The organism is Marinobacter sp. S6332, from assembly GCF_023016045.1.
Taxonomy (GTDB): domain Bacteria; phylum Pseudomonadota; class Gammaproteobacteria; order Pseudomonadales; family Oleiphilaceae; genus Marinobacter.
The window spans coordinates 1-115,343 of record NZ_JALKAP010000005.1; the positions used below are offsets into that span (position 1 = coordinate 1).

The 115,343-nt window shown below is 51.4% G+C and carries 93 protein-coding genes, 1 tRNA gene, 1 other RNA gene and 1 riboswitch (1 of these 96 running past the window's edge); of the genes, 63 read left to right on the forward strand and 32 right to left on the reverse strand.

Annotated features, from left to right (window positions below; translation table 11 throughout):
• Positions 1–59: 59 nt before the first annotated feature.
• Together MWU62_RS08585 and MWU62_RS08590 are read right to left on the reverse strand one after the other, a co-directional pair.
• On the reverse strand, positions 60–1,538 hold the full coding sequence (locus MWU62_RS08585) for an IS1182 family transposase (RefSeq protein ID WP_247113316.1): 1,479 nt from the start codon (positions 1,536–1,538) through the stop codon (positions 60–62).
• Between the two features lie 126 nt (positions 1,539–1,664).
• Positions 1,665–3,941: a TonB-dependent receptor gene (locus tag MWU62_RS08590; RefSeq protein WP_247114467.1), complete on the reverse strand. Its 2,277-nt coding sequence runs from the start codon at positions 3,939–3,941 to the stop codon at positions 1,665–1,667.
• A gap of 210 nt (positions 3,942–4,151) precedes the next feature.
• On the opposite strand from MWU62_RS08590, the gene MWU62_RS08595 reads away from it, so the two are divergent.
• From MWU62_RS08595 to MWU62_RS08610, 4 genes are read left to right on the forward strand one after another with little or no spacing between them, the layout of a single operon-like run.
• Positions 4,152–4,823, forward strand: a complete 672-nt coding sequence (locus tag MWU62_RS08595) for a PepSY-associated TM helix domain-containing protein (protein WP_247114468.1) — start codon at positions 4,152–4,154, stop codon at positions 4,821–4,823.
• Between the two features lie 9 nt (positions 4,824–4,832).
• On the forward strand, positions 4,833–5,351 hold the full coding sequence (locus MWU62_RS08600; protein WP_247114469.1) for a DUF2271 domain-containing protein: 519 nt from the start codon (positions 4,833–4,835) through the stop codon (positions 5,349–5,351).
• Between the two features lie 18 nt (positions 5,352–5,369).
• A complete protein-coding gene (locus MWU62_RS08605) occupies positions 5,370–6,179 on the forward strand; it encodes a DUF4198 domain-containing protein (RefSeq protein WP_247114470.1) in 810 nt (269 codons plus the stop codon).
• Positions 6,176–6,802 carry a flavodoxin family protein gene (locus MWU62_RS08610; protein ID WP_247114471.1) on the forward strand — a complete coding sequence of 209 codons (627 nt, stop codon included), beginning with the start codon at positions 6,176–6,178 and terminating at the stop codon, positions 6,800–6,802. Before MWU62_RS08605 ends, MWU62_RS08610 begins: the two co-directional genes overlap by 4 nt.
• Here MWU62_RS08610 and MWU62_RS08615 read toward each other — a convergent pair.
• On the reverse strand, positions 6,762–7,157 hold the full coding sequence (locus MWU62_RS08615; protein ID WP_247114472.1) for a glutaredoxin domain-containing protein: 396 nt from the start codon (positions 7,155–7,157) through the stop codon (positions 6,762–6,764). The genes MWU62_RS08610 and MWU62_RS08615 overlap by 41 nt on opposite strands.
• Before the next feature lie 121 nt (positions 7,158–7,278).
• Here MWU62_RS08615 and MWU62_RS08620 point away from each other — a divergent pair, with 121 nt between their 5' ends.
• Complete coding sequence (locus MWU62_RS08620; protein ID WP_247114473.1) at positions 7,279–7,962, forward strand: cytochrome b/b6 domain-containing protein; 684 nt, start codon at positions 7,279–7,281, stop codon at positions 7,960–7,962.
• A 34-nt stretch (positions 7,963–7,996) separates the two neighbouring features.
• On the opposite strand, the gene MWU62_RS08625 is transcribed toward MWU62_RS08620, so the two are convergent.
• Positions 7,997–8,464: a cytochrome c gene (locus MWU62_RS08625; protein ID WP_247114474.1), complete on the reverse strand. Its 468-nt coding sequence runs from the start codon at positions 8,462–8,464 to the stop codon at positions 7,997–7,999.
• Positions 8,465–8,792: 328 nt separating this feature from the next.
• On the opposite strand from MWU62_RS08625, the gene MWU62_RS08630 reads away from it, so the two are divergent.
• A complete protein-coding gene (locus tag MWU62_RS08630) occupies positions 8,793–9,521 on the forward strand; it encodes a PEP-CTERM sorting domain-containing protein (RefSeq protein WP_247114475.1) in 729 nt (242 codons plus the stop codon).
• Positions 9,522–9,584: 63 nt separating this feature from the next.
• On the opposite strand, the gene MWU62_RS08635 is transcribed toward MWU62_RS08630, so the two are convergent.
• The 5 genes from MWU62_RS08635 to MWU62_RS08655 all read right to left on the reverse strand — a co-directional run bounded on the left by MWU62_RS08635 (position 9,585) and on the right by MWU62_RS08655 (position 14,150).
• On the reverse strand, positions 9,585–11,279 hold the full coding sequence (locus tag MWU62_RS08635; RefSeq protein ID WP_348645636.1) for a carboxylesterase family protein: 1,695 nt from the start codon (positions 11,277–11,279) through the stop codon (positions 9,585–9,587).
• 303 nt (positions 11,280–11,582) lie between these two features.
• Positions 11,583–11,659: transfer RNA gene (locus MWU62_RS08640), tRNA-Val, on the reverse strand.
• Between the two features lie 55 nt (positions 11,660–11,714).
• The gene (locus tag MWU62_RS08645; RefSeq protein WP_247114476.1) at positions 11,715–12,665 is read right to left on the reverse strand and encodes a DMT family transporter; all 951 of its coding nucleotides are present in this window, start codon (positions 12,663–12,665) and stop codon (positions 11,715–11,717) included.
• A gap of 149 nt (positions 12,666–12,814) precedes the next feature.
• On the reverse strand, positions 12,815–13,420 hold the full coding sequence (locus MWU62_RS08650; RefSeq protein ID WP_247114477.1) for a YceI family protein: 606 nt from the start codon (positions 13,418–13,420) through the stop codon (positions 12,815–12,817).
• The gene (locus MWU62_RS08655) at positions 13,407–14,150 is read right to left on the reverse strand and encodes a CDP-alcohol phosphatidyltransferase family protein (RefSeq protein WP_247114478.1); all 744 of its coding nucleotides are present in this window, start codon (positions 14,148–14,150) and stop codon (positions 13,407–13,409) included. The genes MWU62_RS08650 and MWU62_RS08655 overlap by 14 nt, the downstream gene beginning before the upstream one ends.
• 116 nt (positions 14,151–14,266) lie before the next feature.
• On the opposite strand from MWU62_RS08655, the gene MWU62_RS08660 reads away from it, so the two are divergent.
• Genes MWU62_RS08660 through MWU62_RS08675 form a run of 4 tightly spaced genes read left to right on the forward strand, consistent with a single transcriptional unit; the run spans position 14,267 to position 18,617 of the window.
• Positions 14,267–15,274, forward strand: a complete 1,008-nt coding sequence (locus MWU62_RS08660; protein ID WP_247114479.1) for a zinc-binding alcohol dehydrogenase — start codon at positions 14,267–14,269, stop codon at positions 15,272–15,274.
• Positions 15,275–15,284: 10 nt separating this feature from the next.
• Complete coding sequence (locus MWU62_RS08665; RefSeq protein WP_247114480.1) at positions 15,285–15,683, forward strand: 6-carboxytetrahydropterin synthase; 399 nt, start codon at positions 15,285–15,287, stop codon at positions 15,681–15,683.
• Positions 15,670–17,667 carry a glycosyltransferase gene (locus MWU62_RS08670; protein ID WP_247114481.1) on the forward strand — a complete coding sequence of 666 codons (1,998 nt, stop codon included), beginning with the start codon at positions 15,670–15,672 and terminating at the stop codon, positions 17,665–17,667. Before MWU62_RS08665 ends, MWU62_RS08670 begins: the two co-directional genes overlap by 14 nt.
• Positions 17,664–18,617, forward strand: coding sequence for a lysylphosphatidylglycerol synthase transmembrane domain-containing protein (locus MWU62_RS08675; protein ID WP_247114482.1), 954 nt, complete (start codon positions 17,664–17,666; stop codon positions 18,615–18,617). The genes MWU62_RS08670 and MWU62_RS08675 overlap by 4 nt, the downstream gene beginning before the upstream one ends.
• Here the strand turns inward: MWU62_RS08675 and MWU62_RS08680 are convergent.
• Positions 18,592–19,470, reverse strand: coding sequence for a RibD family protein (locus MWU62_RS08680; RefSeq protein ID WP_247114483.1), 879 nt, complete (start codon positions 19,468–19,470; stop codon positions 18,592–18,594). The genes MWU62_RS08675 and MWU62_RS08680 overlap by 26 nt on opposite strands.
• A 116-nt stretch (positions 19,471–19,586) precedes the next feature.
• On the opposite strand from MWU62_RS08680, the gene MWU62_RS08685 reads away from it, so the two are divergent.
• Positions 19,587–20,003: a helix-turn-helix transcriptional regulator gene (locus MWU62_RS08685; protein ID WP_247114484.1), complete on the forward strand. Its 417-nt coding sequence runs from the start codon at positions 19,587–19,589 to the stop codon at positions 20,001–20,003.
• 24 nt (positions 20,004–20,027) lie between these two features.
• Here MWU62_RS08685 and galU read toward each other — a convergent pair whose 3' ends face one another.
• Entirely contained in the window at positions 20,028–20,867 is an 840-nt protein-coding gene (gene galU / locus MWU62_RS08690; protein WP_200360869.1) for a UTP--glucose-1-phosphate uridylyltransferase GalU, read from the reverse strand.
• A gap of 204 nt (positions 20,868–21,071) precedes the next feature.
• Between galU and MWU62_RS08695 the strand changes: the two genes are divergently transcribed.
• The 6 genes from MWU62_RS08695 (at position 21,072) to prpD (ending at position 29,631) form a co-directional block, all read left to right on the forward strand.
• Positions 21,072–21,752, forward strand: a complete 681-nt coding sequence (locus MWU62_RS08695) for a GntR family transcriptional regulator (RefSeq protein WP_247114485.1) — start codon at positions 21,072–21,074, stop codon at positions 21,750–21,752.
• Between the two features lie 32 nt (positions 21,753–21,784).
• Positions 21,785–22,675: a methylisocitrate lyase gene (prpB, locus tag MWU62_RS08700; RefSeq protein WP_247114486.1), complete on the forward strand. Its 891-nt coding sequence runs from the start codon at positions 21,785–21,787 to the stop codon at positions 22,673–22,675.
• Between the two features lie 44 nt (positions 22,676–22,719).
• A complete protein-coding gene (gene prpC / locus MWU62_RS08705) occupies positions 22,720–23,850 on the forward strand; it encodes a 2-methylcitrate synthase (RefSeq protein ID WP_247114487.1) in 1,131 nt (376 codons plus the stop codon).
• Between the two features lie 192 nt (positions 23,851–24,042).
• Entirely contained in the window at positions 24,043–26,655 is a 2,613-nt protein-coding gene (acnD, locus tag MWU62_RS08710) for a Fe/S-dependent 2-methylisocitrate dehydratase AcnD (RefSeq protein WP_247114488.1), read from the forward strand.
• Positions 26,656–26,857: 202 nt separating this feature from the next.
• Positions 26,858–28,036 carry a 2-methylaconitate cis-trans isomerase PrpF gene (gene prpF, locus MWU62_RS08715; RefSeq protein WP_247114489.1) on the forward strand — a complete coding sequence of 393 codons (1,179 nt, stop codon included), beginning with the start codon at positions 26,858–26,860 and terminating at the stop codon, positions 28,034–28,036.
• A 110-nt stretch (positions 28,037–28,146) separates the two neighbouring features.
• Positions 28,147–29,631: a 2-methylcitrate dehydratase gene (gene prpD, locus MWU62_RS08720; protein ID WP_247114490.1), complete on the forward strand. Its 1,485-nt coding sequence runs from the start codon at positions 28,147–28,149 to the stop codon at positions 29,629–29,631.
• 16 nt (positions 29,632–29,647) lie between these two features.
• Here prpD and MWU62_RS08725 read toward each other — a convergent pair whose 3' ends face one another.
• Entirely contained in the window at positions 29,648–30,685 is a 1,038-nt protein-coding gene (locus tag MWU62_RS08725; protein WP_247114491.1) for an AAA family ATPase, read from the reverse strand.
• A gap of 31 nt (positions 30,686–30,716) precedes the next feature.
• The gene (locus MWU62_RS08730; RefSeq protein WP_247114492.1) at positions 30,717–31,625 is read right to left on the reverse strand and encodes an XrtA system polysaccharide deacetylase; all 909 of its coding nucleotides are present in this window, start codon (positions 31,623–31,625) and stop codon (positions 30,717–30,719) included.
• Positions 31,626–31,906: 281 nt separating this feature from the next.
• Here MWU62_RS08730 and MWU62_RS08735 point away from each other — a divergent pair, with 281 nt between their 5' ends.
• The 16 genes from MWU62_RS08735 to MWU62_RS08810 all read left to right on the forward strand — a co-directional run bounded on the left by MWU62_RS08735 (position 31,907) and on the right by MWU62_RS08810 (position 53,281).
• Positions 31,907–33,313, forward strand: a complete 1,407-nt coding sequence (locus tag MWU62_RS08735; RefSeq protein WP_247114493.1) for a TIGR03013 family XrtA/PEP-CTERM system glycosyltransferase — start codon at positions 31,907–31,909, stop codon at positions 33,311–33,313.
• Between the two features lie 47 nt (positions 33,314–33,360).
• On the forward strand, positions 33,361–33,999 hold the full coding sequence (locus MWU62_RS08740; RefSeq protein ID WP_247114494.1) for an XrtA/PEP-CTERM system exopolysaccharide export protein: 639 nt from the start codon (positions 33,361–33,363) through the stop codon (positions 33,997–33,999).
• Positions 33,999–35,582 (forward strand): XrtA system polysaccharide chain length determinant, encoded by a 1,584-nt coding sequence (locus tag MWU62_RS08745; protein ID WP_247114495.1) that lies wholly within the window; start codon positions 33,999–34,001, stop codon positions 35,580–35,582. The genes MWU62_RS08740 and MWU62_RS08745 overlap by 1 nt, the downstream gene beginning before the upstream one ends.
• The gene (locus MWU62_RS08750; protein WP_247114496.1) at positions 35,582–36,457 is read left to right on the forward strand and encodes a polysaccharide biosynthesis protein; all 876 of its coding nucleotides are present in this window, start codon (positions 35,582–35,584) and stop codon (positions 36,455–36,457) included. The genes MWU62_RS08745 and MWU62_RS08750 overlap by 1 nt, the downstream gene beginning before the upstream one ends.
• Before the next feature lie 4 nt (positions 36,458–36,461).
• Positions 36,462–37,811: a hypothetical protein gene (locus MWU62_RS08755; protein ID WP_247114497.1), complete on the forward strand. Its 1,350-nt coding sequence runs from the start codon at positions 36,462–36,464 to the stop codon at positions 37,809–37,811.
• 16 nt (positions 37,812–37,827) lie between these two features.
• Positions 37,828–38,823, forward strand: a complete 996-nt coding sequence (locus MWU62_RS08760) for a polysaccharide deacetylase family protein (protein WP_247114498.1) — start codon at positions 37,828–37,830, stop codon at positions 38,821–38,823.
• The gene (locus tag MWU62_RS08765) at positions 38,820–40,646 is read left to right on the forward strand and encodes a carbamoyltransferase C-terminal domain-containing protein (RefSeq protein WP_247114499.1); all 1,827 of its coding nucleotides are present in this window, start codon (positions 38,820–38,822) and stop codon (positions 40,644–40,646) included. The genes MWU62_RS08760 and MWU62_RS08765 overlap by 4 nt, the downstream gene beginning before the upstream one ends.
• Positions 40,647–40,667: 21 nt before the next feature.
• Entirely contained in the window at positions 40,668–41,795 is a 1,128-nt protein-coding gene (locus MWU62_RS08770) for a GNAT family N-acetyltransferase (protein ID WP_247114500.1), read from the forward strand.
• Positions 41,785–42,900 carry a GNAT family N-acetyltransferase gene (locus tag MWU62_RS08775; protein WP_247114501.1) on the forward strand — a complete coding sequence of 372 codons (1,116 nt, stop codon included), beginning with the start codon at positions 41,785–41,787 and terminating at the stop codon, positions 42,898–42,900. Before MWU62_RS08770 ends, MWU62_RS08775 begins: the two co-directional genes overlap by 11 nt.
• Entirely contained in the window at positions 42,897–45,242 is a 2,346-nt protein-coding gene (locus MWU62_RS08780; protein WP_247114502.1) for a glycosyltransferase, read from the forward strand. The genes MWU62_RS08775 and MWU62_RS08780 overlap by 4 nt, the downstream gene beginning before the upstream one ends.
• A complete protein-coding gene (asnB, locus tag MWU62_RS08785; protein ID WP_247114503.1) occupies positions 45,242–47,131 on the forward strand; it encodes an asparagine synthase (glutamine-hydrolyzing) in 1,890 nt (629 codons plus the stop codon). Before MWU62_RS08780 ends, asnB begins: the two co-directional genes overlap by 1 nt.
• Positions 47,128–48,024, forward strand: coding sequence for a hypothetical protein (locus MWU62_RS08790; protein WP_247114504.1), 897 nt, complete (start codon positions 47,128–47,130; stop codon positions 48,022–48,024). Before asnB ends, MWU62_RS08790 begins: the two co-directional genes overlap by 4 nt.
• Positions 48,025–48,219: 195 nt before the next feature.
• Positions 48,220–49,545 carry an O-antigen ligase family protein gene (locus MWU62_RS08795; protein ID WP_247114505.1) on the forward strand — a complete coding sequence of 442 codons (1,326 nt, stop codon included), beginning with the start codon at positions 48,220–48,222 and terminating at the stop codon, positions 49,543–49,545.
• 33 nt (positions 49,546–49,578) lie between these two features.
• Positions 49,579–50,622, forward strand: coding sequence for an acyltransferase (locus MWU62_RS08800; RefSeq protein ID WP_247114506.1), 1,044 nt, complete (start codon positions 49,579–49,581; stop codon positions 50,620–50,622).
• A gap of 72 nt (positions 50,623–50,694) precedes the next feature.
• Complete coding sequence (locus MWU62_RS08805) at positions 50,695–51,837, forward strand: glycosyltransferase (RefSeq protein ID WP_247114507.1); 1,143 nt, start codon at positions 50,695–50,697, stop codon at positions 51,835–51,837.
• A gap of 4 nt (positions 51,838–51,841) precedes the next feature.
• Entirely contained in the window at positions 51,842–53,281 is a 1,440-nt protein-coding gene (locus MWU62_RS08810) for an oligosaccharide flippase family protein (RefSeq protein ID WP_247114508.1), read from the forward strand.
• 34 nt (positions 53,282–53,315) lie between these two features.
• On the opposite strand, the gene MWU62_RS08815 is transcribed toward MWU62_RS08810, so the two are convergent.
• Complete coding sequence (locus tag MWU62_RS08815) at positions 53,316–54,899, reverse strand: hypothetical protein (protein ID WP_247114509.1); 1,584 nt, start codon at positions 54,897–54,899, stop codon at positions 53,316–53,318.
• Between the two features lie 206 nt (positions 54,900–55,105).
• On the opposite strand from MWU62_RS08815, the gene MWU62_RS08820 reads away from it, so the two are divergent.
• The 3 genes from MWU62_RS08820 (at position 55,106) to MWU62_RS08830 (ending at position 58,502) form a co-directional block, all read left to right on the forward strand.
• Positions 55,106–56,014: a sulfotransferase family 2 domain-containing protein gene (locus MWU62_RS08820; RefSeq protein WP_247114510.1), complete on the forward strand. Its 909-nt coding sequence runs from the start codon at positions 55,106–55,108 to the stop codon at positions 56,012–56,014.
• A gap of 170 nt (positions 56,015–56,184) precedes the next feature.
• Positions 56,185–58,122 carry a hypothetical protein gene (locus MWU62_RS08825; RefSeq protein WP_247114511.1) on the forward strand — a complete coding sequence of 646 codons (1,938 nt, stop codon included), beginning with the start codon at positions 56,185–56,187 and terminating at the stop codon, positions 58,120–58,122.
• 245 nt (positions 58,123–58,367) lie between these two features.
• Positions 58,368–58,502 carry a transposase domain-containing protein gene (locus MWU62_RS08830; RefSeq protein ID WP_247114512.1) on the forward strand — a complete coding sequence of 45 codons (135 nt, stop codon included), beginning with the start codon at positions 58,368–58,370 and terminating at the stop codon, positions 58,500–58,502.
• Positions 58,503–58,620: 118 nt separating this feature from the next.
• Here MWU62_RS08830 and MWU62_RS08835 read toward each other — a convergent pair whose 3' ends face one another.
• The 16 genes from MWU62_RS08835 to MWU62_RS08910 all read right to left on the reverse strand — a co-directional run bounded on the left by MWU62_RS08835 (position 58,621) and on the right by MWU62_RS08910 (position 80,640).
• Positions 58,621–59,586, reverse strand: a complete 966-nt coding sequence (locus tag MWU62_RS08835; protein WP_247114513.1) for a glycosyltransferase — start codon at positions 59,584–59,586, stop codon at positions 58,621–58,623.
• A 50-nt stretch (positions 59,587–59,636) separates the two neighbouring features.
• Positions 59,637–60,266 (reverse strand): acyltransferase, encoded by a 630-nt coding sequence (locus MWU62_RS08840; protein WP_247114514.1) that lies wholly within the window; start codon positions 60,264–60,266, stop codon positions 59,637–59,639.
• On the reverse strand, positions 60,239–62,860 hold the full coding sequence (locus tag MWU62_RS08845) for a hypothetical protein (protein WP_247114515.1): 2,622 nt from the start codon (positions 62,858–62,860) through the stop codon (positions 60,239–60,241). The genes MWU62_RS08840 and MWU62_RS08845 overlap by 28 nt, the downstream gene beginning before the upstream one ends.
• Before the next feature lie 39 nt (positions 62,861–62,899).
• A complete protein-coding gene (locus MWU62_RS08850) occupies positions 62,900–64,666 on the reverse strand; it encodes an SLC13 family permease (protein ID WP_247114516.1) in 1,767 nt (588 codons plus the stop codon).
• Between the two features lie 39 nt (positions 64,667–64,705).
• Entirely contained in the window at positions 64,706–65,305 is a 600-nt protein-coding gene (gene cysC, locus MWU62_RS08855; protein WP_247114517.1) for an adenylyl-sulfate kinase, read from the reverse strand.
• An 18-nt stretch (positions 65,306–65,323) separates the two neighbouring features.
• Positions 65,324–66,736: a sulfate adenylyltransferase subunit CysN gene (gene cysN, locus MWU62_RS08860; protein ID WP_247114518.1), complete on the reverse strand. Its 1,413-nt coding sequence runs from the start codon at positions 66,734–66,736 to the stop codon at positions 65,324–65,326.
• A gap of 9 nt (positions 66,737–66,745) precedes the next feature.
• A complete protein-coding gene (cysD, locus tag MWU62_RS08865; RefSeq protein ID WP_247114519.1) occupies positions 66,746–67,660 on the reverse strand; it encodes a sulfate adenylyltransferase subunit CysD in 915 nt (304 codons plus the stop codon).
• Between the two features lie 101 nt (positions 67,661–67,761).
• Positions 67,762–68,724, reverse strand: coding sequence for a DHH family phosphoesterase (locus tag MWU62_RS08870; protein ID WP_247114520.1), 963 nt, complete (start codon positions 68,722–68,724; stop codon positions 67,762–67,764).
• A 95-nt stretch (positions 68,725–68,819) separates the two neighbouring features.
• Complete coding sequence (locus MWU62_RS08875) at positions 68,820–70,238, reverse strand: exosortase/archaeosortase family protein (protein ID WP_247114521.1); 1,419 nt, start codon at positions 70,236–70,238, stop codon at positions 68,820–68,822.
• 120 nt (positions 70,239–70,358) lie between these two features.
• Entirely contained in the window at positions 70,359–71,189 is an 831-nt protein-coding gene (locus tag MWU62_RS08880; protein ID WP_247114522.1) for a PEP-CTERM sorting domain-containing protein, read from the reverse strand.
• A 40-nt stretch (positions 71,190–71,229) separates the two neighbouring features.
• Positions 71,230–71,312: riboswitch (cyclic di-GMP riboswitch) on the reverse strand.
• Between the two features lie 190 nt (positions 71,313–71,502).
• Positions 71,503–74,139 carry a tetratricopeptide repeat protein gene (locus MWU62_RS08885; RefSeq protein WP_247114523.1) on the reverse strand — a complete coding sequence of 879 codons (2,637 nt, stop codon included), beginning with the start codon at positions 74,137–74,139 and terminating at the stop codon, positions 71,503–71,505.
• A gap of 51 nt (positions 74,140–74,190) precedes the next feature.
• Complete coding sequence (prsR, locus tag MWU62_RS08890; protein WP_348645637.1) at positions 74,191–75,564, reverse strand: PEP-CTERM-box response regulator transcription factor; 1,374 nt, start codon at positions 75,562–75,564, stop codon at positions 74,191–74,193.
• A 103-nt stretch (positions 75,565–75,667) separates the two neighbouring features.
• On the reverse strand, positions 75,668–77,800 hold the full coding sequence (prsK, locus tag MWU62_RS08895; RefSeq protein ID WP_247114524.1) for an XrtA/PEP-CTERM system histidine kinase PrsK: 2,133 nt from the start codon (positions 77,798–77,800) through the stop codon (positions 75,668–75,670).
• Between the two features lie 81 nt (positions 77,801–77,881).
• Positions 77,882–78,841: an SDR family oxidoreductase gene (locus MWU62_RS08900; RefSeq protein ID WP_247114525.1), complete on the reverse strand. Its 960-nt coding sequence runs from the start codon at positions 78,839–78,841 to the stop codon at positions 77,882–77,884.
• The gene (locus MWU62_RS08905) at positions 78,841–79,656 is read right to left on the reverse strand and encodes a 1-acyl-sn-glycerol-3-phosphate acyltransferase (RefSeq protein WP_247114526.1); all 816 of its coding nucleotides are present in this window, start codon (positions 79,654–79,656) and stop codon (positions 78,841–78,843) included. Before MWU62_RS08905 ends, MWU62_RS08900 begins: the two co-directional genes overlap by 1 nt.
• A 63-nt stretch (positions 79,657–79,719) precedes the next feature.
• Positions 79,720–80,640 (reverse strand): D-hexose-6-phosphate mutarotase, encoded by a 921-nt coding sequence (locus MWU62_RS08910; RefSeq protein ID WP_247114527.1) that lies wholly within the window; start codon positions 80,638–80,640, stop codon positions 79,720–79,722.
• A gap of 161 nt (positions 80,641–80,801) precedes the next feature.
• Between MWU62_RS08910 and ffs the strand changes: the two genes are divergently transcribed.
• From ffs to MWU62_RS09010, 19 genes are all read left to right on the forward strand, one after another.
• Positions 80,802–80,898, forward strand: an RNA gene (ffs, locus tag MWU62_RS08915) — signal recognition particle sRNA small type.
• Between the two features lie 188 nt (positions 80,899–81,086).
• Complete coding sequence (locus MWU62_RS08920) at positions 81,087–81,266, forward strand: hypothetical protein (protein ID WP_247114528.1); 180 nt, start codon at positions 81,087–81,089, stop codon at positions 81,264–81,266.
• Complete coding sequence (locus MWU62_RS08925) at positions 81,260–81,556, forward strand: type II toxin-antitoxin system RelE/ParE family toxin (RefSeq protein ID WP_247114529.1); 297 nt, start codon at positions 81,260–81,262, stop codon at positions 81,554–81,556. Before MWU62_RS08920 ends, MWU62_RS08925 begins: the two co-directional genes overlap by 7 nt.
• 235 nt (positions 81,557–81,791) lie before the next feature.
• Positions 81,792–83,657, forward strand: a complete 1,866-nt coding sequence (dnaX, locus tag MWU62_RS08930) for a DNA polymerase III subunit gamma/tau (RefSeq protein ID WP_247114530.1) — start codon at positions 81,792–81,794, stop codon at positions 83,655–83,657.
• A gap of 3 nt (positions 83,658–83,660) precedes the next feature.
• Entirely contained in the window at positions 83,661–83,984 is a 324-nt protein-coding gene (locus MWU62_RS08935; RefSeq protein WP_216009031.1) for a YbaB/EbfC family nucleoid-associated protein, read from the forward strand.
• Between the two features lie 35 nt (positions 83,985–84,019).
• The gene (gene recR, locus MWU62_RS08940) at positions 84,020–84,622 is read left to right on the forward strand and encodes a recombination mediator RecR (RefSeq protein WP_247114531.1); all 603 of its coding nucleotides are present in this window, start codon (positions 84,020–84,022) and stop codon (positions 84,620–84,622) included.
• Between the two features lie 43 nt (positions 84,623–84,665).
• Complete coding sequence (locus MWU62_RS08945; protein ID WP_247114532.1) at positions 84,666–85,814, forward strand: HRDC domain-containing protein; 1,149 nt, start codon at positions 84,666–84,668, stop codon at positions 85,812–85,814.
• The gene (locus tag MWU62_RS08950; RefSeq protein ID WP_200360730.1) at positions 85,811–86,104 is read left to right on the forward strand and encodes a YcgL domain-containing protein; all 294 of its coding nucleotides are present in this window, start codon (positions 85,811–85,813) and stop codon (positions 86,102–86,104) included. Before MWU62_RS08945 ends, MWU62_RS08950 begins: the two co-directional genes overlap by 4 nt.
• Entirely contained in the window at positions 86,101–86,547 is a 447-nt protein-coding gene (locus MWU62_RS08955) for a YcgN family cysteine cluster protein (RefSeq protein WP_247114533.1), read from the forward strand. The genes MWU62_RS08950 and MWU62_RS08955 overlap by 4 nt, the downstream gene beginning before the upstream one ends.
• The gene (locus tag MWU62_RS08960; RefSeq protein ID WP_200360726.1) at positions 86,547–86,891 is read left to right on the forward strand and encodes a hypothetical protein; all 345 of its coding nucleotides are present in this window, start codon (positions 86,547–86,549) and stop codon (positions 86,889–86,891) included. The genes MWU62_RS08955 and MWU62_RS08960 overlap by 1 nt, the downstream gene beginning before the upstream one ends.
• A 32-nt stretch (positions 86,892–86,923) precedes the next feature.
• Complete coding sequence (locus tag MWU62_RS18930; RefSeq protein WP_281494844.1) at positions 86,924–88,963, forward strand: vWA domain-containing protein; 2,040 nt, start codon at positions 86,924–86,926, stop codon at positions 88,961–88,963.
• A gap of 18 nt (positions 88,964–88,981) precedes the next feature.
• Positions 88,982–89,824: a MoxR family ATPase gene (locus MWU62_RS08975; protein WP_247114534.1), complete on the forward strand. Its 843-nt coding sequence runs from the start codon at positions 88,982–88,984 to the stop codon at positions 89,822–89,824.
• A gap of 22 nt (positions 89,825–89,846) precedes the next feature.
• Positions 89,847–91,025: a VWA domain-containing protein gene (locus MWU62_RS08980; protein ID WP_247114535.1), complete on the forward strand. Its 1,179-nt coding sequence runs from the start codon at positions 89,847–89,849 to the stop codon at positions 91,023–91,025.
• Positions 91,026–91,177: 152 nt separating this feature from the next.
• Positions 91,178–91,738, forward strand: a complete 561-nt coding sequence (locus MWU62_RS08985; RefSeq protein ID WP_247114536.1) for an AraC family transcriptional regulator — start codon at positions 91,178–91,180, stop codon at positions 91,736–91,738.
• Between the two features lie 6 nt (positions 91,739–91,744).
• Complete coding sequence (locus MWU62_RS08990) at positions 91,745–93,259, forward strand: hypothetical protein (RefSeq protein WP_247114537.1); 1,515 nt, start codon at positions 91,745–91,747, stop codon at positions 93,257–93,259.
• On the forward strand, positions 93,256–96,078 hold the full coding sequence (bamD, locus tag MWU62_RS08995) for an outer membrane protein assembly factor BamD (RefSeq protein WP_247114538.1): 2,823 nt from the start codon (positions 93,256–93,258) through the stop codon (positions 96,076–96,078). The genes MWU62_RS08990 and bamD overlap by 4 nt, the downstream gene beginning before the upstream one ends.
• The gene (locus tag MWU62_RS09000) at positions 96,053–96,595 is read left to right on the forward strand and encodes a tetratricopeptide repeat protein (RefSeq protein WP_247114539.1); all 543 of its coding nucleotides are present in this window, start codon (positions 96,053–96,055) and stop codon (positions 96,593–96,595) included. The genes bamD and MWU62_RS09000 overlap by 26 nt, the downstream gene beginning before the upstream one ends.
• Positions 96,596–96,985 (forward strand): hypothetical protein, encoded by a 390-nt coding sequence (locus tag MWU62_RS09005; RefSeq protein ID WP_247114540.1) that lies wholly within the window; start codon positions 96,596–96,598, stop codon positions 96,983–96,985. It begins immediately after the preceding gene.
• Positions 96,982–98,022 (forward strand): AgmX/PglI C-terminal domain-containing protein, encoded by a 1,041-nt coding sequence (locus tag MWU62_RS09010; protein WP_247114541.1) that lies wholly within the window; start codon positions 96,982–96,984, stop codon positions 98,020–98,022. Before MWU62_RS09005 ends, MWU62_RS09010 begins: the two co-directional genes overlap by 4 nt.
• 21 nt (positions 98,023–98,043) lie before the next feature.
• On the opposite strand, the gene MWU62_RS09015 is transcribed toward MWU62_RS09010, so the two are convergent.
• Complete coding sequence (locus MWU62_RS09015) at positions 98,044–98,529, reverse strand: MaoC/PaaZ C-terminal domain-containing protein (protein WP_247114542.1); 486 nt, start codon at positions 98,527–98,529, stop codon at positions 98,044–98,046.
• A gap of 187 nt (positions 98,530–98,716) precedes the next feature.
• Here MWU62_RS09015 and MWU62_RS09020 point away from each other — a divergent pair, with 187 nt between their 5' ends.
• The 8 genes from MWU62_RS09020 to dinG all read left to right on the forward strand — a co-directional run bounded on the left by MWU62_RS09020 (position 98,717) and on the right by dinG (position 112,543).
• Positions 98,717–100,393, forward strand: a complete 1,677-nt coding sequence (locus MWU62_RS09020) for an AMP-binding protein (protein WP_247114543.1) — start codon at positions 98,717–98,719, stop codon at positions 100,391–100,393.
• Between the two features lie 56 nt (positions 100,394–100,449).
• Positions 100,450–104,313: an ATP-dependent RNA helicase HrpA gene (gene hrpA, locus MWU62_RS09025; RefSeq protein ID WP_247114705.1), complete on the forward strand. Its 3,864-nt coding sequence runs from the start codon at positions 100,450–100,452 to the stop codon at positions 104,311–104,313.
• A gap of 122 nt (positions 104,314–104,435) precedes the next feature.
• Positions 104,436–105,557 carry a beta-ketoacyl-ACP synthase III gene (locus tag MWU62_RS09030; protein ID WP_247114544.1) on the forward strand — a complete coding sequence of 374 codons (1,122 nt, stop codon included), beginning with the start codon at positions 104,436–104,438 and terminating at the stop codon, positions 105,555–105,557.
• A gap of 30 nt (positions 105,558–105,587) precedes the next feature.
• On the forward strand, positions 105,588–106,376 hold the full coding sequence (locus MWU62_RS09035) for a VacJ family lipoprotein (RefSeq protein ID WP_247114545.1): 789 nt from the start codon (positions 105,588–105,590) through the stop codon (positions 106,374–106,376).
• Between the two features lie 29 nt (positions 106,377–106,405).
• On the forward strand, positions 106,406–107,896 hold the full coding sequence (locus tag MWU62_RS09040) for a DUF3336 domain-containing protein (RefSeq protein WP_247114546.1): 1,491 nt from the start codon (positions 106,406–106,408) through the stop codon (positions 107,894–107,896).
• 100 nt (positions 107,897–107,996) lie between these two features.
• Positions 107,997–109,652 (forward strand): AAA family ATPase, encoded by a 1,656-nt coding sequence (locus MWU62_RS09045; RefSeq protein WP_247114547.1) that lies wholly within the window; start codon positions 107,997–107,999, stop codon positions 109,650–109,652.
• 3 nt (positions 109,653–109,655) lie between these two features.
• On the forward strand, positions 109,656–110,345 hold the full coding sequence (locus MWU62_RS09050; protein WP_247114548.1) for a general secretion pathway protein GspB: 690 nt from the start codon (positions 109,656–109,658) through the stop codon (positions 110,343–110,345).
• Positions 110,345–112,543, forward strand: a complete 2,199-nt coding sequence (gene dinG, locus MWU62_RS09055; protein ID WP_247114549.1) for an ATP-dependent DNA helicase DinG — start codon at positions 110,345–110,347, stop codon at positions 112,541–112,543. The genes MWU62_RS09050 and dinG overlap by 1 nt, the downstream gene beginning before the upstream one ends.
• Before the next feature lie 261 nt (positions 112,544–112,804).
• On the opposite strand, the gene MWU62_RS09060 is transcribed toward dinG, so the two are convergent.
• Positions 112,805–115,343: the 3' portion of a LuxR C-terminal-related transcriptional regulator gene (locus tag MWU62_RS09060; RefSeq protein ID WP_247114550.1), read on the reverse strand. It continues 227 nt past the right edge of the window; only the last 2,539 of its 2,766 coding nucleotides appear in the window; the start codon falls outside the window, past its right edge; it ends in the stop codon at positions 112,805–112,807.

Consider the following 115,343-nt stretch of genomic DNA (forward strand, 5'->3'; position numbering starts at 1 on the left):
TCAGATTGCTGACAAACCCCGGTTTTTTCCGGGGTTTGTTGCGTTTGGGCGTTTTAAATTCAGCTGGCGACGGGTCTAGTCCAGTATTCCTGATGAAATTGCCAATCGGCCAGATAAGCCAATTTCCGGCCCCATTTCGGAATTTGGCTCTGCAAGCCAGGTACTCCAAGGGATTTGAGCCATAAAAGACGCGCGAGGATCTGCGCGATCTTCTTCATATTCTGGGCAGCGGCGGCCAACAGGCACTGTTCACGCACCTTCGAGAGCCCTCGCAGGCGAGCGTAACGATGGCCATGCAACTGTTTGGCATCGGCGAACGACCGCTCCACGGTTTCCTGTCGTCGTTTGTAGAGCGCCTTGCCCCACGGGGTTAACCGGTAACTATCCGTTCGGTCTTTGCTGTCCTGCCAGACATGCCGGGTAAGTACTTTGACGTGGTTAGCGCTGCGCGTGCATTGGCTTAACTGTGGGCAGTTTCTGCAGTGAGCCGGATTGGACTTGTACTCACGGTAGCCCAGTCGATTGGTCGTGGCGTAGATCAGTTGCTGACCTTGCGGGCAGCAATACGTATTCGTTTCAGCGTCATAGGTGAAGGCCCGCTTTGGGAGATAACCCTTGGGCTTGTTTGGTCGCCGGTAACCCATGACCCCATAGATGCCCCGGTCTTTCAGGCCCTTGCAGATACCTGCCATGTAGTAACCCGCATCCAGGCCCACACCCCAGACATCGAAGCCAAATCGTTCACATTGTCGATCGAGCCGATCGAGGTAGGGGCGGCTGTCATGGAGGTTGGCCGGTGTGGCGTAGCTGTCGGTGATGATGGCGTTGCGGCCATCGACGGTGCGGTGATCCAGGTAGAAGAAGCCCTTGGGCTTGCCTTCCCGAACCATATAGCCACTGTCCGGATCGGTACGGCTGATCTTGATGTCTTTGGTCTTGGCTGGCTGCTCGGACAGCTTCGTTTTCAAGGGCTTTTTACCCTGGGTTTTGCGATCGCCTTCGATGGCATCTTCCAGACTGTCCAGGTAGGCCGCCACTTTCGCCTCCGCCTGCTTCAGATCGTACTTGTTCTTGTTGGCGTTGGCCTTGAGGTGCGTGCTGTCGGTGTACAACACTTCGCCGCCTACGAGGCCATAGCCCATGGCCTGGAGCACGATCTCATCAAAGATGTCCTGATAGATGGTGCTATCTTGGAACCGCCGCCGGCGGTTCTGGCTAAGAGTAGAGGCATCCGGAATCTTGTCAGTCAGGTTAAAACGCAAGAACCAACGATACGCCACGTTAACCTGTATCTCCCTCACCAGCTGACGCTCACTTCGAATACCGAACAGATAGCCGAGAAACAGTATTTTGAACAGCACCACGGGATCGAGTGCCAGCCGGCCATTGTTCGAGCAGTACAAATGCCGAACCCGATCGCGAATAAATTCGAAATCGATGTACTGATCAATGTTGCGAAGAAGGTGGTTGTCGGGGACTAGCGATTCGAGACTGACCATCTCGAGTTCGTGTTGTTGCGGGGACGGCTCTTTGAGCATGGGGCAGCCTCTGAAAAGTCGATACCCCAATTACAACAAACCCCCGCCGAAATGGCGAGGGTTTGTCAGCAGTCTGATGCCCCTCCTTGGAGGGGCATTTTCTTATGCAAGCCTGAATGTTTCGTGTTAAAAACTTAGGGTTGCAGATAACCAGAAGTTTCGAGCTTTTGCCTTCATGTTGTAATCATCAATATAGTTTGCGATATAGGTAGCTCCGCCATCATCCGTGGTGTATACGGTTTCGTAACTGGTGAAATCTTCGTCCAACAGGTTGTTTATACGACCACTTAGGGTCAAATACGAACTAACCTGATAACTCGCCCCAAGATGCAAGACGGTGTAGTCCTTGTAGAACTCCGGGTAATCAATCGAGCTATCCCAACCTCTTGGTGTACTGGTATTGCGCTTGGATCGGAGCTCTGCCGTTAGGTACGTGCTAAAAGCCGGAGTCACCTGCCAATCGAGCGTCGCGTTTGCCATGTGCTTTGCTGTTCCGCTAAGTGGGTCGCCTTTGTTAGCGCCGCTTTTAATTTCTGCGTCGGTATAGGTGTAGTTGCCTCGGATAGAGAGTGAGCTGATAATCCAGTATCGGCCCGCCAGTTCAAGCCCGTTGATCTCAGCTTTATCAATATTCACCTTTTGGCTAAATTCATAGCCATCGCCCAGTAATTGGTTCCATTCAGGTGCTAGATTTACACAGTTGCCGGAGCTGGCATCTGCGTCATCGCAATGTAGTATGGCTCCGCCACTTTCTATCTTATCTTTGAATTGGTTAGAGAACACGGTGGCGTTGAAGTTATGGCCATCTGGGTGGGTATAGTAAATGGCAATTTCGGAGTTCACACTTTTTTCAGGTGTGAGGCTTGGAGTGCCCACAAAAGGGCTAGTGCCTTGCCCGCCAAAACCGGTGATACCTTCAAACAGGTCGCTCGCTTTGGGTGCTTTGTAACCAGTGCTTACCCCGCCTTTCAGCGTCCATTCAGGTGTGATATCCCAATTCCCGTAAAGACGGGGGCTCGTGTTGCCGCCAAAAATATTATGGTGGTCATGGCGAACACCACCAGTCAATGAAACGGTGCGGGTAATTTCCCAATTATCTTCGGCAAAAACGGCCCATTGCCGGTGGGGTTGAGTCTTGCCTGCACTGAAACCGCTGCCGGTCATTCCAAACGTGCCGTCTTCCATCTCGGCATCAATGTATTGGCCGCCGTATACAAGCAGGTGATCTCCTATCAGAGAGTCGAATTTTAAATCCAGCGTAGTTTGGCGGGTTTCCAAAACTCGTTTGGGCCGCGGCAGGAATGTATCTGAAATCTCCTGATCTGTTGCACCGTTCTCTATGAGTTGATCGTACTCCAACCGTTCTAGGGCGGTGAGTGGTAAAGTTCGCCCGTCATTTGTGGTCTCAATGTAGTGCAGTGATATATCACTATTGGTATCGCCCCAGACACCTTGATGTCGAATAGAAGCTTGTTCGCGATTAAATTCTTGGTCTAGGGCATATCCGGCACGGGGCAAGCGATTCACGCTGTCGGTAGTGCCAAGAGGGTTATTGCCATCTTCAGGATTGTTATCGTAGGTTTGGCTGGACGTCTCGAAGTCTAGGATTAGGTCTTGCCCATCTGCAATGCGAATGTCTGCGCGCGCGCCCAAGTTAGTGTTCTCATTATCTACGGTGCGGCCGCCGCTGCCATAGCCCAATTCCCGTGGTACCTCGTTTCCGTTTGGATCCACCCCGGGCGCATATTGCGGGTGTGATGCATCGCGGTTATACAGGCTGCCCCGCAATCTAAGGCCAAGACGATCCTTAATCAGTGGTCCAGCTATCGCAAACTCAGTTGTATCATCATTGCCAAAATCGCTGTTGCTTTCGAGAGTTTGGCTGTGCGAAAGAGAGCCCGTCCATTTGTCGCCGATTTTCTTGGTGATAATGTTGATAACACCACCGAGCGCGTCTGCACCGTACAGGGTGGATGCTGGCCCCCGAATAATTTCAATCCGTTCGATCATTTCTTTGGGAGGTATGTGGTTGAACTGGTTGCCACCAAAGTTGTTTGGGTAGATGTCTCCCACGTTGTTCTGGCGTTTGCCGTCGATAAGAATCAGGGTGTAGTCCGCACCCATACCTCGAATACTAATACCGCCTTGTCCGGTTTTGTCCGTTGTTTCTCCAATATCGACTCCTTCAACTCCTCGTACCGCATCAAGCAAAGTTACGTAGGGTTTTTTGTCGAGCTCCCCCTTCGTGATAACAGTAATTGAAGCTGGTGCATCGGTTACTTTTTGCTCGATACCTGAGGCGCTAACCACTATGGGCGCCAATTCGGTGGGGCTTTGAGCAGCGGCCTGACTTGAAAGTACTGATACTGCTATTGCCAACGACGTTGGAGAGAAATTTTTCACGAGAGTAGAGCCCTTTGCAAAGTATTGATCTTATGGCGTTTCTAGTTAGGTGGGAGCGCAATATATGTAAAATCCACGATAAGCGCAATGGCAATTATTCTCAAATGGGTATGTAAATTAAACGTAAATGGTAATTGAGGGCTAATGAGAACTGACATAATCTCCGCCTGAAATATTCATGAAGTGCCGCCTGAGAGCCTCGTTTTTAACATGAGCAAGATTGCTAGTGCCTTACCCAAAAGCACCCCTAACAACGATGAAAATGGCCTTCGGGCTTGGAAAAGAGGCCGTTATTTGAAGCTCTGCTTACAGTGGCACTGGATCAGTTCAGCGCTGGCAGTGTTCGGCATGATGTTGTTTTCGGTTACGGGCATAACTCTCAATCACGCAGGCCAGATTGCCTCGATTCCGGAGGTGACCCTGATTGAAGATCGTGTTCCCGAGCAATTGGTACAGCAGCTCATCAGTTGGGAAAGTAAAGAGAGCGGACAAACGCCAAAGGTTTTAAGCGCGTGGCTCAAGGAGAAGCACGGAATCGCAATCACTAGAGGTGCGCTGGAGTGGTCAGAATACGAACTTTATGCATCCAGCCCCAGGCCAGGCGGCGATGCTTGGCTGAGCGTGGATTTTGAAACCGGCGACCTAATATACGAGGCAACCGACAGAGGCTGGATTGCCTGGATGAATGACCTGCATAAAGGGCGTAATACAGGGGCTGCATGGGTGTGGTTTATCGATCTATTTGCGGTCATTTGTATAGTTTTCTGCGTGACCGGGTTTTGTGTTTTGTGGATACATTCCCGAGAACGGGCGGAAATTTGGCCGGTTGTAGGGGCGGGCGTACTTGTGCCGGTATTACTGGCCGTTTTGTTTGTGCACTAAGGAACAATTATGAAGTTATTAAGGAGCTTTCCATCGCTAGTGTTAGTGCTTGGTTCCGCTTGCGTTGTGGCGGAAGAGTTGGTGTTAGATGTGGAAATTCCGGCGCTCAATGTAGCTGAATACCATAAGCCCTACGTAGCGATATGGATTGAGAACAGCAAAGGGCAGCATCAGCGAAATCTCGCGCTTTGGTACGACCATGACATGCGCGATGACGAGGGGAGCAAGTGGCTCAAAGATCTGCGGCTATGGTGGCGGAGAAGTGGGCGACAGCTGAGCATGCCGGTAGATGGGCTTAGCGGGGCCACAAGGCCCGCAGGCACCTACGAACTGACTTTTAGTAACAAATCTCAAGCTATCCATGGCTTGCCTGCAGGCGAATACCAACTAGTTGTGGAAGCGGCGCGAGAAGTTGGCGGTCGGGAGCTTCTTAAACTGCCATTTCAGTGGCCCGCTGAATCAAGCATTGAAACCTCGCAGCAGGGCAGCAATGAGCTTGGCCGCGTAAAACTGACAGTCCAACCCTGAGCATTTTGGAGACATTTAGTGAACATTAAAAAGTTAACGACACTGGCATTGATAGCGGCAAGTATGGGGGTGGCTTCTGAGGCTTCTGCACATCGAGCCTGGATGTTACCTTCAGCCACGGTGCTATCGGGTGATACAGCTTGGGTAACCATGGATGGCGCAATTTCAAACAGTCTTTTCTACTTCGAACATCACCCCTTGGGCCTTGAACACTTAGAGATTCTAGATCCCCAAGGGGAGCCATTGGAGGCGCAGAACAAGGCATCTGGAAAGTACCGTTCGGTATTTGATGCGCAACTCACCAGAGATGGTACCTATACATTCGAAATTCGCACCAACGGCCTTTTTGGTGCATACAAACATAAGGGTAAAAACGTTCGGTGGCGGGGTAGTGTCGATGAAATGGGAGAGATCCCAGCTGAAGCTGAGGACTTGCGTTTGTTTGAGATCGATAGGCTCATGCAGGTTTTCGTTACCAAAGGGGCTCCAACAACCCGCAACTTTGAAGCCGAAGGTGTTGGCTTAGAACTGATTCCCGTTACCCACCCCAATGACTTGTTTGTTGGCGAAACATCAGAATTTCAGTTTCTGGTAGACGGTGACCCTGCTGTAGATCTCAGTGTAGTCGTTATTCGCGGTGGCATTCGCTACCGTGATCAAGTTGATGAAATACAGCTCCAAACTGATGCGCAGGGCCGCATCTTTGTAGAATGGGAAGAGCCGGGCATGTACTGGCTCGAAGCTGAATTGGAGCAGTCAGGCAAGCTGCTTGATAATGCAAAAAGACGCATGAGCTACAATGCAACGCTTGAGGTGTTGCCATTGTGAAATCGTGGGTAAAACCGATTGTCGCAGTGCTGTGTGGCGGTGTGGTTTGGGTCGTGTTTAGCGATGGAGTGGCGGCTGATCGTAAATTTGTCGCCGCTGCTATGATGGTTGGTTATGCCCTTGTTTTGCTGCGGTTCCATAAAAAAACCGCTTTAAAACAGTGTCGCGATACTGCGAGAGAGTCAGACTACCTCGTGGCTTATGCGACCGAGACAGGCACTGCTCGTCAGTTTGCTAAGCAGACATGCAAGTTGATTCAGAAAGAAGGAATGCGCGCGTCGTTGATTGAGCTCAATGAGCTGGCGTCAGCTCAGGTGCCTGCTCGCGCTTTGCTGGTTGTTGCCAGCACCACAGGAAATGGCGAAGCGCCGAGAACAGCGGGCGCTTGGCAGGAGGTTAGCCGCGCTCTGCAAGGCTTTGCCTCCTGCTCGTATGCAGTGCTTGCATTAGGCGACCGTAGCTACCCACGCTTTTGCTGTTTCGGTATTGAGGTTGCTTCAGACCTAAGACAGATTGGGGCCATCCCGCTTTTCGAGCCGGTGCTGGTGCATCAGGGCGACCCCGCTTCTGTGAAATACTGGTTCAGCCAGCTTGCCCAAAGCGTTGTTCCAACCAAGCATTGATATCACCGGATTCGTACATCCACTGTTCGCTGCCATCATCGTTCATGATTCGTAAGCAAGGCACCTTTACATTACCGCCACCTTGTTCTAACTCGGCTCGGTGGGTCGGGTTATGCTGAGCATCGCGCTTCTCGATATTCAGGTTAAGTCGCGCAATTTGCTTCCGTACTTTGACGCAGAACGGGCAGGTTTTGAATTGGTATAGAGCTAAGTGCTTGCAGGCAGCATCGACTTGCTTTTGCTCTTCCGCGCTGCGTTGTAGCGGCTTTCCTCCCCCAAGCTTTTCGCTTAAGAGTACAAAGGGCGTCAAAATGAGACGTAACGTCCGGAAAAAATAACGGATTACCACACGCATTGAATAAACCTTTAATTTGGTACATGACTATTTGCTATGCGAACTTCGGTGGGCAGTATAAAGCAAAACCGGTATGGTTCGGGTACTCGGTCTGGATACGTCAGTTTTTTAAGGGGTAAAAATGAAGTCAATTTCCCTATGGGATCTGCCCACGCGACTCTTTCATTGGCTTTTGGTGCTGGCGGTTACTGGTTCTTTGGTAACAGTTAGTCTTGGTGGCACTTGGATGCTCTGGCATGAACGTTTTGGCCTTGCCATCGTGGGTTTGATCAGTTTTCGATTGGTTTGGGGGATCGTTGGCTCTACCTACGCGCGTTTTTTGCAGTTTATTCCAGGCCCCTTTGCCATCTCGGCGTATTTGAAAGGTGAGTGGCAAGGCTTAGGCCACAATCCCTTAGGCGCGCTGTCAGTGCTGGCTATGCTGGGGTTGTTGGGCTTTCAAGCGGTCACGGGGCTGTTTGCGACAGACGCCATCGCATTTAATGGACCTCTCTACCGGGCCGTGTCGTCTGGCTGGAATGAGACGATTACCTCTTGGCATAAATTAACCGAATGGTTTATCTATGGCTTGATTGTCTTACATGTCGCAAGTGTGCTTTTTTACACGTTGGTTAAGAAAGACAACCTGATTGCTCCTATGATTAGCGGGCGTAAAAGGGTGGGCGGAGCAGAGAATAAGGAGCGAGCCGGTGGTGGCCTCTTAGCTTTTATTGTTGCTTTGGCAGTCGCCGCGTTTGCGGTATGGGTAGCGAGTGGAGGCCTACTGTCGCCCCCTCCGCCACCGCCCCCTGATTTGGGTTGGTAAGCGGCGGCGATCGGGAGCCTTCGGGAGCTAAGGTTTACTCGGCACGGAACTCATCGTGGCAAGCCTTGCAAGATTTTCCTACTTCACTGAATTGTGCGGCGAGGGCGCTCTTGCCGCCGCCATTCGCGGCAACTTCCTGAAGCTTGGTTGCCGCTTGGGCGAAGCCGATGGCAACTTCACGGGCTTTTTCAGGCTTATCAAAAAACACGGGTAATAGCTTTGTGTTGTCATTTTTGTCGTTGGCAGTACCGGGGCCAAACAGACTGCCTAAACCAGAGTTTGCTACTGAGGCAATGGCGTTTGCTGCGGCAAGCATTTGCTGCTCGTTGTAAGCAACACTGCCATCAATTGCCTGAGCCTTGATCTTGCCCATGTTCCAAGCGGCAAACGTGAATGCGCTCTGGCGGGTTTCAATTTGATCTTCCACATCCAGTTGTGCCATAGCGGGAGCTGCGACGGCAGCGCTCAGTGCCAAAGCCATAAAAAATCCAGATTTACGCATGCTTCTTATTCCTCTCTCGTCTATTAAAATAACCATAGCTATACAGCTAAGCTGATGATTTCACAAATAGCCGTGGGTTTACATCGAAAACCTGTAAATATCGAGTAAACCCAGCGAGGTGAGAAAGAGCAGGAATGTGAAACATTGCAATATAAGTGCGCGTGGACTGAATTTGTCTGTAACGTTGTGTAAAGTTGACGATAGTTAATAAATGCTCAGGCTAACGACTCGGATTTTTGCTTCTAAAACTCAGATTCTTAGCCTGAATGCCAGAGGTTGAGCCCGTTTCAAATGGGCTACACAGAGTAGGTTTCAAATGAGTTCCACCATGAAGAATAGTTTGATCAAGTCAGTTTTGGCCGGTGCGTTTTCACTTAGCATTGCAGCCCCGGTAGCAGCTGTTCCCGTTACTTTTTTTGATACGATTACGGCTGGGCAAGCTCAGTTTGACAGCGCGGTCACCGGCGCAGGGGCTTCAGTAAACAGCTTTACACTATCCGGCATCGACTATGTTGCTCGTAACTCATGGAGCTTCGCGGATTTCACTATCAGCAAGACTGATGGATCCAACTCCGGTATTTTCTCGCCAGAAACGGATGGTTCGACCGGGCAGATGATTGGCATCAGCCCGAAAGACGCTGTTGAAGAATCAGGAATCACATTTACGTTTAACAGTGCCATTAATGCTTTGGGCTTTGAGGTTGGTGACTGGGGTACCTGTTGCTATGGATCAAGCTTGTTTCTTGCTTTCGGCGAAGACAGTGCTCAAAAAGTCGGCACAGCCAACAGTTATAGTGATAACCCGGCTATTGCAGCAGGATTTGGCAGTGATAATGATGCATTTTTCGTTGGCGCGATTAACGACACAGATACGTTCTCAAGCGTTACCTTTTACGGCGACGGTCTTGGGGAGTTTCTAACCGCTGGCGGCACAATCAAGTATGCCACTGTGGGTCTGGATTCGGTGAACGTACCAGAGCCTGCAAGCATTGCATTGTTGGGCTTGGGGCTTGTTGGGTTGAGTTTCTCACGCCGTTACAGCAGAAAGCGGAAGTAGGCTTTTATAATCAAACACGTCACTTGGTTATAAAAGCCTCTTAACTTTTCTGTTTCAGGAGTTTCAACCACCTAGCCAGAGGTTGCAATTGCGAGCTTGACTGAATGTTTGGCCATCCGTCTTTTCCGTGAACGGCCCGGTATTTTCTGCAGGCGCTTGCAACGATTGATATCCCTGATTCACAAAGGTCAGCCAAGCAGGCAGAGTGCCATCACTTGGAGTGGGGTCACCTGTTCTGGCAAACGACGCCCAGTAGCGCACCATGGTATCTGCAAGCGTCGCCGAATCCTCAGAAAACTCGTTATCAAGAGCCGCGTATGATGCGAATACATAGGGGATTTCGGTGGCATGTGCTGCGCCTAGCTCAGGCTGAGCAGTTGCGAATAATGGTGAAGGTAATGGAGCGTTCCGATCTGTAAACTCATAAGCGTACACTGGAACATGCTGCGCAGCTGAAGCGATGTTACCAAAGCCCGGACAGGCGAAGATGGCGTCAGTGCCCACTGCAGAGACAGCAGCGTCGGCATTCTCGTATTCACTCAATGGGTAAAGGTCGACAACCGCATCAGCGTTAGCTTCAGTGACCGAGCCGTAGCGGCGGATCAACTCTTGCCGGTATGCAGAAGAGCTGCCTGCAAGCAGCTGTTCAAGAGGAGCGCGGCCACTCACGAGTTGTTCAGCCGCAACAAATAACCGCCACTCATCACGGTTAGAGCCTTCAAGTACCTGATCTGCCGTAAACTGACCACTTGCCAAAGCGGCTGCGACATTTTGCTCAAGGATCCCTGACCGCTGCACAATTGCGGTACTGAACTCAGGATCTCCGGCTTGCAAGCTAAGGATTTGCTCAAGCGTTAAATTGCGCAGGCACTCCGCAGCTTCTGACGATGAATCTTCGGCGCAAACACCGGCCATAAAGCTAGCACCGCGTTGCTCTGCTACGGTAGGCGTTTCTTGAATGAAGGATGGGCCACTCTGAACAATAACACGTTGGAACAGTCCATCCGTTCGGTCATGGGCCGCCATTAACCCCTTGATGCTAAAGCCGCCCGCAGACTCACCTACTAGCGTTATGTTGTTGGGGTTGCCGCCAAACTCCTCAACGTTAGCCTGAAGCCACTCAAGTGCTTTTATCTGATCCATCAACCCATAATTTCCTGAACCTTTATCCGCCGTTTGAGACGTTGCAGTTAGGGCCGGGTGGGCTAAATAGCCCAGCAACCCGAGTCGATAATTCAGGGCGACTACGATAACGCCCTCTCGTACTAGCCTGTCAGGCATCCCGCTAGACTGAAAGCCAGCACCTGTTTCCAGGCTGCCACCATGAATCCAAACGACCACTGGGTAGTTATCTCCCTCAGAGGGTGCATAGATATTTAGGTTCAAGCAGTCCTCGGAGGTTGTCGAGCCTGGGTTCGAACTTTGTATTGCGAAAGGAGATTGGGCTGGGGTTTGAGGGCATGCATCGCCAAATTCTGTTGCTTGCAGCACAGTTGTTCTAGGCTCTAGATTCTGAGGCTCGCGAAAACGATTAGCTCCCGCAGTCGACTGGGCAAAAGGAATACCGAGCCATTGCTTTATTTCTCCACCGTTATTGTCGCTCACAAGTTGACCTGTGACTGTGCCTTCAGAGGTTGTAACTTTGGTCGGGTCGCTTGAACTTGAAGATGAGTCGTTGCATGCAGATAGAGAAATAACTAAAACCGATAATGGCAGAAGGCGTAATGCCCTCGGCATTTGAGGTAGGCAAAAACGCATAGAGCAATCTCCAAATTATTCATTTTTGTTTTTAGTCAAGCCGAGAGCCTCACCGGCTTATTGATTTACAGCGTACAGTTGTGCGCTAAGACTCTTAACGAAGAGTAACTTGTGTCTTAGAAATGTCAAAGAAGAATGAAAAATACAGATATTTTGGTTGCAGCCAGCGGATGAGCTTAAGACTTTTTAGGCGTATGCAGACAATAGAATAGGCTGGGGAAAAGCGATGATATTGCGATGGCTAGAGACAATATTGAGATCATTACGAAGGGATCGCTGCAAAATATTTGAACCACTGAAAAGTGGTAGGACCACCCAGATTCGAACTGGGGACCTCTACCATGTCAAGGTAGCGCTCTAACCAACTGAGCTATGGTCCTGCGATCTGCAACGGGGACGAAATATACTGACTCCCGTGTTTTTGGTCAACCTCTTTTATCCAGTTTGTCTTTTTCTCAGCCATGCTCTTAGAGCTTTGCTGAGAGCGCTCCAGCGGTTAACGATGAGGGCTGTGAAGATTAACCCGCACCCAGCCAACTGCATGGGCGCCATGGTTTCGCCGAACCATCCTGCTGCAAACAACGAGACCCACACCGGTTCGAGTACCAAAATCACCGCACCGTGGCTGTGGGTAGATAAGCTTTGGGCATAAGTTTGCACGAGAAAACGCCCGGCTGTACCCACGATCGCACTGGCGAGAATCCACCAGATCAGAAGTGGCGGCGGATTGCTAAAGGTTGGCTGCCAAGGCTCCATAACCAGTGACTCAGCCATAGTGACTAGCCCAACGGTTAGCAGGGCGATGGCTGTTAGGGGCAGGGCGGGGATGCGATGCTTTTCAAGGGTTTCGCCTTTGCGGTTGGTAACCGTACGCTGATTCGCCGCACGCGTATTAAGGGTGAAATACAGAGCAAAAATAGTTGCTGCAACTACAAAAAATAGTTGGCCAGGCTCTGGCTTAAAACCGTTTTGAAGGGATAGCAGGGCCAGCCCAGCTATGGCTACAGGAATAGCCAGCCAAGTGCTCGCAGGTTGCGCCTCTTTAAAAATCAGGCGCGCAACAATGGGCACGATTACTACTCCAAGGCTTGTTAAAAAAGCTCCTTCACCCATGCTGGCGCTATGAAAGAGCCCCATCACCCAGAAGCTCATGGCGATACCGAATACCAACCCAACGCCTACACCACGTTTTAGTTGATCTGCGCTAAGGCGTGATAACGGCCGCCAAGCGATTACAGCGAGAAACCCACCGGCGATTAGAAACCGCAACGCCATAAAGAGCAGGGGTGGCATCAACAAAATAGCTTCTTTGGAGAATATCCAGCTTATTGCGGCAAGCAGAGTTACAGCGACTAAAAGAAAGTCGGACTTATGAGCATCAAACATTGGCAAGGAGCTTCAGCAGAAGTGAAAAAAACACGGCGACTGCACAATGTATAGTTAGCGAACTAAAAAAGGAAGGCTGGCTCGTCCGTGAGCTCGTAATTGCGTCAAATTGGTATGAGAAAAACTTATGGGCGGTGCCTGCGGGTAGATCAAAACCACCCAGAATCCTTTATAGCTTCAAAACCGAACCGAAGTTTTACCTCATCTCCCACTAGGGCTGGGTCAAGCCCATAGGTCATCCCCCAGTCGCTGCGTTTTAACGTAGCTGTCGCGCTAATACCTAGAGTGTAATCTTCATGGCCAATTGGGTATTCGGCTGCCTTGTTAAGAGTTACATCCAGTTTCACCGGCCTTGTTTGCCCGAGCATGTTCAGGTCTCCGGTAACCACTCCTGTTGATTCCCCGGTCGCTTTGTAGTGAGTGACATTAAAGGTGATGTCGGGGTATTTTCTGCTATTGAGAAAGTCCTTGCCGGTAAGGTGACTGTCACGTTTTTTGTGGTTGGTGAATACGCTTTTGCTTTGGAATTTGAGTGTGCCGGAGATGAGCTCACGGCTTTGTTCATCGTAAACGAACTCGCCCTCGACCTTCCGAAACATCCCCATAACCGGGGCATATCCAATGTGCATAATTTCGAAAACCATAGAAAAATGCTCATCATCCACTTCAAAAGTGGCGGGCTCTGCGGTTGCGACTCGCGCATTGCTTGCGAACAATGTCAGCAACAAACAGGTGAAAATACTAAACCGTTTCATGATGAAACCTCCGTTCATAAAGCCAATACACGTCTGTCATAAACGACCAAGCGAGTAACAACAGGGCTGTTGCCAGCGTTAGGCTGGCAAACATGGGTGGAATCGGTGGCAGAACAGCAACCATAAGGGTAACAATCTGCCAAACACAGATGGTTTTACGCCGAAAACTCTCGGGTAGTGGGCGGTTCAACCATTCCAATGCAGAAGCTGCTGCAACAAACAGGTAGCGCATTAGCCCGAGTGAAAGCACCCAAAAGCCAGCTTTTCCGCTCATAACTACCGCGATGCATAGCCCCAGAATTAACAAAGCGTCCATTTCCATATCGAATCGGGCGCCGAACCTGCTGGATGAGTGAGTTATTCGGGCGAGCTTGCCATCTACTCCGTCGAGAATCAGTGCGATTAGAGCGCCCACGGCATATACCCAGAGAGCGTGGTCGGTTGATGGGAGCGCAGGAATAAACGGAGCTGCGGCAACCAGGACAATGATCAGGCTGGCCCGAAGCAGAGTGATTCGATTTGCCCAACCAAAATCTTCGGTCTTCGGCCAGTGTGCCACCACAGCAAAACAAATACCGCTGTATAGCAGGGTCGCGAGAACCAATATTGGCAACAGAGATGAATACAGTCGTGCAGCAATGAAAACCCACAATATAGTGAACGCAGCGCCCCAGAGCAGATCAACCCAAGGCGGTATCGTGAGGGGTTTTGATTGCCTCTCAAAATCCATAACATAGCTCCGGCGTATAGGTTTTAGTGCCTCGCGATTGTTTGAAGTAACAGTCACTATAGTTTCCACACCCTGTTATTGCATACGTCAGTAAACCTGTTTTAGAGGAGTGCGGAATGAGTTCCGATTCAAATCACCTATCAGAGCGATCCACTGCCCGAGCTTTCTGGGTGACTGGGCCCGGCGAAGCCTGCATTAGAGACACACCTGTGCAACACCGCCCGTTGGATAGCTCCGAGCCGTGGGTGGTTGTGCAAACACTGTGGTCTGGCGTGAGCAGAGGTACTGAGGCACTGGTTTTCAATGGTCGCGTTCCGCCAAGTGAGTTTGATCGCATGCGGGCGCCGTTTCAGGAAGGTGCATTCCCTTGGCCGGTAAAATACGGCTATGCCAATGTTGGGCGTGTGCTTGAAGGCCCGGATGAACTCGTTGGCCGCACGGTGTTTTGTCTATATCCCCATCAGACACACTACTCAGTGCCTGCCAGTGTAGTAACGCGCGTCCCCAATGGTGTTCCGCCAGAGCGAGCGATTCTTGCAGCTAATATGGAAACGGCCATTAATGGTCTCTGGGATGCCATGCCTGCTGTTGGAGATCGTATAGCAGTGGTTGGCTTGGGTGTTGTGGGTCTTCTTGTGAGTTGGCTTGCAAGCCGTATTCCCGGCACACAGGTTACGGCGATTGATAACAACCCGGGGAGGGCAAAGATCGCAGAGGCCCTTGGGCTGAGCTTCGCAACTGAATCGTCAGTGGATACCCATGATTTGGTTGTTCACGCCAGCGGTAACGAATCCGGCCTCTCTACTGCGCTTGCGTTGGCAGGTCAGGACGCGACCCTGCTTGAAATGAGCTGGTATGGCGACAAGTCTGTTTCTATTCCCTTGGGGGCCAGTTTCCACTCCCGTAGGCTCCGGCTTATATCGAGCCAGGTCGGGCAACTTCCGCCAGCCCGCGTACCGCGATGGACCCATCGTAAACGCCTTGAGCTAGCCCTTGAACTATTGCAACACGAGGTTTTGGATCACCTGATTAGCGGAGAAGCGCACTTTGAACAGATGCCTGAAACCATGAGCCGCATACTGTCGAGTGACAGTGATACGCTTTGCCATCGCATAAAATACTGAGGAACCTGTTATGTTCAGCCTTACAGTTCGAGACCACATGATGATCGCACACAGCTTTAATGGTGAGGTTTTCGGCCCAGCGCAAAAAACCCATGGCGCAACTTATGTGGTTGATGTGACGTTCGAACGCAAAGAGCTTGATAGGGACGATTTGATTATTGATATCGGCCTCGCATCAGAAGTGCTGAAGCAAGTACTCAGCGAATTCAACATGAAGAATCTCGACGATATTGAGGACTTCAGGGGCCGCAACACCACCACCGAATTCATGGCAAAGAAAGTATTCGATCGCATGTCGGTAGCCATTCATGCAGGTAAGCTAGGCGAGACAGCAAAAGCCATATGTGCATTGAAGGTAACTCTGGCTGAGTCGCACATTGCGTGGGCCAGTTATCATGCCGACATCTGATTCAGCTCTGCACTTTTCAACTCTGCACTTTGATTCAACTCTGCATTTTATAGTGCCGGGCGACCCGAATCAGAACACCGGCGGCTATCGGTATGTGCGGAAACTGGTTGAAGCCTTAAATGAGGCTGGCACAAAAGCTATGGTCACGGGGGTGCCGGGAGCATTTCCTAAGCCGGATGCCATCGCAATTCAGGCGATGGATAACCTGCTTGTAAAGCTGGAAGAGGGTTCCCGCGTTATTCTCGACGGGCTTGCCATGAGTGCAATGCCGGAGGTACTTGCCAAACATACACATCGATTGCGGCTCATTGCTCTCATTCACCACCCTTTGGCAGATGAAACCGGATTGAATAAGAGTGAACAAGATTGGTTTTTCGAACGCGAGAAACTGGCGTTGGCAACAGTGGGTGGTGTTTTCACAACCAGCGCATTTACGGCGTATCGACTAGCAGACTACGGGGTTGCACCGGAGCGTATCCGAACGGCCGAGCCAGGTGTAGAAAACCCCGTGGGCAATGTGTTGCCAACTATCTCCGAAGCGTTGGGAGGTACGCAGAAAGCCCGAGTTCCGCATATTCTTTGTGTTGCCCACTTGTCTCCGCGCAAAGCTCAGCATCATTTAGTTCAGGCGCTTGCCCAGTTAGATGATTTGCTCTGGCATTGCACTCTGGCTGGCTCCTGCGAGCGGGACTCAACCTACGCCAACACTGTTCAGAAGCAGATAGATGAACTTGGCCTCAACGCTCGAATTGACCTTGCGGGTGAGGTTGATGCTCAGCGACTAGCCAGCTTATACCAATCAGCCGATGTGTTTGTATTGCCATCGTTGTATGAAGGTTACGGCATGGTGATTGATGAAGCGATAGCGGCAGGCTTGCCGGTCATTTCATCGGATGGCGGCGCCCTGAAGAACACCAGTGCTAGGCCCGGAGTTAGGTTATACAGGGCAGGGGATACGAGCGCGTTACAAGCCAATCTCAAAGCATGGCTTGGCGATCCGGTGGCGTTAGCGCAAGCTCGTGCACTTGCTGAAAACGAATCTAGCAATGTAATGAGCTGGGCAGATACAGCGAGTCTGCTGCTGAAAGGCTTGAGTTATTTTGAGCAGCGCCACTGCGGCGAGACCTACTTCGCCGACGAATGGTTGCAAGCTCGCGAAGCCGCAGATCATGATGCGCGCTCGGTCGAGCTCACACAGCGGCTAGATCGATGGGTTAGTGAGAGAATAAGCGGGAACAGCGACCGCGAAGGCCCAATTAGAATCCTTGATATCGGCACAGGTCGTGGCTCCAATGTTGTCTATCTTGCCCCTGCGCTACCTATGCCGCAGGAGTGGATGCTGGTTGACCAAGATGAGAGCCTGCTGCGGGAAGCGTCCCATAGGGCCCATCAGCTGAAGCTAGCCTGTGAAACTCAACAGCGCCGCATACTGCCAAAGGATTTTAGAGAGCTTATCTCCTCAAACACAGATGTTGTGACGGCCTCGGCGCTCATTGATCTGGTATCTGAACTCTGGCTAGCTGCGCTTGTAGATGAAGTGACATCAAAGCACGTGGCCATTCTTATAGTGCTCAGCTACACCGGCAATTTTGTACTGTCGCCTACCCACAAATACGACTCCCGATTGCAAGCGTTAGTCAATCAACATCAGCATGGCGACAAAGGCACTGGCGCTGCTCTTGGGCCTGATGCTGCTGCTAGGTTCGCACACAAACTAAAGGCCAAAGGTTATGAGGTGCATGTAGCTGACACGCCGTGGCAACTTACAGGTAAGGACGCAAAGCTGGCTGAGATGCTAATGGCAGGTTGGGTAACGGCAGCCAAACAGCAAAGCTCTGAGGCTAGCGAACAGTTGGATGAGTGGTTTGCGACTAGAAAGCGGCAGTTACTTGCTGGTGTGCTGAAAATCACTGTGCCACATCAGGATGTGCTGGGATTACCATCAAGCCACTTCCCAGATACGGCACCCAATCAAACCCAATGAATCTACTTCGCAGCACAGGGTTTCGAGTTGCCTTGAAGTGGGTGTTCACCGCCCTGATCGTCGCGGCGGTTTTATTGGTTGTGGATATCGAAAAACTGCTTGTCGAAATCATCCGCATTCCGTCATCGGCAATTGTCATCGGGCTGGCTTTGGGCATCATTCAGGTGTTTTTGTCAGCTTGGCGCTGGCGGTTTACCGCCGATCTTTTGGGGCTCCCAATACCCTATACTCAGGCCGTTAGAGAATACTATCTGGCAACCTTTGCCAATCAGGTGCTACCGGGTGGGGTTCTAGGTGATGTGAACCGGGCGCTTCGCCATGCTGCTGATACCAACAACCGGCGTGCAGCGGCCCATGGCGTTGCTATCGAGCGGTTGTCCGGGCAGTTCGTGCTTGCGTCTGTGGTTGCCACTGGCATTTCGTGGCTATTCTTTACGGGCAGAATGCTCAGTTCAAACACGCCAGAACTTGGTTCTTTGGCACATTTATACTGGCTGCTCGCGGGTATTGGTGTTGCCGGTGGTTTGTTGTGGGTTTTTGCACGCAAGCGGGTTCAAGTACGCGGGTACTTCAGTGCTCTGCGTGGAGATCTCGCTCGGGCCTTCTTCTCATGGCCCGCTTTCCCTATTCAGGTAGTAACATCGCTGCTCGTGGTGGCGAGTTACTTGGCAGTGTTCCTAGTGTTGGCGGCCGGCATGGGCTATCTCATCGATTTGCCCTCAGTAGCGGTTGTGGCAGCTTTGTGCAGCCTCCTTCTGCTCAGCATGGTGGTGCCGACTACTGTGTCGGGTTGGGGCGTCCGAGAAGGTGCGGCTGCTATTCTTTGGCCATTGGCAGGCTTGCCTGCGGAACAAGGTGTAGCGTTGAGTGTTGGCTACGGTGCTCTCATATTTTTTTCTAGCTTGCCGGGCCTTCTGTTCCTATTCAGTTCGCAGGTAAGGCAGCGCTAAAATCCAGATCAAACAGCATATCAGTGCCCAGATTCACAAATCGGGATGCAGGCCTTAAGGCATCGTCCAGAAAATCAATTTCGGGCAAGGAGAATGCAGGCCTTCCACTGCCGATAATCATCGGGGCGACCATAACATGAAGGCGGTCGAGCAAGCCCGCCTGCAGAAAAGATGAAACTGTCATGCCACCACCTTCTATAAATATCTTTCTCAAACCAAGGTCGGTAAGTACATCAAGAATGAGCCTGGGGTTTGCGGGCTCTGTTCCACTACCCAAACAGGGGATCTCGATAACAGACTGCTGGCTAAACCCGTCAATGATCCCGGGTGTGTAATCGCCGGCAACCAATCGCAGAGTCGGGGCTGCTCCATCAGTAAACAGGTGATGAGTTTCGGGCACTCTGCGATTACGGTCTATCACAACCCTTACTGGGTTGGTGCCACTGGTGCAGCGTACCGTTAGCTGAGGGTTATCTGCCGTTGCCGTACCAGCGCCAACAACAACCGCATCTGACAGCGCTCTAATGCGGTGCAAATGAACTATTCCATCATCACCGTTGATAAAACGGGAGCGTCCGGTAACCGTTGCAATACGGCCGTCGAGGCTTTGGCCGAGTTGGCCAATAACATGCCAAGACGTGGAGGTAGAAAGCGGCTGGCACAAAGGTAAAAAAACACTCAACAATGCAGAGGCTTCTTCTGTAGCAGGCTGCAGTAACTGCCACTCGCCGTTACTCGCTAGCGTAAGTGCTGGCTCTTCGGAACCGGGGTGTGCAAGTGTCACGCCCGATTGGTTCTCTGCGCGCAAAATCAGATTCCAAACAGTTTCGGCATCGAGAGCTTGAGATATCATAAGGTTCCTGCTTGATTGCGTTCAAACCAGTATAGGCAGATTGTGCATAAAGCTATATGTACGTTACATTTCCAGATTAACTCACTTTTTCGAGCAATCTTGCAGAGGCGAATATCATGCGTTACCTGCAGACTTTCAACCGCCGGTTGCGGCAGATGCGCGAGGCGGGGCGCTTATCCTGTCAGGACGTGGCCGAAATCTGCGGTGTGGAAGAGGCGCAGGTTATAAGTTGGGAAGCTTCAGATGCGAGGCAGCGCACCTATCCGGATCTATCAGCACTGCTGGATTTTTGTATAAAAACAGAAACGCCGCTGGAAGAATTGTTGGATTTGGCTGATCCGGGAACGTTTGGGCAATTCGAGTTGCCAGGCTTGGCCTTCAGTAATAGCGACGACCTTTCTTCAGCTTTGGAAGAGTTGGAGCAGGAGATAAGCCGGGTTCAGCTATCCGATGAAGAGGCCAAGTTATTACGCCGGTTCCGCAAAACAACGGCAGAGAACCGGCGCTTGATATTGCAAATTCTGGGCGGCTAAGCACTACACCGCCCGATGAACGGCTTACTTCTGTTTTTTGTAGATGTTTTCGTACACGTAGTTGGTGGCTTCCACAAAACCGTCAATGCTGCCGCAGTCAAAACGTCGGCCTTTGAACTGGTAAGCCAGCACGCAGCCGTTTTTAGCCTGTTCAAGCAGCGCATCGGTAATTTGAATTTCACCGTTTTTACCAGCTGGCGTGCGTTCCAGAATCTCGAAAATATCCGGGGTGAGAATATAGCGGCCAATGATCGCCAAGTTGCTCGGGGCATCTTCCGGCGCTGGTTTTTCTATCATATCCGTAATGCGATATAAGCCGTCCTTCATCGACTCACCGGCGATCACACCGTATTTATGAGTTTCATCTTCAGGCACTTCCTCGATGGCAACAATGGAGCACCTGAACTGGTTATACAGCTTCACCATTTGTGCCAAAACTCCGTCTTCGCCGTCAGCGGGTCCAATGCAAAAGTCATCGGCCAGAACCACGGCGAAAGGGTTGTCACCAATGAGGTTGCGTCCGCTTAGAATGGCGTGCCCAAGGCCTTTCATTTCGACCTGACGGGTAAATGCGAAGGTGTTGTGATCAATCAGTTCACGAATAGAGGTCAGTAAACCCTCTTTACCAGACCCCGCAATTTGATGCTCGAGCTCATAGCTCATATCAAAATGATCTTCGATAGCCCGTTTACCCCGGCCGGTCACAAAGCCGAATTCATGAATGCCTGCTTCGGCTGCCTCTTCAACGCCGTACTGAACCAGCGGCTTGTTAACAATGGGAAGAATTTCTTTAGGCATCGCTTTGGTCGCTGGCAGAAAGCGAGTGCCGTAGCCTGCAACGGGGAAAAGGCATTTTTTGATCATCACATTCGTCCTTAAAATCGGAGTTTATAAAGGGTGGGCCGAGTTTATCAATTTCTCTGATTGAATACTCTTGTTGGCTCTATACAAACGCTTTGAATAGAAAAACTGTTTTCGGATTGTTAACAGTCTATTTCCAGTATTGTTGACAATATTGATGCTTGAGCGTAAATTTCATTATTATCTAGCCAATATTGTCGACAAAGCATGACTGATAGCACTTCTCAAACCTATACAAGAGCCGACGAAGCCTTTGATTGTCTGCAAACGGCAATCGTAAAAGGCGATCTTGCGCCCGGCGACAAAATCGGCGAATTGGATCTCTGTTCCCGCTTTGAGCTAACCCGAGGTCCACTCCGGGAAGCCCTTGGCCGGCTCGAGTCTCGAGGGCTTCTGGTACGCAGGCCCCACGCCGGTGTAAAAGTTGTCTCTTTAAGTGCCTCGGAGCTAGTAGAGCTGTACCGCATTCGAGAGATTATGGAAGGCCTTGCCGCACGACAAGCGGCGGAGCGCATGACCGCTCAGGAAATTGCAGACCTACAAGCCACGCTTGATGCTCACGAAACCATGATCGACGAAGCTCAAGGGCAGGCCTATTATCAGGCTGAAGGGGATTACGATTTTCATCACCGTATCGCAACGGGCAGCCGGAATATCAAGCTTGCACAAATGCTCTTGGGCGACCTCTATTACATGGTGCGTATGTATCGCTACCGGTTAAGCACCTCCGCAGGTCGCCCGCACCGCGCCCTCGGTGAACACCGCCGTATTGTTGAAGCCATTGCCCAGCGCGATGGTGAGCTTGCAGAATTTCTAATGAAAAGACACATCAACGCCGCTCGAAAAAATATCGAGAAAAAGATTCAGGAAGGCGTTTTAACTATCTGACTGTACTAACTATTTAAAGAGAGGGAATAAGCATGTCGAACAAACTCTCCCCGGGCGCGCGTTTTCGCAAAGCCCTAAAAGACAACAAGCCCCTACAGATTGTAGGAACTATTAATGCCTACGCCGCCATGATGGCGGAAAAAGTTGGGCATCAAGCGATTTACCTTTCCGGTGGTGGTGTAGCAAACGCCTCTTACGGCCTGCCAGATTTGGGTATGACCAGCATGAACGATGTGGTGGAAGACGTTCGCCGCATCACCGCAGCAACCGATTTGCCGCTACTTGTGGATATCGATACAGGTTGGGGTGGAGCATTCAACATTGCCCGCACTATTCGTGAAATGGAACGTGCAGGCGCGGCGGCGGTTCATATCGAAGACCAAGTGGCCCAGAAGCGCTGCGGACACCGCCCGAATAAGGAAATTGTATCTAAAGAAGAAATGGTCGACCGAATTAAAGCGGCTGCGGACGCACGGGTAGATAAAGACTTTTTTATCATGGCCCGCACAGATGCCTTCCAAAAAGAAGGTCTGGAAGCTGCTATTGACCGTGCCAAAGCCTGTATTGAAGCCGGTGCTGACGGTATTTTTGCCGAAGCGGTAACTGAGCTAGAGCACTACGAAGCATTTTCCAAAGCGCTTGGCGATGTGCCTATACTGGCTAACATCACCGAATTCGGTGCTACGCCGCTATATAATCGCAAAGAATTGGGAGAAGCCGGAGCGGCCATGGTGCTGTACCCGCTAAGTGCGTTCCGCGCCATGAACAAAGCGGCCGTAACCGTGTACCAGAATATTCTGGAGAAGGGCGATCAAAAAGACGTAGTGGATCTGATGCAGACCCGTATGGAACTCTACGATTACCTTAACTACCACGATTTTGAGCAGAAGCTGGATCAGCTGTTTCAGCAATCTAAGGCTTAATAACGCAAAGCTCGGTCAATTATAAAATAGAGGGAGAGTAACCCATGGCAGAAGCAAAGAAACTCGGTGGTGCAGGCCTGCGTGGTCAGGTAGCTGGCGAAACGGCCCTGTGTACCGTAGGTAAAACCGGAACCGGCCTAACGTATCGCGGGTACGATGTTAGCGATTTGGCAGATAATGCCCAGTTTGAAGAAGTAGCCTACCTCTTGTTGCGCGGCAAGCTGCCGAACCAGCAGGAATTGGATGCCTATAAGAAAAAACTTCAGAGCCTGCGTGGATTGCCTGCTGCTCTGAAGACTGTCTTAGAAAATATCCCCAAAGATGCTCATCCCATGGATGTGATGCGTACTGGCGCTTCCATGTTGGGCAATCTGGAAACCGAGCAAGACTTTAGCGAGCAAGACGACAAAATCGACCGTATGCTGGCTCTGTTCCCATCCATCATCACCTACTGGTACCGCTTCGCCCATGAAGGCGTTCGTATCGAAACCGACAGTGATGTGGATTCCATTGGCGGTCACTTCCTCGAACTGCTCCACGGCAAAAAGCCCAGCGAGTTGCACGAGCGCGTGATGAACGTATCCCTGATTTTGTACGCCGAGCATGAATTCAACGCCTCCACCTTCACCGCTCGCGTGTGTGCATCTACCTTGTCTGACATACACAGCTGCGTAACCGGTGCTATCGGTACCCTGCGTGGCCCACTGCACGGCGGTGCCAACGAAGCGGCTATGGAACTGATTCAGAAGTTCCAAACACCGGAAGAGGCGGAAGCAGGGTTGATGGGCATGCTGGAGCGCAAAGAAAAGATCATGGGCTTCGGCCACGCGATCTACAGCGAATCCGATCCCCGCAACGTGATCATCAAAAAGTGGTCAGAGAAGCTTGCCAACGAAGTGGGAGATACGGTTCTGTACCCGGTATCCGTGCGCTGTGAAGAAGTCATGTGGCGCGAAAAGAAGCTGTTCTGCAACGCCGACTTCTTCCATGCTTCTACCTACCACTTCATGGGCATTCCCACTGAATTATTCACGCCGATTTTTGTTATGTCCCGCGTATCCGGCTGGACAGCACACGTGAAAGAGCAGCGTGAGAACAACCGGATTATCCGCCCGAGCGCGGATTACACCGGGCCGGAGCATGCTGAGTGGGTGCCGATTGAGAAGCGGGCATAAAAAATTCCCCCTCCCGAAGCGTCGGACCGCCCTAGCCCTCTCCCGCGAGGGGGGAGGGGATAAAGATTAAAGCACCCCTCTCCCTAACCCTCTCCCGCAAGGGGCGAGGGAATACTGATTTAACTCCCCTCGCCCCTTGCGGGAGAGGGGCTGGGGGAGAGGGGGAAATACAACAGATTCAGAGTACTACCCATGAACACCAACTACCGCAAACCCCTACCAGGCACCGATCTGGACTATTTCGATACCCGCCAAGCCGTTGAAGACATTCAGGCTGGCGCCTACGACAAGCTCCCATACACCTCCAGAATCCTTGCAGAGCAACTGGTTCGTCGCTGCGAGCCAGAAGCGCTGACCGATTCCCTGAAACAGCTCATCGAACGCAAGCGTGATCTCGACTTCCCATGGTACCCAGCGCGGGTAGTGTGCCACGACATTTTGGGTCAGACCGCTCTGGTGGATCTCGCTGGCCTGCGTGACGCCATTGCCGAAAAGGGTGGAGACCCGGCCAAAGTGAACCCGGTGGTACCAACCCAGTTGATCGTGGATCACTCTCTGGCCGTTGAGCACGCTGGCTTTGATAAGGACGCGTTCGAGAAGAACCGCGAAATCGAGGATCGCCGTAACGACGACCGCTTCCACTTCATCAACTGGACCAAGAAAGCGTTCAAGAATGTGGATGTGATTCCCCCGGGCAACGGCATCATGCACCAGATCAATCTGGAAAAAATGTCTCCGGTGGTGCAGGCCCGTGCCGATGGCGAAGGCAAGAAGGTGGCTTTTCCTGATACCTGTGTAGGCACAGACAGCCACACGCCAATGGTAGACGCTCTGGGCGTTATCTCTGTAGGCGTTGGTGGCCTAGAAGCGGAAAGCGTTATGCTGGGCCGTGCCTCCATGATGCGACTGCCGGATATCGTGGGTGTCGAGCTTACCGGGAAACTGCAACCGGGCATTACCAGCACCGACATGGTTCTAGCTTTGACCGAATTCCTGCGTAAGGAACGTGTAGTCGGTGCCTATCTGGAATTCTACGGCGAAGGCGCAGACAGCCTTACCATTGGCGATCGTGCCACAATTTCCAACATGACACCGGAATACGGTGCTACGGCTGCGATGTTCTACATCGATGGCCAGACCATCGACTACCTCAAGCTCACTGGCCGTGAAGACGAGCAGGTAGATCTGGTAGAGAAGTACGCCAAGCACACAGGTCTCTGGTCAGATGCTCTGAAAGCTGCCGAGTACGAGCGAGTTCTAAAGTTTGATCTGTCCAGTGTTGTACGTACGCTGGCTGGCCCCTCCAACCCTCATGCGCACCTGCCAACCTCAGAGCTGGCCGAGCGTGGCATTGCCAGTAAGTGGGAGCTGGAAGAAGGCAAAATGCCGGATGGCGCTGTTATTATTGCCGCTATCACCAGCTGCACCAACACCAGTAACCCCCGCAACATGGTGGCTGCAGGCCTTATAGCCCGTAACGCCAACAAGCTTGGCCTCACTCGCAAGCCATGGGTAAAGTCTTCTCTGGCACCGGGTTCTAAAACCGTTGAAATGTACCTCAACGATGCCGGGTTGCTGCCAGAGCTTGAAAACCTCGGTTTTGGTGTTGTCGGCTTTGCCTGCACCACTTGTAACGGCATGAGTGGTGCACTTGATCCGGTCATCCAGAAAGAAGTGGTCGAGCGGGATTTATACTCAACAGCTGTTCTCTCCGGAAACCGCAACTTTGATGGCAGGATTCACCCCTACGCCAAACAGGCATTCCTGGCATCTCCACCATTAGTGGTTGCTTATGCCATTGCGGGAACTATCCGCTTCGACATTGAAAAAGACACCCTAGGCTACGACAAGGACGGTAACGCCGTAACCTTGAAAGACATCTGGCCGAACGATGCAGAAATCGACGCCATCGTGAAGGAATCGGTGAAGCCGGAGCAGTTCCGCAGCACCTACATCCCGATGTTCGACGTAACTCAGGAATCTCATGCCAACATCAGCCCACTGTACGATTGGCGCGAAATGAGCACCTACATTCGCCGCCCGCCATACTGGGAAGGTGGCATGGTGGGTGAGAAGGCCCTGAAAGGCATGCGTCCGCTGGCAGTATTGCCAGACAACATCACCACAGATCACCTCTCGCCATCCAACGCCATTCTCATGGACAGCGCTGCTGGCGAATACCTCCACAAAATGGGTGTGCCCGAAGTCGACTTCAACTCCTACGCAACCCACCGTGGTGATCACCTGACGGCCCAGCGTGCAACCTTCGCCAACCCCAAACTGTTCAACGAAATGGTTCTGGACGAAAACGGCAAAGTGAAGCAGGGCTCTCTGGCGCGCATTGAGCCGGAAGGCAAGGTCACCCGCATGTGGGAAGCCATCGAAACCTACATGGAGCGCAAACAGCCGCTGATTATCATTGCGGGTGCTGACTATGGTCAGGGCTCATCCCGTGACTGGGCGGCCAAAGGTGTTGCGCTGGCAGGTGTTGAGGCGATTGTTGCCGAAGGGTTTGAGCGCATCCACCGCACCAACCTCGTGGGTATGGGCGTTATGCCTTTACAGTTCGAAGAAGGCACTACTCGCAAGACCCTGAAGATTGACGGTACAGAAACTTTTGATGTGGAAGGCAAGCCTGCGCCCGGTGCCAAGCTGACGCTGGTTATCAACCGCAAGGATGGCAGCACAGAAAAGGTGCCTGTTATTTGCAGGCTGGATACCGCGGAGGAGTTGTCGATTTACTCTGCAGGTGGTGTATTGCAGCGGTTTGCTGAGGACTTTTTACAGTCTGAAGGGGCTGTTTGAGGGAGGGCTGAAGCCCTGCTTTAATGCCTCTCCCCCTCTCCCCAACCCCTCTCCCGCCGGGGGCGAGGGGCTTTACTGCACAGTTCTCAGGCTTGGGAGTAAACTCGCAGACTTTCGCTATATATCCCCTCTCCCCTCGCGGGAGAGGGCTAGGGAGAGGGGGCGAGGCCCGACTCCCAATAAACTCAAAAAGGAACCCCCCATGCCCCACAAACCCCAAATCAAAATCCCCGCCACCTACATGCGTGGCGGCACCAGCAAAGGCGTCTTTTTCCGCCTGAGCGATCTCCCGGAAAAAGCCCAAACCCCTGGCCCAGCGCGGGACAACCTCCTGCTGCGAGTCATCGGCAGTCCAGACCCTTATCAAAAGCAAACCGACGGTATGGGCGGAGCCACCTCCAGCACCAGCAAAACCGTCATTCTGAGCAAAAGCGCTCAGCCAGATCACGATGTGGACTACCTGTTCGGTCAGGTAAGCATTGATAAGCCCTTCGTGGACTGGAGCGGCAACTGCGGCAACCTCACGGCCGCTGTTGGTGCTTTTGCCATCAATAGTGGCTACGTACCGCAAGACCGCATCCCGGAGAACGGAACCGCTGTTGTGCGTATCTGGCAGGCCAATATCCGTAAAACCATCATCGCGAACGTGCCCATCACCAACGGCGAAGTTCAGGAAACTGGCGACTTTGAATTGGATGGCGTCACATTCCCCGCTGCCGAAGTTCAAGTGGAGTTCATGGACCCGGCAGACGGCGAAGGCTCCATGTTCCCCACCGGCAATCTGGTGGATGACTTGGAGGTTCCCGGTGTTGGCACCTTAAAGGCCACCATGATCAATGCCGGAATTCCTACGGTTTTCATCAATGCAGAAGCCGTTGGCTACAAAGGCACCGAGTTACAGGATGATATCAATAGCGATCCTAAAGCTCTGGCGATGTTTGAAACCATCCGCGCTTACGGTGCTGTCAAAATGGGGCTGATCCAGAACATCGAAGAGGCCGCAGCCCGGCAACACACACCAAAAGTTGCTTTCGTAGCGCCAGCTTCGGGCTATACCGCATCCAGCGGCAAGCAAATTTCTGGCAGTGATATAGATGTGCTGGTACGCGCGCTCTCCATGGGCAAATTACACCACGCCATGATGGGCACGGCAGCTGTAGCCATCGCAACCGCCGCAGCTATTCCGGGAACACTGGTGAATCTGGCAGCCGGTGGTGGAGACCGCACCTCGGTCACCTTCGGCCACCCCTCCGGCACACTACAAGTAGGCGCAGAAGCAAAAGAAGTGAACGGCCAGTGGACAGCCACCAAGGCCATCATGAGCCGAAGTGCCCGAATACTGATGGAAGGTTGGGTAAGGGTGCCCGAGGATAGTTTTTAGAGCTGGCCTCTGTGTTAGCAGGTAAATGATAGGTAATTGGCTCCTTTCGATTCCCGGTTGTTAAGCTAGGCTTTTAGTCAGTAAACATCAGAATCGAAGGAGTCATTTTCATGTCAGCCACATTCGATCTTAACGAGCGCCCCGATTACGACGAAGTCCTTCAGAAAATCGCCGATTACGTTCTCACCTACAAAGTAAAAAGCAAAGAAGCCGGGAACACGGCCCGTCTTTGTTTAATGGACACACTAGGGTGCGGCCTGCTGGCTTTACGCTTTCCCGAGTGCACGAAACACTTGGGCCCTATAGTGGAAGGCACGGTTGTTCCCCATGGCGCCCGAGTCCCGGGAACGTCATTTCGGCTAGATCCAGTAAAGGCCGCTTGGGATATTGGCTGCATTGTGCGTTGGCTAGATTACAACGATACCTGGCTGGCAGCTGAATGGGGGCACCCTTCGGATAACTTGGGCGGCATTCTGGCCGTATCCGATCACCTATCGCAAAAGCGCGTCGCAGAGGGTAAGGCACCGCTCACCATGCGTGAGGTGCTCGAAGCCATGATCATGGCCCACGAAATACAGGGCGTGCTCGCACTGGAAAACTCGTTCAACCGGGTAGGGCTGGATCACGTAGTGTTGGTGAAAGTTGCTTCTACTGCGGTTACAGCAAAGCTCATGGGCGCAACGCGCGAACAATTGCTTGCAGCGCTTTCCCACGCATGGATTGATGGTCAGTCTTTAAGAACCTATCGCCACGCCCCCAACGCCGGTTCCCGAAAATCTTGGGCGGCGGGTGATGCAACTTCCCGGGCTGTTCGCCTTGCAGATATAGCCATGCGGGGAGAGATGGGTATTCCCAGTGCGCTAACCGCTCCTCAGTGGGGTTTCTATGATGTTCTGTTTAGTAAAACCAACAAAGATCAGGCTTTGAAGCCGGAAGGGAAGCGGGAGTTTTCTTTGCCGCAAGAGTTTGGTTCTTACGTGATGGAAAACATACTATTTAAGGTATCTTTTCCTGCAGAATTTCACGCTCAAACAGCGGCTGAGGCGGCCGTAACGCTTCATCCACAAGTGAAAGACCGGCTCGGCGAGATTGATCGAATCGTTATAACAACCCATGAATCCGCTATTCGTATAATCTCCAAAGTGGGCAAACTTGCGAACGCGGCAGATAGGGACCACTGCCTACAATATATGACAGCTGTACCGCTTATCTTTGGTGATTTGGTGGCTGAGCACTACGAGGATAGCTTCCACGAAGCCCATTCCATCATCGATGAGCTCAGAGACAAGATGGACGTTATTGAAGATGAGCAATACACCCGCGAATACCTAGAGGCAGACAAGCGCTCGATTGCAAACGCTATTCAGGTGTTCTTCAAAGACGGCTCAAGCACTGACCAGATCGCAGTGGAATACCCCATTGGCCATCGCCGCCGTAGGGAAGAGAGCATTCCTTTGCTTGCAGATAAGTTCCGGTCCAATCTGGCAACTCGCTTTCCGGCCCAAAGGTGCGAGCACATCTTTGAAACGTGCGCAGACCAAAAAAGTCTGGAACAGACCGCTGTTCATGAGTTTGTAGATAAGTTTGTTATATAAGTAACTAAAGCCAGTGCTATTTTCGGTTCGGCGACAACGGCTTTACATTGTCAGGCACGCTAACACTTTCTTTGCGAGGCTCTTGTTCGCCGGGAAAGATCGTGGCAAGCCGGTTGTCGATGCGCTCCAGCGCTTCGGCCATACGCACTAGGGCACTGGAAACAGCCGCCAAATCAGCAGAATGCCCGGCTGATTCGGCATCCGAGTGCTCGCGCTTTTTCAGGGTGGCCGGCTGGGGTGTGTTTTCTGGCAGCTCTTCGCCCAATAAATCCTTCCGTATAGACTTCAGGTCGTGGGGGTCGATAAATGGCCGGTCTTCCGAATAGGCGCACATCATCATGCCGTCACACAGCTTGTTGATCAGCCTTGGAATGCCCTTGCTCAACTTGTGAATCTCGCGAACCGTGTCGCCATCGAAAAGCTTATTGCCACCGTGACCGGAAACCAGCAGCCGGTAATCAATATATTCTGCAGTTTCTTTTAACGTTAGGCCTTCCAGATGGAAGAACAGCTTCACCCGCTGCGCGAGTTGGGGAATGTCCAAAACTGCCTGTTTCAGCTCTGGCTGGCCAAGCAGAATTACCCGCATAGCAGGGCCGCCCATGCTTTCCATACCGGCCAGCATGCGAATGTCTTCCAGATTCTCTCTCGTGAGGTTTTGTGCTTCATCAATGGTTAGCACAACCGGTGTGCCAGCCTTCGCCATTTGCTCCAGATAATCAGAGATCTGGAAAAGCATGGCTACCTTGCCGTCGTCTTCAACCTTCATACCGGCTTTGCGAAGAATTAGGCCGAACAGGTCTTTGGATTCTAGATTGGTGTAGGAGATATTAAGTAACTTGAGATTGCCCTCAAGGTTACGAACCGTCTTCTTAAGCAAGGTTGTCTTGCCCGAGCCGATCTCACCGCTGATAACCACAAACCCCTCAGAGCTCCAGATCGCAGACGACATGTACACATAAGCTCGAGAATGTTGCTGGCTCATGTAAATAAAATCGTCTTCCGGTGTAATGCGGAAGGGGTGTCTATGGAGACCGAAAAATTCCAAATACATATTCAGTTCCTGTTCAGTTCTTTTCCCTGAATCAGGCGAGGCGGATCAATTGATCGCTGCGCAGCAGGGTTTTGTCTGGCTCATAAGCATTATAGCTTTCGCTGACGGTTCCAAACCTGAAATCACCGAGCAGGCGTTCGAGGCGGCCGTAGCACTTGTCCAGATTAGTGTAATGTCGAAAACGCGAAAACCAACTTGCGTTATCGTAACGTGGCTGTTCTGGATCTATTTCCCAGGGATGCAAATAGAACATTTGCGGCCGGGCACCAAAGCCCGACGCATTTCGGAACAGGTGCCGGAATACCGGGTAAGGGAATTGGCGAAAATAACCGCCTCCAGCTGCCGGAATTGAAAGCCCCATGATATGGGCTGTGGTTAGTGGAAACTCACGAATAATTGCGCCGCTGGCGGTTTCAATGGAGTAGGGCGCAGACGGTGAGTCGGGAATACCGTAATTATCGTGCCGAATCGGGAAAATACTCGAGTCCCAGGTAAAGCCAGCCTCGCTAAGGATGTCCAGAGCCCAGAGTGAATCACGAGTAATGGAATAGCTGGCTGCGCGATAGCCCTCAATGGCTTTACCGGTAATGTCTTCAAGTAGGGCTTTGGAGCGAAGAGTTTCTTCCCGGAAGACACCTTGGGTCTGTTTGTAAATCAGCTGATGGCTGTACCCGTGGGACGCAATTTCATGGCCGTGGTCGGCTAATTTGCGGATTAAGGCGGGAAATCTCTCGGCGACCCACCCAAGCACAAAAAAAGTCGCTTTCACATGATGCTTATCAAACAGCTCGAGCAGGCTCTCGGTGTTCTGCTCCACGCGGGAAGGCAGGGAGTCCCACTGGTCTGGCCGGATTACGCCGGAGAGAGCAGCAACATGGAAATAATCTTCTACGTCTATGCTCATGGCATGCAAGGGTTGGGGTCTGTCCTGACTTGGCATGGGCGCTCCTTCCCAGTAAAACCGTTGATACGATTTTCACCTACTGACAGTGCAATTACAATTCTCCGTCAAGGTAATTCCTAGTAGCGATGAAAAACAATGTAAAACTATGTTACCAAAAGATACAATAAGTTGAGATTGGATACTGGCCATAGCAAAATAGGTCATTATATAAAATGAACCGGCAGTAAGGGGGCGCTCTCCGCAAACTGAGCGTGGCTGTCGGAGAATTTGATGTTTGTCTGGCGCAGGTTGTTGTGCAGACGACAAGGAAGTTCAGCGTGTCGTATATTCGTTTCAGAAAACACTATCTTCATATCCCCTATCTGGTGCTTGCTGCGCTGGAATTCATCGTTTTGTATTCGATTTTTTCTTCTTTGGCGCTGCTGCTGGGGGTCGCTGGAGTCGGCTACCCGTCTGTGGATACAAATATTTTCTCGGCAAGCCTGTTCGCGCTGATCCTGAGCTGCGGAACACTCGCCATGGGTGGCTACCTCTCCATGGTTTATGAAAGCACGTCGGCGCTGTTCTTCCGCACTTTGGTTGCCTACTGCTTTGTGGGCGGTATTGGGCTGAAATTACTCTATTTAATCGTGCCTTCGGCAAACCCTGGCAGCACCAATTTGTTCTGGGCGGTTACGTTTGCTTCTCTGGTTGTGATTGCTCTTCGGTTGATATTCCTGCGGATTGTAGACTCGGAGCAGCTTGTTCGCCGCGTAGTGATTTTTGGCGCTGGCAGTTTTGCCGCGAATTTGCTGGATGAATATGAGCGTAATATGCGTGCTCTCGGAGTGCGGATCATCGGTTGTATCTCGGATAATGCGACAGGGGCTGTCAAAGCAGAACAGATGTTGCCCACGCCCGAGGATCTCTATCAATTTTGCCGGAAGAATAGGGTTTCGGAAATCGTTGTTGCCCAGCAAGAGCGTCGTCGTAGCGAAGGTGGGTGGCTTCCGGTGCCAGAGTTGATGGAATGTAAGCTGCGGGGAATTGCCATTACCAACGGCGTAGATTTTTATGAACGGGAACTAAAAAAAGCCAAGCTGGATATGGTGCATCCTTCGTGGATTGTGTTCTCGGAAGGCTTTAAAGCTTCAAAAACTAGGGCCTTTGCCAAGCGTTCGCTAGACCTTCTCATAAGCCTTACGCTTCTCGCAGTTATGCTGCCGTTCATCATTCTCACAGCGCTTGCCGTTTTTCTGGAAACCGGGCGGCCGATTTTGTATAGCCAAACTCGCGTAGGCATGCTGGGTAAAGAGTTTCGCATCTACAAGTTCCGCAGTATGCGGCAAGATGCAGAGAAAGATGGCCAAGCCCGCTGGGCTTCCGCTAATGACAACCGGGTTACCAGAGTGGGCGCCTTTATACGCAACACACGCTTGGATGAGTTGCCGCAGATCTACAACGTAATCAAAGGTGAAATGAGCATCGTGGGGCCTCGCCCGGAAAGGCCTGAATTTGTCACCGAGCTTAAAGAAAAGATTCCGTTTTATGATACGCGACATTACGTAAAACCCGGATTAATGGGTTGGGCGCAACTTAAATACCCCTATGGTGCATCGGTTGAAGACGCCAAAGGGAAGCTGGAGTACGATCTTTATTACTCCAAAAATCACAGCCTTTTGATGGATTTTCTGATCATGATTCAAACCGTGGAAGTGATCCTCCTAGGCAAAGGCGTTCGGTAGACATACCGAAACACAGATATAGAACAAAAAGGGGTTGGAAGGCGTTTATGACAACTATCACGTACGTTCGGACTGCATTGATTGCGATATTGAGTGTGTTCATTGCCGCTTGCTCTGGCCTGCCGTCTTCCGCTGAAATACCGCCAGCATCAGAGTTGCAGGCGGAGCCATACATGATTGGCGTAGGAGATACCGTCTCCATTCATGTTTGGCGTAATCCAGAGTTGGGCCAATCCATTGTAGTTCGGCCTGATGGCTTTATCTCCATGCCCCTTATGGGTGATGTGAAAGCCGAAGGCAAAAAGCCTGAGCAACTGGCTGCAGAAATCAGCGACACTTTGGGCGAGTACATTCGTACGCCGGAGGTGACTGTTATGGTTACCGATCCGCTCAGCAAGGAATTCCGCAATCGCGTGAGGGTTACTGGTCAGGTTGGTTCTCCGCAATCAGTTGCGTTCCAGCCTGGCATGACCGTTCTTGATGTTGTGCTTATGGCCGGTGGCGTTACCGACTTCGCCGCAGACAGCCGCGCCACTCTTCATCGCCAGATTAACGGTGAATATCAGAGTTTCGCGCTAGATTTGGAAGCCATCCTTACCGACGGTGATATGCGCACGAACCATGCTTTGCAGCCGGGTGATGTGATCAGCGTGCCCCGTAAGCAACTGTTCCGAGGCGAGCTCTAATGGACATACAGTTCATTCTCGATACCCTTCGTGCCGTAAAGCTTGAGCTGTACCGGCATCGATTGGCCGCGGTAATCATATTTATGACCGTGACAGCGGGGGTGTTGGCGTTGGGCTACGTAACACCAAAAAGTTACACCTCACAGGCGGTTTTATACGCTGACCAGTCCAATATCCTCCAACCATTGCTTCGGGGTCAGGCTGAGGTAACTCAATTAGACCGAATAAACGAAGCTCGGGAAATGATGCAAAGCCGCTCTTTTTTGGAGCAGGTCGCTCTGGATACGAGGTTAATTGAGGGCGGGGAAACCGATGCTGTCCGCAATAGAAAGATTAGCGACTTGCGCAAGCAGGTAGGTATTCGAGTATCAAACCGAAACTTCCTTGAGCTGAGCTACACCAGTAGAAGCCCTGATGAATCGTTTCAGGTTCTCAGTGCCGTGTTAAATCGTTTTGTTGAGCGCACTGTTCGTAAAAAGCGTTCCGAGAGCCAAGGTGCGTTTGAGTTTATCGACTCACAGGTGAAAACCTACCAACGCCAACTCGAAGAAGCAGAACAGCGGTTGAAAGAATTCAAATCCGCTAATCAGGACGGAACTGAGGGTAGCGTACAAGGTCGGATCGAGGCTCTGCGCCGAGATATCGAGAACCTAAAACTTGAAATTCAACAGACTGAATCCGAAGTTCTGCTAACGAGGCGCCAGCTTGAGAACGAGCAACCGGTGCGTCGTATCACCGTAGATCCTGGCAAATCTGCCGCAGAGCGCCGGTTGGTCGCTATGCGCCAAGAGCTCGATTCGTTGCTGCTGCGCTACCACGAGCGCCACCCGGATGTGGTCAGCGTTCAGGATCAGATCGCCGATTTGGAACAAAGAGTTTCCAAACAGTCGGACGCTGATCGAGACGGCGGTATTACCGAGGTGATGGAGAACCCGGTTTATGAAAACCTTAAAATCCAGCTATCTGACAGCACCACTCGCTTAACTGTTCAGAAAAACCGACTAGCATCTCTTGAACGACTACTTGAGGAATCCTTCAAGCGCTCCCAGAGAGTTGCAGAAAATCAGGCGGAGCTCTCAGAGCTTACCCGAGACTACGATGTTACCCGAGGTGTATACGAAGACATGCTTCAGCGCCGGGAGAAAGCCCGGCTATCCATGACACTCGATGTGCAAGGAGAAGGAGTAAGCTACAAAATTCAGGAGCCGGCGTCTTATCCCACCCGTTGGGATGGTCTTCAGCTCTATCAAGTAGGTCTGGCTGGCCCGTTCTTGGGTAGTGCTATGGTGCTGGGCCTGCTGGTTATGCTGGTGATGTTTGATCAACGGGTTCGCTCACCCCGCGCACTGCAGCTCGCGCTGCCGGAGTCAATTCCTGTTCTCACAAGCATTCCCCATTACCGCAGCACTTGGAAAGACCGGCTGCTGCGCAAAGATGTACTATTAATTCTGGTGGTGCTAGCGGTCTTCATGACGGCGTATCTGGCTATTCTCGTTTTCAGTGTGATGGGCATTGCCCCGGAACAACTGGTCAACAAGGTCGGCGAGCTAATCGGGTTGGGCGCTGGGCAAGGGAGCAATTAATGGACGACAACAAACTCTATAAAGCGCTTCTCAAAAGCCAGAGCGAACGCCGCCAAGTTGAAAATGATCGTGGAGAAGCGAAAGTAGAAGAAAACTTTCGCAAAGAGCGGCCCTATGCAGGCTCTGATCGCGATAAGCCCAACTGGACCCGAGTGGAAACCAATGACAACGAGCATCCCCCAACGGTCTACGACTCATCGGTGTCTCTTTCACTAATTGGCAACCCCAAGCCATGGAGCCGCGAACAGCTACGTGAGCGCAAGATAATTTACTCAGGAATGGCAGATAAAGAAGTTATGGACGCTTACCGGGAGTTGCGCATACAGCTGCGTAACCGTGCGGGCGACGGCAACTTTATCGTGATGTTCAGTAGTTTGGGTAAAGGCCATAGCGGTTTGTTGACGGCCTATAATTTAGCAGCCGCGTTTGCTTTGGACTCTCACACCTCAGCATTGCTTGTAGACTGTGATCCTTACGGTAAAGAGTTGAGCAGCCTTGTTTCAAGCCCTATGACATCAGGGGTTACAGACTTTGTTGCAGATCGTTCGCTCAAGATTCAGTCTATCCTTTACCCTAGTGGTGTTGAGCGTCTTACCGTTATTCCTGCAGGCACTCAGGCGTCCTCAGCGGTTGAGCTTTTTTCTGCCGTGCGCATGCGAGAGTTGATTACCGAGTTGAAAGCCCGCTACCCGGATCGCTGCATTGTGCTTAACACTCCGCCCTTTCAAGAAAACACCGAAGCCAGAATTTTGGAACGCTTTGCAGACCAGATTGTTTTCGGCGTTCCATTTGGAGAAGTCACTGGTGAAGTCATTGAAGATTCAGTGGATGCACTTGGATCCGATAAATTCTCCGGCCTGATTTTTCAGGAGTAGGCCCATGGAGCGCCGGGCACGGATTGCACGCACTTATCCTCTTACCCGATGTCTGATGGGCTTATGCTGCATTGCTTGGTCGTATACAGGAATGGCGCAGAGCCTGAATGACGATACTACAACAATCTCCGGCTCGGCTTCTGTGTTTACAGGGGGCACTCACACCCGCACCGACAGAAGCACGTATACTGACACTAATACGGAGCCAGTGGCCGGAGTATCCGGAAATATAGGAGGCTCTCTCGAGAAAGGCGCCAATGCTCTGGCGCTGAGATACGGTGGCACCCTAGAAACCCGCCGGGAAACGGTAGATGGCGGCCAGACAGATAGCAGCACTCTAACCGGTGCGTCTCGCTACACCCACGCAGACCCGGGCAGCCGGTTCGATTTTAATTTGGGCCATACCGTCACCTCTGTGCGTAACAACACTGGCTTTGAGACAAACCCGTCCAGTTACGACACACAAAACAGTGTGACTGGGGGAGCAGGTTTGAGGTTTTATCCCGGCGACCTATCAATGCTGCGTTTTTTCGGCCAGGCTGGTCGAAGCTTTGGTGAAGACGAGCTTGGCGACCAAGAGTCATTCACCGCCGGAAGTGAACTGTCACGCAGGTTGAGTGAGCGCTCATCGGTAAGCTTAAACGCTAACCGGAGCTGGTCAGAGCAACAGGGAGCCGAAACAACTATAGACTCCGCGCAGCTGGTCTACAGCTTACAATTGGAACATGGCAGCTTTAGCATTGGGGCAGGTGGTAGCAAAGCAGATACCGAATACACTGGCGGCGCTACAGACGAGCACGATGCTGTAACCGGCTTTTTAGAGCGCTCGTGGGTGGGCGCGGACTGGCGCACTGCTATAAAGTACGACCGCAGAATGTATGACAGCGCTATCGACCTTTCCCGGGAAGTACCGCCGATATTTGATCTCCTGCCAGATACCGTGCGACTGCAAGACCTTGTTGTTAGCGATTCATTGTTGATTAGCCATAACAACCAACGGCTGTGCGATGTGTGCACCCTTGGCGTGTATGCAGAAGGCGCCATTTTGGACTCGCAGCTTTCCGGAGCCATCACCCATGAGTACCGCGGAGGTATTAACCTTGGGTTTCAGTTGAACGCGCTTCAAAGATTAGCCTTTGGATACAGCTGGCAAGGTGATGCAAACGAAGACGCCGATATTATTGTTGATGAGATCCATCAGCTAACCACAAGCTGGACCCGGCAGTTAGCAGAAAATACAACCTTTGGTGTTGAATTCAATCAATCGTACCTGCGCTCGCGTTTTGCCAGAGACGATCAAAACCAATTCGAGTTACGCCTTGTGCTGAGTCGCGGTTTTGCACTGAGTAGATAGCGTTAGGAATGGAATCATGTTTGAACAAAAGAAGGACATACTGCTCCCTCCGGAGACGCCGCCACAGCTAATCGTGGTAATTGATACCGAAGAAGAGTTTGATTGGAGTGCAGAGCCAGATGCCAAGGCAAACCAAGTTTCGGCTATGGAGCACATTGATCGCGCCCAGAACATCTTCAATGAGTACGGCATCTGCCCGTGTTACGTAATTGATTATCCGGTGGCTAGCCAGCCCCAAGGCTATGGGCTACTGAGGCAGTTTGCAGAAAAAGGCCAATGCGAAATTGGAGCGCATCTTCATCCCTGGGTGAACCCACCTCAGGAAGAAACCCTTTCGCGCTCAAATATGTATCCTGGCAACCTACCGGAAGGTTTAGAGCGGGAAAAGCTCCGGGTATTGCGCGACACCATTGAGCATAACTTTGGTCAGGCGCCAGTTGCCTATAAAGCAGGGCGCTATGGCTTTGGCCCGAACACCACCGGCATTCTTCAAGAGCTGGGGTTCAATATTGATTTGTCGGTTTGCCCACCTCTAGATTCGCGGGCTGACGGCGGACCAGATTACCGACGATTTGATGCGCACCCATTTTGGTTTGGCGGATCAGACAAACCCATTCTGGAGATTCCTTGTACCGGCGGATTTATCGGCTGGGCGCGCCCCGTTGCAGTGCCATTGTATGAAGTTGCACAACGCCTAAAGCAGTTTAAAGCGCCGGGTATTTTGGCCCGTGCAGGCGCGGTAGACAGGCTGATGCTTTCTCCGGAAGGATTCACGCCAGCGGAGCATATCAAGCTCACCCGAGCGCTCTATAATCAGGGCGTGCGCACCTTCACCTGGAGCTTTCATAGCCCCAGCGTTGTGCCGGGTAACACAAGTTACGTACAGACAGAAGCTCAGCTAAAGGCATTTTTAGACAGCTTCCGTCAGTTTTTCGATTTCTTTTTCAATGAATTAGGCGGGCAAGCGTCATCGCCCACCCGCATTCGCAAGTATATGGAGAGTAAGGCATGAAGGTGCTAGGGATATCCCCGCTAGATAAAGACTCAACGGTTTCCATTGTTGAGGATGGCAACATTCTCTTTGCCGCCGGTGAAGAACGCTTTTCCAGAGTTAAGCAGCAATCAGGCTTCCCGCGCCTAGCTCTGGAAAAAGCCCTCGCATATACCGGCCTCTCCATGAGCGATATTGATTTGGTGTGCTACCCATTTCTTACATGGGAGAACGAACAGAAACTGTTCACAAAAAATCTGGAAGATGAGAAAGCGTTTATCAAAGCTTTCCAGCCCAAAGATTTGGGGCCTCAGATTAAGGAAGCACAGGGCAGGGTACCTGATCGGAATCAGCCGATTCACGGCCTTGAGCATCCCAATGCCATGATGGAAAAAGGGTTTCTGCACAACTCCTACTACAACATGGCAGGGGTGCAGAAGCTGGCATCTAACAACGCGGCTCTGAAATCCTCTCGGCATTGGGGAGAGAGCGCTTCAGAGTCTTTTAAGCAATGGGAAAGTGACCTCACTCAAGGCTTGAGTGATATGGGCTGGACTGGCCCGGTCAAGCGCATGGATCACCACCTATCCCACGCTGCAAACAGCTTTCTGTGTAGCGGTTTTGAAAGGGCACTCTGTGTAACTCTGGACGGCTATGGCTCCGGGCTTGCTGGCTCAGTGAGTGAAGGGCGTGATGGCAAAATCCACCGCCTGCACGGGCTGCCTTATCCGAACTCCCTCGGCACACTCTATGAGCATGTGACCTCTAGCCTAGGATTTAAGCCCAGTCGCCACGAGGGCAAAATCGTAGGTTTGGCCTCTTATGGCGACCCGGAAATCTTGGGAGAAATTCTTCTTTCTCGCATCGAACAAACGCCAGGCGACTTCCGCATTTACGAAGCCAACAACGTATTCTTCTCACGGTATTTGGCCTCAAAGTTCCCGAAAATCGACGTGGCTGCGGCTTACCAGTATGTACTTGAAAAAGTAGCAACAAACTACATCCGCTACTGGGTAGAGAAAACGGGTATCGACACTATCGTACTTTCTGGTGGTGTAACCGCAAACGTAAAGCTGAACCAGCGTATTTTCGAGATCGAAGGCGTTAACAACATCTTTGTCTACCCGAATATGGGCGATGGCGGCTGCGGAACGGGTGCTGCGCTTTATCACAGCTGGCCGGGCGGGGTTAAACCCTCCATTACCAACAGCTACATGGGGCCAGACTATTCCGATGCGGAAATAGAAAAGGCACTGAAAGCTGAAAACCTTCAATATCGCCGCCCAGAAAATCTTGCAGCCGATGTTGCAGGGCTGATTCACAGCGGTGAGGTTGTCGCACGTTTTGACGGACGCATGGAGTATGGCCCCAGAGCGCTTGGTAACCGCTCCATTCTTTATCATGCCCGCGAGCCAGAAGTGAACCAGTGGCTGAACAAGCGCCTCGGCCGTACCGAATTCATGCCGTTTGCCCCGGTTACCCTCTACGAAGCCCGGGAGAAGTGCTATCACAACATCAAAGGCGCAGAGCACGCTGCCGAGTTCATGACCGTTACCTTTGACTGCACCGAGTTCATGAGAGAAAGCTGCCCTGCGGCAGTGCACGTGGATGGCACGGCCAGACCGCAGCTCATAAAGCGCGAAGCCAACCCCGGTTATTACGACATATTAAGTGAGTATGAAAAGCTGAGCGGCATTCCAAGCCTGATCAACACTAGCTTCAACATGCACGAAGAGCCCATTGTTAACTCCCCCGAGGATGCGGTAAGGGCCTTCATTCAGGGCGCTCTGGACTATCTGGCGATAGGCCCGTTCTTGGTAAAGCACCCGAACCCGGGGCAGTGAACTGGTAGCGGATGTAACGCCATGACAGCAGCCATGCTGACCGTAACAACAGAGCCAGCCGCAGCGTGTGCAACTTTGCAGAACGACTGGCTGGATTTGGAAGCCCGTGCACAACCCACGGTGTTTCTCTCCTGGCAATGGCTCGGCCATTGGCTGCGTGTGTACGAGCCAGATGCGCTGGTACTTCGAGTTACGGAAGGTGATCGCCTGGTGGGGCTAGGGCTAGTGGTGGAAACCGATGAACGCCGCCATGGCGTTCTAAAATCCCGCTGCCTGCGCTTACACCAAACCGGCCACAAACTGCTGGATCAAATTTGGATAGAGTACAACGGGTTTCTGGCGGAGCGAGGCAAAGAAGATGCTGTCGCCAAAGCTTGCCTAGAACACCTGTGCCGCAATATGCAGGGCTGGGACGAATTTATTCTGGGCGCCATTGATGCTGAGGAAGCGGATCGTTATGCCAAGATTACCGGCCTATACAAGCACCTGCGTTGGGAAGCACCCTGCTTTGGCGTTGACCTTGATAGCCTGCGCAGAAACGGCGAACACTATCTCGACACACTTTCACGCAACACCCGCTACCAAATTAACCGTGCGCACCGGCTTTACAGCGAGCGCGGCGAAGTAAAACTCGTTCGGCCGGATTCTGCAGACGAGGCGCTAGTAGTATTTGATCGCATCGGCCCAAGGCATCTAGAACGCTGGGGTAATGGGCCCGACCAAAGTGGGTTTGCCAATCCAGATTTCGTTCGCTTTCACCGAGAACTAATACGTGAGCAGTGGGCGGAAGGGGGCGTTGACTTGATTTCAGTAATGGCTGGCGACGAAGAAATCGCCTGTTTTTATAATCTGCTGCACAATCAGGTAGTGTATTTTTATCTGGGCGGTATGGCTGTTGATACGGATAACCGCCTCAAGCCGGGCTTGTTAGGCCACAGCTTGTGTATTGAAGACTATCGCCACCATGGCTTTCACTATTACGACTTCATGGGTGGGGATGAGCGTTATAAATCCAATCTAGGCCACTTTCATCGTAATCTGGTCCAGATCGCTTTACAGCGCCCTCGTTTTAAATTGAAGCTTGAAGATGTAGCCAGACGAGCACGAAAGCGTTGGCTTGGGGAGGCAAGTGCCAGCAATGAACGCTGAATTTCAAACACGGGCCTCCCGACTAAGCAGGTTTCCGGCAGATGAATATAACCGGTTTGTCGCTGGGCACCCTAAAGCAACGCCGTATCACAACAGAGCGTGGTTGCAGGCAACAGAGAGTGCCTATGGTCATACAGGCTGGGTGGTTAGCGTTTATCGAAACGAGACGTTGTGCGGTGTATTGCCTCTGGTAGAGGTGAAATCACCCGTCGGTGCAAGCAGTTTGGCTTCTCTGCCATTCTGTGATCTCGGTGGTGCACTGGCGAACAGTGCGGAAATACGAGAACTGCTGATTACCGAGGCCCTAACGCTGGCGCAAGCACACAGCATCAAAACTCTGGGAATTCGGGAGGGCGGGCCAGCACTGAGTACCGAAAAAGACGCGACAGCCGAGCAGAATAAGCAGAGCATTGAAGCGCTGCCCGGCAACACCAAGGTACGAATGCTCTGCAGCTTACCCGAAAACAGCGAGGCTCTGTTTAAAAGCTACAAGCCGAAGTTGCGCAGCCAGATTCGCAAAGCAGAGAAAAACGGGCTAAGAGCGGAATTGCGCACAGAAGCAGACGCGGTACCCCTATTTTATGAGGTATTCGCCCAGAACATGCACAGGCTTGGATCTCCCGTGCACAGCTTGCGGTGGTTTAAAGACTTGAAAGCCGCTTACGGCGATTACATGCTCATTGGCCTTGTATTCCAGAACGGTAAGCCCGTGGGTGCGGGTATTGTGCTTTTAGGCGGTAAAGAGGCTTGTATTCCTTGGGCATCTACGCTGGAAGAGTTCAACAGGCTTGCGCCCAACATGCTGCTGTACTGGATCTTATTAAGTCACGTGTGTGATCTGGGCTACACACGGTTCGATTTTGGCCGCTCCACATTGAATGAAGGCACCTACCGCTTCAAAAAACAGTGGGGTGCCCAGCCTTATGAGCTGGTTTGGACGGAATATCGCAAGGGCTCACAAACGCCGCCCAGCGCAGATTCCGCTAGAGCGGGACTATCTTTGGTATCCCGGCTAAGGCCCTTTATCGAAAGTATCTGGCGACTTTTGCCATTGCAATTTGCCAATTGGCTTGGCCCAAAACTGAGGCGATACATCACCCTATGACGTTTGTACTGCTGTTCACACTGCTTTGTCTTGCCGTACCCGTGTATGTGTATTTCGGGTACCCGGCCATATTGTGGGTGCTTACCCGGGGCCTGCCAGACATTACCCATCGCCGAGGCGAACAAAAGCCTTCTGTGGCTTTGATTATCTCCTGCTACAACGAAGAAGGTGTAATCCGGGAGAAATTGCAAAACGCTCTGGAGTTGGATTACCCACCAGAACTGCTCCGGATCATCGTGGTTTCCGACGGCTCGGATGATGGCACCGACGAAGCTGTAAAAGAGTTTGAAAACGAGCGCATTGTACTGGTTCGGCAGGAAGGTAGATTGGGTAAAACCATGGGCATCAATCTGGCCATGGAGCAGATTACTGCTGACATCACCGTGTTCAGTGACGCCAACGCCATGTATGCCAGCGATGCGGTTAGTAAACTGGTACGCAATTTCGCCGATCTGGACGTGGGTTATGCCGTAGGGGCCGCCCTCTATACCGATGGCGATCAGGGCGCCAGCGCACGGAATGAAAATCTCTACTGGCGTTACGAGTTAGCGATCAAAGGTATGGAATCTCGCCTGCACTCCGTAGTGGGCGGCGATGGCGCTATTTACGCTATCCGCACCAAACTGTGGGAGCCACTGCAGCAGCAAGACATCAACGATTTCGTAAACCCCTTGCAGATCATCGCGAAAGGCTACCGAGGCGTGTTCGATGCCGATGCAAAGTGCTTTGAAGAGACCGCAGGCGATTTCGATCGGGAAGTGGCCCGCAAAGAGCGCATCGTAAACCGCAGTATTCGTGGGCTGATGCGAGTAGGGCAGGTAATGAACCCGGCGAAATCAGGCGTGTTTGCGTTTGAGGTTATCTCCCACAAGCTGCTGCGCTGGCTTATTCCGTTATTCCTACTTGCGGGTATTGCAGGCAGTGTGATCCTAGCTTTTGCGGGCCTCGGCCTGTTCCAACTGATTACCACAGGCGCGATGCTTATGCTGGTGCTGACGCTAGTTGGGCACCTTTCGAAAAATCGTAACCAGTTACCGGTCTGGGTGGCTACTCCCTATTATTTTGTAATGGTTAACGGCTATGCGGTTCGGGGCATTGTTAAGGCGCTGCAGGGGCGTACACAAATCATCTGGAACAGTGCAAGAAACACAGAAAAAGGGGACGTTCAGAGTGATATGCCAGTGAGTAAGCTACGTGTGCTTCAATTCATTACCCCAGCGGGCTTCTATGGGGCAGAACGTTGGGTTCTAGCGCTGGCCAATAACATCAACCGGGATGACGTTATCTGTGATCTTGCAGTTACACGCGAATCCTCGGATCAGGATCTTTCAGTCGCCGAATACTACCCTCGTACAGAAGGCCAGCAGGTTCACTATCTGGATATGAACGGTCGTTTCGATTTTCGGGTGGTTAGCCAGTTGTGCAACGTTATTCGCGACAACAAGATCGATGTTATCCACACTCACGGCTACAAATCCGACATATTAGGGCTCCTCGCTGCCAAGCGTGCAGGTATTGCCTGCGTGAGCACGCCACATGGCTTCTCCGGCAATGTGGGCTTCAAACTGGCTACATTTATTCGCATTGGCACCCACATGCTGCGTTACTTCGACCGTGTTGTTCCTCTTTCGGAAGAACTGATGGACGACATGAGGCGATTTAAAGTGCCGGAAGGTAAAACGTCGTTTATCCGGAACGGCGTCGACCTCAAGGAAATCGATGCAGCCCTGGCCAGCCTGCCCAAGAATAAAAGCCTCGCTCACGATTCAAAAATTATTGGCTTTATCGGCCAGATGATCCCACGCAAGGGCATACCGGATCTCATAGAAGTTTTTGACCAGCTCTACCAACAAGCGCCAGACCTGCGCCTGCAGTTACTTGGCGATGGTAGCCAAAGGCCGGAGCTGGAACAGCAGGCTGCCACCTTGAACAGCGTTAGCGCGATAGAGTTTTTAGGTTTCCGCAGTGACAGGCTGGAACTACTTTCCAACTTCAGCCTCTTTGTAATGACTTCATCGTTAGAGGGGATTCCCCGGTGCATGATGGAAGCCATGGCCGTGGGCATACCGGTAGTCGCCTATGACATCCCTGGCGTTGACCAGCTTGTGGAGCACGGAAAAACCGGCTTGCTCGCACCCTTTGGTGATAAATCCGCATTGGCGGCCTGTTGCAAGCAGGTTCTGGAAGATCCCGAACTGGCAGCAAACCTGAGCCAAAACGCCCGGGAGATGGTAAATGCCCGTTACTCAGCAGCCCGTATGGCGGAAGAGTATGAAGCGTTGTTCCGGGAGCTCACAGGCAAGGCAAAAACGGAACCTTCTGCACAGCTGGGGGTTGGTTAATGTGTGGGTTAGCAGGCTTCCTTCGCACCGCCTCAACACCTGACAGAGAGGCCCATCAGGGTTGGCTCGAGAACATGGGGCAGGCAATTATCCATCGCGGCCCTGATGCCGGTTCAACCTGGCTGGACGATCAGGTGGGGCTGGTGCACCGCAGGCTGAGTATTCTTGACCTCAGCGATGCAGGTACCCAGCCCATGGTATCTGCTTCCGGGCGCTACGTGATGGCCTACAACGGGGAAATCTACAACTTCCAGGCATTGCGTGATGACCTGATCAAACAGGGCCGCAGCTTTCGCACAGGAACCGACACCGAGGTTCTACTCACGCTTTACGAACTCCATGGCCCGGAGTGCTTGCAACAACTGAATGGCATGTTCGCCCTGGCCATCTGGGATCGCACCGCCCGCAAACTCTTCCTGGCACGGGACCGACTTGGTAAGAAGCCACTGTATTTTTACGAAGCCAATGGGCAATTTGCATTTGCATCGGAGCTAAAGGCTCTAACACCCGCTCCCTTCGTTAAAACCGAGTTGCGGCATGATTCAATCAAAGACTTTTTCGCCTACCAGTATGTGCCAGATCCGAAAACCATCTACAAAAATATCCATAAGCTGGCCCCCGGCTATTGGCTAGAAACAGACGGCACCCACACACATCAGAAACAGTATTGGGACGTTTCCTTTAAATCACCCTCCAGCGCCAGCCTGGGTGAATTGCAAGACGGCTTGTACAACCTGATCGATGATGCGGTTCGCCTGCGCATGGTGAGCGACGTGCCGCTGGGGGCATTCCTTAGTGGCGGGATAGATTCAAGCGCTGTTGTCGGGCTAATGGCGGGCCACACCAATACGCCTGTCACCACCTGCGCCATAGGGTTTGATTCAAAGCGGTTTGATGAAGTGCATTGGGCCAAAAAAGTTGCGGAGCAATTCAAAACCGATCATCACGAATTCACGGTGAAGGACAATGTTGCTGATAGCCTGACCAGCATAGCGCGGTTCTTCGACGAGCCGTTTGCGGATCCTTCGTTTGTTCCTACGTATTTTGTATCACAGCTGGCGCGCCAGAAAGTGACCGTGGCACTGGCCGGAGACGGCGGTGATGAGAACTTTGCAGGCTATAGCAAATACTACACAGACCAGATCGAAAACCGGTTAAGAGGCCTGTTCCCGGCGGGAATACGCCACAATCTGTTTCCAGGGCTTGCCCGCCTGGCAGGAATGGTAAATACCGGCCCGACGAACAAAGCCAAATCGCTGCTTGGTACACTGGCACTCGACCCGGACGAAGCCTTCTTTATAACCAACAGCTTCTTCCGCAGAGATGTATGGAATGATCTTGTAACAGGCGAACTGAAACGGGAAACCAGAGATTACGACCCCGCAGATATTACCCGCGCCCATTACAAGAATGCCGACACAGATGACCACCTTTCCAGCATTCTCTATACCGATTTAAAAACCTACCTTCCCGGTGATATTCTGGTAAAGGTAGACCGCATGAGTATGGCCAACTCACTGGAAACCCGCGCCCCACTGCTGGATTACAGGGTAGTGGAATTCGCGGCACAAATACCCTCAGCGCTGAAGCTGAACGGTAAAGAAAAGAAGTACATCCTGAAGAAAGCTTTTGAGCGCATGCTCCCGGAAGACATTCTGTACCGGAAAAAAATGGGCTTCTCAGTTCCCTTGGCACACTGGCTGCGCCATGAACTGAGGCCTACGGTTGAACAACTGTTATTGTCGCCAAATAGCGGCGTGGCCAACTTTTTTGAACCTGCAGGTATTCGCAAGCTCTGGGAACGACACCTGGCAGGGGATGACCAGTTCACTCAGGAGTTGTGGTCTTTACTGGCTTTTGAACTTTGGTGGGGCCCTTACCGCGTATGAAAGCAACCAGAAATCGCACTAAGACTTATTCAGAAAGCCATAATATTGGGAGGTTGGTGCGCAAAGCATTTGCTGTGTTCGCGTTTTTGCTAGGTTTTATATTGCTGGCGATTAATTTTTATGGGTTAACTCAGACTATTAGAAAACCCGGTCTGGGAGTGAATGACCACGAGCAATTACGTTTCATTCCGGAGCGAGTGTGGTCTTATGAAGAAAGTATTAACGCGATAGATAGCCTGGATCGCTCGCTCGCCACGGAAGCTATCGTCAGTAAAGCGAACTATTTAGTTAATCAAAGCCTAGTTCATATTGAGTGGTTAGACGTCGATGCTCAGGCATATCGTCAGTTGATTCCGATGTGGGAGAACTATTTTTTATGGGCAATTGGTGAATTCTCGGGCTTGCCACAATTTGAGCGCTATCACTATGCTGATTACAAACGTAATATTCGTCGTGGTATTGGAATATGCGGGGATGCATCTACGGTATTATCCAGCATTCTCGATACGTATGATATTGAGAACCGAATAGTTTCCTTCAAAGGTCATGTGATTGTTGAATATGAAAACGAGCAAGGCTACCGCTCTTTGGTAGACCCAGATTTTGGCGTTGAGATGGATGGTAATCTTGAGCACCTTGTGCAGAACCCCGAAGGTTTCAAACAGTACTATCTTGATGCTGGCTATCCTTCAGCTGAGGTGGACTGGCTATTTAAAGCCTACGATTCGACGTTTTCTATTTTCGATGACACCCTCCACTTTATGACTAAGCGTTACATTTTTGAACAAGTGAGTTATGTCATGAAATGGTTACTACCCATTTTATTGGTTTTTTTTCCAGGTGTTTATCTATTTCGAACTAAAAGGGTACGTATCGGAGCAGCTGAGTCTTGAACGGTCAGCCCGGATTATTGCACGATTTTTGCTGTAAAATGGTCAAAGGCGTCGCTACCAGCGAAGCTGCGTCAAACCTGAGCACTATTTACAAATCTGTTTACAGCATTACCGGCCTTGATGGTAAGTCTGTCTCTTACACCCTGCTATGGTGCTTGACTACAGCCTTGGCCTTAGATTTGGTAGTAAGTTCCTATGTCTAAGTTTGCTCTGTTATTTCTTTTGGTTTTTGTGAGCGGCGTATTCGCCGCTATTTGGCAACACGCTGCTTTTGCCTTTGTCTTGTATGAGTTAGTGTTTTTCCTCAACCCGTCGGATCGCTGGTGGGGCAACGAGTTGCCGGGCATCAGTTATTCGTTTGTGGCTTCGGTGTTGATGCTGAGCATTCTCGCCATGCGTTACAAATCCTTATCGAATAAGAGCCCTTGGCTAGAACACCCTGCACTAAAATGGTTGGCGTTGATGCTTGTGTCTTATTATCTGGCCTATCTCTGGGCGAAGATTCCCCAAGCCCACGATAACTTCACGTTTATTTTCGCCAAGCTGACGATCATTATTTTTGTTGCTTACAAGCTTTTGGATAGTGAGAAAGCTCTAGATTACGCGATTTGGGGATACGTTGTTGGCTGCGCGTATATTGGTTATTTGGCGACGATCACGGGGCGTAATTCCGGAGATCGCTTGGAAGGAATAAATCTTCCTCAAAGTGGGGACGCCAATGATGTTGCAGCAGTGCTGGTACCTGCCTGTAGTCTTTTACTTTATTTGGTTTGGGTAAGTAGTCGAAAGGTAAAAGCACTCTGTATTGTTTTTGGTGCTTTCATCGCGAATGCGTTAGTGCTTTTTAACAGTCGGGGTGCATTTCTAGGTATTTTGAGTAGCGCTGGTCTTTTTGCGATGTTCATGATCTTTTCTCGATATCGGCAAAAAGGCCAACGAGCCTTGGCGGTAGTTGTTGTCATTATGGGTCTTGCAGGGGCTTTATACGTTACTGACGATATCTTTTGGGAGCGTATGGGAACCTTGGAAAATCTGGAAAGCCGGGAGAGTGGCTCCGGACGAATGAAGTTCTGGGTTGCGGCCGTGGATATGGCGGTAGAGTACCCACTAGGAATGGGTGTTGGCGGTTTTAATTCTTTGGCATCGCTTTACCTGACGGACGAAGAGCGTTTAGGTACTGAATTCAGGTCAGTTCACTCGCTTTGGTTCCAGGGGCTCACAGAAATAGGGTGGCACGGACTTGCGTTCTTCGTATTCATGCTATGGGGCGCTTACAAGATATCTAGGTTGGCGCGTAAGCGGTTGCTGGAAATCGGAGAACCGACTACTTATTTTAAAGTGCTTGCACTTGAGTGCGCACTCTTTGGATTCTTGGTGACTGGAACTTTTACCAATCAGTTCCGAACCGAGATTCTCTATTGGATGGTCTTGCTGGTTGCAGTTGCAGGCAAGGTCTACTACCTGCAGCCACTTGCTGTAGAGCGGTGCCAGAATAAGGAAAGAGGTCCGAAAAGTGTATGACTCAAAACACAAACGTTAGCAGCAGGGCGAAGAATGTTTGGAACTTATAGAACAATATTAGCTTTAGCTGTAGTTGTACATCACCTACTCATTATTCCGATAATTGGACATTATGCGGTCCAAGGCTTCTTTGTTTTGAGTGGATATTTAATGACTTTGATAATGCACAAAACTTACCATTACTCTCCTAAAGGCCTGATGTTATTTTCATTTAATAGATTTCTTCGGCTCTTTCCAGTGTACTGGGTAATAATTCTAGCTTCTTTGTTTCTTATTTTATTGGTAGGAGAGGCTAATTCTGTTATATATCGAAATTCAATGTATTTCCCCGATAGCTTTAGCTTATGGCTTCAAAATTTTTCGATGGTATATTTGGATTTCTTTCCCGGCGAGGTTTCACCGAGAATTTCGCCACCCACATGGGCACTTACAGTCGAATTGTTTTTTTATCTTTTGATAGCTTTGGGTGTTTCAAAGAGTGCATTCGCAACGTTACTTTGGTTGCTGATAAGTTTCAGTTATGTGATATGTACTTTTGCATTTGGGTTGAGTTATGAATATAGGTATTCTTCAGTTTTAGCTGGTTCTTTGCCGTTCTCTGTGGGCGCGTTAATTTACCATTACTATAGCGCTCTCATTAAATTTATGCCGTTTCATAAATCCAAATTTTTAGGTATTTTTTTGATAGCATCTTTTTTCTTAAATGTAGTATTTGGAATATTACTTGTCCTTTCTGGTAATTTCCCTACGTTGGAATATTTTTCTTTTTATTTGAATGTTTTAATAAATGCTTTAATTGTACTGTTTTTGATAAAAGGCGCTATTCCAGTAGTCAGCTTCGAGATCGATAAAAAAATTGGTGATTACAGTTATCCTATTTATTTGATGCATTGGCAGGTAGGTTTACTTTCTTCAATGATTATTTGGGGTGCTCCAGTACGTGGGGCAAGCTTCGAAGGCTTTTTGTCATTTTTCTTGTCTGTAATTATTTGTTTCATTTTTTCTTATTTTTTAATAAAGATGGTCGATCAGAGAATAGAGACAGTTAGGGCAAGCATAAGAAATAGATCTGAGTAGCAGGTCTTTGTTATTGTTTCATATTATTAATTTTATCGAAATATATCTTATATAAAGAGATTAATTTTATATATGACTGTAAATCTCTATAACGGTCAGGCGCAAAAAAAGATCCTTCACGTCACTTTCAACATGGGATTTGGTGGTACCGAACAGGTGATACGCCAATTGGTTAACCACCTACCGGTGAGTCAGTTCAATAGTGAAATACTATGCATTGATGGAGATGTGGGTGAGATCGGCCAGAGACTTAAGGCAGAACAAGGCATTAGCATTCACAAGCTCAAGCGGCAGCCGGGTTTGGACTGGCGATTGGTGCTGGATATTCGCCGTTTGGTTAAACAAGGTCGCTTTGCCATCGTTCATTGCCACCAGTACACCCCTTGGTTCTATGGCTGGCTGGGTAGCCTAGGCACTGGTGCTGGGCTGATTTTTACTGAACACGGGCGCTTCCATCCGGACAGGTACCGCCATAAGGCCTGGTTGGTTAATAAGCTGATGGCCAAATCGACCCATGCTTTGGTCGCAATCTCCAAAGCTACAAGACAAGCGTTGGTGGAATATGAGTTCTTACCTTCGAGCAAAATTCAGGTGATTTACAACGGTATCCAGCCGCCCAAGCCTGATTTGGAGCGAGTAGCCACCATCCGAAATAGTTTGGGCCTTGCAGGGGGCGAACTCGTTTTTGGGACCGTTTCCCGGCTTGACCCGGTTAAAAATCAGAGAATGATGCTTAAAGCCTTTTCACTTTTTTGTTTGCATTATGGAAGCTGCAGATTGTTGATGGTGGGTGACGGGCCAGACCGAGCCATGCTGGAGAATTATGCCCGGGAGCTCGGTGTCGACGACAAGGTTGTTTTCACAGGGTTTCAGTCTAATGCTGTCGACTACCTCGAAGCCACGGATATCTTCTTGTTGTCATCGCACACAGAAGGGACTTCGATGACCTTGTTGGAAGCCATGAGTCTCGGCAAGCCCTGTATCGTAACTCGGGTAGGTGGCAACCCCGAGCTTGTGCAGGATGAGACGAATGGGCTTTTGGTTCCAACCAATGATTCGGAAAGTATGTCGAACGCGATGGTGCGTATGGCTGAAAGTACTCTGCTTAGGAGGGATCTCGGCGAACAGGCAAGTGCCACGTTTTATCGGCAGTTTTCCGCAGAGAAGATGGCAGCAGACTATACCAGCTGCTACCAGCATGTCGTGAGTCTTTAATTTTATGGCATCAATACGCGGAGCGGTCATTTTTTCTTTCTCGGCGCGTTTTGCAATGCGCTTTCTGGGCTTGGGCACCACGATGGTAGTTGCGAGGCTGCTAACGCCTGAGGAAATTGGTACCTATGCCATCGCAAGCGCAATTGTCATGGTTATGGCGGAATTCCGAATGCTGGGCGCATCCGCTTATCTGATTCGGGAGCCGGATATCGGGGCCGAAAAAATTCGCTCAACTCTGGGGCTGACTATCCTGATCTCCTGGGCCTTGGGGTTGGGTATTTTGCTTGGTGGATTTCCCGTTGCGGATTTTTACCAACTCCCGCCTATTTCGGGGATTTTCGCAATTCTCTCGATCAGTTTTTTTATTGCTCCCTATATCAGCATACCCATGACGTTGCTCGCTCGGGAAATGTCATTCAAAGCGCAATTTCGGGTCTTGCTAATCTCAAGTGTTATGGGTGCTTTCGTTACTGTGTCATTGGTACTTGCGGGATGGGGGTTCTGGTCTTTGGCTATAGGGCAACTGGCGTCCCCTTTGACGCAATTTTTGATCTTTTGTTGGCGAAGCCCTGCATTGATGCAGTTTAAACCTTCATTTGATGGAATGAGGCCAATTATAGGTTTTGGGCTCTTGAGCTCTATTTCCTTGCTTGTCAGAAAAGCGACAGTCACCGTACCCGATCTTATTATCGGGAAAGTAGGTACGACAGGGGATGTTGCCATGTTCTCCAGAGGCTTGGGGTTTCTGGAATTTGTATCACAGACCTTAGTAACCGGAGCTCAGCCCGTTGCTTTTCCATTCCTTACAAAAACACGTCGGGAGGGTGGGGACCTCGCGAAGGCTTACATCCAATCCAGCGTAATGCTCGGTTCAGTAATTGTGCCGGTTCTCGGGGTAGCAAGCCTGGCCAGCCAGCCAGCCATCCAACTCTTTTTTGGTGATCAATGGGATGCAGCCGCTCCAATCGCGTCAATACTGGCGATCTGGGCGATACTTCGTTATAGCCATTGGTTCGCCAGAGACGCGCTCATGGCGGTTGGTCGCGAAGGCCTTATGGTAATTCGGGAGATTATTCCCTTTGCCATATTGGTGCCCTTGATCATAGCGTCCTATCCGGGAGGCCTGCAGGCTATCGCCAAGTCTTTTGTTGTTGTGGGGATTGTCGATTTCATTCTCACCTGCATTCTTCTCAATTATGCAATCGGACTGCAGGTGCATCGGTTTTTTCTGGCTTACTGGAGTAACTTGCTAACACTTGGTACTTGTACCGGCGCAACTTGGCTTATCGATAAACAAATTCCTTTGGACAGTATTCCCGCCTGGCAAGCAATTGGTCTGTTGGCGCTTATTATTCCCTTGATATGGATCGGTTCGCTTGCTATGTGTAAGCATCCGCTATATCGAGAAATCGCCAAGATGATTGTAGACCGGCTCAAAGGCTGATGTGGTTTCACATTGTAGTTTTACCGTGAGTTGTTCACCCCAAAATCACCTTCTTTTTGGCTCGCAATAGACTGAAACAAATGCGCAAGACAGGATTCGAGGGCCATTCCATAAAGATCATCAAGTCATATCGCTGCGTAAGAGCTGACAGGAAGGTGATCGGCCGCGTACTTCGGTTAAGCACAGTGATTTGGTCAGGTATTTCTTGCATGACAGTTTCGAGCGGACCGATCACAAGCACATTGCCAGTATACTCGCCTCTCATTAACTGCGAGAGAGTTTCGTTTGTCGGTATCAGCTCCGATATCCTGCGGGTCTTTGGAGCGGTGATTTTTACCTCTGAACTGAGCAGGGTATCGGAAAGAAGAGGCTTGATATCGAGAATGCCTGGCTGCTCATCGTAAAAAAAAGTGTGATGGTTGATGAGGGTTTTCAAAAACCACCAGAAATTGGGGTCTTGATGAGGTTTCCATAAGTTGTTCAGCGCCCGGTGAACGAGCTCATCAAGATTGTTAGTATCATCCAGGTCCAGCGTGAATCCCTTTCGATCATAAATTGATCGACCCAGAGTAACGACGGGTTTGTTCTGGAGCAGAGCCTCCAGTCCTACTGTTGAGTTGATGACAACGACAAGATCGGTAACGGGCAACAGTGATTGAAGTGACAGCTCCCAGCAGCATCGCACATCCGATGCGCTGCACAGCTCTTCGATTCTTTCCCTTCGGGATTGGTCTTCCGGATGGGGCTTCACAATAAGTTGAGCTTCCGTACCACCCAATACGGATGTGACCGAACCGATAAGTACTTCCATTGACTTGAAGTAAGGTGAATTGTTCTGGATGTTACTATCGCTTTCAATTTGCAGAGGTAGCAGGATTACTGGTTTTTCAGGTGAAAGGCGGAGTTGTGCAAGAACGGCCTCGCTTTCCTTCTTTTGGCCAGTATTCACAATGGAGGCGTTTGAGCTGCCAAGCTTTTGGCAATAAGCCTTAAGCGCTAAGACATCATCCTCTGTAGGCTCTATCGAGCCATTTATTTGCCAACCATTCCCGGCGATAGAGCTATCGCTATTTACCCCGTTAGGGTCAATAACGAGAGAGCCTGGTAGAAGGCCCCTCTCCATGTAAAAGGATGGTATGCCGAGCAAATCTGCTGATTCAGCCAGGGCTCCGGTTACGAGCAGCGAGCCATTCCAAGTAATTACAGTGTTAGCGCCAACATCTGCCAGAAATAGGCTGTATGCTGAAATCAGCTGTTGCTGTTTCCAGCTGTAGTAATCTACCGTCGCTTTTCTGTCCGGGTGGTCAAGTAAAACAGGGTCTTTGGGCGTATAAAGCCAGTCAAGGTGCAAGTCTAAAAGGTGGTCGGTGGTAGTTGCTTTACCTGATGAGGGTTGGTGGGTAGGGTTTGCGTAAGCCAGCAGGAGTTCGTTTACTGAAAATGAGCTGTCACAACTATTTAAGAGGGCCAATTTCCCCGTCGCGTCGGATGTGACAACGTGGCACTGAAACCCGCAAGTGTCGACCAGATGCTTAATGAATGGTGTGATCAGCGCTACGTTTTTCGTAGAATGCCAAGTAAATAAAACTACAGTAGGTTTGATGTCTGGCTTGGTCATCTAGAATCCTAAATCCTTGGAAGTGTAGCTGCATGCTAAACGCAAGTAACAAGGGTACCTGCAAAGTGGCTGCCCGAAGCAACAACCTATGATACCGCATGGGCTTTAAGGTTTGAAACGAATCAAAGCGACCGTCTGAATCAATTTTTCAATTATCTAGCTAATTCAAATGGTTGAATGGCTTAGTACGAGAGGGAGTTTGTTAGTTGGAAAACCATAGTTTTATAAAGTTTGTTCCAGGGATTTATGTCATTTATCTCTCGGTTCCGAAAGTAGCAAGCAGCTCAATCAGCTACGCAATGCTCAATACACAACCGACAGCCCAGGCTGGAATGAGCGAGCACAGCCCTGAGGGAAAAGCTCTCACTAACTGGCGGCCAGCAGAATCACCTCACCCCGCGCTGCCTGTGTTTACCTTTACGCGGCACCCAATTGAAAAGTTTGTGTCCTACTATAAAGACAAGTTCGTCCGGGCCAGGGGGCAGGGGTTCGAGCTCGATCATCTGAAAGCGCTAAAGTTTGACCCGGATATGTCATTGGAGGAAGTTGTTCGCCACATGATGACCATTCCCGTTGAAAAAATGGAGCATCACGCTCAGCCTCAGCATCGAATATTGATCAAAAACGGACGCTTGATTCCGGATTTTGTGGTCAGGGTGGAGGATATGGCCAGCGAATGGCCACTGATCAGCGAGGTTTCTCTGTGCAATTTCTCGATTGACCAGAAAAAGAACACCACAGCTGGTCAGAGCCAGCCCTTGGATTTAGGCAAGCCGGTAGTTTCTGCATTGGCCAGGTATTACACCCACGATTTCGAGCTATTTGGTTATGAAAAACCATCCGTCGAAGATCTATCAATTAGGACGATCCGGCCCAAGGCACCCCTGACGGCGTATCAAATAGAAGAACTGAAGGATGAGATCGCAAAGCGCAGAGCAGAATTCATTGGACTGGCTGAGAAGCTGAAGAAGGATCCGGAGTTCAGGGGAGAGTATCTCAGTTCAGTGAAAACTGAGTTTAATAGATTCCAGATCCATACCAACAGTGCAAGTTCGAAAACCAACCCGTATGTCATTAGCTTGTTGAGACGGATGAAACGATCCTTTATTAGATGAGGAACAATTAAACCCAAAATTGCAAGTTTTGTACTAGAATCTGTATTTCGACACAGAGCGAAACTTGAGTAAACAAATTAATACCAGCGCTTACGCTGGTTTTAGTGCTTCATCATGTTCAGAAATGGCTTTCAAGCGCATGATGAACTTCCTCTCATCGGGAGAATAATATGTTTTTCGAAAATTCATCACATTTTGTTTTAGAGCGCTACTGGTCTTCGGCAGAAACGTGCAGACCCCCACAGAGGCTGGCTAAGAAAAACCTCACACCCCACTTGCACTTAGTTGTGTTGGTTTTTTGTATAGCATTTTTGTTTTCGCCATTAGCCCATGCTAACGATCCGTATCTTACATTTACTGATTTAGTTAGTGGCCCAAACAATGGCTTAAATGATGGCAGAGGCAGCGGGGTGATAGTAACAGTTTGGGGTCAAAATCTCGGTAGCCAACAAGGTGCCAGCCAATTGATCATTACGGATGCGAGCGGGGCTGCTATGAGTCCGGCCCATGTCTATTACTGGAAAAATTCTGACGGGCAATTACCTTCTGGGCCAGCCAATCTATTTGAATCCCATAAGATGCAGGAGATTGCATTTTCAATTCCAGAGGGAGCTGAAGGCCCTGCCACCATTAAAATTAGAAAAGACGGCAAACAAAGCAATGAACTGAGTTTCACAGTCCGTCAGGGGGCGATTTTTCATATCACTCCAAATGGCAATGACGCCGGAAACGGTTCCTTTAACGATCCATGGAGAACTGTCAACTATGCGGTTAATGTCGCTCCGCTAGGCAGTACGATTTACGTTCACGATGTAAAAACAGGAAGTCAAACAACAGGTAGAGGCATTTATTGGAACAATTCTGATGCTTCAAGTTCGTCAGATGCCCATTTTTCGATACTCGCCTACCCTGACACACGGCCGACCGTTATCGCTCAGAGAGCGATCGATTCTTTCAAGACAAATGGGTTTATGGTGTCTAAACTAGATGTCTACGCATCTAACTATCCACAAACGGACTCTAATGGCCAACCGATAGGAGCTTTGATTGATTCTTTTAGTGATACTTGGGGAATTAAAACTACGAAAGATGGTCGATATGTAGCTAACCGTATAGGTGATATACCTGGTGGCTGCGCCAGCAATTGGAATGGAGCTATTATTGGCGATTCACCAAAGCACCTTGACCGTGTTTCTAATGCAAAAATGTTAGGGAATGAAATATACGAGTATGGCTGCGAGGGATCAAATAAACTTCATCATACCACTTATCTATCGATTCGAAGTGATCGAGGAATGATAGTTGAACCTTGGGAATGGGGTTATAACTATCTTTGGGGAAATAAAGCCAAAGGTGGAATTCACCAATGGGACAAAAATGAAACATGCGGCGATATGAATGGTCCCCTTAAAATTCACCACAATGTTATCGTTAATCAGGCCGGTCCCGGAATTAGTGTTGGTGCAGCTAATAATTGTTCTTGGTCAATGAATGTTCATATCTATAATAATGTGCTTATAAATACTGGCTTAGCAGCCGCTTGGGACGGTTCAGATGTGGATTCTTCGAATGGCCCGGAAAATGGCGCAATTGTAATTTCGTCCGGCATAAACGGTTTGCTTGGTAAATTTTTTATAAGCCACAATTTAATTTACAAGCCAGCCTCCGATGGCCAAACAGTAGGTGGAAAAGGTTGTATACAGTTAAGTGGCACTGGTGATACGGTATCGGTGTTATGGAAGAACAATATATGTATAGTTAATCGTGGACATCCGTTCATTGGTGTTGGGCACAGGGGGAGCATAATGCTTGACAATATTGAAGGGAGTAATAATTCTTGGTTCTTTGATGGGTTGACAGCATCTAACTCTGATTTACCAAATTGGGATAGGAGCTCAGTCACAGAGGATCCTTTGGTAAGATTTTCTGGCCCAATCATTAACTATGACCCTGAGTCACGGATTATTGGTGCAGGCTCTCCATCAGAAATCGTAAATGGAATTTACGGTAACTCACGAACTCCTTCGGCAGTAGATATCGGACCGCTACAAATTAATAAATTCGAAAATATAGCTCCGAAGCCACCATCTGAAATTTTTGTAGATTAAGATGTGATAGTTTTCCGATCCGCATTGCTGTGGCACACACAACTAGGCTGACAGATGGGGCATACACCACGCGGCAATTATTGAATTAGAGGTGGAAAGCTACAGACGACAACAACTGGCAACAGATCAAACAGTCCTCAAAGAGTAAGAAATGAAACGACTCAACCAACCATCATAGTTGTCGCGGACCGGACAAGATAGTTGACGCCAGACAAATTCTGGCGAATTCCGGTCAGGCGGCTAAGATGGGGTTGGTGGAGTGCCTACTTGAGCCCTATACTTATGTGGTAGAAGTGCTTACCGAACTACCATCATTGACGACCGACGATGAACTAGACTGGCTGTTACCTTGGAATCAGGGCGAAACTATTCCGAAGTAGTTCGTGGAGCGCTTACCAGGAAACGGCGAGGTTGCCGAATACTGGCAGAGGTGTTCTGGGGTGAATATTCCGGAGTTCTATAAAAGAGCGGTGTCGCGGTTATTGGTTGAATCCACAATTAAAAGAGTGCCTCAACAGCCGTTTTAAGATCGTCAATCCTGTTGTCGCTTTTCTTTTTAAGCTCTGACTTAAGGTACTTTACCTCTTGTTCGAGATGATCGCTATTCTCTTTCAGGTCAATTATTTTTTGTCTTATGTCGTCAACTGTGTTGTCGACATAGAGGAAGCCGTTGCTGAAGTACGCACGAAGCGCCTCTGTGTTTGAAAGAATTCCTGGTTTTTCTGCGCTAACAGCTTCGTATGCGCCGCAGTTGAGGCAATTTTCTCTTTTCGTTAGCACGACAACAGCGTCGCTCGATATTAAGTAGTTAAAATAATCCTCTTTGCTAATAAATCCTGTCAATTGCACGCAGGCAGGTGCGTCATTTTGAGACATACCCTTCGGATTTCCCGTTACCAATACTTTGATCTCATTTTCCGAAAAGTGGGAGCATGCCTCCATCACCTCTTGAATAGGTTCATCGGAAGCCCAGGTGCATATAAAAAGAATTTGGAATGGGACTTCGTCTTTTGTAACGATTTCTGAGCTTGGTAATACCGGTAACGGGTCAGGAACAATAATCGGCTCGCCGCCTATTTTTTTACAATAGTCGTATAACGCAACATTTGTGACGATCACGAGATCGGCACGCCTTACAATAAAATTCGCAATTATGTTGAGCAATCTATTTTTCCCATCCAAAGGAAAGAGGCCGGCGTTATGTTCGTCGACTACGATCTTCCTTTTTTTGGATTGGAATAATAGTGTACAGAGAAAAGCTAGAACTATAGAAGGGTTTTGACAGAATATTACTCTTGGCTGTTCCTTTTTTACAATCTGAATTGTTTTGATACTTAGTTCGACATATCGGCGTAGACCAGATTTTGATGAGATCAATTCGTACAGGGGGACTCCCAATTCACGGCTCATGCTATGATTGCGAGTCTGATACTGCCAAACAAGCCAGATTGAGTTAGATAACATTCGTTCTTCCCTTTTACCTTAGATAGAAGCTACTGGTGATTTTAAAGTGTCTAATTCGTTGCTTCAGGTTTATCTCGGTTTTTTATTATTCGTGCAGGCTGGCCTGCGACAATTGCGAATTGGCGTATGACTTTAGTAACTACGGTTGCGGCTGCGACTATTGAGTGCGAGCCGACGTCTGCCATTACGGTTGCAGAATTGCCGATCCAACAGTCACGACCAATAGTTATTTTTTCAAAATATCCTCCCTGTTGTTGGATTGGTGTATCGGGGTCATCAAAGTTGTGTTGCCTGTTACCGCTGAGAATGTGAACGCCGCTGCCAATAAGTGTGTCCTCGCCGATAGTGCACTTGCCAATGTTGCACTGTGGGCCTATGTATACACCTCGTTGAATAGTCGTATCCCGATGGGACAACAGAGTGAGAAAGCCAACGACAATTTCGTCTGAGGTGTTAGGACAGGCTTGGCTGTAAAAAGCGGCCCGCAGATAGCTTCCCGTTTTGCCGGGGAAGAGGCTCAGGAACTGGGAAAAGCTTGCAAAGCTGGCGTCCGGGTCGCTGATACGGGCGGTTAAGCAGTAGAGAGCGTAAAGGGGCCAGGTGAGGGCCCGGAATAGCCGCTTAATGATGGGTTTGGCATGAAGTCGGGCCATTAGCGGTCCAGCCTTGCTTGAAGCCATGCCTTCTCCTTGGCTGGGCGAAAAGCCAGCAGGGCGATGATGGCTCGGCGCAGTATCCGGTTCATCAAGGTCGTCCACGTAAGCCTTGTGTTGGCGTTGGCAACGGCAGGGGACAGGGCGTTGGTATCTGCCGCCAGGTCAGGATTTGCAATGGGCTGTTGTGGCACCTGGTTTTGCATAAGGATGACGACGATTCGGGTAAAGTGAGCTTCGGGGCTGTTTTTCAGTGTGTCCTGTATTTCTTCAAGCCAGATGTTGGCCTGTTGCAGGTAGTCCTCGGCCTGTTCCGGATCCAGGTGGCTGGCGATGCAGAGAAGCATTGCCTTGCGGATGTCCTGGGCTACCCAGGTGTGGTTTGGAAATTCAAGCTGATCCGTCTGCGCGAGGAAGGGTTGTTCGTGATTTTGCATCCATTGCGTATAGCGAATCAGCGCATGACGTGCGTATTGGCTGTTTTGATCCTGTTCTTGGTGTTGAGCTTTTATCAATAGGTATCTGGTGATGCTGATCAGCAACACCAGGTAAGACCAGCCGGTTTCCACATCTAGCAGATTGCGCTCATCCGGCTCATCATTGGGATGAATGCTCTGGCGGATTACGGCCTCAGCCTGATCCCGCCACTGTTGGTCGCCGGTTAGTAACCAGGCATCCAGCAGGGTGTTCAAATAGTTGCCCGTCGCCCGGGTAAACGGATAGCGATGAGCCAATGGCGCCTGGCCTCTGGCCAGAGCCTTGAGGTTAGGCAGTTCCTGTTTTTTCAGAGCCAGAAGTTGGGCCAGCAGGCCGCCCTTGTTCTCAAAACTGTTCCGCATCCAGTTGGCCAGATCAAGCACCGCTTCGGCAGAGTCTTCGTTACCAGTCATCCAATAATGGTAGAGCAGTCCGGTAGTGTAGCAATGTTCAGCACCTGGCCCGCCGCCCGTTTGGCCAGGGGTGGAGCTGGTGGTGTTATGTTTGCTGAAGGTCCGGTGGGTGGCGGTGTGAACGTCCAGGTAGTGGTCGGTATGCCAGAACAGGCCATTGTTATATTCGGCCCGGTCTTCTTCGGTGTGGTAGATGTCTATATCTGTAACGTGGCGTGCAAGGTCGTCCATCAACTCGAACCAGCGCTTATTTCCGGTCAGGGCGAACTGCCTGGCAAAGCCATAGATCGGGTCATACTGGTTGTTGTAGTGGGAAACAAAAGGTGGCTCTCCCTCGTTTTGGTAGAGGGTTTCATGATCAGCGAATATATCGCCAAAACTACGCCAGCCAAATTCGTCAATCACTTCCCGCTTTGCAAAGAAGTTTGATTCGCCATCCAAGCCTTGTGCTATCAGTTCGTCAAGCGCGTCGGGTTGCGTGTTGGCTTTGAACCAGGGAAACGCTTGCGCTTGCTCATAACACTCTGGCGCTAGCACGGGGACAAGCGGGGCGTAGGCTGTTGCTGCGATGCTGTTATTGCTGTGGTGGTCTATCAGGCAGCGAAGGGTCTTGCGCTCACCGCCTTGTAGCTCATACGCTTTTTTTGCGTCCCTTGGGAACAGACCGATGGTTAGTTTGTTTCCCTCTTTGCGAAGGCTGGTTGGGAAGTTCTGCCAGAAGCCGGGCACAGTCATGCTTAGCTGCCCGCAATCCTCACCAACGCTCACCAGCGGATTGGCACGCTTGCCTTGGTGCTTCAATTCGCTGCTCGTCGTGAGCTTGTAGCCACAGAACCGGGTGGTTACGTCACCGTTGGCGTCCACATGATTACGGCTTTGCCAGTTTTCGCCGCCACTTGAGTCCTGGTAAAGATTAAAATCGGCGAGATGGAACTCGCCTGGGGTTTCATCTAGGGCCAGAGGCGTGATGGTGGCAGTGCTTGCAGCTGGAAGTGTTGTTTCTAACGCAAGCTCACGGAAATAGACGGATCCGGGGTCTCCCAGATCCCACAAGCCACCGGGGTGGCGGGCGCGTTTCGGGTTGTGGGTTACCAGCTCAACTTGTATGAGCCCGGTTTCCAGGAAAACACGCAGTTCACATTCAAACCGTGCGAGTGGTTCGTTGTTTTGTTTCAGCCATTGGCCTTTTAACTTTGCAGCAACGAAAACGGCGCCTTCGTGGGTGATTTCCCAGTTGGCGTCGGCTTTGACAGTGCAGGGAGTTCCGGTGTCATCACACAAGGTTACCGCTGAGGGTACACATTGTTCGTTGTGGTTGTAGGCCTGCCAAGCCAAGCTGCCTTCCTGCAAAACGACGCTACCTGTTGAGGTGGGTATCGTAAGGCTTTGCGGTGACAGTTTGCTATCAGGCTTTGGAGCAGCGGGGCAGGGTGCTTTTTGCTGGGCTAGTATCAGGCTTTTCTTGCTGTGCGGTGCCAGGCTGATCAAAAAACTTGCGTGAAGCCAGCGAATGCTGCCGTCCGGCCAGTGGGCGAGAGGTTCAAGTTGCACAGCCAGAGCCTTCTGGTTATCCATCAGTGTGAGGTTCTGGACGGTCTTAGCGGTGCCGGTGGGTAGCGGTATACCAAGGCATACGGGCTCACTGATGCGATTAAAGCCGCTTGTTTCCTCTAGCTGAATGGCTATTTTTTCCATAAACGTGCCTGTAATCTGACTTCCTGTGTGGTGCATAGAGTAATCCGCAAATTTGGCAACATAAAGTGGTGCTTGCTAGAAACCCCAAATTAAAGGAATAAGTCCCAAGGCTACTGCACCTGCAATCACACTCAAAGGCACACCAATTCTAACGTAATCTGAAAACCTGTACCGTCCAGGCCCAAATACCATTAGATTGGTTTGGTAGCCAAGGGGCGTAATGAATGAGGCTGATGCCGCAAACATAACTGTAACTGCAAAGGGCAACACGCTCACATCGAGCTTCTGTGCCAGCGCGAGTGCAATGGGGAACATCAGCACGGCGGCGGCGTTGTTGGTGATTAGCTCGGTAAACATCACTGTCAACAGATATACCAGAATCAGCACTTGCCAAGGTGATAGGTCCCCGATACCCAATAATCCGCTCACTATCCAGCCGGCAGCTCCGGTTACTGTCATGGCATTGCCCAGTGCAAAGGATGCGGCGATGACAACCAGCACTGGTAGGTCCAAGCTGCGTCTGGCACGGCTAGCCGTTAAGCAGCCGGATACAATCATTCCGCCTGCGGCAAGGAATGCAGCTTCCATGATGGGCAGCAATCCGCTGGCGCTGACCAGTACCATCAAGGCGAGTATACCTAAAGCTCTGGGGGCCTTGTGGAAGTCTGGCGGTGTGGAGTCGTTCAGCGCACTCACCAGTAGGAAGTCGCGCCTGAAGCGGTACTGCTCTACAAACTGATGGCTGGTTTCAAGCAATAGGGTGTCGCCTACGCGGAAGGTTATATCACCCAACTTGCCGGGAACCCGTTTTCCTTCCCGGGCCAGAGAAAAAATCACGGCATTAAAACGGGTACGGAATTGGCTATCTCGAATGGTTTTGCCGAGGGCGGTGAACTCAGGCCCCAGCACAACTTCAACCAGACAACGCTGATGGTTGGCTACATCCAGCTTGTGTACATTGCCACTGGCGGGCTTTAACCCTTGAATTCTTCGGAGTTCACTGGCGCATTCTGGTGCGCCGATAAAGTACAGCCGGTCTCCAGCCTCAAGCACCCGGTCGGGCTCAACCGCTGTAATGAGCCGGCCATCGCGGTCAATTTCTGCCAGATAACCATAATTAAGGGCGCGCAAGCCCGCTTCGGCGATGGATTTGCCTACCAGCGGCCCGGAATTGACCACTTCAACCTCAACACCGTATTCACGTATTTGGTTCAGTTCTTCACGTACGCCGCCGCGATCGGGTAGCAGTTTTGAGCCAAACAATACCAAGAAGGCGCCGCCAACCAGCATCAGTGGCACGCCCACCCAGGCCAGTTCGAATAGCCCTAGGTGGATATCGAGTTCTGATTGCAAGAGGCCATCTATGACTAGATTGGTACTGGTGCCAATCAAGGTGCAGGTTCCGCCCAGTATGGCCGCGTAGCTGAGGGGCAGGAGCAGTTTTGACGGAGAAATACCAAGCCTCTGGGCCCAGTCCTGAATGGCGGGAATGAACATGGCAACAACCGCCGTGTTGTTCATGAATGCACTGAGTACGCCGGTTGGTGCAATCATTCGTAATTGGGCGCCTTTGGCGGTTTTCGGGTGGCCTAGAAGGCGCCGTGCAATCCATTGCACGGCTCCAGTCTCTTTCAAACCTGCCGCGACAACGTACAAGGTGGCAATGGTTATAACGCCCGGGTTGCCAAAACCCGCCAGGGCTTCTGTTGGCGTAAGAACACCTGCAATCAGCAAAAGCGCCAGTGCTGCCATTAGCACCAGGTCTGCCGAATAGCGAGTGAGCATCAGGGTGGCCAACACCGAGAAGAGTGTTCCCAGGGTGAGAATGCCTTGCCATTCCATTAAATGCAGAGTCTCATAAGTTGGCGCATGCAGGGTTTATCAGGATGCAATCAATTTTCGCTCGAGAAGATAGTTGATTAGCGATTCCACGCAATCTTCCACCGAGGAGCAGGATGTATCCAGGCTTATTTCCGGCTTGGCCGGTGCTTCGTAAGGTGAGTCAATGCCGGTAAAATCAGTGATTTCGCCTGCTCGCGCTTTCTGATACAGGCCCTTGGAGTCCCGCTCTTCGCAGGTCGCCAGCGGTGTATCCATATACACCTCTATGAACTCTCCCGCCGGAAATAGTTTGCGCACCATGCGCCGATCGCTGTTGAAAGGTGAGATGAACGCACTCATTACAATCAACCCTGCGTCAGTAAAGAGCTTGCTGACTTCTCCGACGCGGCGAATATTTTCTACCCGATCTTCATCGGAAAAGCCCAGATCTTTGCACAATCCGTGGCGCACATTGTCGCCATCCAGTAAAAAGGTATGGTAACCACGGTTGTGCAAGGCTACGTCCAGAGCGTTGGCGATGGTGGATTTTCCCGAACCGCTTAGGCCAGTGAACCAGAGCAGGCAGGGTTTCTGGCTTTTGTTTTCAGCGCGCTCAGATCGAACGACTTTATGGTCGTGCCAAACGATATTGTTTTCCAAAACAGCATCCTTCTGGTTCTAAACAGGTTTGCAGGCCCACTCGGGATAGTTATCACGTATGAACCGGTTAAGGTTTCGCTCTGCCTCTGTGTAGTCGCGCTTTGGCAACTCGCCGGAGCCATCCAGAGCACGCGCAACCATACCAGCTGCCACAGTCACGTTGGTCAGTCGGTCAATCAAAATGAAAGCGCCCGTGCCGGGGTGGTTTTGGTAATCTTCTACCACCACTGGCTCAGAAACCTCCAGATCGCACAGGCCAATAGCATTCAGCTCAAGGCCACTGGCGGTTTGCGTGCTGCGCTCAAGGCTGTTTACATCGATTTCTTCCAGCACCTTGTTGATAAAACAGCTGGTCACCTTGGTGCCGATCTTTATGCCGTACTCGCGGCCCGGTACAAGAGGTTTCTCGCTCATCCAGACCACGTGGGCAGCGAAGCGCTGGCCCATCTCAGGCGGCTGATTGGCATGCACCAGCAAATCACCACGGGAAATGTCGATCTCATCTTCCAGCGTAATGGTTATTGCATCGCCCGGCCAAGCGCGTGGAATCTCACCTTCGTAAGTATGAAGACCCTTTACCCGAGAGGTCATTCCGGAAGGCAGCACCACCAACTCATCACCTTTATGCACTACACCACTGGCAACCGTGCCGCAGTAGCCGCGGAAATCCAGGTTCGGGCGGTTCACAAACTGAACAGGCAACCTGAAATCGGTTACGTTCTGGTCTGCCCGAAGTTCAACCTGCTCAAGGATGGTCATTAAGGTTTCGCCGCTATACCACGGCGTATGCTCACTTCGGTTTACCACGTTATCGCCATTCAGAGCTGAAATAGGCACGTAATACACCTCTTTCAGCCCCAGCTGGTCTGCCAGCTTTTCGTATTCTGCACGAATTTCATTGAATCGCTCTTCGCTGAATTCCACGAGATCCATCTTGTTGATGGCCACCACAATGTGCTTCAAGCCTAACAAAGAGACAATAAAACTGTGCCTACGGGATTGTGTGAGCACGCCCTTGCGGGCGTCTACCATTACAACGGCCAAATTACAGGTAGATGCCCCAGTGGCCATATTGCGGGTGTACTGCTCATGGCCCGGGCAGTCTGCGATGATAAACTTGCGCTTATCCGTGGAAAAATAACGATAGGCCACGTCAATGGTGATGCCTTGCTCACGCTCGGAGGCAAGCCCATCCACCAGCAATGCTAAATCCAGTGCTTCACCGGCGTTACCTTGGCGTTCATTGTCTTTATGAAGCGAGGCGAGGTGGTCTTCAAAAATCAGCTTGGAATCGAAAAGCAAGCGCCCGATCAGCGTCGATTTGCCGTCGTCTACGCTGCCGCAGGTGAGAAAGCGCAGCAGGTCTTTGTTCTCATGTTGATCCAGGTACGCGAGGATGTCAGATTCAATCAGTTCGGATGCGTGTGACATAGTGATTCCTTAAAAATATCCTTCGCGTTTTTTCTGTTCCATAGAGGCTGCGCCATCATGGTCGATCACCCGCCCTTGGCGCTCAGAGGTTTTGGTGAGCAGCATTTCCTGAATGATTTCTGGCAAGCTCGCCGCCTCGGATTCAACCGCGCCGGTGAGTGGGTAGCAGCCCAGAGTGCGGAACCTCACCATCCTCATATCCGGGGTCTCACCGGGCTCGAGGGGCATTCTCTCATCATCGACCATGATCAGCGTGCCATCCCGCTCCACCACAGGGCGTTCTGCTGCCAGATACAAGGGCACAATATCGATATTTTCGAGATAGATGTATTGCCAGATGTCCAGCTCTGTCCAGTTGGACAGGGGGAACACGCGAATGCTCTCGCCCTTGTTTACCTTGCCGTTATAGAGGTTCCACAGCTCAGGGCGTTGGCTTTTTGGGTCCCAGCGATGGAACTTGTCGCGGAATGAGTACACCCGCTCTTTGGCCCGGCTTTTTTCTTCATCGCGGCGGGCACCGCCAAAAGCAGCGTCAAAACCGTGTTTGTCCAACGCCTGCTTAAGCGCCTGTGTCTTCATTACATCCGTATGTTTGGCGCTGCCATGGGTAAAGGGGCCGATACCTTGCTCTACGCCCTCTTGATTGGTGTGCACAATCAGCTTCATGCCCACCTTTTCGGCCATTTTATCTCGAAAAGTGATCATCTCCCGGAATTTCCAGGTGGTATCCACATGCATCAACGGGAACGGGGGTTTACCAGGGGCGAAGGCCTTCATGGCCAGATGCAGCATCACGGCAGAGTCTTTACCGACTGAGTACAGCATTACCGGGTTATCAAACTCGGCGGCCACTTCACGGATGATGTGGATGGATTCCGCCTCAAGTTGTTTGAGGTGGGTTTTCTTGGGAGGGGTTAGTGTCATGCTGATTGCCCATGAATCAAAAGTTTAAATCCAGATACTCCCTTTTGCATTTCCCCCTCTCCCGCGGAGGGGGCTAGCAGGGGAAGGCCAATACAGGGGAGTTAATGCCAAAAATTTTGCATTATGCTGATGAAATCGTTCAGATGCTCCGCCGGTAGTTCGTTTATTCCGGCTGCTGCTTTTCGCCCGCCACCGGTGGGGAATTTGCGTGCTACCTCATCGGCACCGGTGCGGTTGTTAAGAGGCGCACGAATACTCACCAGATAACCACCATCTGCTTTTTCGGTAACAATAGCGCAGGCTTTCTCCGGGTTTCGGTTGGTAAGTTCGTTACCCAATACGCCGCTCACCCTGCGAGCCCAAGGTTCGTCTGGTAGTTTAACAATAATGGAGGATGAGTTCTCAGCCATTACAGGGGCGGCCAGGCCGCTTGTCATGTCTGCCTCAAAGCCACTCCGCAGTTTGCTCCATGCTGGCGGTGCCGAGGCAATTAGTTCAAGCGGGTTTTCAAATTTCACAAACTCGCGGTAGAGATCGGCTGGATGAAAATGTAGATCATCCAGTGTTGAACCATAGCCGTTGTAGTTAATGCATACGCCAAGGGTTTTCAGAGCTTCTGTTTGTGCAGAAGTTAGCCCGGCTTCGCGCGCGAGCTCTTCAGCAACAGCGTTCAGGTTGTCGCCAAATGCAGCAGTAATTGCCCAGTTATGGAAGCGGCCGTTCAGGTGTTGGTCAACAAGCAGGCTGGTACAAGTAGTTGGTTGGGTATCAATCAGCGCTTGAAAACCAGAAGCTTCTGGCAGGGATTCGCCCGGGAAATGGTGATCTACATAGAATACCTTACTGCCAGCGTTTAAAAGCGCGTTGACAGCTTGTCGGTTTTTATCAAGGCTGATATCCAGAATGGTTGCCTTGACTGGCTGGTCTGTTGGTATTTGTTGAGCAAGTGCTATGTCTCGCTTTACGCCGGTGATTAAGGTTGTCTCAGCAGGTTCTTCTAATCGAAGCTGTATTAGGGCGCAAATGCCATCGGCATCACCATTAAAAACATCGTACAAATTCATATTTAGTTGCGATCCTGTAAGCAAATGGGCATAAGAGACTTTTTTAAAACCATGGAATGGACGTTAAGGGGTGAGGCCTCATCGAAGGTTTCAGCTCAGTAAATTTTTAATTGCTTGATTTTCTGCTCCAACTGCCGAAGCGCTTGGTTGCAAGTAGATTGATGGCACGCTGCTTGGAGTGTTGTGAGGGCAAATCTCTGTTGCCCTTTCAGCATCGCTGGCACCTGCAGTAGCTTGGCTTCTCTGTAGCTCTGTGCTTGAAAGGCTCCAACCTGAAACCATTGATCAACGATAACCTGTCTTCGGCTTAGTATATTTCGCACTCGCACCAAGCCGGGGCGGTAAGTTTCTTGCAATTGCCAGATTGATTGGTCGAATGGCGGGCGGAGATACGGCACAAGCTTTTGGTCGGCTGAGAGTTTTTGGCTTTGTGCAAGGGAAACCCACAGCCCTTCAGAATGCCATACTTGCTGTGTGAGTGTATTTGGCAGGGTAAGTGGTATCGGCATATCGCTGGGATTTGCCGGTTTAGCTTCGGGTAATTTGACTGCCCAAGAAGGAGCGGGAGTGCTTGGAGAGTGCGCGATGGTTAGCGCAATGGGGCCTAATACGATGGAGATAATAACTGCTGCGATGCCTGTTTTACTGCAACTGGAGCTTGGCTTACGACCATTTTGGCTTGGCTTTCTCTGCCGCACTGGCGAAAAGTACAACGCTGGCAAAACGAATACTGCATATACAATCCAACCCATCGTTTCATGATCGGTAAGTAAGTCGCTTTGCATATTAGTTTCGTAGGCAACTACAACGAGAATGCTTATTCGTACCCAGTTGGCGACGAGCCCGAGTGTCATGGCTGCCAGCAAGGTGGTGAGCCAACCGCGCCAGCGATAGTCATTCAGAATAGATGTCAACATCGCCAATAAAATCGAAATGGCAAAATAACGAATGCCGGAGCAGCCATCAGCAATTAGAAGGCGCCCGTAGGGCAGGGTGATGCTATTGCCTTCTATGAGCGCCGTCATCCCGAACCAGCCTACCCAGTTGCCGACGACTATGCTGGCGAGCTCCACCAGTGCGGGGACCATATCGGCCCATATCGGCAATGAAAGAGATAAAAGCAAAATATAAGGAATAAAACTCAAGCTTTGTGCAAGCCCTAGCATCGCCCAGCCTGCAGCGAATACGCCTATGGGTAGCATTAGGTAGGCAAGGGTGTCGATGCGCACCAATTCAAGCAATGCCCATGCGAGTGTTGTAGCAATAAGTAAAGTGGCGCCCATAAGGCGGTGGGGCTTGAGCGTTTTTGAAGTGGCAGAGACTTTAGGAGGGTGTATTAATAACAATCCCAAAAAGATAAAAGCTGTTGCGAGCCCATGAGCGAGTACTTGCTCGAACTCCAGCCACGCTTGCGCAAGTCGAATCCAAGTAGGGTAAAAGATACCCAGAGCAATGGCAGTAACGACCAGATAGGGCTTTGAGAGGGGTAAGTTATTTAATGTCTTCCTTAACATTGCTTGTCCGCCGCGCTACTGACCAATCGACAGGATACTGTGTATAACCATTACATAAAACTCAAACTCGAAACAAAAAAGCCAGCCGAAACCGGCTGGCTTTCTGTAACTCAACCGAAATCAGGCTTTCTGACGACGGCGAGCTGCACCGAGGCCTGCAAGGCCGAGGCCTAGGAGGGCTAGAGTGCCGGGTTCTGGTACCGTTACTGATTCGACAGATTCGACCATCACCACAAAATCTGAATAATCATAGTCAGAATTGGGGAATGCTAAATCTTCCCAAGCTAGAATGTATTCGTTAGATCCGAACGTAGAGTAGCTCGGAGCATAGTTTGGATCGTAATTTGCATGATTTGGGTCGAGCTTGTCTGCACGGTAATTACTATCAATTTTTAGTTGTCCGTCCCCAAAAAAGGCAACCATGTGATCTGTGGTGTTGTTGTGGGCGCTATCTCCTACACCGGCATTCCGGTGAGCCTCTGAATAGAAGGTTCCATCGCCGGATGTAAGATAATATCCAAAGTCTGCAGACGAGAACGTTGCAGATGAAATACCCCCTCCGAACAATGCGGTTTCGAAATAATTCCCATTACTCTCGAAGGTTGTGGCTCTGTTATCTTGTGGAGTACATGTCGTGTCAGCTCCACCGCATGATGTACCGTCATATATCTGCAAAGTCTTTGAGATGTCGTTAACATCATAGATTCCAAAGCTCGCGTTATTTTCAAAGCCTGCAAATTCAAAAATAAGCTTGCTGACAGAACCACCCGTAGCGGTAATGTTCCAGACTTCGTCTGGATTATGCTGTGACGTATTTACGTCATAGAAGCTTCCATCGGTAATCGAATCTAAGCCATTTTGGAGGCTGTTGGTCGAAATTATAGTATTTGCCGTTGCAGATACTGCAAATGCGCTTATGCCTAATGCAAGAAGTGACTGTCTGAATTTCATTTTGCTCTCCGGTTGTCCAGCTCTAATTCCTTGTAGCTTGCTCCGCAACCAGGCTGTCTCTTATTATTTTCGAGATCCTTGGCTTTCCGTCCCACCCTCACAGATGGTTTGGCATACGACCGGTCGTAACCGATCCTATGTTTATAATAAAGCGATTACTATGCCAAGTTTTCAATCTATTGATTTTATAGTATTTATCAAGTTGAATTTGATGTGGATGTAAAGAATTTCGACGGTGGGCATAAAAAAGGCCTGACTTGCGGTTGTGTCAGGCCTTTTGAATATTCGAGTAATGCAGAGATGTCGAGCTTTTTTACATGGCTTTTTTAACAGCCTCTAGATGTTCTTCAATTTCGGCGCTTTCCGGCGCAAGGCTCAGAGCCTTTTCTATCACCGCTTTGGCTTCTGCATGATTGCCTGCCAAATGCAGTACCCAGCCATAGGTATCCAATACGGCGGGGCTGTTAGGTGCCAGCTCGCTAGCGTGTTTGGCTAGTTCCAGTGCGCGCTCTGAGTTGTCTTTGCGAAGCGTCCAGGCCAGATTGTTGAGGGCCGTTACATTATCTGGTTGTTTGGCGAGTACTTGCTCGTAATGTGTTGCCGCCGTTAGCTCTTGGCCGTTGGTTAAGAGCCAATCCGCCCGCGCCATGTGTGCGGCAAGGTTTCGGGGTGCTTCTTGAATCCAACTGCGGGTTAGGTCGTCAAGTGATTCCGGCGCAGTTTCTTTCGCTAGTAAGATGAGCGATGGCATCAGTTGTATGTCTTTAGTGGTTTGCCATTTTTCTGAAAGGTAGTTGTGAGCTTTTTCCGAACCTTCTTTTCGTTGAAGCAGCAGGGTGCGTGGCAAAATTGTAGCAGGTAGTTCCCCGTGTATTTTCTCAACTCCATCTAACGCATCTAAAGCATCATCGAACTTGCCTTCCATCTGTGCGATACCAACTGGCAGCAGTGCAAAGCCTATGTTTTTCGGTTCAAGAGCTATGGCTTCAGCAGCTTTAGCACGGGCTGTGGACCACTCTTTGTTATCTGCGGCAGCTTTTGCTTCAGCCAGTAGCAGCTGGCCTTGGGCGCGTTTTACTGTGGTGGAATCGCTGTCTTTCAATTGGTCGAGGATTGCTCTGGCGGATGCCAATTCGCCTTGGGTTATTTCAAGTAACGCGGTGAGCGTGTCTGTGTTCTGCTTCAGCTCCGGGTTGGCTTTGGCTATGTCGGCTAGCCAGTTCTTCGCCTCTGATACTGTATGGTCCTGCATATAAACCTGGCCAGCTTGCTGCAGTGGGCGTATGGCCTCGGGCGTTATGGTGGCAGCTTTTATTAGCAGAGTAACGGCATCACCGCGCCTGTCGGTTTGCGCATAGATGCTGGCTAGCGCAATCTTTGGGGCTTGCAGATCTGGATTTTCTTTTATTAGTTTTTCAAGCCGTGCTTGTGCCGTGTCGAGGTTCCCCAGTTGGGCATCTGTGAGGCTTGCAAGCAAAATTGCTCGTGGTTGGTCGGCATACCCATTGATTAGTGAGTCACGGATTTCTGCCGCTTCCTGTTTTTCATTCTGTTGGATAAGTATGTTTAGGTAGGTGCTGGTGGTAGCCCAATCTGAAGGGTTGGAAGTGAAGGCCATACGCAGTTGGCCCAACGCCTGCTCGGGCTGGTCTTGTTGAAGGTAATGGCGAGCCAAAGCAAGCCGTAGCCTTACGCGTTGGGGTTCATTGCTTATGGCTCTGCTGAGGCTGGCAATGCCGGCTTGTTCCTGACCGGGCAGGCTGAGGGCTAGAATGCCGTGCATGGCCAAAAGCTCATTATCATTGGGCCGAGCTTCTATGGCTCTGGTTAGGGTTTTAAGTGCATCTTCCCGGTCGCCAGTATCAATCTGGGCCATGGTGGCGGCCCGTATGAATTGTACGGGGGTCGTTTCGGGGTCTAGGTTTTCTTTAAGTAGTTGAGCGCCTTCGTCCAGATCGCCAGTGCCTGCTGAAATTGCGCCCAACATCAGGGCGACTTGCTCGTTTTCTGGGTCGAGTTTCAGTGTGTCACGCAGGATCGTTTTGGCATCCTCAAAATTGCCTTCTTTTAATGCTGCGACAGCCGCTTCGGCTTGTTCCCGAGCCGCCGAGTTCATGTTTTCCGCAAGTATCTGGTTATAAATCTGGGCTTCGGTTATTTTGCCTTGTTCGGTAAGCACCCGGGAGAGGGTGGTGAGCAAGTTGCGTCGGATGGGCAGAAATATATCAGACGTAGGCAGTTCACCAACCGCATCAGTGAGTGTTGCAGATGCTTGCTCAAGCTGATTTAGTCGATACTGGGCTTGGCCTTTCCAGAACAGGACTTCCGGGGCAGCTTGATTTTTGGCGAGCCAATCGTCGGCAGCTTCTATGGCTTGTTGGTCTTTACCCAGATTAATCTGGGCTTGAAGAACCCCGGCTATTGCTGGGATGTTGGAGGTGTTGCTTGTGGAGAGGTTGTTATATAGCGCAAGGGCTTCCGCCACTTCACCAGATCTGCGCAAGGCCTCAGCGCGGATAAGCGATGCTTCGAGCTGGTCTTCCGGTGTTTCAGGAGTCTGCAGAGCGAGGGTTTCAGTTGCCGAGAGGTGCTTGCCCTGTTCCACATAAGCGCGGGCTAAAGTAAGAGCTACTGCTTCAGGCTTTTCTTGCGTCCAAGGTTCGAGTAGCTCTGAGGCAGCTTTCACTGCTCCTACCTGAAGGTACAGGTCTGCCAAGCGCACAATGTGTTCAACATTGTTCGGGTCTTTTTGGATGGCGTTTTTCACTTCAAGTAGGGCAGATCGAAACTGACCTTGTTCGGAGTAGGTTTCTGCCCGGCTAATGTGCGAGAGCGCTTCCGACGAATCCGGGCCGTTGCTGCAACCAGACAGCAGTGGAAACGCAAGTAGCATGCTGCTTGCCAATATCAGTCCGGGAAGTGTCTTCATTTTTGTTTGAATTCTGATCATGTAAGCCTGCTCCTTGAGCTGTTCGCGGCCATCGTGTGCTGAGAAGTTAACTTAAACTTCCGGAGCTTCTGCCGATGTGTCGATGTTGTACTTGTCGGTTAGGTTGTAGAGTGTCGGGCGAGTAACGCCCAGAAGCCGGGAGGCCTGTGTCATGTTGAAGCCACTGGTTTGAAGCGCTTGAATAATGGCTCTACTTTCGGCTTGCTCTCGAACCTGACGGAGGTTGAGATGGCTTGCTGCGGGTTGGTCGCACTCGGGCAGCTCTAAGTCCTCACTGGTTATCCGTTTGCCATCCGCCATAATGGTGGCGCGTTTTACTTTGTTGATCATTTCGCGCACGTTGCCGGGCCAGGAATAGCTACTGATGGCGTTTATGGCATCTTCCGAGAACGTGAGGTTTTGCCGGTCCATCTGTTTCCCAAGTGATTTTAGTAGCGATTGGGCAATAACCAGCGCATCGCCGTCGCGCTCTCTTAAGGCGGGAACGTCGAGCGTAATTTCGCTGATTCGGTAGTACAGGTCCTCTCGGAAGTCGCCGTTCTCGATCAGTTGTGCAAGTTTTTGGTGTGTTGCACACACTACCCGCACATCCACGGGGATGGGTTTTACTGACCCAACTCTGTCGACAACCCGCTCTTGCAGAAAACGCAGCAGTTTGGATTGCAACGCCATTGGCATGTCGCCAATTTCATCAAGGAACAGAGTGCCGCCGTTGGCGCTTTCAATTTTGCCCTTTTTGGCTTGTGTGGCGCCGGTGAATGCCCCTTTCTCGAACCCGAAAAGCTCGCTTTCAAGCAGGTTTTCGGGGATAGCAGCGCAGTTTATGGCTGCGAAAGCATTGCCGGCTCTGGGGCTAAGATCGTGCAAGGCGCGGGCGAGAAGTTCTTTTCCTGTGCCGGTTTCGCCAATGATCAGTGTGGTTACATCAGTAGGTGCAACTTTCTCCAGCGTGCGACAAACACCCATCATTTGTGGGCTGGCAGCGATTATGCCTTTGATGTTGGTGCCGTTGCTTTGTTGAGAAAGTTTTTGATTTTCCTGTTCAAGCTCAGCCAAACGAAAGGCTCTGTTGACCACAAACTTGAGAATGTCTGCGTCCAGAGGCTTTTGATAAAAGTCGGAAGCGCCCATGCCTACCGCTATCACGGCGTTTTCTTTATCTTCTCGGCCGGTTACAACAATCACCTTGGTTGACGGTGCAAGCCGAAGAATTTCTTCTAATAGCGCAAAACCTTCAGTTGCACCGCCGGGGTCGGGGGGTAGGCCAAGATCCAGCGTTACTACATGGGGTTCTTCCCGCCGCAGCGCAGTAAGGGCGGCTTCTCTGTCTGACGCAACCGTAACGTCCAGATCGTCGCTGAAACACCAGCGCATCTGGCTTTGCAGGCCGGGATCGTCTTCTACTATTAAGAGTCGTCTAGTCACAGCAGCAACAAGTCCTTTGTTTCGGTGTTCCAAGTATATTCAATTCTTAACTGAACATTGACACTTTGCAATGATCGATTTGTTCAGAGGTTTGAAATGTCGGTTAATTGACGGGTTCCGGCGGGTTTGGCAAGTCGACAATTAAGTGTTTATTGGTCTGGTTACCGTGAGCCGATGTTTCCGCTAGCGGTATCCTTACAGAAAAACAGGAGCCCACGTTAAGTTCGCTCGTGGCATCTATGGCTCCACCGAGTTTCTGTAAATACTCACGGGCCTGATATGCGCCGATCCCCATGCCAGTAAGCCCTTTGGTGCTTTCGAAGGGCTTGAACAGTCGGTTACTAATAAAATCTTCACTCATCCCACAACCGGTGTCTTGAATAAACAGTACAACATTGCCTGTGGCAATCTTTAGAGAAAGGCTGACTTCGCCATCGGGTGGTGTGGCGTCTTGGGCGTTTTGTATGAGGTGGCCCAAAACACTTTTTAGTTGCACTGGGTCGGCCTTTACTATTATTCGTGGCTGGGCGCCTTCGAGCTTCGGTGACGGGTTTCGTTTGCTGTAATGCTCAATAAGCCCGCTTACAAGATTGGTTAGGTCCAGCTTCTGGGTGTTATCCATGCTGTCTTGTGCTGGCTTGCGAATATGGTCTACAAGGTTGGTCATCTTGCGCACGGCGTGGTCTGTGGTGCTGATCATGTCATCAATAAAGGCCGGGTTGCTCTTGTGCTTTTCAGCGTTGTTCACCAGCAGCGACAATTGTGCGATCACCGTTTTGAGGTCATGTACCATAAATGCGGAGGCTTTGCTGACGGCTTCGAATTGCATGGCTCGAGATAGCCTATTCTGTGCATCAGCCTGTGCCAGCAGGTTGCATGTTTGTCGCGCCACGACTTTGATTAGGTCGAAGTTCTCCCAGTTTAGATCCACTCTTGCATAGGGGTGGCCGATAACCGCGATGCCATAGAGTTCGTTGCTTAGGTACAGCGGAATAATCAACCAGGCATCCGGTGCTTTGGCGATGGCGTCTGGTATTTCGAGTAGGTCGTAGCTTACCGGGTCTTCTTTGTAGTCATCGAGGTTTACAATCCATTCTTTCTCGGCAAAAAAGCGCACCAGCTCTGCGTCCTGGTCGATGCTGGTGTATCGCGGGGTGGCAAAATTAGTGGACTCTTTTAACGTGTAGGGCCCCAGCTCGCTTTTGAGAAAGATTGCGCCTGCATTGCTTTCGACCAAATCAGAAAGAATTCGGATTGCCCGCTTGGGGAGAGGGGGCTCGTCACTTAGGTCTGCCAGTTCTTTCGTTAGTTTTAGCCATTCTTCCCTGTAATCGTATTTATAGTCGAAGAAGTTCTGGCTGATTAGAACCATGAGTTTGGCGCGGATGCGCTGGGAGAAAATCAGTGTTGTGAGAAATACCAGCGCAACGGTCGATAGTAGTACTTGTAGGGCTTCACCCCAGCTGCCGCCGAGTATGCGAACGTAATAGCCACTTACAGAAAGCAGTAGCAGGTATGCGCCTGCCATTATCAGCGTACTGGCGTGGAACACCGCCGAGCGTGATAGCTGAAAATCGATGGGTTGTTTGCGGGTGTTAACAACATTTACTGCGAACAGTGGCATCAATGCCGCATTAACAAATCCCCGTGCGTTCCAGAACGAATCGGCGATTGAGCCGAACAGCAGTGCGTCGGCGTACATGAAAAAATCAAAAATAAAGATTGTAGCGGTGCCAATGCACAGGTATTTCATGCTGGAGCGGCCAAAGGTGGGCGCGTTCCGCCAAATCTGTTCTGCTAAAGAAATGCCGAGAAGTGAGAGGGCAACCTGACCTATGAGCTTGGTTTTTCCGTTTACCAATGCGAAGTCAAAAATAAACTCTAGGCTGCCAAGTGCAAGTAAGGTGACAACCAGTAAGGCTGTTGCAATTCCTAGGAGCGCTTTTATTTTGCCGTTCAGGAGCCCTTGCCGGAAGGTGTCCTGCAGCATAGCGAAAAGCAGTAGAATCCATGCCGTGTCGCGCAGAATCTCAAGCAAGTAGCGAATAAAAAAGCCGGGTTGCCCCCAAATGCTCTGGGTAACCAGAGTGGATGCCCACAGCATGCTCACTACGGACGCTATAAACAGGGCCCGGTCGATGTCACGCCTTAGGTAGCGAGTACCTACAAGCACTGCGAGTATTGCGAACACCACGGCCGCCGCGCCGTGGCTTATCACGCTCAGATCTGGAAGCATGCAACCTGCCTATTCCTTGGATAGGTATAGTTTGAGGTGGCTAGCGGTTCTGTGCAACTACCGGGCGCAGCTAAAGCTCTGTTACAGATCTTTTTTGTTATCCCGATAAAACCGGAAAATCTCCGTTAATGACCGCTCGGGTGTGAAGCCGAATTCTTTTTCAAAGGCTCTGCCATCAATCACCACGGGGTATTTGAAAAAGTCCATAAGGTAAGCGGGAAAGCGCTGCAGCCCCAATGCGCGCAGTATCACTCGCGGTAGAACGGGTGGAATAGATGGTATAGGGATTCGTGTGCAGCCGCAGAACTCCAGCGCCCGCTGATAGGCGACCCAATCATTGGGTGCCACGTTGAATATTCCCCGCGTTGGCTTTTTGCTTGCAAGCACTATGGCGTCTGCCATGTCGTCGATGTGAATGAACTGCATCATGGGCGAGAATCCAGCCATTACTGGCGCGAGAGGGCTGGAGAGTAACTTACCCATGGTGTTGCGAACGCTGGGGCCTACAATGTTGCAAGGGCGCAAAATGCTGATGTTCAGCTCTGGGTAGCGCCATAAATAGATACTTGCCAGATTTTCGAGTTCTACCGAATCAATCAAGTCTGCGCTCAGGCCTGCGCTTTTTAGCGGCGCAGACTCGGTGATTAGAGCGGGGTTGTAAGCCATGGCGCCGTATACGTGATAGGTCGAAAGCACGACAACTCGGCGCACTCCGTATTTTTGGCTAAGATCGAGTAGCTTTTGCGTACCCAGTACGTTGGCATTGTAGCGCCGCATGCGGGACATTTGGCTGGACCGGATTCGGCCCAGATGGATAACACTGTCGAACTTGTAGCGGCGAAAAAGGTCTTCGAGCGTGCGGTGGTTTAAATCGATGCAGTAACTGGGAATATCGTCGCCAAGGGGTACTTGTTCGCGGGCATCTACCGCGACCAAGCTGCAGGATTTACGTAGCCGTTCGATTACCCGCTGCGCTGTTGCACCTGCAGCACCGGTTATGAGAATTCGTGGTTTGCGCTGCTTGCTTTTGGAAGTGGTCATTAAAATAGCCTTTTTCGTTCTTTCAGGCCTTTGTCTATAAGGCGGCTGACTTCAGCTTTTACTTTTTCGACACGTTCGCCTATTTGCGCTTCTGTAAGATCCTTGTTATCGAAATACATCGGCGGGCCAAAGTTCAGGTGAACCTTGGCAGGGAACACAACCGGCAGTGCAAGCGGCACATAGGGTATGTTGAGTGCGTTAGCTAGTGGTTTGATGTTGGCTATAGCGGGTATGGTTTCTTCGCAGCCCACCACACCAACGGGCACAACGGCCGCGTTGTATTTCATGGCGAGATGCATAAACCCCGGGCCAAACCGCTGGAGCTTGTAGCGATCACGGTAAAGCTTGCCCGAGCCGCGCACTCCTTCGGGGAAAACAATGATAGCTTCATTGTTGGCGAGCATTCTGGCGCAGTTTACCGGGTCGCCCAACACGGCGCCCACTTCGTTCAATAGGTTTCCAAGCCAGGGTACTGTCGGGAAGAAGCGCTCAATCATGGCGCGTGGTATGCGCGGGCTTTTTTTGCGTGAGGCCAGCGCGTAGCCCACGAGCACTCCGTCAATCGGGAGTTGCCCACTGTGGTTGCCAACAATTAACACCGGCCCCTCTGCGGGCACATGATCAACGCCGTGAGCTTCTGTGCGGAAGTACTTTTCGTATATGGGCTTGGCTAGAGAGATGCCGTATTTGAAGGTCTCATTATTATAGCCCCAAGGGTCGTACCCCAGCGTGCCTATCGGCTTGCGAATTCGGTCGATGGCATTGTCCAGTTCATCCGGAATTAGCCGCGACTTCAGATACGATACCAGACTCATGGGTTCTCCCTTTTCTGGAATTATTATATAGCGAGGACATATCGCTTTTGTGTGTAGCCAGTCTCAGCCGCGCCCGATAAGTACTCCCAGTGTGTGGCTTTGTCCCTCATTAAGCACACGGTAATCGCTGGCAGCATTGGCAGTTTCGACGCACAGCATTGTCTGCCAGGCAGGGTCGGGGAAATCGCTCAAGGTTTTTGCTTTGTTGGGGCCGGGGTTCCACACGACTGTGGAGTCGCTCCCCACGGAGGTAAGTTTGCGGGAAGATCCGGGTGTTACGACAACCATGGGTTCGCCGCTTTCGTAGATTCGATCGGTTTCGCCATCAAAATACACCGGGCCGTCCTGAGCGCAATATTCCCAGTTTTCTAGGGTGTCTATGTAGTTGCTGTGGCCTAAACCTAAAACTCTTGAGCGGGTAATGTCAGTGGTAGGCAGGTAGGTGTGTAGCGCCTGACTAAAGGAGAGGGGGTCGCTACCGAGGTTTGTAGTGGTGAGGGCAAGCTGGAAGCCACGCACAGAAAAGCTGAATGTGAGTAGGGCCAGCGCGTGGCCATTCCAAACGTCCATAAAATCCCTGTTTGCTTCCAGAGACAGTGCTATTTCGACCTCATGGGCGCTTTCGTTCACATTCTCCAGTTTCCAAAGTGCTGTTCGCGCAAACCCATGGGCGCTTTTGGTCTTTACTCGTTTGCGAACCTCAGGCGCGTTGCGTGCAGGATCGCCGAACCAAGGCGAGCATATTGGAATGCCACCGCGTATGGCGCGGCCGGGTTCGAAGCGAGCGTTTGGGCTTAGCCATAGCCAGTTTGGCTCATTTTTGGGAGCAAAATGTGTGAGGTGTGCGCCTTGCAAAAACACAGTGGCCTCAAACAGTGGATGATGAACCTCCAGTGCTTCGAGCTGCCCGATGGTGTTCCAGCGAGTAAAAGACCATTGCCCCGGAGATAGGGGTGAGAGTGGCTTGTTGCTGCTTTCAGACATAGAGCGCGTTTCCAGGCTTAGGTGCATCTGCTTACTCAAAGAGTAAATCAAAACTGTGTTGTGGGCGACTGTCGAGATTTGCCGTTGTAGTCCGCAAACCCTTTTGTTAATATTCGCGCCGCTTTCAGGGAGTTTGTTCTGAAACGCCGTTATGGTGGCTCCATTGGTGCCTCCGCAACATGAAACCGTGAACCCGGTCAGGCCCGGAAGGGAGCAGCCGCAGCGGTGGAATTGTGTGCCGGAGTGTCGCTGGTGGGGCCACCCCCAGATATTAGCTCTAGTCCCTTCTTTTTTTAGTTTCCATCCTTTTTGTTTCAATCGCTAACCCCAGTGCTCGCTTATAATCTCGCTGTGTCGAAACGTCAGCTAGACATTCCTGCATGAAATAGTTTTATTCAAGGGATATCATCGATACTTGAAACTGTTACCTGTTATGGAGAGTTGCGATGCAACTAGCAAAGCAAGAGGCATTAGACACCATTGGCAAGCTGCCGGACGATGCAGACATGGATGAGATTATGTATCGGCTCTATGTGCTGGATAAGATCCGGAAGGGGCAAGAAGCTGTGCAGCAAGGCCAGACCGCCACCGGCGAGGAGCTGAAGAGGGAAATCGATTCATGGTGATCTGGTCACAACCGGCCATTGCAGATCTGCGCTCAATCCATGATTTTATCGCTCCCGACTCCCGCTTCTATGCTAAGAAGGTTGTACACGATATCCGTGAGAAGACCAGTGTTCTAGGTCAATTGCCCAAGACCGGTAAGAAAGTACCAGAACTCGATGATGACCACATCAGAGAGCTTTCCCTCTATTCTTACCGGATCATCTATGAAATTGCGGCTCGATCGGTTTTTGTACTTGCCGTTGTGCATAAGCGGCGGGATTTGAAGGCAGAGGATATCCGAAAAATATAATCAGTGCGGTTTTCCCGCTGGCTCTCCATGATCGAATATGTCGGTATTGCTTAGTTAAGGGGCCGCTGCGATCGAATTCCACTAAAACTCCCAGTATGATATTGGCTCCCTTTGGCATGGTGGTCTCCGCGCGACCCAAAATTCGATCGGGTAGCTGACCTGTGTTTCATACTGCTTCTTACAGCTTTGCGTCCATGCTAAAGTTGCAGGCGTTTTTCTCAGCATTTGGCGGATCATGAGCTATCAGGTACTTGCCCGTAAATGGCGCCCTCGCACCTTTGAAGATATGGTGGGGCAGGAACACGTTCTTCAGGCGTTAATTCACGCATTGGAAAACCAGCGCCTGCATCACGCTTATCTGTTTACCGGCACCCGGGGCGTGGGTAAAACCACCATTGGGCGTTTGCTGGCCCGCTGTCTTAATTGTGAAACCGGTATTACGCCACGGCCTTGCGGCACTTGCTCCAGTTGTGTGGAAATTCAGGAAGGCCGGTTCGTTGATCTGATTGAAATTGATGCTGCATCCCGCACTGGCGTGGATGACATGCGGGAGTTGACAGATAACGTTCAGTACGCGCCCAGCCGCGGCCGCTATAAGGTGTACCTCATCGACGAGGTGCACATGCTCACCAATCAGTCGTTCAATGCATTTCTCAAGACCCTTGAGGAACCGCCAGAGCACGTGAAGTTTTTGCTGGCCACTACAGACCCCCAGAAGTTACCCGTAACGGTTCTATCACGCTGTTTGCAATTTAATCTCAAGCGTATGACGCCTGAGCATATTGCAGGGCACCTCACAAACGTTCTTACTGCTGAAAGTATTCCTTTTGAAGAGCCGGCGCTTTGGTTGCTGGCTCGCGCTGCCGACGGCAGTATGCGGGACGCCCTGAGCCTCACAGATCAAGCGATTGCGTTCGGTAACCAGAAGCTTTCTGCCAGCGATGTTAGCAGCATGCTGGGTACGATTGACCAGCGGGATATTGAGCGGATTGTAAATGCACTGGTGGAGCGAGACGGCCCGGCCTTGCTGGCGGAAATAAGCCGTATCTCGGATTTTGCGCCGGATTACAGCATTATACTCGCGGATCTTCTGTCGCTGTTTCATAGGGTCACCATGGAACAAGTGGTTCCGGGAAGTGCTGATAATGCGCTTGGGGACGCTGCGCAAGTGCAGATGCTCGCCCGTAGCTTAAGTGCGGAAGATGCTCAATTGTTTTATCAAGCTGCTCTAATAGGCCGAAAGGATTTAGCGATTACTCCCGATGCCCGTATGGGTTTCGAAATGACACTGCTCCGCATGCTTGCTTTTCGCCCCGGCTCTGATCGCCGCGCACCACCGGCTGTGAGTACTGCGGGTTCTGGAACCGAGGGAGAATCCCGCGACGAACCTGAGCCTGCGCCGACTGTAACAGAGCCATCTCAGGCTGTTAGTGCCTTACCGTCTGAAACAAAACCAGAGCTAAAGCCAGAGCCGAAGCCTGAACCAGAGCCAAAACCAGAGCCAAAACCAGAGCCAGAGCCTGAATTAGCCCAGAGTGAGCAGGCACCTGTTCAAGCTGAGCCGCAGGGCTACGCAGATGCACCAATAGATGATGCCTGGTTGGCCAGCCTTGATGCCCAAGCGGAGTCGCAGCCAGATTATTCCGAGCCCGAGCCCGAGCCCGAGCCCGAGTCCGAACCCGAGCCCGCTGTAGACGGAGAGTTTGTCTGGGAACGGGATTTTCGCAGTCTTGGCATTATCGGTATGCCAGGTAATCTGGCCAGCCATGGTGCTATGTCTCGCGCCGAAGACACCATTACGCTGTTAATCGACGAAGGCCATGCCCGTTTGTTGAACGACAGGCATGAAGAAAAAATTGTGGCTGCCTTGAGAAAACACTTTGGCGACGCCATTCAGTTAAAGATAGAGCAGGGCGACCCCGGCCCCAACACGCCAGCCGCTTATGAAGAGCGCCAACGCAAAATACGCCAAAGCGCGGCGGAGGACTCAATTCGCAATGATCCATTCGTGCGATCTATTGTGGAACGGTTTGAGGCGCGGGTAGTCGAAGATAGTATTAAGCCGATAAGCGATCGTCCAACACAGACAAGCAGGAGATAAAAGATGCTGAACGATATGGGCGGGCTGATGAAAAAAGCCCAAAAAATGCAGGAAGAAATGCAGAAAGCTCAGGAAGAGGCAGCAAAAGCGGAAATTGTCGGCGAATCCGGCGCGGGCATGGTAAAAGTAACCATGAATGGCCGTCACGATGTTCGCAGGGTAGAGATTGATCCATCTTTGATGACAGAAGAAAAAGATGTTTTGGAAGACTTGCTGGCTGCGGCTGTTAACGATGCCGTGCGCAGGGTAGAGGCCAATCAGAAAGATGCAATGTCGGGCATGATGTCCGGTATGGGTATGCCACCCGGATTTAAGATGCCGTTTTAAAGTTTTTTCTTTAGCCTGTAGTTTGAGGATGTTTCATGGCATTCAGCCCTCTGGTTGATGAACTCGTTGAATCCCTCCGGTGTTTGCCGGGTGTGGGCCAGAAGACTGCCCAGCGCATGGCTTTTCACCTGCTTGAGCGGGCCCGTTCTGGTGGCACCCGGCTTTCGGATGCGTTGAGTAACGCCATGGAGGGGGTTCGCCGTTGCGAGAGCTGCCAGAACTTTTCCGATACCGAAGTGTGTGGCATTTGTGAGAACCCTGTTCGCAGTAACGGTACTCTCTGCGTGGTGGAGAGCCCCTCGGATTTGTTGGCCATTGAGCAGGCTGGTGATTACAAAGGCAGTTATTTTGTTTTGATGGGGCACCTGTCACCTATTGATGGAGTTGGCCCCGATGAAATCGGTATCGAACGACTCTTGCGCCGGGTACGCTCAGAAGGTGTTACTGAACTTATTCTTGCGACCAACCCTACGGTGGAAGGCGAGGCGACAGCCCATTATATTTCTGACCGACTCGACGGCTCCGAGATTCTCATCACGCGGCTTGCCCACGGTATACCAGTGGGTGGCGAGCTTGGTTACGTTGACGGCTTTACTCTCACTCATGCGTTCCGCGGCAGAAAACCCCTGCTTGATTGACTCCGCATCGGCGCCTAGACGGCGTTTTTAACTGGCTTTTTCTATGACACTTCCTCTTACCGCTATTGATGTACCGCCGGCCCCTGAAACCATTGAGTGGATTACCCAGCCGGAAGAGCTAAACCAGTGGCTGGACAGCGCTCCGGGGTTCCCCCTTGTTCTTGACACAGAATTTGAGCGGGTAAATACCTTCTATCCCATAGCGGGGCTGGTTCAGCTCGGCCTCGGAAACAGTTTTTGCCTAGTGGACCCCGATGTGGCGGAACAGTCTTCCCGCTTTCGGGAGGTTCTTGCCGACCCGGCAGTAACGAAGCTGCTGTATGCCATGAGTGAAGACCTTGAGCTGTTTCGTGACTGGCTCAATATTAAACCGAAAGGTGTCGTGGATTTACAAATCGGTGCTGCTTTGGCTGGGGCCGGTTTTTCTGTAGGTTACGCCCGCCTTGTGGAGACGCTGTTCGGTGAGGTTTTGGATAAGTCTGTCACCCGCTCAGATTGGATATCCCGCCCTTTGAGTGATGCCCAGCAGCGCTACGCGATAGAAGATATACGCTTTCTTGAACCTATGCATCAGTGGGTTACTGCACACCTGAAAGAGCGAGGGCTTGAAGCGGCGCTTGCAGAAGAGTCCACCCGCTTTGCCGACGAACTCGCAGGGCAGGACGACCCGCACCATCATTACCTTCGCCTGCGTGGCGGCTGGGCTTTAACCGCTCAACAGCAGCTTGTTCTCAAAAAGTTGGTGGTCTGGCGCGAGCTCGAAAGCAGAGAGCGTGACCGCCCGCGGGGCAGGGTGTTGGCAGATCCTCTGCTTATTGCCATTGCAGATCGGCTACCGCAGTCCCTCAACGACCTATCTAATATTCAGGGTGTTCCGGGTGGCGTAGTTCGGCGTTATGGCGAAGCCTTGCTTAAGCTTGTTGCAGAGGGGCGTAACGCTGATACTTCTGGGCTAGAACGTATTGCGCCACCACTGAGTCGGGACCAGCAGGCATACTTTAAAAACTTGAAACGATTTTTTAGAAGTGCGGCAGAAGTTGCTGATATTCCTATAGAATTACTTGCCCCAAGAAAACGTTTGGAGAAAGTGGTACAAGACAAAAGCTTGGCTGACAGCCCGTTTTTCCATGGCTGGCGCACGAGAATTCTTGCGCCGGTAATGAACGATATCGAGGATTACCTGCAATCATGAAAGATCGGGAATTTGTGTCTGTTTTCCGAAGCAGCAAAAAAAGCGATACCTATATCTTTGTTCGTCGTGGACAGAAGTGGGAAGAGTTGCCTGAAAGCCTTAGAGGGATTTTTGGTAACCCGATTCACTCCATGGATCTGGTTATGACGCCGGAGCGCAAGCTTGCCAGAACAACCGGTGAGCAGGTGCTCAACGCGCTTGCTGAAAAAGATTTCTTTTTGCAGATGCCGGAAGAACAAGACTCTTATGTTGTCGATTTTCGTACCAAGCCGGGGCTGAGAAACTCATGATTGCGCAAATCCCATTCTGGCAGCGCAAGCGCCTGAGCGAGATGACGCAACAAGAGTGGGAGTCCCTGTGCGACGGTTGCGGGAAATGCTGCCTTAACAAACTCGAAGATGAAGACACAGGCGAGGTTTACCATACTGACTTGGTTTGCCGTTTTATGGATGAAAACACCTGCCAGTGCACAGTGTATTCCGAGCGGCTTGAGAAAGTACCGGGCTGTACAGTGCTGACACCGGGTACGGTGAACGATTACCATTGGCTACCTCACACCTGCGCATACCGTACCCTGGCAGAGGGCCGGCCTCTTGCTGATTGGCATCCCCTGCGCAGCGGGAGCCCGAATTCGGTTCACGAGGCCGGTGTATCCATACGCCACAAAGTTATCCGTGAGGATAAAGTGGCGGAAGAAAGCTGGGAAGAACACATCATTCACTGGGTTCTGTAATGATCGATACTGACGCACAAATTGCTTACGGCATCTTCTGGGCCGCTTACGCTATCGCTTTCGTTGTGTTTTTTTACATGATGAAAAAGCTGTTCCGGTTTTTGCCGTTGTACGGCCTGCGCACCCTTCTGCTCGCCGCGTTAGTAGCCCTATTGCTGACGCCTGTAGAATCCCCTGAACTGGCAGGCTGGTGGATACCCGCTTGGCTGTTCGGAGGCTATGAGCAGATTCTGGGTGACGCAGATAACGCTGGCAGAGCGTGGCTGAATCTTAGTATCGGGGGGCTTGTTATGCTCTTGGTCTGGATTCTAGACATGGTCCGTTACCGTTTGTCACGGCGCTGAGACAACCCAATTCATTGAGTCTGAGAATAACAATGCCAAGATCCTTTACGCTGGTTTTCTTCATTGCTTTAATAATGCCCGCAACGCTTTGGGCTCAGGGCGCCGCACCGCTGAAATTGCCGGAAAGCCCGGATGTACGCATCATTGTGGATATTTCGGGTTCGATGAAAGAAACCGACCCGAATAACCTACGGCAGCCAGCTGTAAGGCTGTTAGCAAGGGTGATCCCTGAAGGCAGTACCGCGGGCGTTTGGACCTTCGGGCAGTATGTGAACATGCTGGTGCCCCACGGTGAAGTGACGGATGCGTGGCGCGAAACCGCGATTGAACGCTCACAAAAAATAAATTCCGTAGCCCTGCGCACAAACCTTGGTAAAGCCATTGAAGTCGCTAGTGATGATTTTGTAACCGGTTGCACCCTTGAGAACACCCACTTCATTCTGCTAACCGATGGCAAGGTAGATATATCAAACAGCGCCGACGTTAATCAGGCGGAAGAAAAGCGAATTCTTGGTGGTGTTCTTGATTCGCTGGTTGCACAAGGCGCCACTTTCCATCCCGTTGCCTTGTCAGAGCAAGCGGATGCAGAGTTCCTGAAAACTCTTGCTACAAAATCACAGGGTAGCTTCCGGGTTGCAGACACGGCAGAGTCTCTTAATCTCGCTTTTCTCGATGCTCTGAACACCGCTGCCCCGCAGGAGCAGATTCCTATTGAAGGCAACGCCTTCACTGTGGATGCCGGAGTAAACGAATTTACCGCATTGATATTTCGTGGCGCGGCCGCAGAGGGTGAGCAAGTTGAATCCGCCGAACTAGAACTGGCTAGACCTGATGGAGAAACCCTTCAGCAATCAGACCAGCCAGACAATGTTCGCTGGGCAAGAGAAGCAGCCTATGACCTTATAACCATCAAACAGCCCCTTGCTGGGGAGTGGCGCGTTAAAGGTGAGCTTGGCGAAGGTAGTCGCGTTACGGTAGTCAGTGATTTGAGAATGGTGGTTGCGCCGATACCTGCAACGTTTACCGCTGAGTCTCCAGTGGATATTCGTGTGGCCTTCTTCGAAAAAGAAGAAAAAGTAACCAATTCTGAATTTCTCAACGTAATGAGTGTAACTCTAAGCCTGACCTCTGAAGACGGTCGTAGCGGCAGCAAGACGTTGTCTGCAGATCAGCCACCTGCGGATGGTGAGTACTCGGATTCCATCAGCAAGTTGCCGGTTGTAGGCTTGTACCGGATAGATGTTGTTGCCGATGGCAAAACGTTTGCGCGTAAATTTACCGCCACAACCGAATTTTTAGTGCCTGAGGGCATGGTTGAGCCGAGTCTTGAGTCGCCTATTGACGTAAGTATGGCCGAAACGGCCGAGCAGGCACCGCCAGATTCTGAGCCTGAGCCAGTTGTTGAACCCGAACCTGAGCAGAAGCCAATAGTAGAGCCAGAGCCCGCGATTGAGCCCGAACCTGAAGCGCCGGAGGCTTCGGCTGCACCAGAACTTGAAGAAACTCCAGAAGAGCCCACAGCCCTGTCCATACCCTTATGGATGATCGGCGCGGGAGCAGGGGCGTTCGTGCTTTTAGCATTGATTGTGTTCTTGCTTATACGCAAGCGTCGCAAGGCTGCAACTGCAGAAGAAACAACGCAAGAAGACGCCGAAGATTTGGATGAACTGCAACAGGCAATGGCAGATATTGAAGCCGAAACGCCTGTTGTAATGCCCGAGCCCGAATCAGAATTAGAGCCAGAGCCAGAGCCAGAGCCAGAGCCAGAGCCAGAGCCAGAGCCAGAGCCAGAGCCAGAGCCAGAGCCAGAGCCAGAGCCAGAGCCAGAGCCTGAACCAGAGCCTGAACCTGTGCTGGAGCCAGAACCAGTATTGGAGCCTGAGCCGGAAGAAGAGGATATACCCGTAGCTGATACGGTGGTTGAGCCGGAAGAAGATATTCCAGAGCTAACCGAGCAGGCGGAAGATGATGAAGAAGAGTTCGGTCTGGATGATTTTGACCTGTCTGAATTCGACGATTTACCCGATTACGATGATCCGGATAAAAAACCGGATGATGAACAGAAAAAGTAACCAACAGGAATCTTACACATGAAGTTTACCGGTACCGATAAATACGTAGCCACCGATGACCTGCAAATGGCCGTAAATGCGGCTATCACGCTGCAACGACCACTGTTGATCAAAGGCGAGCCCGGCACCGGCAAAACCTTGCTGGCCGAGGAAATGGCGAGTGCTCTTGGTATGCGCTTAATTCCCTGGCATATCAAATCCACCACCAAGGCACAGCAAGGATTGTACGAGTATGATGCGGTATCTCGTTTGCGGGATTCCCAGTTGGGCGACGAGAAAGTCAAAGATATCAGCAACTACATTGTTAAGGGCAAGCTGTGGGAGGCTTTTGAAGCCGATGAACAGGTGGTGCTGCTGATTGATGAAATCGACAAGGCCGACATCGAATTCCCCAACGATCTGCTGCTGGAGCTGGATCGCATGGAATTTTACGTTTACGAAACCCAGCAGTTGGTGAAAGCGAAAAATCGGCCCATCATTGTCATCACTAGTAACAACGAAAAAGAGCTGCCGGACGCCTTCCTGCGCCGCTGTTTCTTCCACTACATCAGCTTCCCGGACCACGACACCATGAAGAGCATTGTGGATGTCCACTTCCCGGGTATTCAGCAGCAGGTAGTAAAGGATGCGCTGGAAGTGTTCTTCGACGTGCGCAAAGTGCCGGGCCTAAAGAAAAAACCTTCCACTTCTGAGCTGATTGACTGGTTAAAGCTGCTGATGGCAGACGAACTCACAGCAAAGATGCTTCAGGAAAAAGATACCAGTTCGGCGCTGCCGCCTTTGTACGGTGCTCTGGTAAAAAATGAGCAGGATGTCCACTTGCTGCAAAAACTGGCGTTTATGGCTCGCCGTCGCGGCTGAAATTCGGCAAGAGTGCGGTTTTATGTTGATTGATTTTTTTCTCGAAGTGCGACGGGCCAAGGTGCCTGCCAGCCTGCGCGAATTCCTCGATCTGTTGGAAGCGCTGCAACAGCGCCTAGCTTTTGCGGATATGGAGGAGTTCTATTATTTGGCGCGGGTGTGTCTGGTAAAAGACGAGCGCCACTTCGACAAGTTTGATCTGGCCTTCAAATCTTATTTTGAGGGTATAGAGCATCTGGATCAGATGCTGGAAGCTTTGATTCCCGATGAATGGCTTCGGGCAGAATTTGAGAAAAACCTGACAGAGGAAGAAAAAGCCAAGATCGATTCCCTGGGTGGCCTCGAAGAACTGATCGAAACCTTCAAAAAACGCATGGAAGAGCAGAAAGAGCGGCACGCGGGCGGAAACAAGTGGATAGGCACCGGCGGAACATCGCCGTTTGGTGCAGATGGCTACAACCCTGAAGGTTTCCGTATCGGCCAGAAAAAAGGTCGCCACGGCCGTGCTGTCAAAGTGTGGGAGAAGCGCGAGTTCAAAGATCTGGACGACAGCGTAACTCTTGGCATTCGGAACATTAAGGTTGCCCTGCGGCGGTTGCGTAAGTTTGCCCGTCAGGGCGCGGCCGACAAGTTGGATATGGATGACACTATTCGTTCAACAGCCCGAAATGCAGGTTACCTAGACCTAAAAATGGTGCCTGAGCGCCACAATGCGGTCAAAGTTCTGATCTTCTTTGATGTGGGTGGCTCTATGGACCCTCACGTGCGGGTCTGCGAAGAATTGTTCTCAGCTGCACGTACAGAGTTTAAGCACATGGAGTACTTCTACTTTCATAACTTTGTATATGAGAGTGTGTGGAAGAACAACATCCGTCGCATGAATGAAACAACCAGCACTTGGGATGTCCTCCACAAGTATTCGCCAGACTACAAAGTGATTTTCGTAGGCGACGCCACCATGGCGCCCTATGAAATTTCCCATGCGGGCGGGTCCATCGAACACTGGAACGAAGAAGCCGGCGCCACATGGTTTCAGCGTATCAGTGATCACTTCCGCAAGGTTGTTTGGATCAACCCGTTACCGGAAGGGTATTGGGGAACCGGCGGCTCCTTGGGCATGACCAGACAGTTGGTGAATGACCATATGTATCCGCTCACAGTGGAAGGTCTGGAATCGGCTATGAAACATCTGAGCAAATAGAAAAACGCCGATGCTGCCCGGCATCGGCAAAGCCCGCCACATCAAACCCGAGCTTCGGGTTTCCGATTTGGTGATCTGGATACCGTTCTTGAGTGTTACCAAGTGTTACTCTTCCTGCCAGCTTGAAATAGAGACGGCAGGAGCAGGGGCTTATGTTTGGCCTAGACAAAACACAAGTGTACCGGAGCGGCAAGCGAGTTAGATTCGTTTCAGAATTAGGCTTCGGCCTTATGGCTGCGCTATTAGTTGCTGCTGGTTCGGTTTTCGCATCCGCTCTTGACGACGAAATTGCCGCGTTAAAAACCGAAGTGTCCGCCCATTCGCGGGATGTATATGAGCTTGAGCAAAAAGTGCTTCACCCGGTTGATACGCGGCTGGCTGTTTTCCTAACGCTTGCCAGCCCGGATGGTCTGGATCTCGACTCGGTGGAGCTGTATGTTGACGGAACACCTGTCGCTGCCCACCATTACAGTCTCCGTGAAAGCGGTTCGCTAGAGCAGGGTGGCATCCAGCAGCTTTTCACAAGCAATCTGGCCAGTGGTTCTCACGAACTGAAAGCGATCATTACAGCCAGAGCCGCCAACGATCGCTTCGTGCGACGTGAGTCCTCCCATCGTTTTCAAAAACGTCCGGGCGCCCTTCGCTTGCAAATGGCCCTTGAAGCCAAGGCACCTGATTTTGAACCCCGCGTTTCTTTTGTAGAGTGGAAGTAGCCAGTCATGAGGTTGTCTTTGCTGAGCTACGTTCTGCTTCCTGTGTGCGTGTCGGGTTTGTTACTGACCTCAGCCCACGCAGCGCAGCCCACGCCGTCAGCGCTTGAAGCGGGCCTTGAGCAATTCGCTCAGGCAAAGACCAGTTGGTATTCGAACGGCCATTCCGATATTAGCCGCAAATCAAAGCAGCAGAAGCTTTACGAGGAAGCTGAAGCAGCCCGCGCCAGCGGAGACGCTGAAAGGGCAGGCAAGATCCTTGCAACTATGTCTGAGGGGTACTGGTCTGCTGTTGGGTACCTTAATCTTTCCGGAGACTATGCCCGGAATGATCTAAATCCGTCGCGGGCTTTGGTTGCTCTGCGTGTGGCCTTGGCTATGGCCGACAAGGATACAGACGCCGAGCGAAAATCAGCTTTGCGTAGCCGCATCCTGTTGCGTGCCGGCTACCTTGCCTACACAAATTCAGAGTATGAGAAAGCGATTGGATTTCTCGAAAAAATTCCGCTCGATAGCCATAGAACACCCCAAGCACTTTACTTTCATGGTTTAGTGCTAGCGGAGGACGGCAACTACCGAGCAGCAATGCAGAGCTGGCATCGTGCGAAGAAATACCCTCTCGCGTACCCCGGTGTTGCAGATGCTTGGTTAGGTATGGCACGCGGCTATGACCTTGCCGGTTATCTCGGCCAAGCAGGCGAGGCCTACCTAACAGCTAACGCAACCTATGAAGGTGAGAGAGCCACCTTGCGTATGCTGACAAGCCAGATTGAAGAGCAGGGCGCTTACAAGGCGCTTGTTCTGGATGCGCGGGATCAAAGCTACGGTACAGCCGCCAGTGGTAGTTCCAGTAACGCGGGTTTTGGTAGCCCCAAGGTTGAGTGGTTCCTAGCTGATAGCCGCACACTCGCCCAGCCCCGTGTGGCTTATTTATTGAGTTTTATGGAGCAACCAATTGCCCAGAAAGCCGTTGGTCGGGTGGCTGAGTTGGCAGCAATGGCAAGCCAGTTAGAACGCAACGCCCACGACCTCGGTATCTTTATTACAGCCATGCAGAATCAGCTTAAATCCAAGGGTGTTGATCGCCAAACTGCAGCACAAGAAGACCGATTGAAGGCTCAAAACAAACGTCTGCAAGATCGGTTGAGCGGGCTTGTGGATCGGTTGGATAGAGCGAGGTTAAGTCCAGACCAGATCTCACAATTTAGAATTCTGAAAACGACTCTTTCTGATGCGGGTCAGCGGCTTGAGAAATTCCAAAGCAGATCGGCACTTCGTTCCGACAACCTGAACCAACTGCTCGCCGATGCTCGGAGCTTGCGTAAACAGTCGCTGCAGCATCTTGAGTCGGTTAAAGGTTTGCGCAATCAGGCGGAAGCGTCGTTGGATCGACTAGCCCTAGATTTTGTATCGGCCCAAGACCAAAAAATGGTGTTGGCTCTGGATAAAACCGAGCAGAGAATTGCCTACCTGTATGAGTATCTGGCTTTGAAGGAACTTGATTCCGTGGAGCTGGAGCGATGAAAAGTCTGCGCATTTTACTATTACCCCTTAGTTTGTTTTGTAGCGCCTCTTATGGGCAGGAGTCGTTTAGCGTAGAACTGGGGCAAGACGGCGAAACCATCGCAGATATGCGACCCGTATTCCTCAAATTCGAATCCCGGCCGCTTCCAGCGATCTCTCCTGCAGAAGTTGCCAGACGTTACCAGAGGCTATTCAAAAAATCCGACGAGCCCAGTGTGCGAGTTGATGCGCTGAACCGCCTCGCCAATATCCGTGATCGCTCCGGTCAAGACATAGGATTTACCCCGGAGGAGGAAACGGAAATGTATCGGCAGGTCATTGAAAGCTACGAGACCATTCTGGAGCGTGGCGGATACAGCGGCCCAATGGACGAGCTCTTGTATCAGATGGCAAAAGCTCATGCGTTAATCGGCCAGAATGACGCCTCTGTTAAACGCCTCCAACAATTAGTTGGCCAGTACCCCAATTCCGCTCTTGTTGCCGAAGCTAGATTCCGGGTGGCCGAGTCCGCATTTGCTGACGGTCGCTATGTAGAGGCCGAGGCGGAATACGGCAAGCTTGTTGATGGCGAAGGCGCAGCTGGCGACCTGAAAAACAAGGCTCGCTACATGCTCGGGTGGTCCCTTTTCAAGCAGGGCCCGCAAGCCTGGGAACGTGCGGGCCAAAGGTTCGTTGCGGTGCTGGATGAATCCATCCCAAGCACTTCAAGTCTTAACCAAATTCCTGAGTCCAGTGTAGATAGCATTGACGACACCCTCCGTATACTCGCGCTCATGGCCAGCCGCCGAGACGGTGCAGAAACTTTAATGGGCTGGTTGGAACCGGAAGCGTCACGTTCCTGGACACCTTTGGTGTTTGACCGCCTAGCTGATTTGTACGCAGTGCAAAACAACCCTGAAGCCAGTGTCGCCACTAACCGGGCATTTGTGAGCTACTTTCCCGAACATCCGCAGCGGGCTGGTTTTATGAGTCAGGTTGTGGATGTGTGGAGCGCTGCTGACAGGTCGGTAAAGGCAAGAGACGCAATGGCTGACTACGTTGGGTTGTTTAACGATCAGGCGGATTACGCGGGGCTAGACGATGGTTATCGTACTAAGTGGCGTGAGTTTAGTCGTTTTCTTGCAGATTTTTATTACGCTCAAGGCGATGACGGGAAAGGCAGCCGCGTCGAAAACTACAGGGCAGCGGCAAGCTATTACGAAGGTTTGGCAAGTCGCAGTGATGCGGGTGGCGAGTTTTACCGGCTTGCTGGCGACGCCTGGTTACAGGCAGCGGCTTATCCGGCGGCGCTTGAGAACTTCCAAGTGGCGGCCTATGAACTGCCGGGTTACGACTATGCCGCAGATGCCGGGTGGGCAGCTGTTGTTTTAATTCGAGCAGGTGCCAGCGGTGAGGCGGCTTCATCGGAATTCAATCCAGACCTTGCCGATCTTTCTGTTGAGGCGGACCGTTTCATAGCACGGTACGGCGCGGACAACAGAGCACCAGAGTTGCTGGCTTATCTAGGCAATCGTTGGCTTGACTCCGGTAATAACGATTTGGCTTTGCAGTATGCTGTGCAAGCGGTCGATCATTCAAAGGCAGCGCCAGAAACGCGCTACGCTGGCTGGCTGGTCACGGCTCAAGTGCATCAAAATACGACAGAATACAGTCTTGCCGAAGGTGCCTGGCGTGAGGCTTTGGCTCTGGCCTCCAGCGATTCAGCAACGCCCACTATGGAACAGGAAGCACCGGAGCTGCGTCAGCAACTTGCCACAGCCATTTACAGGCAGGGCGAACAGGCCGCCGAGGCGGGCAAAACAGCAATTGCTGTGGCACATTTTCAGCGAATTGAGACAGTTCTACCCGGCTCGGAAATCGCCGTTAAGGGTCGTTTTGATGCAGCAAATACGTTGCTCAAAGCATCCGATTGGCAGCCTGCAATCAATGAACTCAACCGCTTCAGGGCTGATTATCCTCGCCACGCTTTGGTCTCGGATATTGGTGAAAAGCTCGTTCTGGCTTATACCTCGTCAAGCCAACCCATTCGGGCGGCGAAAGAGCTTATGGACATTGCCGATAACCCAAGCACACAGTCGGAGACAACTGGTGGTGATGCTTTGAATTATCGGCTTCGAGCGGCGGAGCTGTTCCACGTTGGTGAAGCATTCGATCAGCGCAATGCTGTTTATGTGGATTATCTTGCGACTAGCCCGATGGCAGCAAATGCCGAAGAGCATATTCGTCTGCAAACCATGCGTCACCGATTAACAGAGTCGGGCGCCGACCCCTCGCAGTGGCGTGCAAAACTGGTATCTGCCGAGCTAGCGAGTGACTGGCATTCCACGCAGACGTTGCAGTGGGCTGCTCGAGGCTCGTTGGTCATGGGGGCCGAGGCAGCCGCAAAGTTTGGAGGCATTGAGTTGAGCATGCCCCTTGAGGAATCGCTGGCGCGTAAACAGCTTGCCATGGAAACAGCCCAAACCCATTTCCGTAATGCTGAGTCTCTTGGCGGTGACAAAGTGCTGCCAGAGTCTTTGTATCGCCGAGCTGAACTTCACCGCATTATGGCTCGGGACCTTATGGCCTCCACTGCGCCAGACGATTTAAATGAGCTAGAGCAGATGCAATACACAATGCTGCTTGAAGAAGAAGCCTATCCGTTTGAAGAGCGTGCAATTGCTTTGCATTCAGAAAATCATCAGGGCATTGCCACGACAGGTTTTAATGTTTGGATCGAAAAAAGCTTGGATGTTCTGGCTAAGCTGCACCCCGGACGCTACGATCGCTCGCTGCGTTGGATGAGTGTGGCAGATGATGGAGAGAATGATGGTGTCTGACTACTATTTACTTTCTCTTCGTTTACCAAAAGCCTTGCGAGCTTTTTGCCAGTTCGCCGCACTGAGTTTGTCGTTTGCTCTCGCAACTCTAATGGTTGGCTGCGCGACGCAACCTGCAGAGCCCAAGGTTAAGCCGACGGTGGTTGACCCACAGCAGGCGCTTGTATTTGTTCAGCAAGGCTCCTTGGCCTATGAGCAAGGCGATATTTCCGGCGCAATTAAAGCTTGGCAGCGGGCCGTTGAACTCAACCACAACGACGCCGCAACGCTCAACAATTTGGCTCTTTTGCTTAAACAGAAGCACCGCTTTCAAGAGGCGGCTGAGCTACTGGAAACCGGAATCAAGCAGTCACCGACTGTCGCCGATCTGCATTACAATCTTGCGGTTATATCCGAGCTCTATTTGTTGGATCTCGATAGGGCGCTTACCCATTACAAGCGCTATCAAGCGCTATCAGCTGATGAAGATAAAAAGGTAACTGGATGGGTCGCGGATCTGGAAAGGAGGCTGGACTAAATGATGAACAGGACTTTCTGGTTGATGTTACGGGATGCCTTTCGTTTCCTCATTGGCCTTTCCCTGACTGTTATTCTAGCCTTTGTGGCTCCTTTTTCATGGGCTGCAACCGAATCCACTAAAGAAGCGGGGGCTGCTAACACCCGAGAAAGTTCAGTGCGTCTTAGCATAGAGGGGGTTTCTGCCAGCGTGGGCGAAGACGAGCCGCGGGTACTGAATATCCTGCCTTGGCGTGCCCCCACTCTGCCGCGTCGACCGAGCGCGGAATTGGAAGGCAGTGCGTCTGATCTTGTTCAGCCTCTAGACGCCATTGTGCTCGAGCGCCATAGGGTCTTCCGCCAAAGCCTTGGCGGCGCCCATCACGGCCCGCAGCCGGGAGCGCGTCGATGACAGCTATGAACGCTAGGCTTGCCAATGGCGACTTTGACCTGACCAAAGGGCTGGGTAAAGCAGCTATGTCTTCGTTGTCCTGGAGCCGGGAAGAGGGCGAGCGCCTGCGAATGCTTGTAATCACCGTGCTGGCGCTTCTGTTTTTTGTGCCCCTAGCCATTGTGATTCCAATCCTTGATGTTCCAGAGCCTGCTCGGGAACAAGTGGAGAGCCTACCGCCTCAACTCGCCAAATTGCTTGTAGAGCCGAAGCCGGTTGAAAAGCCGGTGCCGGAGCCCGTCAAGGAGGTAGTGGAGCCAGAACCGGAACCCGCTGAACCGGAGCCGGTAAAGCCGGAACCGATTCCGGAGCCTGAGGTAGCCAAGCCTGCTCCACTTCCACCGGTTCAACCGGTTGAGCAAACGCCAAAACCTGTCAAGCAAACTGTAGAGCAGGCGCGGGAGAAGGCGTCCCGTTCTGGTCTTTTGAGCATGAGAGACCGATTGGCCTCCATGCGCCAGCCGGCACCCACAGCGGCTCCGGTCATTCAGGCCAATGCCGATACTACGGCTGAGTCCATAAGTGGGGCTAGTTCCAGCGCCCAGCAAGTAAATGACGCACTCAAAAGCAGTGGCGGTGTGAAGGATGCGCAGGCACCACGCGCAGAGGTTGCCGTTGCCGGGCACGATGTGAGAAAAGTCGAAGCCGTGGCGCAACCTGAGCCCGTTACCGCAAGCACGACCGTCGGAACCCAAAAGTCGTCTGGGGGCGAGCGCGCAATGAGCAACATCCGTAAGGTGTTCGACTCAAGTAAAACGGCTTTGTATTCGCTTTATCAAAGAGAGTTGCGCAAAGACCCGACTTTGGCGGGTCGAGTAATGCTTGAGTTGGTCATAGAGCCAGACGGTTCAGTGTCTGCCTGCAAGGTAGTTAGCTCCGAACTCGAAAACCCGGCGCTGGAACAAAAAATTGCGATGCGCGTGCGCTTGTTTAATTTTGGCGCAGCGAATGTTGAAACCCGGAAAGTGAGATTTCCAATTGACTTCCTTCCGGGTTGAAGCGGTCTTTAAGCTACCGGATTAACTTGCAATGGTGATTTTAGGAAGGTCTGGCCTATACGGGCGGGACTTTTCCGTTGGTGCAATCACCTTGGCTTCCCCGGTAACAACCTTCTGATTATTTTGGTTGAGCACATTGCACTGGATTATTACCCGGTTTTTTGGGGCTTTGCTCAACACAGTGAGATGAACAGTTACCGTATCGCCAAGCTTTACAGGGCGCTTGAAGGAAAGAGTCTGATCTAAATACACGGTGCCAGGGCCCGGCATAACCATGGCTAGAGCGGCAGAAATCAATGATCCACTCCACATGCCGTGAGCGATCCGCTCCCCGAACATGGAGCCCGCGGCAAACTCTGAATCCAAGTGCACGGGATTAAAGTCGCCGGAGGCGGCGGCGAATAAAACCAGTTCGTCCTCCGTGAGCGTTCGTGTGAATGTGGCTGTATCCCCCTCGTTTAGCTCGTCATAGGTAATATTCACTAGAGTATCAAGGGTGTCGCTCATCAAGTGGTCCATGGCTAAAGTGTGTGGGTTCTGATCTTTTTCAGAAGACCGCTGAAACTACCTCATCGTTAACAAAACTGCTATTCTCTTCCCACTTTTTTAGGCTGATACTTATGTCGGGTTGATCCATACGTCGCTCGGTGTTTGTAAATCATGATAAATAGAAGCGCCAGATCAGGAGATGGTGATGGATTTCGAGAAGTTCTATCAAGACAAATACCCTGCCAGTGTTCCCCGCGATGTTGATCTGAACAAATACAGTAGCATGGTGGATGTATTTGAAACGGCGGTTAAAAAGTACTCGAATCGTCCCGCCTTCAGTGCTGTAGGTGCCACTCTCACGTACGGTGAGCTGGATACCCAAACTCGAAACTTCGCTGCCTGGTTGCAGAATAAAACGGACCTAAAGCCCGGCGACCGCATTGCTGTGCAAATGCCGAATTTAACCCAGTATCCGGTTGTGGTTTTTGGCGCCATGCGTGCAGGCCTGATTGTGGTGAACACTAACCCGCTTTATACCACCCGCGAGATGGAACACCAGTTTAACGATTCGGGTGCGAAAGCATTGGTAGTGCTGGCCAACATGGCGGAAAACGCGGAAAAAGTTCTGCCCCATACCAGCATTGAGCACGTGATTGTTACCGAAATTGCCGACATGCATTCGCCCATCAAGCGCACGCTTATGAATGCTGTCGTCAAGCACGTTAAGAAAATGGTACCCCCTTTCAATATCCCTCAGGCCCACAAGCTACCAGCGGTTCTCAGCGCCGGAGCCCGGGAAAAGTTTACGCCTGTAGAGTGCAAGCAGGATGATATAGCTGTGCTTCAGTACACCGGCGGTACAACCGGTGTTGCCAAGGGTGCCATGCTCACTCATGGCAATTTGGTAGCTAACCTGTTGCAGGTTCGCCCGATGATGGAAGACACAGTTATAGAAGGGCAGGAAATAGTAATTGCACCCCTACCGCTGTACCACATTTATTCTTTTACTCTGAACTGCGGCATTATGCTTGAGGCCGGTGGCCACAACATTCTGATCCCCAACCCCCGTGATATTCCGGGCTTTGTAAAAGAGTTGCAGAACCACAAATTTACAGCATTTTTGGGTCTCAACACGCTGTTCGTTGCTCTGTGCAACAACGAAGAGTTTCAGGATCTCGATTTCAGTCACCTCAAGCTCACATCCTCCGGTGGTATGGCCTTGACCAGCGACACTGCAAAAATGTGGGAGCGTGTTACCGGTTGCCCGATTTCCGAAGGATACGGCATGACGGAAACCTCTCCGGTGGTCACCTTCAACCCGCGCAGCGCTATACAGCTGGGCACCATTGGTTTGCCAGTGCCATCAACTCAGGTCAAGACAATTGATGATGACGGCAACGAAACCAAGCTTGGTGATCCGGGTGAGCTGTGTGTGAAAGGCCCGCAGGTTATGCGTGGCTACTGGCAGCGCCCGGAAGATACCCGCAAATCGTTTACTGAAGACGGCTACATCCAAACTGGCGATGTTGCCGTAATTCAGGAAGATGGCTATATACGAATTGTCGATCGCAAGAAAGATATGATCATCGTTTCCGGGTTTAACGTGTTCCCGAATGAGATCGAAGATGTTGTGAGCAGCCACCCGAAAGTGGTCGAGTGCGCAGCAGTTGGTGTTCCCGATGCCAAGAGTGGAGAGGCTGTTAAGGTGTATTTGGTCGCTACCGCTGAAGGTGTTACCGAGAACGAACTGAAAGAGTTCTGCCGCGAGCGACTCACCGCCTATAAAGTGCCTCGTTTCTTTGAATTCCGCGATGAGCTGCCGAAAACTAACGTAGGTAAAATCCTACGCCGTGAGCTGCGCGACGAACCGGGTAATAAGTAATCACTTTGACTCAGCAATCCAGTGATAGGTTTTCAGTAAAAGCCGCAATAAAGGCGATGACGGAGCAGTTGGATGTCTGCAATCAGCAGGAAGCTGCCCGCATCGCTAAATTGGTTGCAAGAACCAAAGGAAAGCCCGGCCAGAAAGATTTAGAAAAGATGGCCAAGTGGCTTGAGCGCGGGCTTGCAAAGGTGCAACAGCGCCAAGCCCTGCACAAGCCGGCTAGCTTTCCTGAAGGCTTGCCGGTTTCTGATCGTGTAGACGATATTCGCGAAGCGATTGAAAACCATCAGGTTGTTATTGTTGCCGGCGAAACCGGCTCCGGTAAAACCACCCAAATACCCAAAATCTGCATGAACATGGGTCGCGGTATTCGCGGCATGATTGGCCACACGCAGCCAAGGCGCATCGCTGCCCGCAGCGTGGCTGCCCGCATTGCCGATGAGCTGGGCGAGCAGGTTGGCCAGCAAATTGGCTATCAGGTGCGGTTTACGGATAACACCTCCGAGCAATCCCGGGTCAAGGTTATGACCGACGGTATACTGCTGGCTGAAGTCCAGCATGACCGTTTTCTTGACCGCTACGACACGCTGATTATCGATGAGGCCCATGAACGCAGCCTGAACATCGACTTCCTGCTGGGTTACCTCCGGCAGTTGCTTCCCAAACGGCCTGACCTGAAAGTTATTATTACCTCCGCGACAATCGAAGTGGATCGCTTTAGCGAGTTCTTTGATAAGGCGCCGGTGCTTGAGGTTAGTGGAAGAACCTTTCCTGTCGATATACGTTATCGCCCGCTCGTGGGCGATGAAGACGATCGTGATCAGGGATGGAACGATGGTGTTCTGGCTGCTCTGGATGAAATTGAACAGCACGAACGTAGCGGGAAGTTGCCTCCGGGTGATGTGCTGGTGTTTTTGCCCGGTGAGCGGGAAATTCGCAACCTGAGCAAAGTGCTACGCCACGCTGAGCTTCTGCATACAGAAGTATTGCCCCTATATTCCCGGTTGAGTAATCAAGAACAGAATCGGGTATTCCAGAGCCACCGTGGCCGCCGTATTGTGCTATCGACCAACGTGGCGGAAACGTCTCTCACGGTGCCGGGTATTCGCTATGTTATCGATACCGGTGTTGCGCGAATCAGCCGCTACAGTGTGCGCTCGAAAATACAGCGGCTACCCATCGAACCTGTCTCTCAGGCCAGTGCCAACCAGCGGGCAGGGCGTTGTGGTCGGGTTGCACCGGGCATCTGTTTTCGTCTTTACGATGAAACCGACTTTCTTAACAGGCCAGAGTACACAGACCCAGAAATACTGCGCACTAATTTAGCCTCCGTTATTCTGCAAATGGCCACCTCCGGGCTTGGTGAAATTCGCAACTTCCCGTTTCTGGAAGCGCCGGATAAGCGGATGATCAACGACGGCTACAAGCTGTTGGAAGAACTAAGCGCTGTGGATGGCCAGCGCAGAGTAACAAAGCTTGGGCGCACCATGGCGAAACTGCCCTTGGATCCGCGCTTGGCCCGAATGCTGGTAACGGCTGCCGATCAAGGCAGTTTGGCAGAAACACTAACCATTATTGCTGGCTTGAGCGTTCAGGATCCGAGAGAGCGGCCGCAGGACAAACAGCAGGCTGCCGATCAAGCCCATGCACCGTTTAATGACAAAGAATCCGACTTTGTTACTTTGCTTAACATCTGGAATTTCTACGAAGAGCAAAGGCAGGAGTTGTCCCAAAATCAGCTTAAGAAAATCTGCCAAAAGAGCTTTCTAAGCTGGATGCGCATGCGGGAATGGCGCGATATTCACAGACAACTTACGCTGATCTGCCGTGATCAGAAGCTGTCGTTCAACAAAGAAGCTGCCTCATACGAAGCCATGCATAAGGCGATTTTGGCCGGGCTGTTGGGGCAGGTGGCGACTAAGATAGAGAAAAAAGAGTATCTGGCTACGCGCAACCGCAAGGTGCTGATCTTTCCCGGCTCCAAAGTATCCAAAACCGGTCCCAAGTGGATCGTGGCTACTGAAATCGTGGAAACCAGCCGGGTGTTTGCCCGCATGGTGGCGGCTATTCAGCCCGAATGGATAGAGCCTTTGGCCGGGCACGTTGTGAAGCGGCATTATTTTGAGCCGCACTGGGAGCAGAAAAGAGCTCAGGTAATGGGGTATGAAAAGATTACCCTCTATGGCCTTGATGTGGTGCCCAAGCGGCCCATCGCATTCAGCAAAATTGATCCGGTTGAATGCCGTAATTTGTTTATCCGCCATGCATTGGTAGAGGGCGACTATCGATCGAAAGCGCCGTTTATAAGTCGCAACCGCGAGATGTTGGTCAGCGTAGAGGATCTTGAGAAGAAAACCCGCCGTCGCGATCTTCTGGTTGACGATGAGGTGCTGGTTAGCTTTTACGATGAGCGTTTACCCGCAGAAATCGTGAGTGGGCGCCATTTTGAAAGCTGGTGGAAAAGCCTAACCGCCGAAGAACTGCGAAACCTTGAGCTGACAGAAGCGGATGTGCTCCAGCGGCCGGTTGATGCACAAGCGGCAGATCTATATCCGGATTTTCTGGAGTGGGAGGGTGTTCGTTATCCGCTCAGCTATGAGTTTGAGCCCACCAGCGAACGCGATGGCGTTACTCTACAAGTGCCTCTTATGGCGCTGCGCCAGATTCCGTCCCGGCGTTTGGAGTGGCTGGTGCCTGGTTTGCTCAGGGAAAAGTGCATTGCGCTGGTGAAAGGATTACCAAAAGCCCTACGGCGAAACTTTGTGCCCGTGCCGGATTTTGTAGACGCCGCCATAGCCAACCTCCAACCGTCGAATGAACCTCTTGCACTTCAGCTTGGTGAACAGCTACGCAAGATGACGGGCGTACAAATTGACCCTGAAACCTGGCCAAAAGATGAATTGCCCCGCCACCTAAGGATGAACCTGAGAGTTCTTGGAGATGGCGGTAAAGTGATTGCAGAAAGCAGGGAAGCAGTCGAGCTTCAGGACCAACTTGAAGGGCGGGCCGAGGCGGCCTTGGCATCGGCAACCCGTGAAAGCACGGATCAGGAACCCGCTGGCGAATACACGGAGTGGGAGTTTGGCGAGTTACCGCAGCAGGTTCAGACCGAAAAGGGCGGTATGCAAATCACGGTTTACCCGGCGCTGGAAGACTTAGGTAAGCGCGTGAAAGAAATTCGCTGCCTTGATCGCCTTACAGCGGAAGATTCAACCCGCAAAGGTATTGCGCGGCTTATCCTGAATCGCTTTGGTAATACGTTGGATGATCTTGAGCGCAAGCTTCCGCGCTTTAAAAAGTCGGCCCTGATGTTTGCGCCTATCGGGCAGGCAAAAGTGCTTTTGGACGATTTACTTCTTGCGACGGTAATAGAGCATTTTTTACAGGACAAAATGCCTTATACCCGTGAAGCTTTTGATACGCTGGTTGATCGCCATAGGGGTGACTTTATTCCCGCTCTTGAACAGGCGGACGAACGGCTTTACCAAGCCATGCTCGGTTACCAGAAAGTTGCCAGACAGCTCAAAGGTAAGATTAATTTGGCTCTGGCAAACAGCATGTCGGACTTGAAGTTTCAGATGCAAAACCTTGTTTATCCGGGTTTTTTGGTTGAAACACCGTCTCAATGGTTGACTGAATTCGGTCGTTATTTTGAGGCTGCTTTGGTTAGGCTGGAAAAAATGCCCAGAGAAATGGGCCGTGAGCGGGAGTTCCTACACCTTATGGAACCCTTGTGGGCCCGTTACGCAAAAAAGCGCGATGAGCAGCAAAAACAGGGGGTTCGTGACCCGGAATTGGTTCTCTATCGCTGGATGCTTGAAGAGTTCCGTGTGTCGTTTTTTGCCCAGCAACTGGGAACGGTGATGACGGTTTCAGCCAAGCGTATTGATAAACAATGGCAGCTAACCAGAGTTTGACCGTTTAGTTTTCGCCTTAGGTAGGGTTTCTGCGGGCGGGCAAAATCTACGGACTGTGTTAGTATTTCTGAAAGTACGATATTCCTTTTTTTCTATTTTCATATTCATGTCGTGGGGTTAGCGTGATAAAAGCCGTCATTAGCGGAACCGGTCTGTACACACCGCCAGCAACCATCGATAACGATGAACTGGTTGAAGCCTTTAACCAATTTGTCGAGATGTATAATTCCGAACATGCCGATGCCATTGCGCGCGGTGAAACGGAAGCCTTGCAGCCTTCATCCTCGTCGTTTATCGAAAAAGCCTCGGGAATCAAACGCCGACATGTTATCGATAAAACCGGCATTCTTGATCCTAAACGCATGGCTCCATACATTCCTGAGCGCAGCAACGATGAGCCTTCGGTACAGTGTGATATGGCTGTTATCGCCTGTAATGAAGCCTTGGCGCAGGCTGGTAAAAAAGCCAGCGATGTAGATTCAGTTATTGTTGCGTGCTCTAACATGCAACGCGCTTACCCGGCCGTTTCCATTGAAGTGCAGAGCGCTTTGGGCATTGATGGCTTCGCCTACGACATGAACGTAGCCTGCAGCTCTGCAACGTTTGGGCTGCAAGCCGCGGTTAACTCGGTTGAAAGCGGTGCTGCGCGCGCCGTGTTGGTGGTTAGCCCGGAAATTTGCTCTGGCCACCTGAACTTCCGGGAGCGCGACAGTCACTTTATTTTCGGTGATGCTTGTACCGCCATTTTGGTGGAGCGTGAAGAAAATACTGAGTCAAACCAAGGGTTTGAAATTCTGGGCACTCGCCTGAAGACGACCTTCTCGAACAATATTCGCAACAATTTCGGCTTCCTGAACCGGGCGGACGAGTCTGGTATTGGTAAACCCGATAAACTATTTATCCAGCAGGGTCGTAAGGTATTTAAGGAAGTTTCACCGTTGGTCGCGGAAACCATTCAGGGCCATCTCCAGAGTCTGTCGTTAGCGCCAGATGATCTGCGCAGAATGTGGCTGCATCAGGCCAACCTGAATATGAACCAGTTAATCGCCCGCAGGGTGCTTGGCCGGGACGCAACTGAAGAAGAGGCTCCGGTAATTCTTGATGAATACGCCAACACCAGTTCTGCGGGCTCCATTATTGCGTTTCATAAACACAAAGATGATTTTGCCAGTGGTGACGTTGGGGTTATTTGTTCCTTCGGTGCCGGGTACTCCATCGGCAGTGTTGTAGTGCGCCGACGCTGATAGCGAAAACCAACAACCCAAGAGTTGAGCATGACAAAATTTTCACCCCGGGGCTGGCTTGTTGCCATGCCGCTCACGGTCATGTTGGCAGTGATTTTTTCAGCAGCGCCCGCTTTGGCTCAGAACGCACCAGAGCCTGTCCCCGAGAGCGCACCCACGGTCAATCCGCAGGACCCGTATGAAAATTGGAACCGAAAGGTTTACAGTTTCAACGACAGCATTGACCGTTGGGCGTTGAAGCCCGTAGCAAAGACCTATCGCACGGTGGTGCCAGACTTTGCCGATCGCGCTATCACTAACTTTTTCAACAACCTCTCCGAGATTCGGAACTTCACCAACAGCGTGCTTCAACTGAAGGGGGAGTCCGCTGTTGTTGCATTTGGTCGGTTCACTTTCAACACAGTGTTCGGCCTTGGTGGTTTGTTCGATGTTGCAACAGCATTTGATTTGCCGGAAAGGCCTGAAGATTTCGGCCAGACTCTTGGTTACTGGGGTGCTGGCTCCGGCCCCTACCTCATGTTGCCGTTTCTTGGGCCATCCAGCCCCCGGCATCTAACGGGTTTGGGTACAGACGGCTTTGTGTTCCCATCTGCCTGGGATGACGTCCATAGCCCTGAAACTTACTATGCAAGAGGGCTTCAAGTTGTGGACAAGCGCGCCGATTTAATACCTGCAGAGGGTTTTATTTCCGGAGACGCTTACACGTTCGTTCGCAATGCCTTCCTGCAACGAAGAGAGTTTTTGATTAACGATGGCAAGGTAACCAAAGACCCGTTTGCCAGTGACGATAATGACGATCTAATGCTGGATGACTTCTGAGTCATATCGCCATTCAAGGGAGACACGCGGTGCTTACAGATCCAAAGATCCATAAATTCCGCAAAATGCTGGCCGAGGCACCGAATTACGAGGTGTGGAAGGCCGCAGCTTTAGAGTTGGATTTTCTTGAAGGCAACGCCGAATGGAAAGAAGATTTTGCCTCCGAGCATTACCATTACGAGTTGCTGTATGACCGCCTCAGCAGCATCAAGCAGTATCGTCAGCAGAACGATTTTGAGCGTCTTAAACGGGCGCTGCGCGAAGGTCTTCATCATGATCTTGGTAACATGGGGAACCCCGCTCTATATACCCGTTCGCGGGTTGGTACCAAGCACCTGATTGAGGAATACATTGCTCAGGCCTGCGAAGCTCTGGATTTTCTATGTGATCAGCCGATCCCTGATTTTCCCGTGGCCGATAAGCTACAGTTTTTTCGCGACACCCTTACCAGCTATGGCCGGCCAACGCTCCTGTTGAGCGGCGGTGCCAGCTTGGGAATGTTTCATTTTGGGGTTATCAAAGCCCTTTGGGAACGCGGGCTGCTGCCTCAGGTTGTTACAGGTTCAAGTGTAGGTGCCATAGTTGCCGGTATGTTGGGCGTTCACACAGATGCTGAAATTCCCGAGATGTTGGTTCCGGAAAACCATAATCTGAGCGCCTGGAAATGGCGCGGCCTGCTCAGTGCCATGCGCGGTGAAGGCTTGATGGATCAGGAACAGCTGCGCTCATGCCTGAGAACCAATATTGGCGAGTACACGTTTGAAGAGGCCTACCAACGCACGGGGCGCTCGATAAACATGAGTGTCTCACCGGTGCAGGCGCATCAAAAGGCGCGGTTGTTATCCGGTTATACATCACCCTATTTGATGGTGTGGAGTGCAGCTCTGGCCAGCGCAGCGGTGCCCGGTATTTTCCCGCCGGTTACCTTGATGAAAAAGGACCTTCAAGGGCAGGCGTTGCCGTATATGCCCAGGCTCAAATTTGTGGATGGGTCCGTTGTCAGCGACCTACCCATTGAGCGCTTGATGCATCTTTACGATGTGAATTTCACCATCGTAAGCCAAACCAACCCCCACGTTGTTCCTTTTCTGAACGACCGGGGTAAGGATGAGAAGCTGTCCTTGGCCAACTTGCCAATGCACCTTCTGAAATCCGAGATACAGTTCCATGGTAGGGGAGTATTCGATTACCTTCGCAAACGTGCCCGCCCGGAAATGCTTCGGCAAATCTCGGGTCAAATGTATACCATCATGGCCCAGCGGTATTCAGGTGACGTAACCATTGCGCCTACCTATGGTTTTAAAGACTACAGCCGAATGCTAGCTGACCCCAAGCCGGAGTACGTGCGCGAGATGACCTTGGCGGGTGAACGTGCAACCTGGCCAAAAATCTCCATGATTCGCTCCCATGCACGCATCTCCAAAACCTTAGAGCGCTGTGTGCGGCGCCTGAAACAGCAAAATCGTCGTAGTGTTGCGGATCTCAGGCTGATAAACAGTGCCGATTCCGGAACATCCTGAGATGACAGGCCCGCGAGGCGGGCGGTATGATACGCTGCTAAAGAGCCTGGCCCGGTAATTGGCCGATCAGCCCGGCGCCTGAGTATTAGACTGGACGCCCATGTATTACGACTTCTTCGGCTTCAGAGAACCGCCGTTCTCTATTGCGCCAGATCCCCGCTACCTTTATTTGAGTGAACGCCACAAAGAGGCGCTTGCGCACCTAATGTATGGCGTTCAGGGGCAGGGCGGCTTTATTGTTATTACCGGAGAAGTTGGCACCGGTAAAACCACTGTTAGCCGCTGTTTTATAGAAAATGCTCCGGCTCATGTAGACATTGCCCTGATTCTCAATCCCAGGCTATCTGCCCGGGAATTGCTCTCCGCTATTTGCGATGAGTTGGAGATTGCCCACCCTTCGGGGGCCACCATCAAACAGATGGTGGATCTGATAAACCAGAACCTGCTGAAAGCTCATGCGGCGGGGCGGCATAAGGTTTTGATGATCGACGAAGCCCAGAACCTGTCTGCAGATGTGCTTGAGCAGCTTCGTCTTTTAACCAATCTTGAGACCGCAGAAAAAAAGCTTCTTCAAATTGTGTTGCTGGGTCAACCAGAATTACAGCAAATACTCGCGTTGTCTAAGCTGCGCCAGCTAAACCAGCGGGTAACTGCTCGGTATCATCTGGATGCCATCAGTAGTGACGAGCTACCGCTATACCTAAGCTATCGGCTTGGGGTTGCGGGTATGCGCGGTGATGTATTTGCGCCTGCCGCTGTTCGCAAGCTATACCGTTTGAGTAATGGTATACCTCGTCTGATCAACCTAATTAGTGACCGTGCTCTGCTTGGCGCCTACGCAGAAGGGGAACACGAGGTAACTGCCGCCCACATACGGCAGGCTGCAAAAGAAGTTGCGGGCAATAAAAACATAGGGCCGAAGCCTTCCGGCACGGTTTTAAAACCAGACTTGTCCCGCTATCTTGTGCTCGCCGCCTCTCTACTATTGGCGATCATCACTACCTTTTGGGTATACCAGCAATGGTCGACACCGGATGTGATAACGCAGGTAGACGCAGCGCCGGTAGAGCTGGTTGGAACTGTGCAGCGTGACGATACCCCTCCTGCCAAAGCACCAAACCTAAGCCCTTTCAGGTTCTCTGAACAAGCATTGAGCTTGACCGCTGCCTTCCGCGAGTTGTTTGATATATGGGGTCTTGCCTACAGCCCTCTAGAATCGCCTATTGCCTGTGAGTTTGCCCGTGCTTCCGGCCTTGATTGTTTAGAGCGACAAGGTAGCCGGCGAAGTCTGGAATTTCTCAACAGGCCAGCCATGTTGATGCTGCAAGATGAGGCGGGTAATCGAGGCTACGCAGTGTTGCGGCATATTGATGGCGATGTTGCTCAAATTGCTTTGCCTGAAGGCTTGGTTAGCGTGTCGTTTTCCAGTCTCGAATCTTTTTGGTTTGGTGAGTACCGGGTGTTATGGCAATTGCCGGATTATGTGAATACCCGTGTAGATGAAAACGATGTTGCGGGCGAGGAACTTTGGATTGGGGTTCGCATGATGGAGCTTGCAGATACCTACGGTGAGTCGCCCGCCGACGCCGCTAGAATCAAGCGTATGTCTGCCCAACAACAGGTGCGTTGGTACCAGTCGTTACGGGGGCTAACCGTTGATGGCATTTCGGGTGCCATGACGGTTATTCAGATCAACAACGATCTTAATGCAGAGGGTCCTCGACTTGTGGGCACAAAGCCCGAAGGCAAGGGATAGACTATGTCCTATATTCTTGATGCTCTCAGGAAATCGGAAACAGAGCGCCGTCAGGGCAAAGCGCCGGACCTCGGGCAACAGGTGCAACTGATACATCGCCCCAAGAAACGGCGAACGTCGCCCGTGGTTTGGGTAGCGCTGGCGCTAATGGTAAACGCCGGAGTATTGGCGGTCGTGTTCTGGCCGGAACGAACAAAACCAGAGCTCGAATCAACGCAAGTGCCTGCAAGTGAAGCAACCAGCCCTGTTCTTGCTGCTAAGCCTGAACCAAAGCCCGAGCCAAAGCCTGAATTCGTGCCCGCGCAAGAGTCCATCCTTGCCCAGCAACCGGAACCGGTGGCAGAGCCGATAATAGAGCCTGTCCGCGAGCGGCCTACTATTATTACGCCGTCGCTGCGCCCGGAGCGGTCGACGCCCGCTGTTAGCCAGAGTGGCGCCAGGCCACGAGTTCCGCATTTGGTAGAGTTACCCCTTTCCTTTCAGAAGAGTATTCCCGACTTGATGTTCAACAGCCATATCTATTCAACAGACCCCTACGCCAGCCGGGTGATGATCAATGGCCACTATCTTAGCCAAGGTGAATCCTTCTCCGGTATTACGGTAGAAGAGGTCACAGAAAATGGCGTTGTCCTCAGTAAACAAGGTAGAACCTTCCGCATGGGTGTTGTTCGCGACTGGGTGAGCCCGCGCTGATGGCATTAACCGAGGACATAAAACAGCAAATCCAGCAAAGTTACCGGGAAGTATTAGCAGGCAAGGGCGTGCGTGCCCGCTACGGTCAGCGCTTAATGATTGCCGAAATTGCCAAATACATGGGCGAGATCACCGAAAACGATGGCCAGCGTACCTCGCCTCCAGCGGCTTGTGTGGTTGAAGCAGGAACAGGTACCGGTAAAACTCTGGCCTATTTGATAGCATCGATTCCCGTGGCCCGGGCGCTGGGAAAAACCTTGGTGATTTCAACTGCTACGGTAGCGCTGCAAGACCAGATTGTTCTGAAAGATCTTCCGGACCTGAAAAAACACAGCAAGATGGATTTTAGCTGGACGCTGGCCAAAGGCCGGGGCCGGTATCTATGTATGTCCCGTTTGGAATCCCGGTTGCACGACGAGGGCAACGGCGACAGCGATACCATGCCGCTTTTTCTTCTGGATAGCCCCGGCACAGAAGAGCCCGGCACCCGGGCATTCTTTGAGGAAATGCTGGCAAGCTATGGTTCCCGCAAGTGGGATGGAGATAGAGACCACTGGCCGGAGCAGATACCCGACGAAATTTGGCGGCAGGTAACGACCGATCATCGCCAATGTACTAACCGGCACTGCAGTTACTTCGACAGCTGCGCATTTTTTGATGCCAGAAAGGACTTGGATGAAGTAGATATAGTTGTGGCAAACCACGACCTTGTTCTGGCCGATCTGGCTTTGGGTGGTGGTGCTATCTTGCCAGAGCCTGAAAACGCGTTGTTTATCTTCGATGAAGCCCACCACCTGCCAGACAAGGCGTTGAACCATTTCGCGGCGGCTGTCCCGCTGAACTCTACCCGGCAGTGGCTTAAGCAGTTATCTCAGGCGCTTGCCAAAATGCAGCCCTATTTTGCGCCCGCCACTCAAGCCGCTAAAACGGTTGACCGAATCAGCACGGCTTCTCGCGATGTAGACTTGGTATTGGCCCGCGTTTACGAAGAAGCGGAACAGAATACCGGGTGGGAGTTTAATGAAGAGCGGCGCTCAGCCCAGTGGCGTTATCCAGAAGGTGAATTGCCGGAGGCCTTGGCTGAACTGGCGGCTGAAAGCCGTATTGCCACCGCGAATCTGGTGCGCCATTTGGGCGCGCTAGCCGATGAGTTGCAAGGTGCGTTTGATGAACGAAAGCAGCATGAAATTGACCGAGATACGGCAGAAGCCTGGTACCCGGTAATTGGCGCCTTTCATAGCCGTTCCGAGGACCAGTTACGACTTTGGACAGCTTGGACCGAACAGATTGGCGGCCCGAAGGTGGCTGAAGACAGCGAGCAAGCCAACAGTGACCCCAAACCGCAAAGCCCATCACACAAAAGCCCCCCTCCTGCCCGTTGGAGCGTGCGGCAGCGCTGGGATCATGCAGAAGATATTACTTTGTATAGTTCGCCAGTGCTGGCTAATAACCTGCTTTATTCAAGGCTTTGGTCACGAGCCTACGGCGCCGTGCTTACCAGTGCCACACTGACAGCGCTTGGCCGTTTTGACCGGCTTCAGGCCAGAGCCGGATTGCCGGAAGCAAGCCGTTTACTGGTTGTGCCCAGTTCCTTCCGTTACGCAGAAATGGCCACGGTTGAAGTGCCGTCCATGGCATGTATGCCTACCGATGACGGTTTTGCTGACGAGCTGATTAAACGTTTACCGCACGTATGGGCTGGTGAAACCGCAACACTCGTGTTGTTTACCTCTCGCCGGCAGATGCACCAACTGCGAGATGCACTGGCGCCGGAATATCCAGACCTGATTATTACGCAGGACGACATGTCCCGGGGTGAAGTGCTGCGCCAACACAGGAGCCGCATTGATGAAGGCAGGGCCAGCGTTTTGTTTGGCGTGGCCAGCTTTGCAGAGGGTATCGATTTACCCGGCAAGTACCTGCACCACGTGGTGATTACCCGGTTACCCTTCTCGGTTCCAGACGACCCCATTGAAGCTGGTTTGGCTGAATGGATAAGTCAGCGTGGTGGTAATCCCTTTATGGAGATTACCGTGCCGGATGCGTCCATTAAGTTGGTGCAAGCGGTGGGTAGGCTGCTGCGAACGGAAGAGGATACGGGCAGAGTAAGCATTCTTGATCGTCGCATTGTCGCCAGACGCTACGGGCAATTGCTGTTGGATTCGTTACCACCGTTCCGGCGTATTATTGAGCGTTGAGAAAAGCTGAAAGGTAAAAGCGGAAAAAAAGAAGCCAGCCCGTGGGCTGGCTTTTACAAAGGGTTCTGAAAGAACCCGTGCGTAGAGATAAAACGCAATAAGAAGTCTGAAGGCCTGAAGTTTCAGAAATCAGTAGTGAGGGCTTGCCTCACCGTGGAAACAATAATAAGGGAGTAGGGGGCGTAGCCGAATCGTCCAAAGGGCGTAGCCCGGGTAATAATTTCCGAAAAAGTGTGATGTGCGTCACAAAACGCGCGCACTTTACCGCGTGAGGATGCCCAGTTCCCGTGCCCGGACAAGCGCTTCTGTTCTTCTACCCACATCGAGTTTGCCATATAGATTTCTTATGTGCGCTTTTACTGTTGCAGGTGCCACGCCCATTCTGGCCGCTATATCCTTGTTCGAATACCCAGCGTTAATGAGTTCCAGCACCTCTAGCTCACGTTGGCTAAGAGGCTCTGAGAGCTTTCTGACTGAATCGTCTGTCATGGCCTGACGCTGGTTAGGCTGGGTAGTTGGTGCAGCTGTTTGCTCTTTTTCGTCACTCGCACTTTCAGTTTTCGGGCTCAAGAGCATGTCGGTTAGGTTTGTATGCCAGCTGCCGCCGTTTTTCGACGTGGCGGATGCAAGCAAAAGCCCCTGCAACTGAGGGCTTTCCTCGGCAAATAGTCTCAAAAAGCCTGCCTCGGCAGCCATGCCAACCGCAAGCGCCAGTCGTTCCTGACACTCTTTATCACGATGTAGCTGCGCCAAAGCTTCGCCGGACACCAGCAGCGCTTCTACCATGTGCCGGTTATGCTCATTTCGCTTGGCGTCTGATATAAGCGCTTCCAAAATCTCCAGCGCTTGTTCGGGCTTGCCCTCGGCCACCAGCAGCCGGGCGTAGCTGATGCTATTTTGCTCTCGGTTCAGCGGGTTGGTAATGGTTTGGCTTTCGACCGACTCCAGAATCCGCCGGGCCTCGCCGGGTTGGCCCTCTGCCAGAAAACAACGGGCTAGCAGAGCAGAGCTGGCGGGCGGTTCAAATACAATATGTTCCCTGCGCTTTCGTCCCACTTGCTCGGCATCTTCAAGATAACCTATGGCCTCTTGATAGCGGCCGCCGCTGAAGGCGAGGTGTCCGCGAACATGCTGAATAATAATGTGCTGCCCAGGTTCAGCGCCTTTATTCACATGCTCCAGCAAAGGCTCGAGGTGGGCGGCTGCATCCCCAAGCTGATTACGCTCCCGAAAAATCTCGGTCAGTGCGGCGCTAAGCCAGCACGAGATTAGCCTAGGTTGGCTCGGGTCTGAGTAATGCTGGTCAACCCACTTGCGCACCTCGGTGCACGTGTCCAGAGCGAGATCCATATCGCCGCGGTTGTACTGTATCCAAGCCAGCAGGCCTCCGCTGGAGAGAACGGTGCTTGGTTTACGTTCAACCTGTCCGTAATGCACGGCGGATTTAAGCGTGTTCTCCGCACCGGGTAGGTCGCCTTTGCCATAATCGTCCAATCCAATGCCGTAATAGGTTACCGATTTCAGCGGAATTCGCGTGTGGTCTATGTCTGCTAGAACTTGTTTGGTTAGGTCGCTGGCGCTTTTATCATCGCTGCGGGAGCGGGCAAGGTAGGAGCGCACAAGAGATACTTCGCTCTGCAGGCCAAGCGCACCCTCAGCATCCGGGGCAGAGTCGGCAACGTGGCGGTCAAGCAAGTCTTCAATATTGGCGAGTAAGGGTTCAAGATTATTAAGCCGGTTTGCAAAAAAATGCCCCCATACACGCAACATCTGTAATTGGGCGCTTTCCTCGACCTGCTCTACGGGCAACGCATCGAGCCAGTTTAGAACCGGTAGGTGGTAGCCTCCGTGAATCAGGTTGTTACCGTGGGTTGCGAGAACCTTTGCCAACCATGGCCAGTCTTTTTCCTGCACAATTTGGGCGATGGCTCCCTGAACCTGCCCATGGGTTAGCAACCATTCCACTGCCCGTTGCCAGAGGAAGTGAGCACGCTCCGGGTCGGCGTGACGGATTCTCTGTAGCAAAGCATCACGAAACAAATCGTGATAACGGAACCATTCATTGTGATTATCCAGAGGAATCAGGAATAGATGCTGTGACAGGAGGTTCTCCAGCTTTTCCTGACTGTCGTTTGTGTCTCGAAGGGTGTCACACAAAGAGGCGCACAAACGGGGGCAGCACGAGGTGTCCAGAAGAAAGGCCACCGTTTCTTCTGGCTGTTTGTCCAACACCTCGCTAAGGACATAATCACTAATGTGCCGCTCATTGATGCTGAGGGCAGCCTCTGGGCTGTTTGAATCAGTGGCGGGATTGTTTTGTTCCAAACCGCTGTCACTTCCGGAAAGTGCAGACAGCTGCATAGCTGCAACCCAACCCTCTGTGCGGCGGCAGATAGCCTGCACATCCTTCTCTGAAATGCTAAGCCCCATGGTGTCGTGAAAAAACTCCCTGCATTCGTCTTCGGAAAAAGCCAGCAATGCCGGGTGAATTTCCTGCAGCCAGCGGCGCACGCGCCAGCGGGCCAAAGGCAGGGGAGGTTCCGTGCGGGAGACCAAAGTAACGGTAACCCCCGCAGGCAGGTAATCAATAAAGTACCCGAACTGACGATGAATCCGGTCGTTGGCAGCAAACTGGAAGTCATCCAGCACCAAAATCCATGGGCTGCCATCTGTTGCCAGTGCATTCACCAGTGCGGTTATGGCGCTGCTTAGACTGTCGTCAGTATTGCTAGAAAGGCTTTTATGGCACGGCTCTAAACCGGTAAGGCCCGCGTGCTCGAATGCGCTTGCAACATACTGC

What these genes read in the sequence shown, in the direction of transcription:
- MWU62_RS08585 (WP_247113316.1), bottom strand. Translation starts at nt 1,538, where the DNA reads ATGCTCAAAGAGCCGTCCCCGCAACAACACGAACTCGAGATGGTCAGT.
- MWU62_RS08595 (WP_247114468.1), top strand. Translation starts at nt 4,152, where the DNA reads ATGAGCAAGATTGCTAGTGCCTTACCCAAAAGCACCCCTAACAACGAT.
- MWU62_RS08600 (WP_247114469.1), top strand. Translation starts at nt 4,833, where the DNA reads ATGAAGTTATTAAGGAGCTTTCCATCGCTAGTGTTAGTGCTTGGTTCC.
- MWU62_RS08615 (WP_247114472.1), bottom strand. Translation starts at nt 7,157, where the DNA reads ATGCGTGTGGTAATCCGTTATTTTTTCCGGACGTTACGTCTCATTTTG.
- MWU62_RS08620 (WP_247114473.1), top strand. Translation starts at nt 7,279, where the DNA reads ATGAAGTCAATTTCCCTATGGGATCTGCCCACGCGACTCTTTCATTGG.
- MWU62_RS08625 (WP_247114474.1), bottom strand. Translation starts at nt 8,464, where the DNA reads ATGCGTAAATCTGGATTTTTTATGGCTTTGGCACTGAGCGCTGCCGTC.
- MWU62_RS08630 (WP_247114475.1), top strand. Translation starts at nt 8,793, where the DNA reads ATGAAGAATAGTTTGATCAAGTCAGTTTTGGCCGGTGCGTTTTCACTT.
- MWU62_RS08635 (WP_348645636.1), bottom strand. Translation starts at nt 11,279, where the DNA reads ATGCGTTTTTGCCTACCTCAAATGCCGAGGGCATTACGCCTTCTGCCA.
- MWU62_RS08645 (WP_247114476.1), bottom strand. Translation starts at nt 12,665, where the DNA reads ATGTTTGATGCTCATAAGTCCGACTTTCTTTTAGTCGCTGTAACTCTG.
- MWU62_RS08650 (WP_247114477.1), bottom strand. Translation starts at nt 13,420, where the DNA reads ATGAAACGGTTTAGTATTTTCACCTGTTTGTTGCTGACATTGTTCGCA.
- MWU62_RS08655 (WP_247114478.1), bottom strand. Translation starts at nt 14,150, where the DNA reads ATGGATTTTGAGAGGCAATCAAAACCCCTCACGATACCGCCTTGGGTT.
- MWU62_RS08660 (WP_247114479.1), top strand. Translation starts at nt 14,267, where the DNA reads ATGAGTTCCGATTCAAATCACCTATCAGAGCGATCCACTGCCCGAGCT.
- MWU62_RS08665 (WP_247114480.1), top strand. Translation starts at nt 15,285, where the DNA reads ATGTTCAGCCTTACAGTTCGAGACCACATGATGATCGCACACAGCTTT.
- MWU62_RS08670 (WP_247114481.1), top strand. Translation starts at nt 15,670, where the DNA reads ATGCCGACATCTGATTCAGCTCTGCACTTTTCAACTCTGCACTTTGAT.
- MWU62_RS08675 (WP_247114482.1), top strand. Translation starts at nt 17,664, where the DNA reads ATGAATCTACTTCGCAGCACAGGGTTTCGAGTTGCCTTGAAGTGGGTG.
- MWU62_RS08680 (WP_247114483.1), bottom strand. Translation starts at nt 19,470, where the DNA reads ATGATATCTCAAGCTCTCGATGCCGAAACTGTTTGGAATCTGATTTTG.
- MWU62_RS08685 (WP_247114484.1), top strand. Translation starts at nt 19,587, where the DNA reads ATGCGTTACCTGCAGACTTTCAACCGCCGGTTGCGGCAGATGCGCGAG.
- galU (WP_200360869.1), bottom strand. Translation starts at nt 20,867, where the DNA reads ATGATCAAAAAATGCCTTTTCCCCGTTGCAGGCTACGGCACTCGCTTT.
- MWU62_RS08695 (WP_247114485.1), top strand. Translation starts at nt 21,072, where the DNA reads ATGACTGATAGCACTTCTCAAACCTATACAAGAGCCGACGAAGCCTTT.
- prpB (WP_247114486.1), top strand. Translation starts at nt 21,785, where the DNA reads ATGTCGAACAAACTCTCCCCGGGCGCGCGTTTTCGCAAAGCCCTAAAA.
- prpC (WP_247114487.1), top strand. Translation starts at nt 22,720, where the DNA reads ATGGCAGAAGCAAAGAAACTCGGTGGTGCAGGCCTGCGTGGTCAGGTA.
- acnD (WP_247114488.1), top strand. Translation starts at nt 24,043, where the DNA reads ATGAACACCAACTACCGCAAACCCCTACCAGGCACCGATCTGGACTAT.
- prpF (WP_247114489.1), top strand. Translation starts at nt 26,858, where the DNA reads ATGCCCCACAAACCCCAAATCAAAATCCCCGCCACCTACATGCGTGGC.
- prpD (WP_247114490.1), top strand. Translation starts at nt 28,147, where the DNA reads ATGTCAGCCACATTCGATCTTAACGAGCGCCCCGATTACGACGAAGTC.
- MWU62_RS08725 (WP_247114491.1), bottom strand. Translation starts at nt 30,685, where the DNA reads ATGTATTTGGAATTTTTCGGTCTCCATAGACACCCCTTCCGCATTACA.
- MWU62_RS08730 (WP_247114492.1), bottom strand. Translation starts at nt 31,625, where the DNA reads ATGCCAAGTCAGGACAGACCCCAACCCTTGCATGCCATGAGCATAGAC.
- MWU62_RS08740 (WP_247114494.1), top strand. Translation starts at nt 33,361, where the DNA reads ATGACAACTATCACGTACGTTCGGACTGCATTGATTGCGATATTGAGT.
- MWU62_RS08745 (WP_247114495.1), top strand. Translation starts at nt 33,999, where the DNA reads ATGGACATACAGTTCATTCTCGATACCCTTCGTGCCGTAAAGCTTGAG.
- MWU62_RS08750 (WP_247114496.1), top strand. Translation starts at nt 35,582, where the DNA reads ATGGACGACAACAAACTCTATAAAGCGCTTCTCAAAAGCCAGAGCGAA.
- MWU62_RS08755 (WP_247114497.1), top strand. Translation starts at nt 36,462, where the DNA reads ATGGAGCGCCGGGCACGGATTGCACGCACTTATCCTCTTACCCGATGT.
- MWU62_RS08760 (WP_247114498.1), top strand. Translation starts at nt 37,828, where the DNA reads ATGTTTGAACAAAAGAAGGACATACTGCTCCCTCCGGAGACGCCGCCA.
- MWU62_RS08765 (WP_247114499.1), top strand. Translation starts at nt 38,820, where the DNA reads ATGAAGGTGCTAGGGATATCCCCGCTAGATAAAGACTCAACGGTTTCC.
- MWU62_RS08770 (WP_247114500.1), top strand. Translation starts at nt 40,668, where the DNA reads ATGACAGCAGCCATGCTGACCGTAACAACAGAGCCAGCCGCAGCGTGT.
- MWU62_RS08775 (WP_247114501.1), top strand. Translation starts at nt 41,785, where the DNA reads ATGAACGCTGAATTTCAAACACGGGCCTCCCGACTAAGCAGGTTTCCG.
- MWU62_RS08780 (WP_247114502.1), top strand. Translation starts at nt 42,897, where the DNA reads ATGACGTTTGTACTGCTGTTCACACTGCTTTGTCTTGCCGTACCCGTG.
- asnB (WP_247114503.1), top strand. Translation starts at nt 45,242, where the DNA reads ATGTGTGGGTTAGCAGGCTTCCTTCGCACCGCCTCAACACCTGACAGA.
- MWU62_RS08790 (WP_247114504.1), top strand. Translation starts at nt 47,128, where the DNA reads ATGAAAGCAACCAGAAATCGCACTAAGACTTATTCAGAAAGCCATAAT.
- MWU62_RS08795 (WP_247114505.1), top strand. Translation starts at nt 48,220, where the DNA reads ATGTCTAAGTTTGCTCTGTTATTTCTTTTGGTTTTTGTGAGCGGCGTA.
- MWU62_RS08800 (WP_247114506.1), top strand. Translation starts at nt 49,579, where the DNA reads ATGTTTGGAACTTATAGAACAATATTAGCTTTAGCTGTAGTTGTACAT.
- MWU62_RS08805 (WP_247114507.1), top strand. Translation starts at nt 50,695, where the DNA reads ATGACTGTAAATCTCTATAACGGTCAGGCGCAAAAAAAGATCCTTCAC.
- MWU62_RS08810 (WP_247114508.1), top strand. Translation starts at nt 51,842, where the DNA reads ATGGCATCAATACGCGGAGCGGTCATTTTTTCTTTCTCGGCGCGTTTT.
- MWU62_RS08815 (WP_247114509.1), bottom strand. Translation starts at nt 54,899, where the DNA reads ATGACCAAGCCAGACATCAAACCTACTGTAGTTTTATTTACTTGGCAT.
- MWU62_RS08825 (WP_247114511.1), top strand. Translation starts at nt 56,185, where the DNA reads ATGTTTTTCGAAAATTCATCACATTTTGTTTTAGAGCGCTACTGGTCT.
- MWU62_RS08830 (WP_247114512.1), top strand. Translation starts at nt 58,368, where the DNA reads ATGGGGTTGGTGGAGTGCCTACTTGAGCCCTATACTTATGTGGTAGAA.
- MWU62_RS08835 (WP_247114513.1), bottom strand. Translation starts at nt 59,586, where the DNA reads ATGTTATCTAACTCAATCTGGCTTGTTTGGCAGTATCAGACTCGCAAT.
- MWU62_RS08840 (WP_247114514.1), bottom strand. Translation starts at nt 60,266, where the DNA reads ATGGCTTCAAGCAAGGCTGGACCGCTAATGGCCCGACTTCATGCCAAA.
- MWU62_RS08845 (WP_247114515.1), bottom strand. Translation starts at nt 62,860, where the DNA reads ATGCACCACACAGGAAGTCAGATTACAGGCACGTTTATGGAAAAAATA.
- MWU62_RS08850 (WP_247114516.1), bottom strand. Translation starts at nt 64,666, where the DNA reads ATGGAATGGCAAGGCATTCTCACCCTGGGAACACTCTTCTCGGTGTTG.
- cysN (WP_247114518.1), bottom strand. Translation starts at nt 66,736, where the DNA reads ATGTCACACGCATCCGAACTGATTGAATCTGACATCCTCGCGTACCTG.
- cysD (WP_247114519.1), bottom strand. Translation starts at nt 67,660, where the DNA reads ATGACACTAACCCCTCCCAAGAAAACCCACCTCAAACAACTTGAGGCG.
- MWU62_RS08870 (WP_247114520.1), bottom strand. Translation starts at nt 68,724, where the DNA reads ATGAATTTGTACGATGTTTTTAATGGTGATGCCGATGGCATTTGCGCC.
- MWU62_RS08875 (WP_247114521.1), bottom strand. Translation starts at nt 70,238, where the DNA reads ATGTTAAGGAAGACATTAAATAACTTACCCCTCTCAAAGCCCTATCTG.
- MWU62_RS08880 (WP_247114522.1), bottom strand. Translation starts at nt 71,189, where the DNA reads ATGAAATTCAGACAGTCACTTCTTGCATTAGGCATAAGCGCATTTGCA.
- MWU62_RS08885 (WP_247114523.1), bottom strand. Translation starts at nt 74,139, where the DNA reads ATGATCAGAATTCAAACAAAAATGAAGACACTTCCCGGACTGATATTG.
- prsK (WP_247114524.1), bottom strand. Translation starts at nt 77,800, where the DNA reads ATGCTTCCAGATCTGAGCGTGATAAGCCACGGCGCGGCGGCCGTGGTG.
- MWU62_RS08900 (WP_247114525.1), bottom strand. Translation starts at nt 78,841, where the DNA reads ATGACCACTTCCAAAAGCAAGCAGCGCAAACCACGAATTCTCATAACC.
- MWU62_RS08905 (WP_247114526.1), bottom strand. Translation starts at nt 79,656, where the DNA reads ATGAGTCTGGTATCGTATCTGAAGTCGCGGCTAATTCCGGATGAACTG.
- MWU62_RS08910 (WP_247114527.1), bottom strand. Translation starts at nt 80,640, where the DNA reads ATGTCTGAAAGCAGCAACAAGCCACTCTCACCCCTATCTCCGGGGCAA.
- MWU62_RS08920 (WP_247114528.1), top strand. Translation starts at nt 81,087, where the DNA reads ATGCAACTAGCAAAGCAAGAGGCATTAGACACCATTGGCAAGCTGCCG.
- MWU62_RS08925 (WP_247114529.1), top strand. Translation starts at nt 81,260, where the DNA reads ATGGTGATCTGGTCACAACCGGCCATTGCAGATCTGCGCTCAATCCAT.
- dnaX (WP_247114530.1), top strand. Translation starts at nt 81,792, where the DNA reads ATGAGCTATCAGGTACTTGCCCGTAAATGGCGCCCTCGCACCTTTGAA.
- MWU62_RS08935 (WP_216009031.1), top strand. Translation starts at nt 83,661, where the DNA reads ATGCTGAACGATATGGGCGGGCTGATGAAAAAAGCCCAAAAAATGCAG.
- recR (WP_247114531.1), top strand. Translation starts at nt 84,020, where the DNA reads ATGGCATTCAGCCCTCTGGTTGATGAACTCGTTGAATCCCTCCGGTGT.
- MWU62_RS08945 (WP_247114532.1), top strand. Translation starts at nt 84,666, where the DNA reads ATGACACTTCCTCTTACCGCTATTGATGTACCGCCGGCCCCTGAAACC.
- MWU62_RS08950 (WP_200360730.1), top strand. Translation starts at nt 85,811, where the DNA reads ATGAAAGATCGGGAATTTGTGTCTGTTTTCCGAAGCAGCAAAAAAAGC.
- MWU62_RS08955 (WP_247114533.1), top strand. Translation starts at nt 86,101, where the DNA reads ATGATTGCGCAAATCCCATTCTGGCAGCGCAAGCGCCTGAGCGAGATG.
- MWU62_RS08960 (WP_200360726.1), top strand. Translation starts at nt 86,547, where the DNA reads ATGATCGATACTGACGCACAAATTGCTTACGGCATCTTCTGGGCCGCT.
- MWU62_RS18930 (WP_281494844.1), top strand. Translation starts at nt 86,924, where the DNA reads ATGCCAAGATCCTTTACGCTGGTTTTCTTCATTGCTTTAATAATGCCC.
- MWU62_RS08975 (WP_247114534.1), top strand. Translation starts at nt 88,982, where the DNA reads ATGAAGTTTACCGGTACCGATAAATACGTAGCCACCGATGACCTGCAA.
- MWU62_RS08980 (WP_247114535.1), top strand. Translation starts at nt 89,847, where the DNA reads ATGTTGATTGATTTTTTTCTCGAAGTGCGACGGGCCAAGGTGCCTGCC.
- MWU62_RS08985 (WP_247114536.1), top strand. Translation starts at nt 91,178, where the DNA reads ATGTTTGGCCTAGACAAAACACAAGTGTACCGGAGCGGCAAGCGAGTT.
- MWU62_RS08990 (WP_247114537.1), top strand. Translation starts at nt 91,745, where the DNA reads ATGAGGTTGTCTTTGCTGAGCTACGTTCTGCTTCCTGTGTGCGTGTCG.
- bamD (WP_247114538.1), top strand. Translation starts at nt 93,256, where the DNA reads ATGAAAAGTCTGCGCATTTTACTATTACCCCTTAGTTTGTTTTGTAGC.
- MWU62_RS09000 (WP_247114539.1), top strand. Translation starts at nt 96,053, where the DNA reads ATGATGGAGAGAATGATGGTGTCTGACTACTATTTACTTTCTCTTCGT.
- MWU62_RS09005 (WP_247114540.1), top strand. Translation starts at nt 96,596, where the DNA reads ATGATGAACAGGACTTTCTGGTTGATGTTACGGGATGCCTTTCGTTTC.
- MWU62_RS09010 (WP_247114541.1), top strand. Translation starts at nt 96,982, where the DNA reads ATGACAGCTATGAACGCTAGGCTTGCCAATGGCGACTTTGACCTGACC.
- MWU62_RS09015 (WP_247114542.1), bottom strand. Translation starts at nt 98,529, where the DNA reads ATGAGCGACACCCTTGATACTCTAGTGAATATTACCTATGACGAGCTA.
- MWU62_RS09020 (WP_247114543.1), top strand. Translation starts at nt 98,717, where the DNA reads ATGGATTTCGAGAAGTTCTATCAAGACAAATACCCTGCCAGTGTTCCC.
- hrpA (WP_247114705.1), top strand. Translation starts at nt 100,450, where the DNA reads ATGACGGAGCAGTTGGATGTCTGCAATCAGCAGGAAGCTGCCCGCATC.
- MWU62_RS09035 (WP_247114545.1), top strand. Translation starts at nt 105,588, where the DNA reads ATGACAAAATTTTCACCCCGGGGCTGGCTTGTTGCCATGCCGCTCACG.
- MWU62_RS09045 (WP_247114547.1), top strand. Translation starts at nt 107,997, where the DNA reads ATGTATTACGACTTCTTCGGCTTCAGAGAACCGCCGTTCTCTATTGCG.
- MWU62_RS09050 (WP_247114548.1), top strand. Translation starts at nt 109,656, where the DNA reads ATGTCCTATATTCTTGATGCTCTCAGGAAATCGGAAACAGAGCGCCGT.
- dinG (WP_247114549.1), top strand. Translation starts at nt 110,345, where the DNA reads ATGGCATTAACCGAGGACATAAAACAGCAAATCCAGCAAAGTTACCGG.